118 protein-coding genes and 1 tRNA gene are annotated in these 111,121 nt (G+C 62.3%); 67 read left to right on the top strand and 52 right to left on the bottom strand.

The genetic code is table 11. The annotated features are described in order from the left end of the window. Position 1: 1 nt before the first annotated feature. Both CRO46_RS09025 and CRO46_RS09020 read right to left on the bottom strand, forming a co-directional pair. Complete coding sequence (locus CRO46_RS09025; RefSeq protein ID WP_244577832.1) at positions 2–364, bottom strand: thermonuclease family protein; 363 nt, start codon at positions 362–364, stop codon at positions 2–4. Between the two features lie 172 nt (positions 365–536). After that, the gene (locus CRO46_RS09020) at positions 537–746 is read right to left on the bottom strand and encodes a DUF1674 domain-containing protein (RefSeq protein ID WP_244577851.1); all 210 of its coding nucleotides are present in this window, start codon (positions 744–746) and stop codon (positions 537–539) included. Positions 747–955: 209 nt separating this feature from the next. On the opposite strand from CRO46_RS09020, the gene htpX reads away from it, so the two are divergent. The 4 genes from htpX to purH all read left to right on the top strand — a co-directional run bounded on the left by htpX (position 956) and on the right by purH (position 6,921). Further along, complete coding sequence (htpX, locus tag CRO46_RS09015; protein WP_097107674.1) at positions 956–1,903, top strand: zinc metalloprotease HtpX; 948 nt, start codon at positions 956–958, stop codon at positions 1,901–1,903. After that, positions 1,858–3,285, top strand: a complete 1,428-nt coding sequence (locus CRO46_RS09010; protein ID WP_097107098.1) for an RsmB/NOP family class I SAM-dependent RNA methyltransferase — start codon at positions 1,858–1,860, stop codon at positions 3,283–3,285. Before htpX ends, CRO46_RS09010 begins: the two co-directional genes overlap by 46 nt. A gap of 164 nt (positions 3,286–3,449) precedes the next feature. Further along, on the top strand, positions 3,450–5,153 hold the full coding sequence (locus CRO46_RS09005) for a heparinase II/III family protein (RefSeq protein WP_097107096.1): 1,704 nt from the start codon (positions 3,450–3,452) through the stop codon (positions 5,151–5,153). 154 nt (positions 5,154–5,307) lie between these two features. Beyond that, entirely contained in the window at positions 5,308–6,921 is a 1,614-nt protein-coding gene (gene purH / locus CRO46_RS09000) for a bifunctional phosphoribosylaminoimidazolecarboxamide formyltransferase/IMP cyclohydrolase (protein ID WP_097107094.1), read from the top strand. Between the two features lie 223 nt (positions 6,922–7,144). On the opposite strand, the gene CRO46_RS08995 is transcribed toward purH, so the two are convergent. Further along, a complete protein-coding gene (locus CRO46_RS08995) occupies positions 7,145–8,548 on the bottom strand; it encodes an MFS transporter (RefSeq protein WP_097107093.1) in 1,404 nt (467 codons plus the stop codon). Between the two features lie 29 nt (positions 8,549–8,577). After that, positions 8,578–13,368 (bottom strand): NAD-glutamate dehydrogenase, encoded by a 4,791-nt coding sequence (locus CRO46_RS08990; protein WP_097107091.1) that lies wholly within the window; start codon positions 13,366–13,368, stop codon positions 8,578–8,580. 99 nt (positions 13,369–13,467) lie between these two features. On the opposite strand from CRO46_RS08990, the gene CRO46_RS08985 reads away from it, so the two are divergent. From CRO46_RS08985 to CRO46_RS08960, 6 genes are all read left to right on the top strand, one after another. Next, positions 13,468–14,043 (top strand): peroxidase-related enzyme, encoded by a 576-nt coding sequence (locus CRO46_RS08985; RefSeq protein ID WP_097107672.1) that lies wholly within the window; start codon positions 13,468–13,470, stop codon positions 14,041–14,043. Positions 14,044–14,108: 65 nt separating this feature from the next. Continuing rightward, positions 14,109–14,351, top strand: a complete 243-nt coding sequence (locus tag CRO46_RS08980) for a hypothetical protein (RefSeq protein WP_097107088.1) — start codon at positions 14,109–14,111, stop codon at positions 14,349–14,351. Next, on the top strand, positions 14,348–15,241 hold the full coding sequence (gene pdxY, locus CRO46_RS08975) for a pyridoxal kinase PdxY (protein WP_097107086.1): 894 nt from the start codon (positions 14,348–14,350) through the stop codon (positions 15,239–15,241). The genes CRO46_RS08980 and pdxY overlap by 4 nt, the downstream gene beginning before the upstream one ends. Beyond that, complete coding sequence (locus tag CRO46_RS08970; RefSeq protein ID WP_097107085.1) at positions 15,238–15,984, top strand: DUF429 domain-containing protein; 747 nt, start codon at positions 15,238–15,240, stop codon at positions 15,982–15,984. Before pdxY ends, CRO46_RS08970 begins: the two co-directional genes overlap by 4 nt. A 139-nt stretch (positions 15,985–16,123) precedes the next feature. Further along, the gene (locus tag CRO46_RS08965; RefSeq protein ID WP_179759001.1) at positions 16,124–16,774 is read left to right on the top strand and encodes a carbonic anhydrase; all 651 of its coding nucleotides are present in this window, start codon (positions 16,124–16,126) and stop codon (positions 16,772–16,774) included. Between the two features lie 67 nt (positions 16,775–16,841). Continuing rightward, entirely contained in the window at positions 16,842–17,264 is a 423-nt protein-coding gene (locus CRO46_RS08960) for a hypothetical protein (RefSeq protein ID WP_097107082.1), read from the top strand. 121 nt (positions 17,265–17,385) lie between these two features. On the opposite strand, the gene CRO46_RS08955 is transcribed toward CRO46_RS08960, so the two are convergent. The 3 genes from CRO46_RS08955 to CRO46_RS08945 all read right to left on the bottom strand — a co-directional run bounded on the left by CRO46_RS08955 (position 17,386) and on the right by CRO46_RS08945 (position 20,500). After that, entirely contained in the window at positions 17,386–18,204 is an 819-nt protein-coding gene (locus CRO46_RS08955; RefSeq protein WP_097107080.1) for a lytic murein transglycosylase, read from the bottom strand. 140 nt (positions 18,205–18,344) lie between these two features. After that, positions 18,345–19,376 carry an aspartate-semialdehyde dehydrogenase gene (locus CRO46_RS08950; protein WP_097107078.1) on the bottom strand — a complete coding sequence of 344 codons (1,032 nt, stop codon included), beginning with the start codon at positions 19,374–19,376 and terminating at the stop codon, positions 18,345–18,347. Between the two features lie 281 nt (positions 19,377–19,657). Then, positions 19,658–20,500: a PhzF family phenazine biosynthesis protein gene (locus tag CRO46_RS08945; protein ID WP_097107076.1), complete on the bottom strand. Its 843-nt coding sequence runs from the start codon at positions 20,498–20,500 to the stop codon at positions 19,658–19,660. A gap of 128 nt (positions 20,501–20,628) precedes the next feature. On the opposite strand from CRO46_RS08945, the gene CRO46_RS08940 reads away from it, so the two are divergent. Further along, on the top strand, positions 20,629–21,063 hold the full coding sequence (locus tag CRO46_RS08940; protein WP_097107075.1) for an Lrp/AsnC family transcriptional regulator: 435 nt from the start codon (positions 20,629–20,631) through the stop codon (positions 21,061–21,063). 122 nt (positions 21,064–21,185) lie between these two features. Beyond that, positions 21,186–21,734 carry a hypothetical protein gene (locus tag CRO46_RS08935; protein ID WP_179759000.1) on the top strand — a complete coding sequence of 183 codons (549 nt, stop codon included), beginning with the start codon at positions 21,186–21,188 and terminating at the stop codon, positions 21,732–21,734. Between the two features lie 78 nt (positions 21,735–21,812). On the opposite strand, the gene leuB is transcribed toward CRO46_RS08935, so the two are convergent. The 5 genes from leuB to CRO46_RS08910 form a co-directional block, all read right to left on the bottom strand. After that, positions 21,813–22,916: a 3-isopropylmalate dehydrogenase gene (leuB, locus tag CRO46_RS08930; protein ID WP_097107073.1), complete on the bottom strand. Its 1,104-nt coding sequence runs from the start codon at positions 22,914–22,916 to the stop codon at positions 21,813–21,815. Between the two features lie 321 nt (positions 22,917–23,237). Beyond that, positions 23,238–24,449 (bottom strand): beta-ketoacyl-[acyl-carrier-protein] synthase family protein, encoded by a 1,212-nt coding sequence (locus CRO46_RS08925; protein ID WP_097107072.1) that lies wholly within the window; start codon positions 24,447–24,449, stop codon positions 23,238–23,240. Positions 24,450–24,451: 2 nt separating this feature from the next. Beyond that, positions 24,452–24,706, bottom strand: a complete 255-nt coding sequence (locus CRO46_RS08920; RefSeq protein WP_097107070.1) for an acyl carrier protein — start codon at positions 24,704–24,706, stop codon at positions 24,452–24,454. A 73-nt stretch (positions 24,707–24,779) separates the two neighbouring features. After that, positions 24,780–25,385 carry a 3-isopropylmalate dehydratase small subunit gene (gene leuD, locus CRO46_RS08915; RefSeq protein WP_097107069.1) on the bottom strand — a complete coding sequence of 202 codons (606 nt, stop codon included), beginning with the start codon at positions 25,383–25,385 and terminating at the stop codon, positions 24,780–24,782. Between the two features lie 115 nt (positions 25,386–25,500). Then, positions 25,501–25,734 (bottom strand): hypothetical protein, encoded by a 234-nt coding sequence (locus tag CRO46_RS08910; RefSeq protein ID WP_097107067.1) that lies wholly within the window; start codon positions 25,732–25,734, stop codon positions 25,501–25,503. Positions 25,735–25,881: 147 nt separating this feature from the next. Here CRO46_RS08910 and CRO46_RS08905 point away from each other — a divergent pair, with 147 nt between their 5' ends. Genes CRO46_RS08905 through CRO46_RS08895 form a run of 3 tightly spaced genes read left to right on the top strand, consistent with a single transcriptional unit; the run spans position 25,882 to position 28,192 of the window. Beyond that, positions 25,882–26,808, top strand: a complete 927-nt coding sequence (locus CRO46_RS08905) for an HpcH/HpaI aldolase/citrate lyase family protein (protein WP_097107065.1) — start codon at positions 25,882–25,884, stop codon at positions 26,806–26,808. After that, positions 26,805–27,014, top strand: coding sequence for a DUF1737 domain-containing protein (locus CRO46_RS08900; protein ID WP_097107063.1), 210 nt, complete (start codon positions 26,805–26,807; stop codon positions 27,012–27,014). Before CRO46_RS08905 ends, CRO46_RS08900 begins: the two co-directional genes overlap by 4 nt. A gap of 2 nt (positions 27,015–27,016) precedes the next feature. Then, complete coding sequence (locus CRO46_RS08895) at positions 27,017–28,192, top strand: amidohydrolase (protein ID WP_425479253.1); 1,176 nt, start codon at positions 27,017–27,019, stop codon at positions 28,190–28,192. Between the two features lie 12 nt (positions 28,193–28,204). Here CRO46_RS08895 and CRO46_RS08890 read toward each other — a convergent pair whose 3' ends face one another. Further along, positions 28,205–28,627 carry a metallopeptidase family protein gene (locus tag CRO46_RS08890; RefSeq protein WP_097107059.1) on the bottom strand — a complete coding sequence of 141 codons (423 nt, stop codon included), beginning with the start codon at positions 28,625–28,627 and terminating at the stop codon, positions 28,205–28,207. 436 nt (positions 28,628–29,063) lie between these two features. On the opposite strand from CRO46_RS08890, the gene CRO46_RS19950 reads away from it, so the two are divergent. Next, on the top strand, positions 29,064–29,219 hold the full coding sequence (locus CRO46_RS19950) for a hypothetical protein (RefSeq protein ID WP_179758999.1): 156 nt from the start codon (positions 29,064–29,066) through the stop codon (positions 29,217–29,219). A gap of 155 nt (positions 29,220–29,374) precedes the next feature. On the opposite strand, the gene CRO46_RS08885 is transcribed toward CRO46_RS19950, so the two are convergent. Then, positions 29,375–29,449 (bottom strand) — tRNA-Gly (locus CRO46_RS08885). Positions 29,450–29,772: 323 nt separating this feature from the next. On the opposite strand from CRO46_RS08885, the gene CRO46_RS08880 reads away from it, so the two are divergent. The 5 genes from CRO46_RS08880 to CRO46_RS08860 all read left to right on the top strand — a co-directional run bounded on the left by CRO46_RS08880 (position 29,773) and on the right by CRO46_RS08860 (position 32,995). Beyond that, complete coding sequence (locus CRO46_RS08880) at positions 29,773–30,270, top strand: prolyl-tRNA synthetase associated domain-containing protein (RefSeq protein ID WP_097107058.1); 498 nt, start codon at positions 29,773–29,775, stop codon at positions 30,268–30,270. 49 nt (positions 30,271–30,319) lie between these two features. Then, positions 30,320–31,330, top strand: a complete 1,011-nt coding sequence (gene trxA, locus CRO46_RS08875) for a thioredoxin (protein ID WP_097107056.1) — start codon at positions 30,320–30,322, stop codon at positions 31,328–31,330. A gap of 82 nt (positions 31,331–31,412) precedes the next feature. Beyond that, positions 31,413–32,087 carry an LON peptidase substrate-binding domain-containing protein gene (locus CRO46_RS08870; protein ID WP_097107055.1) on the top strand — a complete coding sequence of 225 codons (675 nt, stop codon included), beginning with the start codon at positions 31,413–31,415 and terminating at the stop codon, positions 32,085–32,087. Between the two features lie 15 nt (positions 32,088–32,102). Beyond that, positions 32,103–32,324 (top strand): Trm112 family protein, encoded by a 222-nt coding sequence (locus CRO46_RS08865; RefSeq protein ID WP_097107053.1) that lies wholly within the window; start codon positions 32,103–32,105, stop codon positions 32,322–32,324. 98 nt (positions 32,325–32,422) lie between these two features. Then, positions 32,423–32,995 (top strand): TetR/AcrR family transcriptional regulator, encoded by a 573-nt coding sequence (locus CRO46_RS08860; protein ID WP_097107051.1) that lies wholly within the window; start codon positions 32,423–32,425, stop codon positions 32,993–32,995. A gap of 36 nt (positions 32,996–33,031) precedes the next feature. Here the strand turns inward: CRO46_RS08860 and CRO46_RS08855 are convergent, their stop codons facing one another. Further along, positions 33,032–34,258 carry a ubiquinone biosynthesis hydroxylase gene (locus CRO46_RS08855; RefSeq protein ID WP_097107049.1) on the bottom strand — a complete coding sequence of 409 codons (1,227 nt, stop codon included), beginning with the start codon at positions 34,256–34,258 and terminating at the stop codon, positions 33,032–33,034. Positions 34,259–34,443: 185 nt separating this feature from the next. On the opposite strand from CRO46_RS08855, the gene tesB reads away from it, so the two are divergent. The 3 genes from tesB to CRO46_RS08840 all read left to right on the top strand — a co-directional run bounded on the left by tesB (position 34,444) and on the right by CRO46_RS08840 (position 37,257). Then, positions 34,444–35,322, top strand: a complete 879-nt coding sequence (gene tesB / locus CRO46_RS08850; RefSeq protein ID WP_097107048.1) for an acyl-CoA thioesterase II — start codon at positions 34,444–34,446, stop codon at positions 35,320–35,322. A gap of 218 nt (positions 35,323–35,540) precedes the next feature. Further along, positions 35,541–35,891, top strand: a complete 351-nt coding sequence (locus CRO46_RS08845) for a P-II family nitrogen regulator (RefSeq protein WP_179758998.1) — start codon at positions 35,541–35,543, stop codon at positions 35,889–35,891. A gap of 19 nt (positions 35,892–35,910) precedes the next feature. After that, positions 35,911–37,257, top strand: a complete 1,347-nt coding sequence (locus CRO46_RS08840; protein ID WP_244577831.1) for an ammonium transporter — start codon at positions 35,911–35,913, stop codon at positions 37,255–37,257. 96 nt (positions 37,258–37,353) lie between these two features. On the opposite strand, the gene CRO46_RS08835 is transcribed toward CRO46_RS08840, so the two are convergent. Then, on the bottom strand, positions 37,354–37,578 hold the full coding sequence (locus CRO46_RS08835; RefSeq protein WP_097107046.1) for a hypothetical protein: 225 nt from the start codon (positions 37,576–37,578) through the stop codon (positions 37,354–37,356). A 92-nt stretch (positions 37,579–37,670) separates the two neighbouring features. Between CRO46_RS08835 and CRO46_RS08830 the strand changes: the two genes are divergently transcribed. From CRO46_RS08830 to CRO46_RS08820, 3 genes are all read left to right on the top strand, one after another. Continuing rightward, entirely contained in the window at positions 37,671–40,289 is a 2,619-nt protein-coding gene (locus CRO46_RS08830) for a DNA translocase FtsK (RefSeq protein WP_244577830.1), read from the top strand. A gap of 82 nt (positions 40,290–40,371) precedes the next feature. Beyond that, positions 40,372–41,055: an outer membrane lipoprotein carrier protein LolA gene (locus tag CRO46_RS08825; protein ID WP_097107043.1), complete on the top strand. Its 684-nt coding sequence runs from the start codon at positions 40,372–40,374 to the stop codon at positions 41,053–41,055. Between the two features lie 141 nt (positions 41,056–41,196). Continuing rightward, the gene (locus CRO46_RS08820; RefSeq protein WP_097107042.1) at positions 41,197–42,009 is read left to right on the top strand and encodes an exodeoxyribonuclease III; all 813 of its coding nucleotides are present in this window, start codon (positions 41,197–41,199) and stop codon (positions 42,007–42,009) included. 117 nt (positions 42,010–42,126) lie between these two features. Here CRO46_RS08820 and CRO46_RS08815 read toward each other — a convergent pair whose 3' ends face one another. Continuing rightward, positions 42,127–42,585, bottom strand: a complete 459-nt coding sequence (locus CRO46_RS08815) for a cyclic nucleotide-binding domain-containing protein (RefSeq protein WP_097107041.1) — start codon at positions 42,583–42,585, stop codon at positions 42,127–42,129. A 60-nt stretch (positions 42,586–42,645) separates the two neighbouring features. Beyond that, positions 42,646–43,329, bottom strand: coding sequence for a response regulator transcription factor (locus CRO46_RS08810; RefSeq protein WP_097107663.1), 684 nt, complete (start codon positions 43,327–43,329; stop codon positions 42,646–42,648). A gap of 151 nt (positions 43,330–43,480) precedes the next feature. On the opposite strand from CRO46_RS08810, the gene CRO46_RS08805 reads away from it, so the two are divergent. Further along, a complete protein-coding gene (locus CRO46_RS08805) occupies positions 43,481–44,038 on the top strand; it encodes a L,D-transpeptidase family protein (RefSeq protein ID WP_244577829.1) in 558 nt (185 codons plus the stop codon). An 18-nt stretch (positions 44,039–44,056) separates the two neighbouring features. Here the strand turns inward: CRO46_RS08805 and CRO46_RS08800 are convergent, their stop codons facing one another. The 5 genes from CRO46_RS08800 to tsaD all read right to left on the bottom strand — a co-directional run bounded on the left by CRO46_RS08800 (position 44,057) and on the right by tsaD (position 47,142). Further along, positions 44,057–44,467: a DUF1761 domain-containing protein gene (locus CRO46_RS08800; RefSeq protein WP_097107039.1), complete on the bottom strand. Its 411-nt coding sequence runs from the start codon at positions 44,465–44,467 to the stop codon at positions 44,057–44,059. Positions 44,468–44,542: 75 nt separating this feature from the next. Beyond that, positions 44,543–45,190 (bottom strand): class I SAM-dependent methyltransferase, encoded by a 648-nt coding sequence (locus CRO46_RS08795; protein WP_097107037.1) that lies wholly within the window; start codon positions 45,188–45,190, stop codon positions 44,543–44,545. Positions 45,191–45,231: 41 nt separating this feature from the next. Next, positions 45,232–45,669, bottom strand: coding sequence for an EVE domain-containing protein (locus CRO46_RS08790; protein WP_097107036.1), 438 nt, complete (start codon positions 45,667–45,669; stop codon positions 45,232–45,234). 2 nt (positions 45,670–45,671) lie between these two features. Next, entirely contained in the window at positions 45,672–45,965 is a 294-nt protein-coding gene (locus tag CRO46_RS08785; RefSeq protein ID WP_097107034.1) for a YciI family protein, read from the bottom strand. Between the two features lie 94 nt (positions 45,966–46,059). Next, positions 46,060–47,142 (bottom strand): tRNA (adenosine(37)-N6)-threonylcarbamoyltransferase complex transferase subunit TsaD, encoded by a 1,083-nt coding sequence (gene tsaD, locus CRO46_RS08780; protein ID WP_097107033.1) that lies wholly within the window; start codon positions 47,140–47,142, stop codon positions 46,060–46,062. 105 nt (positions 47,143–47,247) lie between these two features. Here tsaD and hemC point away from each other — a divergent pair, with 105 nt between their 5' ends. The 5 genes from hemC to CRO46_RS08755 all read left to right on the top strand — a co-directional run bounded on the left by hemC (position 47,248) and on the right by CRO46_RS08755 (position 53,096). After that, complete coding sequence (gene hemC / locus CRO46_RS08775; RefSeq protein WP_097107031.1) at positions 47,248–48,177, top strand: hydroxymethylbilane synthase; 930 nt, start codon at positions 47,248–47,250, stop codon at positions 48,175–48,177. Then, complete coding sequence (locus CRO46_RS08770) at positions 48,068–48,952, top strand: uroporphyrinogen-III synthase (protein WP_097107030.1); 885 nt, start codon at positions 48,068–48,070, stop codon at positions 48,950–48,952. Before hemC ends, CRO46_RS08770 begins: the two co-directional genes overlap by 110 nt. 89 nt (positions 48,953–49,041) lie before the next feature. Continuing rightward, positions 49,042–50,652 carry a mitofilin family membrane protein gene (locus CRO46_RS08765; protein ID WP_097107028.1) on the top strand — a complete coding sequence of 537 codons (1,611 nt, stop codon included), beginning with the start codon at positions 49,042–49,044 and terminating at the stop codon, positions 50,650–50,652. A gap of 10 nt (positions 50,653–50,662) precedes the next feature. After that, on the top strand, positions 50,663–52,588 hold the full coding sequence (locus CRO46_RS08760; RefSeq protein WP_097107026.1) for a heme biosynthesis HemY N-terminal domain-containing protein: 1,926 nt from the start codon (positions 50,663–50,665) through the stop codon (positions 52,586–52,588). 22 nt (positions 52,589–52,610) lie between these two features. Continuing rightward, positions 52,611–53,096: a tellurite resistance TerB family protein gene (locus CRO46_RS08755; RefSeq protein ID WP_097107025.1), complete on the top strand. Its 486-nt coding sequence runs from the start codon at positions 52,611–52,613 to the stop codon at positions 53,094–53,096. Between the two features lie 71 nt (positions 53,097–53,167). Here the strand turns inward: CRO46_RS08755 and CRO46_RS08750 are convergent, their stop codons facing one another. Then, on the bottom strand, positions 53,168–54,469 hold the full coding sequence (locus CRO46_RS08750) for an MFS transporter (RefSeq protein ID WP_097107660.1): 1,302 nt from the start codon (positions 54,467–54,469) through the stop codon (positions 53,168–53,170). A 186-nt stretch (positions 54,470–54,655) separates the two neighbouring features. Here CRO46_RS08750 and CRO46_RS08745 point away from each other — a divergent pair, with 186 nt between their 5' ends. Further along, on the top strand, positions 54,656–54,946 hold the full coding sequence (locus CRO46_RS08745) for a YggT family protein (RefSeq protein ID WP_097107024.1): 291 nt from the start codon (positions 54,656–54,658) through the stop codon (positions 54,944–54,946). A gap of 240 nt (positions 54,947–55,186) precedes the next feature. On the opposite strand, the gene ppa is transcribed toward CRO46_RS08745, so the two are convergent. The 5 genes from ppa to CRO46_RS08720 form a co-directional block, all read right to left on the bottom strand. Beyond that, complete coding sequence (ppa, locus tag CRO46_RS08740) at positions 55,187–55,720, bottom strand: inorganic diphosphatase (protein WP_097107022.1); 534 nt, start codon at positions 55,718–55,720, stop codon at positions 55,187–55,189. A 198-nt stretch (positions 55,721–55,918) separates the two neighbouring features. Then, positions 55,919–56,425: a GNAT family N-acetyltransferase gene (locus CRO46_RS08735; protein ID WP_097107021.1), complete on the bottom strand. Its 507-nt coding sequence runs from the start codon at positions 56,423–56,425 to the stop codon at positions 55,919–55,921. A gap of 151 nt (positions 56,426–56,576) precedes the next feature. Further along, positions 56,577–57,224, bottom strand: a complete 648-nt coding sequence (locus CRO46_RS08730) for a chloramphenicol acetyltransferase (protein WP_097107019.1) — start codon at positions 57,222–57,224, stop codon at positions 56,577–56,579. Positions 57,225–57,226: 2 nt separating this feature from the next. Then, positions 57,227–59,053 (bottom strand): translational GTPase TypA, encoded by a 1,827-nt coding sequence (typA, locus tag CRO46_RS08725; RefSeq protein ID WP_097107017.1) that lies wholly within the window; start codon positions 59,051–59,053, stop codon positions 57,227–57,229. Positions 59,054–59,250: 197 nt separating this feature from the next. Continuing rightward, positions 59,251–60,807, bottom strand: coding sequence for an alkaline phosphatase D family protein (locus CRO46_RS08720; RefSeq protein ID WP_097107016.1), 1,557 nt, complete (start codon positions 60,805–60,807; stop codon positions 59,251–59,253). Between the two features lie 196 nt (positions 60,808–61,003). On the opposite strand from CRO46_RS08720, the gene CRO46_RS08715 reads away from it, so the two are divergent. Beyond that, positions 61,004–61,585 (top strand): VOC family protein, encoded by a 582-nt coding sequence (locus CRO46_RS08715; RefSeq protein ID WP_097107014.1) that lies wholly within the window; start codon positions 61,004–61,006, stop codon positions 61,583–61,585. Between the two features lie 39 nt (positions 61,586–61,624). Here the strand turns inward: CRO46_RS08715 and CRO46_RS08710 are convergent, their stop codons facing one another. Continuing rightward, the gene (locus CRO46_RS08710; protein WP_097107013.1) at positions 61,625–63,676 is read right to left on the bottom strand and encodes a M3 family metallopeptidase; all 2,052 of its coding nucleotides are present in this window, start codon (positions 63,674–63,676) and stop codon (positions 61,625–61,627) included. A 143-nt stretch (positions 63,677–63,819) separates the two neighbouring features. After that, positions 63,820–65,037, bottom strand: a complete 1,218-nt coding sequence (locus CRO46_RS08705; RefSeq protein WP_097107011.1) for an argininosuccinate synthase — start codon at positions 65,035–65,037, stop codon at positions 63,820–63,822. 195 nt (positions 65,038–65,232) lie between these two features. Between CRO46_RS08705 and CRO46_RS08700 the strand changes: the two genes are divergently transcribed. Then, positions 65,233–65,874 carry a LysE family translocator gene (locus CRO46_RS08700; protein WP_097107010.1) on the top strand — a complete coding sequence of 214 codons (642 nt, stop codon included), beginning with the start codon at positions 65,233–65,235 and terminating at the stop codon, positions 65,872–65,874. On the opposite strand, the gene CRO46_RS08695 is transcribed toward CRO46_RS08700, so the two are convergent. The 3 genes from CRO46_RS08695 to CRO46_RS08685 all read right to left on the bottom strand — a co-directional run bounded on the left by CRO46_RS08695 (position 65,875) and on the right by CRO46_RS08685 (position 67,956). Then, a complete protein-coding gene (locus CRO46_RS08695; protein WP_097107008.1) occupies positions 65,875–66,360 on the bottom strand; it encodes a hypothetical protein in 486 nt (161 codons plus the stop codon). Between the two features lie 8 nt (positions 66,361–66,368). Beyond that, complete coding sequence (gene rlmN / locus CRO46_RS08690) at positions 66,369–67,553, bottom strand: dual-specificity RNA methyltransferase RlmN (RefSeq protein WP_244577848.1); 1,185 nt, start codon at positions 67,551–67,553, stop codon at positions 66,369–66,371. A gap of 163 nt (positions 67,554–67,716) precedes the next feature. Continuing rightward, the gene (locus tag CRO46_RS08685; RefSeq protein WP_097107006.1) at positions 67,717–67,956 is read right to left on the bottom strand and encodes a hypothetical protein; all 240 of its coding nucleotides are present in this window, start codon (positions 67,954–67,956) and stop codon (positions 67,717–67,719) included. Positions 67,957–68,066: 110 nt separating this feature from the next. Here CRO46_RS08685 and CRO46_RS08680 point away from each other — a divergent pair, with 110 nt between their 5' ends. Next, entirely contained in the window at positions 68,067–68,771 is a 705-nt protein-coding gene (locus CRO46_RS08680; RefSeq protein WP_097107004.1) for a helix-turn-helix transcriptional regulator, read from the top strand. Between the two features lies 1 nt (position 68,772). Here the strand turns inward: CRO46_RS08680 and CRO46_RS08675 are convergent, their stop codons facing one another. Beyond that, positions 68,773–69,432 (bottom strand): TetR/AcrR family transcriptional regulator, encoded by a 660-nt coding sequence (locus tag CRO46_RS08675; RefSeq protein WP_097107003.1) that lies wholly within the window; start codon positions 69,430–69,432, stop codon positions 68,773–68,775. A gap of 200 nt (positions 69,433–69,632) precedes the next feature. Further along, positions 69,633–70,136, bottom strand: coding sequence for an invasion associated locus B family protein (locus CRO46_RS08670; protein WP_097107002.1), 504 nt, complete (start codon positions 70,134–70,136; stop codon positions 69,633–69,635). 292 nt (positions 70,137–70,428) lie between these two features. On the opposite strand from CRO46_RS08670, the gene CRO46_RS08665 reads away from it, so the two are divergent. Beyond that, positions 70,429–71,004, top strand: a complete 576-nt coding sequence (locus tag CRO46_RS08665; RefSeq protein WP_097107001.1) for a sigma-70 family RNA polymerase sigma factor — start codon at positions 70,429–70,431, stop codon at positions 71,002–71,004. Positions 71,005–71,030: 26 nt separating this feature from the next. On the opposite strand, the gene CRO46_RS08660 is transcribed toward CRO46_RS08665, so the two are convergent. Both CRO46_RS08660 and CRO46_RS08655 read right to left on the bottom strand, forming a co-directional pair. Beyond that, positions 71,031–71,426, bottom strand: a complete 396-nt coding sequence (locus tag CRO46_RS08660) for a YkvA family protein (RefSeq protein ID WP_097106999.1) — start codon at positions 71,424–71,426, stop codon at positions 71,031–71,033. A 75-nt stretch (positions 71,427–71,501) separates the two neighbouring features. Beyond that, positions 71,502–71,819 (bottom strand): 4a-hydroxytetrahydrobiopterin dehydratase, encoded by a 318-nt coding sequence (locus CRO46_RS08655; RefSeq protein WP_097106998.1) that lies wholly within the window; start codon positions 71,817–71,819, stop codon positions 71,502–71,504. A 43-nt stretch (positions 71,820–71,862) separates the two neighbouring features. On the opposite strand from CRO46_RS08655, the gene CRO46_RS08650 reads away from it, so the two are divergent. After that, on the top strand, positions 71,863–72,381 hold the full coding sequence (locus tag CRO46_RS08650; RefSeq protein ID WP_244577827.1) for a low molecular weight protein-tyrosine-phosphatase: 519 nt from the start codon (positions 71,863–71,865) through the stop codon (positions 72,379–72,381). Here the strand turns inward: CRO46_RS08650 and thpR are convergent. Both thpR and CRO46_RS08640 read right to left on the bottom strand, forming a co-directional pair. Then, entirely contained in the window at positions 72,309–72,899 is a 591-nt protein-coding gene (gene thpR / locus CRO46_RS08645; protein ID WP_097106997.1) for an RNA 2',3'-cyclic phosphodiesterase, read from the bottom strand. The two genes, CRO46_RS08650 and thpR, sit on opposite strands and share 73 nt — an antisense overlap. A 94-nt stretch (positions 72,900–72,993) precedes the next feature. Beyond that, complete coding sequence (locus CRO46_RS08640; protein ID WP_097106996.1) at positions 72,994–73,635, bottom strand: arylesterase; 642 nt, start codon at positions 73,633–73,635, stop codon at positions 72,994–72,996. A gap of 96 nt (positions 73,636–73,731) precedes the next feature. Here CRO46_RS08640 and CRO46_RS08635 point away from each other — a divergent pair, with 96 nt between their 5' ends. The 4 genes from CRO46_RS08635 to CRO46_RS08620 all read left to right on the top strand — a co-directional run bounded on the left by CRO46_RS08635 (position 73,732) and on the right by CRO46_RS08620 (position 78,667). Then, the gene (locus CRO46_RS08635; RefSeq protein WP_097106994.1) at positions 73,732–74,451 is read left to right on the top strand and encodes an ABC transporter ATP-binding protein; all 720 of its coding nucleotides are present in this window, start codon (positions 73,732–73,734) and stop codon (positions 74,449–74,451) included. After that, positions 74,451–77,036, top strand: coding sequence for an ABC transporter permease (locus CRO46_RS08630; RefSeq protein ID WP_097106992.1), 2,586 nt, complete (start codon positions 74,451–74,453; stop codon positions 77,034–77,036). Before CRO46_RS08635 ends, CRO46_RS08630 begins: the two co-directional genes overlap by 1 nt. Before the next feature lie 194 nt (positions 77,037–77,230). Beyond that, a complete protein-coding gene (locus tag CRO46_RS08625) occupies positions 77,231–78,007 on the top strand; it encodes a Bax inhibitor-1/YccA family protein (protein ID WP_097107656.1) in 777 nt (258 codons plus the stop codon). A gap of 108 nt (positions 78,008–78,115) precedes the next feature. Next, positions 78,116–78,667 carry a GNAT family N-acetyltransferase gene (locus tag CRO46_RS08620; protein WP_425479251.1) on the top strand — a complete coding sequence of 184 codons (552 nt, stop codon included), beginning with the start codon at positions 78,116–78,118 and terminating at the stop codon, positions 78,665–78,667. 6 nt (positions 78,668–78,673) lie between these two features. Here the strand turns inward: CRO46_RS08620 and CRO46_RS08615 are convergent, their stop codons facing one another. The 3 genes from CRO46_RS08615 to acnA form a co-directional block, all read right to left on the bottom strand. Further along, on the bottom strand, positions 78,674–79,072 hold the full coding sequence (locus CRO46_RS08615) for a DUF2794 domain-containing protein (RefSeq protein WP_097106989.1): 399 nt from the start codon (positions 79,070–79,072) through the stop codon (positions 78,674–78,676). A 486-nt stretch (positions 79,073–79,558) separates the two neighbouring features. Then, positions 79,559–80,299 carry a DUF1223 domain-containing protein gene (locus tag CRO46_RS08610; RefSeq protein WP_244577826.1) on the bottom strand — a complete coding sequence of 247 codons (741 nt, stop codon included), beginning with the start codon at positions 80,297–80,299 and terminating at the stop codon, positions 79,559–79,561. 199 nt (positions 80,300–80,498) lie between these two features. After that, positions 80,499–83,189 (bottom strand): aconitate hydratase AcnA, encoded by a 2,691-nt coding sequence (gene acnA / locus CRO46_RS08605; RefSeq protein WP_097107654.1) that lies wholly within the window; start codon positions 83,187–83,189, stop codon positions 80,499–80,501. Between the two features lie 221 nt (positions 83,190–83,410). Here acnA and ccmA point away from each other — a divergent pair, with 221 nt between their 5' ends. From ccmA to CRO46_RS08565, 8 genes are all read left to right on the top strand, one after another. Then, positions 83,411–84,130, top strand: a complete 720-nt coding sequence (gene ccmA / locus CRO46_RS08600) for a heme ABC exporter ATP-binding protein CcmA (protein ID WP_425479250.1) — start codon at positions 83,411–83,413, stop codon at positions 84,128–84,130. Then, positions 84,127–84,789: a heme exporter protein CcmB gene (ccmB, locus tag CRO46_RS08595; protein WP_097106987.1), complete on the top strand. Its 663-nt coding sequence runs from the start codon at positions 84,127–84,129 to the stop codon at positions 84,787–84,789. Before ccmA ends, ccmB begins: the two co-directional genes overlap by 4 nt. A gap of 44 nt (positions 84,790–84,833) precedes the next feature. Further along, positions 84,834–85,595 carry a heme ABC transporter permease gene (locus CRO46_RS08590; protein WP_097106985.1) on the top strand — a complete coding sequence of 254 codons (762 nt, stop codon included), beginning with the start codon at positions 84,834–84,836 and terminating at the stop codon, positions 85,593–85,595. A gap of 1 nt (position 85,596) precedes the next feature. Next, on the top strand, positions 85,597–85,767 hold the full coding sequence (gene ccmD / locus CRO46_RS08585; protein ID WP_097106984.1) for a heme exporter protein CcmD: 171 nt from the start codon (positions 85,597–85,599) through the stop codon (positions 85,765–85,767). Then, positions 85,767–86,378, top strand: coding sequence for a DsbE family thiol:disulfide interchange protein (locus CRO46_RS08580; protein WP_097106983.1), 612 nt, complete (start codon positions 85,767–85,769; stop codon positions 86,376–86,378). Before ccmD ends, CRO46_RS08580 begins: the two co-directional genes overlap by 1 nt. 67 nt (positions 86,379–86,445) lie before the next feature. Beyond that, positions 86,446–86,973, top strand: coding sequence for an NUDIX hydrolase (locus CRO46_RS08575; RefSeq protein WP_097107650.1), 528 nt, complete (start codon positions 86,446–86,448; stop codon positions 86,971–86,973). 82 nt (positions 86,974–87,055) lie between these two features. Further along, positions 87,056–87,397 (top strand): ArsR/SmtB family transcription factor, encoded by a 342-nt coding sequence (locus CRO46_RS08570; RefSeq protein ID WP_097106981.1) that lies wholly within the window; start codon positions 87,056–87,058, stop codon positions 87,395–87,397. Further along, positions 87,394–87,870 carry an SRPBCC family protein gene (locus CRO46_RS08565; protein WP_097106979.1) on the top strand — a complete coding sequence of 159 codons (477 nt, stop codon included), beginning with the start codon at positions 87,394–87,396 and terminating at the stop codon, positions 87,868–87,870. Before CRO46_RS08570 ends, CRO46_RS08565 begins: the two co-directional genes overlap by 4 nt. 233 nt (positions 87,871–88,103) lie before the next feature. Here CRO46_RS08565 and CRO46_RS08560 read toward each other — a convergent pair whose 3' ends face one another. The 6 genes from CRO46_RS08560 to CRO46_RS08535 form a co-directional block, all read right to left on the bottom strand. After that, positions 88,104–89,375 carry a GAF domain-containing sensor histidine kinase gene (locus CRO46_RS08560; protein WP_097106978.1) on the bottom strand — a complete coding sequence of 424 codons (1,272 nt, stop codon included), beginning with the start codon at positions 89,373–89,375 and terminating at the stop codon, positions 88,104–88,106. A gap of 94 nt (positions 89,376–89,469) precedes the next feature. Then, positions 89,470–90,168: a septation protein A gene (locus CRO46_RS08555; protein WP_097106976.1), complete on the bottom strand. Its 699-nt coding sequence runs from the start codon at positions 90,166–90,168 to the stop codon at positions 89,470–89,472. Beyond that, complete coding sequence (ftsY, locus tag CRO46_RS08550) at positions 90,165–91,877, bottom strand: signal recognition particle-docking protein FtsY (protein WP_097106975.1); 1,713 nt, start codon at positions 91,875–91,877, stop codon at positions 90,165–90,167. Before ftsY ends, CRO46_RS08555 begins: the two co-directional genes overlap by 4 nt. Positions 91,878–91,900: 23 nt before the next feature. Continuing rightward, positions 91,901–93,211: a tRNA (N(6)-L-threonylcarbamoyladenosine(37)-C(2))-methylthiotransferase MtaB gene (gene mtaB / locus CRO46_RS08545; protein ID WP_097106974.1), complete on the bottom strand. Its 1,311-nt coding sequence runs from the start codon at positions 93,209–93,211 to the stop codon at positions 91,901–91,903. Beyond that, entirely contained in the window at positions 93,208–94,086 is an 879-nt protein-coding gene (dapF, locus tag CRO46_RS08540) for a diaminopimelate epimerase (protein WP_097106972.1), read from the bottom strand. The genes mtaB and dapF overlap by 4 nt, the downstream gene beginning before the upstream one ends. Positions 94,087–94,165: 79 nt before the next feature. After that, positions 94,166–95,245, bottom strand: a complete 1,080-nt coding sequence (locus tag CRO46_RS08535) for an MBL fold metallo-hydrolase (protein ID WP_097106971.1) — start codon at positions 95,243–95,245, stop codon at positions 94,166–94,168. A 35-nt stretch (positions 95,246–95,280) separates the two neighbouring features. On the opposite strand from CRO46_RS08535, the gene CRO46_RS08530 reads away from it, so the two are divergent. The 4 genes from CRO46_RS08530 to CRO46_RS08515 all read left to right on the top strand — a co-directional run bounded on the left by CRO46_RS08530 (position 95,281) and on the right by CRO46_RS08515 (position 98,230). Beyond that, positions 95,281–95,703: a hypothetical protein gene (locus CRO46_RS08530; protein WP_143438980.1), complete on the top strand. Its 423-nt coding sequence runs from the start codon at positions 95,281–95,283 to the stop codon at positions 95,701–95,703. 101 nt (positions 95,704–95,804) lie between these two features. Continuing rightward, complete coding sequence (locus CRO46_RS08525) at positions 95,805–97,571, top strand: SLC13 family permease (protein WP_097107649.1); 1,767 nt, start codon at positions 95,805–95,807, stop codon at positions 97,569–97,571. Positions 97,572–97,673: 102 nt separating this feature from the next. Further along, positions 97,674–97,904: a type II toxin-antitoxin system HicA family toxin gene (locus tag CRO46_RS08520; protein WP_244577825.1), complete on the top strand. Its 231-nt coding sequence runs from the start codon at positions 97,674–97,676 to the stop codon at positions 97,902–97,904. Further along, positions 97,901–98,230 (top strand): type II toxin-antitoxin system HicB family antitoxin, encoded by a 330-nt coding sequence (locus CRO46_RS08515; protein ID WP_097106967.1) that lies wholly within the window; start codon positions 97,901–97,903, stop codon positions 98,228–98,230. The genes CRO46_RS08520 and CRO46_RS08515 overlap by 4 nt, the downstream gene beginning before the upstream one ends. 24 nt (positions 98,231–98,254) lie before the next feature. On the opposite strand, the gene trhA is transcribed toward CRO46_RS08515, so the two are convergent. Further along, on the bottom strand, positions 98,255–98,890 hold the full coding sequence (gene trhA / locus CRO46_RS08510; RefSeq protein ID WP_097106966.1) for a PAQR family membrane homeostasis protein TrhA: 636 nt from the start codon (positions 98,888–98,890) through the stop codon (positions 98,255–98,257). A 181-nt stretch (positions 98,891–99,071) separates the two neighbouring features. Further along, complete coding sequence (locus tag CRO46_RS08505; RefSeq protein WP_097106965.1) at positions 99,072–99,488, bottom strand: MAPEG family protein; 417 nt, start codon at positions 99,486–99,488, stop codon at positions 99,072–99,074. Between the two features lie 346 nt (positions 99,489–99,834). Here CRO46_RS08505 and ffh point away from each other — a divergent pair, with 346 nt between their 5' ends. The 5 genes from ffh to trmD all read left to right on the top strand — a co-directional run bounded on the left by ffh (position 99,835) and on the right by trmD (position 103,680). Further along, positions 99,835–101,400 carry a signal recognition particle protein gene (ffh, locus tag CRO46_RS08500; protein ID WP_097106963.1) on the top strand — a complete coding sequence of 522 codons (1,566 nt, stop codon included), beginning with the start codon at positions 99,835–99,837 and terminating at the stop codon, positions 101,398–101,400. Between the two features lie 10 nt (positions 101,401–101,410). Next, positions 101,411–101,707 carry a chorismate mutase gene (locus CRO46_RS08495; protein ID WP_097106961.1) on the top strand — a complete coding sequence of 99 codons (297 nt, stop codon included), beginning with the start codon at positions 101,411–101,413 and terminating at the stop codon, positions 101,705–101,707. Positions 101,708–101,782: 75 nt separating this feature from the next. Then, positions 101,783–102,181 (top strand): 30S ribosomal protein S16, encoded by a 399-nt coding sequence (gene rpsP, locus CRO46_RS08490; protein ID WP_097106959.1) that lies wholly within the window; start codon positions 101,783–101,785, stop codon positions 102,179–102,181. Between the two features lie 207 nt (positions 102,182–102,388). Next, entirely contained in the window at positions 102,389–102,985 is a 597-nt protein-coding gene (rimM, locus tag CRO46_RS08485; RefSeq protein WP_097107647.1) for a ribosome maturation factor RimM, read from the top strand. Next, positions 102,982–103,680 carry a tRNA (guanosine(37)-N1)-methyltransferase TrmD gene (trmD, locus tag CRO46_RS08480; protein WP_097106958.1) on the top strand — a complete coding sequence of 233 codons (699 nt, stop codon included), beginning with the start codon at positions 102,982–102,984 and terminating at the stop codon, positions 103,678–103,680. Before rimM ends, trmD begins: the two co-directional genes overlap by 4 nt. Positions 103,681–103,690: 10 nt before the next feature. On the opposite strand, the gene CRO46_RS08475 is transcribed toward trmD, so the two are convergent. Further along, positions 103,691–104,434: a sulfite exporter TauE/SafE family protein gene (locus CRO46_RS08475; protein ID WP_097106956.1), complete on the bottom strand. Its 744-nt coding sequence runs from the start codon at positions 104,432–104,434 to the stop codon at positions 103,691–103,693. 319 nt (positions 104,435–104,753) lie between these two features. On the opposite strand from CRO46_RS08475, the gene rplS reads away from it, so the two are divergent. From rplS to CRO46_RS08440, 7 genes are all read left to right on the top strand, one after another. Then, complete coding sequence (gene rplS / locus CRO46_RS08470) at positions 104,754–105,293, top strand: 50S ribosomal protein L19 (protein ID WP_097106955.1); 540 nt, start codon at positions 104,754–104,756, stop codon at positions 105,291–105,293. A gap of 429 nt (positions 105,294–105,722) precedes the next feature. Beyond that, entirely contained in the window at positions 105,723–105,980 is a 258-nt protein-coding gene (locus tag CRO46_RS08465; protein WP_097106953.1) for a flagellar basal body rod protein, read from the top strand. Positions 105,981–106,939: 959 nt separating this feature from the next. Beyond that, positions 106,940–107,719 carry a transporter substrate-binding domain-containing protein gene (locus CRO46_RS08460; RefSeq protein WP_425479260.1) on the top strand — a complete coding sequence of 260 codons (780 nt, stop codon included), beginning with the start codon at positions 106,940–106,942 and terminating at the stop codon, positions 107,717–107,719. Positions 107,720–107,801: 82 nt separating this feature from the next. Further along, positions 107,802–108,632: an amino acid ABC transporter permease gene (locus CRO46_RS08455; protein ID WP_097107645.1), complete on the top strand. Its 831-nt coding sequence runs from the start codon at positions 107,802–107,804 to the stop codon at positions 108,630–108,632. Between the two features lie 172 nt (positions 108,633–108,804). Continuing rightward, positions 108,805–109,656, top strand: coding sequence for a hypothetical protein (locus CRO46_RS08450; RefSeq protein ID WP_097106949.1), 852 nt, complete (start codon positions 108,805–108,807; stop codon positions 109,654–109,656). 62 nt (positions 109,657–109,718) lie between these two features. Next, positions 109,719–110,354, top strand: coding sequence for a class I SAM-dependent DNA methyltransferase (locus CRO46_RS08445; RefSeq protein ID WP_097106947.1), 636 nt, complete (start codon positions 109,719–109,721; stop codon positions 110,352–110,354). Positions 110,355–110,472: 118 nt separating this feature from the next. Continuing rightward, on the top strand, positions 110,473–110,985 hold the full coding sequence (locus CRO46_RS08440) for an MgtC/SapB family protein (RefSeq protein WP_097106945.1): 513 nt from the start codon (positions 110,473–110,475) through the stop codon (positions 110,983–110,985). Positions 110,986–111,121: the final 136 nt, after the last annotated feature.

Raw genomic sequence — 111,121 nt, 5'->3', positions numbered from 1 at the left:
CTTAGAGCTTCACCGCGCATTTCGGTTTGTGGCGCTTGCCGCCCCGGTAAGGCGAGGCGTGGCCGCTTTCGAGCATGGCCGAAGCAATGTCACGAGACCCGGCCTTCATGTCAGCAAGCACGCGGCCGAAATATTTTCCGCCTGCGACATTGACCAGTTCCACGGACTGAAATCCCGACACCAGCCGTTCAAGCTGATTGCGTGCCATTTGTGCGGCAACGCGCTGGGCCGCGCAGCGGGAGCGGCGTTCCGGGGTGTCGATGCCGCGAAGACGGACTGAAACGCGCACCGCGTGCCCGGGCCAGGGATGGGCGTCAACCTCGAGCGTGTCTCCGTCGATGATCCGGATGATCTTTGCTTTCACCGGTCCGGCCACGTTGCGCCATTCTGTGTCCGCGGCCGCCGCAGGAGCCGCCGCAAAAGTCAACAGACCAAGCAACACTAGCATATAAGGCGGCAAGAGCGCCGGAACGGGAGAATCAGTGTGCATGACATAGGAATATATTCTCTATTCGTATGCGCATCAAGTGTGCGGTTCAGAAATCGATGGCGCGGCCGTTGATTTCCCAGTCTCCGAAACGTGCCGGATCTGCGCCGCCGCGACCGCCGAGTTCGCGTTCGGCAGACTGGGTCTCGGCATAGCGCGCCTTGCGTCGGGCCTCGGCTTCAGCCAGCGCCCGTTGGGCAGCGGGACTGAGCGGCGTTTTGGCAGACTGCAGCTTCTCGTCTGGAGCTTTCCCAGTCAGCTCGCGATCCTTACCGGAAGGTGCATCCGCTAGGTCGGTGGGTTTGCTTTCGGAGGGTGCGTCTTTGCTCATGGATCGTGTCTGCCAGCCCGGTCTTCACATTGAAGATCATCTTGAAACAACCCATATCTAGCGTCACAAGCGAGAAAGTCCAAACCTCCACGCAAATCGCGGCAAACGGAGCCTGGTCGCCGGAAAGGATGATGCACATGAATCTTGTTCGCACAGCCATGCTGATTGCCCTGATGACAGCCCTGTTCATGGGTGTCGGCTACATGATCGGCGGGACCGGAGGCATGATGATCGCGCTGGTGATTGCAGCAGCGATGAACCTGTTCTCTTACTGGAATTCCGACAAGATGGTGTTGCGCATGCACAATGCTGTCGAAGTCGATGCGCAATCTGCTCCCGAATATTACCGCATCGTTGCCGATCTGGCACAAAACGCCGGCCTGCCGATGCCGAAGGTCTATGTGATCCACAATCAGCAGCCCAATGCATTCGCCACCGGACGCAACCCCGAAAATGCCGCGGTGGCGGCGTCTGTCGGCCTTCTCGAGGCTCTGACCGACGAGGAAGTGGCGGCCGTGATGGCGCACGAGCTGGCGCATGTGCAGAACCGCGACACGCTGATCATGACCATAACCGCGACACTTGCGGGCGCAATTTCCATGCTGGGCAATTTCGCGCTGTTCTTTGGCGGCAACCGCGACAACAACAACCCGTTCGGCTTCATCGGGGTGCTGGTGGCGATGATTGTCGCACCGTTCGCGGCCATGCTGGTGCAGATGATGATCAGCAGGACCCGTGAATATTCCGCTGACCGGCGCGGCGCTGAAATCTGCGGCAATCCGCTTTGGCTGGCTTCGGCGCTGAGAAAGATTGCCATGGGGGCCGGTCGTGTGATCAATGAGGACGCCGAACGCAATCCGGCGACGGCGCATATGTTCATTATCAATCCTCTGAACGGTCAACGCATGGACAGCCTGTTCTCGACCCACCCGGCCACGGAAAACCGCATTGCGGCACTGGAAGCGATGGCGGCCGAGATGGCGGAGCCCTCGCCGCGCCCGGCACGTCCGGCCAGGACATCCGTGCCGCAATCGGGACCATGGGGCCGGGACGCAACGCCCCCGCGCAAGGGGCCCTGGTCTTGACCGGAACGCGGCCGAACAGGCAGCGCAGGAAATCTCAGAAATCATATTCAAGGCGGGATCCGGCCGATCTGAAGCCGGGTCTCGCTGCGCGTCAGGCAGCAGCGAGGCTGCTTTCTGCGGTAACCGAAAGCCGTGCTTCACTGGATGGCCTGCTTGATCCGGCAGGCGGCAACCCGGCTTTCACCGGGCTCGGTGAGCAGGACCGGCTGCTGGTGCGGGCGATCCTGTTGTCGGCGCTGAGGCATCTGCAGGTGATCGATGCCTTCATCGACCGGCTGGTCGACAACCCGTTGCCCGAGGGTGCAAAGGCCCTGCGGCAGGTGCTGCGGGTGGGTGCCGCTCAGATCCTCTATCTCGATGTTCCCGACCGCGCGGCGGTGGATCTCGCGGTGACCCAGGCCGATTCCGATCCGCGCAACCGCCGATTTGCCGGGCTGGTCAATGCGCTTCTGCGCCGGATGACGCGGGAAAAGGAGATGCTTCTGCCGGAGATCGCCGCAATCACGCCGGATTTCCCCGACTGGTTTGAAAGCCGGCTGCGCGCGGCCTACAAGTCAGAGGCTGAAGCCATTCTTTCAATGCTGTCGCAACCGCCGGCCATTGATGTCACGGTCAAGGACGATCCAGGCGGCTGGGCTGAAAAGCTTGGAGGGGTGGTGTTGCCGACGGGTTCGGTGCGCATTGCCCGGCCGGACGGGCCGGTTTCAGGCCTTCCGGGTTTCGATGCGGGTGCCTGGTGGGTTCAGGACGCGGCAGCCAGCCTTCCGGCGCAGATGTTTTCCCGGCTCGAAGGGCTGGAGATTGCCGATCTGTGCGCAGCCCCGGGCGGCAAGACCGCACAGCTGGCGCTTGCCGGTGCGCGGGTGACAGCCTGCGACCAGTCCGCCACACGGCTGGAGCGGCTGCGTGGCAATCTCGCGCGTCTCGGGCTTGATGTTTCCACGCAGCTGACGCGGGCCCAGGACCTGATTGCGCCGGAAGGCTTTGACGGAGTGCTGCTCGATGCACCCTGTTCCTCGACGGGGACGGTGCGCCGGCATCCAGACATTCCTTACACCAAGGGGCCGGACGACATCATGCGGCTGGCCCGGGTGCAGCGCGATCTTCTCGACCATGCGGCAGGGCTGGTGCGTCCGGGCGGAGAGCTGGTGTTTTCCAACTGTTCGCTCGATCCTGAAGAGGGAGAGGAGATGGTGGCCGGATTTTTGTCCGACCATCCGGCCTGGACGATCAGACCGATGGATGGCTCACGCTGGCCAGGGCTCGAAAACGCGATAACCGCGAAGGGGGAAATCCGGACCCACCCGGCCATGCTGGCAGATGAGGACCCGCGGCTCGCCGGGCTCGACGGATTTTACGCCGTTCTGCTGGCGAGACAGTAGAACACTTCGTCATTGCCCGAATCGGGGATGAAAGCGTTGACAACTGCCCCGCCACGACACAATCGCTGCGCTTGAATAAACATTAGTGTCTGTTGAACAATCAAGCCACTGTGCTACGATTTTCGTCCGGTGGAGGGCCGGGACCCGTTTTCAGGATATCCCGATTGGCTTTTTCAATTCTTGATTCGCAACGTTCGGCGCAACTGTACGGGACAGAGATCTGGCGGCGGTTTGCGCGGCGCATGGCTTTGGGCCGCATCAGCGCGCTGCGCTTTGCCGGGGGGACACCCGACCGGCTCGTGGTCGCACCGATCGACCTGCGCATTGCCGACCCCCACATTGCCGAAGAAATCTATTCCGGCCGCTTCGCCATGGGGGGAAGCATGGTCGACACGGGCGGCGGAAGCCCCTTCCAGATCGAGGTCTCGAACCAGTCCTTCAATCGCAGCCTGCACGGCTTCGGCTGGCTCAGGCACATGCGCGCTGCCGATCACGACCTCGCTTTTGCCAATGCCCGCGCACTTGTCGACGACTGGATTTCGGTCGAGGGCCGTGAGCTGGGCGGACCTTCCTACGAACCTGATGTGCTGGCCAACCGTTTGATCGCCTGGTTCTCGCATTCGCCGATCGTGTTGCGCGGCGCCGATCACGGATTCTACCGCCGCTTTCTCAAAAGTATCGCCTTGCAAACCCGCTATCTCAAGCATGTGGCCAGGGCCATGCCGGGTGACGAGACCCGGTTCAAGGCCCGGATTGCGCTGGCGATGGCCAGCCTGTGCTTGCCCTCAAGCGCTGGCGCGATACGGGCGGCGTCGCGGAACCTCGACAACGAGATCGATACGCAGATCCTGCCCGACGGTGGCCATGTCTCGCGCAATCCAGCTGTGTTGATCAACCTTCTGACCAACCTTCTGCCGTTGAAGCAGACCTATATCAATCTCGGACAGAAACCGCCGCGCAACATTGCAGCGGGAATGGACCGGATGTTCTCGGCTCTGCGCTTCTTTCGCCACTCCAGTGGCGAACTGGTGCTGTTTAACGGCGCGTCGGCTGTGTCCGCGGACCGGCTTCTGGGTGTGTTGCGATATGATGAAACCTCCGGGGTCGCGTTTCGCGAGATGCCGCATTCGCATTACCAGAGATTGTCGGCCGGCAATTGCGTCGTGGTTGCAGATACGGGGGCGCCGCCGCGCGGAGTGCTCTCGTGCCAGGCCCATGCGGGGTGTCTGTCTTTCGAGCTGTCGTCAGGCGGCAACTGTTTCGTGGTCAATGCGGGCGCGCCCGTGGTTTCTCCTTCGCCCTATGCCGATTTCGCCCGGATGACGGCCGCCCACAGCACGGTGACACTTAGCGACCGCTCTTCCTTGAGCTTCTCGCACTCACCGTTTCTTGGACCCATCGTCACGGGCGGGGTGCGCCGGGTGGTCGTGGAATCGCTGGACGAGGAGGGCAAGCACCAGGGCTTTGCCGCGACTCATGACGGCTATTCCGGCAGTCTCAAGCTGCTGCACCGGCGCAAGATCAGGTTGCTGTCAACGGGACACGAGCTGCAGGGACGGGACGAGATCCTCAGGCCGGATGAAAGCACACCGCAAGCTGACAACCGGACGACCGCGGTGGCCCGGTTTCACATCCACCCGACCATCTCGATTTCGCAGGACGAGACCGGGGTGGTGCATCTGACCGCGGGCGACGGGGAGTCCTGGGCTTTTATCGCGCGTGACCTGATGCCAAAGATAGAGGAAGACGTTCACTTTGCCGACCTGGCCGGGGCACGGGCGAGCAAGCAGATCACGCTGGAGTTTGTGGTCGGTGAACAGTCCCAGGTCGACTGGAAGCTGGTCCGGACCAATCTTCCACGCGCCTGAGCAGCCGGAGGCGGACGGGATGGTCCGGCCGTAAATGACGCCGGATATGTCAATGCTCCACAGATATGGCCTTTTGCGTGTTTTATCAGCTTTCCGCCTGTGTTAACGCATCCTCGCCGCCGGGGCTGGGCGGCTGTTTACGAGGGGTTTAGATATGGCTGTAGTATCCAAGAACCATCCCGTGCCGGACATGGTGCAGGTTCGCCGCGCCCTGCTGTCGGTCTCCGACAAATCCGGGCTGGTGGAATTTGCACGCGGCCTGTCAGAGCTCGGTGTCGAACTGGTCTCGACCGGCGGAACTCGGGCGGCACTCGAGGCGGCCGGGCTCAAGGTTCAGGATGTATCGGACCTGACAGGTTTTCCCGAAATCATGGATGGCCGCGTCAAGACGCTGCACCCGGGCGTGCATGGTGGACTGCTCTCGATCCGGGCCGATGAAGAGCATGTCGCGGCGATGAAGGAGCATTCGATTGCCGGGATCGACCTGGCGGTGGTCAATCTCTATCCGTTCGAAGAGACCGTGGCCGTCGGTGCAGATGCGGCGACAATCGTGGAAAACATCGATATCGGCGGGCCTGCCATGATCCGGGCGTCGGCCAAGAATCATGCCTATGTCACCGCGATCACCGACCCTGAAGATTACGACCGTGTGCTCGAGGCATTGCGCAGCCACGGGGGAGCCGTGCCCCTGGGGTTGCGGCGTGAGCTTGCGGCGCTGGCCTTTGCGCGCACCGCGGCCTATGACGCCGCGGTCTCGGGATGGTTTGCCAGGGAGCTTTCGCTCGAAGCACCGCGGCACCGCGCCTTTGGCGGGCAATTGCTCGATGTCATGCGCTATGGCGAGAACCCGCACCAGGCGGCCGCCTTCTATTCAACCGGAGAAAAGCGCCCCGGTGTGGCCACCGCGACCCTGCTTCAGGGCAAGCAGCTGTCCTACAACAACATCAACGACACCGATGCGGCGTTCGAACTGGTCAGCGAGTTCGACCGGGACCGTGCTGCCTGCGCCATCATCAAGCATGCCAATCCCTGCGGCGTTGCCGTCAGCGACAGCCTGACGGCGGCCTATCGCCGGGCTCTGGAGTGCGACCAGACGTCTGCATTCGGCGGAATCATCGCGTTCAACCGGACGCTCGACGCGGAGACCGCGACGGAGATCGTCAAGCTGTTCACCGAGGTGATCGTCGCGCCCGATGCCAGTGACGAAGCCAGGGCGATCCTTGCGGCCAAGAAGAACCTGCGCCTGATGGTCACCGGCGGCCTGGCCGATCCGAGCCAGCCGGGCCTGACGGTCAAGACCGTGGCTGGCGGGTTGCTGGTACAGGGGCGTGACAACGGCATCGTGCTGCCGGAAGACTTCAAGGTGGTCACCAAACGGGCGCCGGATGCGCGTGAGCTCGCCGATCTGGGCTTTGCCTTCCGGGTGGCCAAGCATGTCAAATCCAACGCCATCGTCTACGCGAAGAACGGCGCCACTGTCGGTATTGGCGCGGGCCAGATGAGCCGTGTCGATTCCGCCAGAATCGCTGCGCGAAAGGCCATCGATGCAGCGGAAGCCCTGGGGCTAGATGCGCCGCTGACCCGCGGCAGCGTCGTTGCATCCGACGCGTTTTTCCCCTTTGCCGACGGTCTTCTTTCGGCGATCGAAGCGGGCGCCACCGCGGTTGTCCAGCCCGGCGGATCGATGCGGGATCAGGACGTCATCGACGCTGCCGACGAAGCGGGCGTGGCGATGGTGTTTACCGGCATGCGGCACTTCCGGCACTGATGGAGGATCCGGCAAGAGGCGCCGCCGCAGGCGCGGGAGATTTCTTGCCGGGTTGATCTGTCCGCTTGTATTGGCGTTCGGGCTGTCGGCGCACCGTCTGTCCGGTGGCGTCTTCTTCCTGCGCCATACAAGTGGCACCATCTGATTTGCTACTGAAAGCAATTCCGTACTTCAAGTATGGCAGCCAAACCCGAGGTATGGCTGGGTTTCTTGCTTCGTCACATCAAGATTTGGGTTCTGCGCGGCCGGGCTGATCCGCCGGATAGGGCGTGGTCCAGAGAATGAGCAGCCCGAGGGCGAAGAAGATGGTAATGGTCGCCATCCCGAGCCGCGGTGATCCCGAGAGTGCCGTCACCGTGGCGACGAGGAAGGGAGCGGTAAAGCTGGTCACGCGGCCGGCCAGAGCGTAGATACCGAAATAACGGCCGGCCTCGTCTTCGCTAACGCTACGGGCCATGTAGGCGCGGGACGAGGCCTGCACCGGACCAAAGGCGATGCCGATCAGGAGGCCGAACAGGATATAGGCCTTTTCGGCGGGGGTGCCGAACAAGCCGCCGCTGTCCGGAGCTGCAAAGGCGAGTACACCGAAGAGGCTGAACCCGGGTCCTGTGGACACGATGCCGAGCGTTGCGATCAACAGCATCACGATACAAATCATGACCACGACCTTGGAGCCGAGCCTGGTGTCGAGACGGCTGGCATAAAGACAGGAAAAGATGGCCACGACATTGAGCATGATTCCATAGACGCCGATTTCGGTGATCGACCAGCTGAACATCGCCGCCGCAAAGCCGCCGCCCAGCGCCAACAGCGCGTTGACGCCGTCCTGATAGATCATGCGGGCGATCAAAAACCGTAAAATGCCCGAACGCCGGCGCACTTCGCCGAGCGTCGATTTGAGCTCCGTGATCCCCTCGATGACGGCGCCCCTGAGCGCCCGGCGCCCGCCGGCATCGGGGGTAAACAGGAACATCGGCAGGATGAAGACTGCATACCAGAGGGCGGAGATCGGACCGGATGCGCGGGCGTCTTCCCCTTCAAGCGGATCGAGGCCGAACAGCGGGTCGAGACCGAGAAGCGTCTTGCCGGTTTCGGGCGATGCGGCGAGAAAGCCGATGATGAAGATCAGCACGATCATGCCGCCGAGATAGCCAAGCCCCCAGGCCAGATTCGACACCCGGCCAATCTGGGATTTCGGCACCAGCCGCAAAAGCATCGAATCATTGAAGACAATGGAGAACTCGGCGGCGACGGAGGCGATGGTAAAGGCAACGACCACGGCGACAATGTTCGACCCCGGTGCCGCGAACCATAATGTGCACAGCGCCAGGATCTTGATGATGGCGAAGAAGGCAATCCAGGGCTTGCGCGGCCCTGTCTGGTCGGCAATCGAGCCAAGCACCGGCGAAAACAGCGCGATCAGCAGCCCGCCGGCAGCAATGCCGTAACCCCAGGCCGCCTGACCGGTAGCCGGGTCACTGGCCATGCGCGAAATGAAGTAGGGGCCGAAGATGAAGGTGGTAACCACCGTGAAGAAAGGCTGTGCTGCCCAGTCAAACAGCATCCATCCGGCGACGCCGCGGCGCTTGATCACAGGGGCCGACGGCAATCCGGTTACATCGGTCATGGCTTTGATCCTTCAGGCTTCGGCAGCTGTCACGCGCGCAGGGAGCGGGCCAGGTCGCTCAGCATGCCGGCAGCCACCGTGAGCTTCGCCACGGACAACTCGCCGCTGTCGGTCAGCGTCAGGATCTGGCCGCGCACATGCGATATGCGATCCTTGTTGGCCTTGAGCCATTCTTCGGCCGGGTCCGAACCCTTGCGATCGCTGTCGAGCACGGTGCCGGCGATAATCCGCCGGGCCTCCGAGATCTCGTCAAGACTGCGGGCCAGGGCAAGCCCCTCGAAATGGTCCGTAACCGGGATCCGGTCGACGGCCGCGACGATGCGGCCCAGGCGGAAGGCATCGGTGACGGCAAAGAATGTCGTGGTCGCCCGGCCCAGATCTGTCTTCGCATGGGCTGCGACATGGCAGATGTCGGGTGCCAGCGTGAGGCCGGTAAGGCCCGCGACCTGATTGGCAAGTTCGGCTGGAACCTGTTGTGCCAGCAATGCGTCGCGGGCTTCCTCGGCTTCCTGACGCATGAAATCGGGCATGGCGGCGCCGAGCTTGCCGCCGAGCTTGCCCAGGCTTTGCTGCATCGACTTGACGGCTGCAGTCAGGTCGCCCTGCGCTGCGCCAGTCTTGAGCGCCCAGCCGGTAACGTCCTTCAAGGTGTTGCCAATGCGGGCATAGATCTGGTTCTGGACCGTGCCCGACACTTTCGTGTCGAGATCATCCACCTGGGCATAAAGCTGGTTGAGGGAGAGGCCGTCACGGGCAAGAACGAAAGCCTTGACGATATCGGCAGCCGTGGCGCCCGACTTGTCGCTCAGACCTATGACAAAGGCAGGTCCCCCGCGGTTGATGGCGTCGTTGCCAAGCAGTGTCGAGATGATCTCGCGTCTCAGCCTGTGGCTGGCGATATCCCCCGAATGCTGCTTCTGCATCTGCTTGGGAAAATAGGACCGCAACGTGGCGTCGAAATAGGGATCGTCCGGCAGGGAGCTGGCAACGATCTCGTCAAACAGCACCAGCTTCGCATAGGACAACAGCACACCAATCTCCGGCCGCGCCAATGCGTGGCCACCGGCCACACGCTCGGCGACAGCGAGATCATCGGGCAGGTTCTCGACCTTGCGGTTGAGCAGGCCGCGGGCTTCAAGGTTGCTCATCACCCGGTTGAGCTCGCCGACGCCGGAAATGCCCTCGGCTTCGGCAATCGAGATGGCGAGCGTCTGCAGGTAGTTGTTGCGAAGCACCAGTTCCGCGACCTCGTCGGTCATGGCCGCAAGCAGGGTGTTGCGCTTGGAACGGGTGAGCCTGTTCTCACGCATGGCGTTGGCCAGCGCGATCTTGATGTTGACCTCGACGTCGGAGGAATTGACCCCTGCAGAGTTGTCGATCGCGTCGGAATTGCAGCGGCCACCATTCAAGGCATAGGCAATCCGGCCTTTCTGGGTGACGCCGAGATTGGCGCCTTCGCCGATCACCTTGGCGCGCACCTGGCGCGCAGTGATGCGGATCGCATCATTGGCGCGATCGCCGACATCGGCATCGCTTTCGCCGGCATCCTTGATGTAGGTGCCGATGCCGCCGAACCACAGCAGATCGGTCTCCATCGACAGGATCGCTGTCATGATGTCCTGCGGCGTGGCCTTGCCGGGCTGAAGCCCGATCACGGCCGCGGCTTCCGGTGTGAGTTCGACGGATTTCCGCGAGCGCGGGATGATCATGCCGCCTTTCGACAGCTTGGAAGTGTCATAGTCCTGCCAGCTCGAGCGCCCCATTTCGAACAGCCGGCTTCTTTCAGCAAAGCCGGTGGCGCAGTCGGGATCGGGATCAATGAAGATGTCGCGGTGGTCGAAGGCTGCAAGCAGCCTGATCTGGGTCGACAGCAGCATGCCGTTGCCGAACACGTCACCGGACATGTCGCCGACCCCGGCGGCCGTGAACGGGGTGGTCTGGATGTCGATGTCCATCTCGCGGAAATGGCGTTTAACCGCTTCCCAGGCGCCACGGGCAGTAATGCCCATCTTCTTGTGGTCGTAGCCGGCCGAACCGCCCGAGGCAAAAGCATCGTCGAGCCAGAAATCCTGTTCCTGGCTGAGCGCATTTGCGGTGTCGGAGAAGGTGGCGGTGCCCTTGTCGGCGGCGACGACGAAATAGGGGTCGTCGGCGTCGTGGCGCACCGTGTTATCGGGCGGGACGATGGCGTCGCCGACAATGTTGTCGGTCACCGAGAGCAGGGTGCGGATGAACAGCTTGTAGGCGTCACGGCCGGCTTCGAATACGGCATCGCGGCCGCCGTCGAGCGGCAGTTTCTTGGGATAGAAGCCGCCCTTGGCGCCGACCGGCACGATCACGGCATTCTTGACCTGCTGCGCCTTGACCAGTCCGAGCACTTCGGTGCGGTAATCCTGCGCCCGGTCGGACCAGCGAAGGCCGCCGCGGGCGACAGGGCCGAAGCGCAGATGAACGCCTTCGACTTCCGAGCCATAGACGAAAATCTCGCGGTACGGGCGCGGTTCCGGCAGGCCTTCGAGCTTCTTCGGGTCGAGCTTGAAGGCAAGGGCAGGCCGTGGCGCGCCGTCAGCCCCGGTCTGGAAATAGTTTGTCCTGAGCGAGGATTCGATCGCATTGACGTAGCGCCGGAGGATGCGGTCATCATCGAGGCTCGGAACTTCAGCCAGCGCGGCTTCGATAGCTTGGACCAGGCCTTCGCTTCGCTCCGCACGCTCGGCCGGCTTGGTACCGATATCAAACCGGATCCGGAACAATTCAAACAGTTTGGCGGCAATGCCCGAATAGCGGTTAAGGCTGTGGGCAATGTATTCCTGGGAGTAGGGAATGCCTGCCTGGCGCAAATAGCGCGCATAGGCGCGCAGAACCGTGGCTTCCCTGATCTTCAGGCCGGCATTTGTCACCAGCCGGTTATAGCCGTCATTGTCGGTTTCGCCGCACCAGACCGACAGGAACGCCTCTTCAAGCCGAGCCCCGTCGGTGTCGAGATCTACGCTGCGCTTGTCCTCGTGGACGATCTCCATGTCATGCAGCACGACGGTATTGGTGGCCCCTTCCTGACCGTCGAGGAATATCTCGTGAGTCTGCTCGCTGATCACCTTGAAACCGAGATTTTCCAGCAGCGGCACACGGCGCGACAGCGCCACGGGCTCACCGGCATGGAAAATCTTCAACGCCAGGTGTTCATCGGAACTGTTGTCGCTGCGATAGAACGCGATCTGGATTGCACCGGTTTCCTTGCAGGCGATGATGGAGTTGAGATCGGCCAGGGCCTCTTCCGGGCGGAAGCGTTCCTTGTAGGACTGGCTGACGCTGACGCGCTGGGTCTCGCCGCCGCCAAGCACGCGGAACTGGTCCTCCCAGCGGGTGACGATGGAGCGGACATCGCGTTCGAGCTGCTCCTGCGGGATTTGCGGTGTCTTGCCTTCTGATCGGCCGATGATGAAATGCACCCGGGCGACGCCACCCTCGGGAAAGGCCGGGTAGTAAGCCGACACACGACCATTGTAGACGGTCTTGAAATAGTCGCCGATGCGCTCGCGGGCGATCGAATCATACTGGTCACGCGGAACATAGACGATCAGCGAGACGAAGCGGTCGAAGCGGTCGATGCGGGGCAGAACCCGAACACGCGGGCGGTCCGACAACTCGTTGATCTGCATGCAGAACCGGGCAAGAAGATCGGCATCGATCTGAAACAGGTCATCTCGTGGATAGGATTCGAGCGTGTTGAGCAGCAGCTTTCCGGAATGGCTTTCCGGATCGAAGCCGAATTCGGAGACCACCGATTGCACCTTCGAGCGCAACAACGGGATCTTGGTGACCGAGCGGGTGTAGGCGGTGGAGGTGAACAGTCCGACGATGCGCAGTTCGCCGACCACCTTGCCCTTGGAGTTGAAGCGCTTGATTCCGATATAGTCCATATAGGTGCGGCGGTGGATCACCGAGCGGACATTGGCCTTGGTGACGATCAGGAAATCCGGTCCCCGCAGAAAATCGAGGATCTCCGGTGTTGTAGTGACCTGGTCCTTGCCGAGCCGCAACACCAGTACATCGGGGTCTGAGAGAATTCCGAGGCCTTCGCCCGTCGAGCGGCTCAACTCGGCAGAGTTGCCGTCATCGGTGTAGACATATTCGCGCATTCCGAGGAAAGTGAAATTGTTGTCGCGCAACCAGGAGATGAAGGCCAGCGCTTCCTGACGCGCCGGTTCGGTCGCCTTGTCGACGTCCAGCGCGACCAGATCGGCGGCGCTGTGATCGATCATCGCCAGCATCGATTTCCAGTCGCTGACAGCGGCCTGGACCTGATCGAGCACATGGCGGACCCTTGCGGTCAGATCCTTGGCGGCGATCTCGCTGAGCCGCGGCATGTGGATCTGGATATGGCTAACACGCTGCGAGGGTTCACTGCCGTCGCCCTGGGAAAAAAGGGTTGCCGGCTTCTTGCCGTCGAGCACCAGAATCGGATGCAGCGCCATTAGAATGTCGCGGACGTCGGATGTGACCTCGCCCATGATCGAATCATAGAGGAACGGCTTGTTGAGCGTGGTGATCGCCAGGATCGAAATGTCGCGGCGGTCGGTGGTTGCCTGGTCGACATCGACAAGGCTCATACGGGAAGATTTTCCGTTCCATGCGCGGACCTCGGATTCGGCCAATACGGCGGCAGAAGCGAGGTTTTTGGCCGGAAAGAGCTCAAGATCGTCCATGCTGACACTGGAGAAAAGCACGTCGGGATTGATGTGCGGTTTCTTGCCCTTGGCGGCAATGGCCGCTGTCTCAGCAAGAAGCGCTTCCGTCTTGCGCGTGTTTTTGACCCCCATGCCATATCCTCCGAGGCTTGATCTTTGGCCGAATCCTAGCAGAAGTGTGTATCAAAGCGACCCGATTTCGCCATCAAAGCCAAGATTGGAGGATTAATGATGAAAAACGCGGAAGAAGCTGTCACTGCGCTGAAACTGGAGCAGGAAACGCCGTTGAGTGATTCCATGACTGCTTATTTCGCCAAGTGTGAGGACAAGCTCGGCATGGTGCCGAATGTGTTGAAGGCCTATGCCTTCAACAACGAGAAACTCGAGGCCTTTGTCGCGTTTTACAATGACCTGATGCTGGCCGGTTCCAACCTGAGCAAACTTGACCGGGAACTCATCGCGGTGGCGGTCTCGTCGGTCAACAAATGCTTCTACTGCCTGACGGCGCACGGTGCCGCGGTACGCCAGATGTCCGGTGATCCGGTGCTTGGCGAGCAGATGGTGATGAATTACCGGGTCGCCGATCTCGCGCCGAAACAGCGCGCCATGCTTGATTTTGCCGTTCTGGTAACGGAGGATCCGGCACGGATTGTAGAGGCTGACAGGCAGAAGCTGCGAGATGCCGGTTTTTCGGACCGCGACATCTGGGATATCTCGGCAGTTGCGGCCTTCTTCAACATGACCAACCGAATGGCGTCGGCCACAGACATGCAACCAAATCCCGAGTATCACGGGCTGGCCCGCTGATCGGGGCGTATTTGCCATCACGCCGGTTCATAAACCGGCAATCTACCTGACCGGGAGCAATTGTGATGAAAGACGATGACAGAGTCCGCGAGGCCAAACGAACGCTTGACCGGATCAGCGAAGAAGGCGGCTTGTCGGCATCCCCGGTGATGAAATCGGCGGCCAACAGCATCCGCGACCACTTTACCGCCAAGGATGCAGACAGGAACGACAGGGTCGAGGTCTGGGGAACTCGGATTGCCCGAGGGCTGGCGGTCGTGGCCTTTGCCGGACTGGTACTGTGGATGGTCAGGCAGGTGTCGGGATGACAGCAGAGCATCAGCGCAATTCCGATATCCGCATGTCGGTGATTGTGATTTCGAGCCATGTGGTGCGCGGATCGGTCGGCAACAGGGCGGCCGTGTTTGCGCTGGAGACACTGGGCTTTCCGGTCTGGGCGGTGCCGACGGTCATGCTGCCCTGGCATCCGGGCCACTCCCGGGCGACCCGGATCGTGCCGCCGCGGGAGGATTTTGCGGCGCTGATTGACGATCTGTGCGGTGCGCCCTGGCTTGGCGAAGTGGGTGCCGTGCTCAGCGGCTATTTGGGTGATGCCGGGCAGGCGGGTGATGTGGCGCGGCTGGTGGCCGCGGTGCGCAAGTCCAATCCGGATGCGCTTTACATGTGCGATCCGGTGATCGGCGACACCGGTGGGCTTTACGTGCCCGAGACCGTGGCATCGGCGATTGCGCGTGACCTGATCCCGATCGCCGACATCGCCACGCCGAATGTACACGAGCTGGCCTGGCTTTCGGGGGCACCGATCACCGAGTCTGCGGCGATGACAGCGGCGGCGGAGACGCTGGGCCCGGCGCGGGTTCTGGTGACCTCGGCGTTGGCGATGATGGCCGGCAGCACCGGAAATCTGCTGGTGAGCGGCAACCTGTCGCTGATGGCGGAGCACCGGTTGATCCCGAATGCGCCGAACGGTCTTGGCGATCTGATGTCGGCTACCTTTCTCGCCCGGCTGCTGGAAGGCCTGACGGAGGAAAAGGCGCTGCAGATGGCGACCGGCACCGTGTTTGAGATTCTCGCCCGGACAGCACGGCGCGGGGCCGACGAGCTGACGCTAGAAACCGACGCGCAAAGCCTCAGGACACCGATGGCAATGGTCAACATGCGCCGGGTGATGTCGACGACAAATCGCAAGAAACCGTGAGGAAACCCGCCGCACCCGGCCCGGTTCTGGTCGGCGTCGACGGGTGCCGCGCCGGCTGGATCGCGGTGGCCGTGCGGCAAGGGGAAATGCGGCCCGAAACCGGGATTTTCAAACATTTTGCCGATCTCGTGGCCGAGTTCGGTGCGGACGCCATGATCGCGGTGGACATGCCGATCGGTTTGCCGGACAGGATTACCGGTTCCGGGCGCGGGCCGGAACAGGCAATCCGGCCATATCTCGGCGCGCGCCGGTCCAGCGTGTTTTCGATCCCGGCGCGTGCGGCCGTGGAGGCTGAAACCTATCTCGAGGCCTGCGAACTGGCGCAGCTCCACTCCGATCCGCCCAGGAAGGTGTCGAAGCAGGCATTTTTTCTGTTTCCAAAGATCCTCGAAATCGACCGGCTGCTGCAGACCGACATGACTCTGCGCGGGCGGATCATCGAATGTCATCCCGAATTTTCGTTTTGCCGGCTCAGCAACATGGTCCCTATGGCTTCACCCAAGAAAAAGCGCGGGGTACTCAATCGCGACGGTATGGCCGAGCGGATCGGTTTGCTGGCGTTGCACGGGATAGACCCCGTCCTGTTCGACAAAGGTCCGCCGCGAGGGGCGGCGATGGACGATCTGGTGGATGCAAGTGTCAACCTGGTCATGGCCGGGCGCCATGCAAAAGGCCTGACCAAGACATTTCCTGCCGATCCGGAGCGCGACCGTTACGGGATACGGATCGCCATTCATGGCTGACCCGGCCCATTTGTTGATCTGAAGGTTCACATGCGTGTCCGGCAGCTGCTCTGCGCCACATCCAAGCCGGGCCGGTTCATAGACGGATCGGGCAAAAGGCTGATTGATCTTCTTTTCCCGCCCGGTTATGTGCAAGGCCATGTCGAATTTTCCAAGCCGCCTCCTCGAAGGCTACCAGACATTCATGAGCGGCCGCTATGCAGATGAGCGTGACCGCTATCGTCAACTCGCCGAGACCGGGCAGGAACCACACACGCTGGTGATCTCCTGTTGCGATTCGCGTGCCGCGCCCGAGACAATTTTCGATTGCGGCCCCGGGGAGTTGTTCGTTGTGCGCAATGTCGCCAATCTGGTGCCGCCTTACGAGCCCGATGACAACCTGCATGCGACGTCCGCGGCGCTGGAATTTGCGGTGCAGGCCCTGAAGATCCGGGAAATCCTGGTCATGGGACACGGCCGCTGCGGCGGCATCAAGGCCGCGCTTGATCCGGATGCGACGCCACTTTCTCCCGGTGATTTCATCGGCAACTGGGTCAAGCTGCTCAAGCCCGCCGCCCAGCAAATCCAGGACAGCCAGCTCATGACAGGCGGCGAGCGGCAGATTGCCCTGGAGCGGATATCGATCCGCAACTCGATGGCCAACCTGCGCACATTTCCTTGCGTCAAGATTCTCGAGGAACAGGGCAAGCTGCGGATCCATGGAGCATGGTTTGACATCTCAAGCGGCGAGTTGTGGGTGATGGACAGCAAGACAGGCGATTTTTTCAGGCCCGAAACCGCGGAAGCTTGACATCCGGCATGTCTGTCCGGTTCCATGACCCAAGCTTTTCTGCGCGGGACTAGTTTGGGAGCCGGAGATGAATGCCGTCCGCCGTCTGAGAATGCTGCTGGTTGTTGCAGCTCTTCTGCCTGCCTCTCCGGTTCTGGCTCAGACCACACTGCTTGACCGCTGGTATACAGCGCTCTTCGACGTCAACCGGCTGGCGATCGCCGATCTGCTTGCCGAGGATGTAGTCATCAATCTCGAAGATCTGGGCGTGACCCAGACCAAGGCCGAGTTCATCGAGTCACTGGATGAATGGGAAGATGTGGTCAAGAACGCCAATCTCGCCTGGCAACTCGACGACGGCGCGGAAGCGGGCCCCAACGAAGCTTCGGTGCTGGTGTGTTACCAGTTTCCGGACAACGAGCTGATGATCCGGGAGGTTTTCCGCTTCCGGGACTCCAAGATCGTCAGCAGCGTGCAAACGACCGTCGGCGACAGCTGCGAGAGTTTTTGACGTCGCTCACTCATTTCACTGATTTGCTGCGGGCTTTGCGCATCCGGCTGGGAAAAAAGCTCTGATACACAGCGCGTTCGGAAGCTGTTTTCGGAACGCGCTGTGCTGATGTCCACAGGACCTAGCCGTCGATCTCGGCGCCGATCTTTGCGATTGCCTTCTGGTAGACGCCAGCCGCATTCCATCCCTGAATGGCGCGGAAGTTGACTTCGCCCGGCTGGTAGCCGCCGCCGCGGCGCCAGCCATGGCCGCGCAGGAAGTTTGCGGTCGAGGCCAGTGCGTCAGCCTTGCTGGCGAGATTGACGCCACCGCTTCCGTCGCCATTGACCCCGAAGCGGGCAACGTTGGCCGGCAAAAACTGGGTCTGGCCGATTTCACCATGGGCCGCACCCTTGAAATCGGGCGACAGCCAGCCTTTCTGGATCAGTTGCATCAGCGCATAGAGCTGTTCGGTGAAAAAGGCAGAGCGCCGGCAATCATAGGCCAGCGTTGCTACCGCGGAGACCGTGTGCTGGTTTCCCATGAACGAGCCGAAGCCGGTTTCCATGCCCCAGATCGCAATCAACGGCCCGGGCGGGACGCCGTATTTCTTTTCGAGTGCAGCAAAAAGGCCGGCATTTTGCGCCTTCAGACGCTTCCCCTTGGAAATGATCGTCGAAGCGCCGCGCTTGCGCATGAACTGGTCAAAGGACAGCTTGAAACTTTTCTGATTCCGGTCCGCCGAGATGGTCTTGGTGGCATAGCGGACATTCTTGAATGCCCGGTCGAGGGTTTTTTGTGAGATCCCTGCTCTTGCCGCTTCCTGCTTGAACTGGCCGACCCAGGTGTTGAACCCACTCGCGTTGTTGCCACATGTGGCTGCCACCGCGTGTCCGCCAAGAGCTGCGGAAAGAAGCGCTGCGGCGCCGAGAATCTTGAATTTCTTGAATCTGCTATCCATGCCTGCCACCCTAACCTTCGTGAAAACGATCTGCGCGAACTGTGCCAGCGATTCGGTTAAAAGTCACGAAATGCCGTAACAGGAAAACCCCGCCACCGGGCTGCGATGACGGGGTTTGCTGTTTTCAGGCTTTCAAGCACTTACGCTTCGGCGCGCGGCTTGATCAGGCGGCGGTTGACCAGCAGTTCGGCAATCTGGATGGTGTTGAGCGCCGCGCCTTTGCGCAGATTGTCGGAGACCACCCACATGTTCAGGCCGTTCTCGACAGTTGCATCCTCGCGGATGCGCGAAATGTAGGTCGCGTCTTCGCCGGCGCTTTCGTAGGGCGTGATGTAACCGCCGTCCTCGTGCTTGTCGATGACCTGGCAGCCCGGAGCATCACGCAGGATCTCGCGGGCCTCCTCGGCGCTGATCTCGTTTTCGAACTCGATGTTGACCGATTCCGAGTGACCGATGAAGACCGGTACGCGCACGGCAGTGCAGGTGACCTTGATCTTCGGATCGAGCATTTTCTTGGTTTCTGCGAGCACCTTCCATTCTTCCTTGGTGTAGCCGTCTTCCATGAACTCATCGATGTGCGGGATGACGTTGAAGGCGATCCGCTTGGTGAACTTCTGGCTGGTGATGGGGTCGGCGACAAAGACCGCACGGGTCTGGTTGAACAGCTCGTCCATGCCGTCCTTGCCGGCGCCCGAGACCGACTGGTAGGTCGAAACCACAAGGCGCCTGATCCTGGCGTGGTCATGCAAGGGCTTCAGCGCCACCACCAGCTGCGCGGTCGAGCAGTTCGGATTGGCGATGATGTTGCGGGCGGTGTAGCCGGAGATCGCATCCGGGTTCACTTCCGGGACGATCAGCGGCACATCGGCGTCGTAGCGCCAGGCCGAGGAATTGTCGATGACGACACAGCCCTGGGCGCCGATCTTCGGCGACCATTTCTTGCTGATGCTGCCGCCGGCCGACATCAGGCAGAGATCGGTATCGGAAAAATCATAGGTCTCGAGGTTCTTGACCTTCAGCGTAGTGTCGCCGAAGGAGACCTCGGTGCCGACGGAACGGCTCGAGGCAAGGGCAACGACTTCGCTGACAGGAAAGGCGCGCTCGGCAAGGATGTTGAGCATTTCGCGGCCGACATTGCCTGTCGCCCCGGCGATTGCGATTTTGAAACCCATGGTTCCCGTGCTCCTCTCTCCCCTTGTTAGCAGTCAAGCGCCACTCTTCCCGCCCCGGGGAGAGTGAGGGGGCGGAACGGGTCAGATCGTGGTTTTGGTTTTGATCGTGGTGCGCATGGTGGCCGTGTTTTGATGCAAGTGCGGTGAAATGTCAATTCCATGGCGCGCGCGAGTTTTTCGCGGAAGTGAAGCTGCGCGCCATGAACCTGCAGCGGACCATTGCCGAGATGTTCCGCGGCTGCTGATGTGACGGAAACCCGGTTGCCTCGCCCTGAACGGAATCAGGGGTGGGCGATCTGGCGGGTGGCGCCGGAAACACGAATCGAGCCGCCCGGCTGATCATCGAATTCCGCGGTAATGGAGGATCTGGCGCCCATATCTTCGCCCTGGGTGATTAGGATCCGGTTCCGGTGGGGCCAGCGATGATCACGCAGATAGCCGGCAAAGGCTGCTGCGGCAGCGCCGGTTGCGGGGTCCTCGAGAACGCCGCCGGAAGCAAAGGCGTTACGCACGTCGAACTCGGTCTCGCTGCGCACATGAACCAGCATGATGGTGACCAGGCCGAATTCGCGCATCAGCGCGCGGCCGGCAGCGAGGTCGTAGGTCATGGCGGCGAGATCGGCGCGGTCCTTGAGGGCGAGCACCAGGTGGTCGGCACCGCCATGGATCTCGGCCGGAGGCAGCGCCGGGTCAAGCTGGTCCTTGCTGTAGCCGAAGAGGCGCAGTGCGGCTTCGATCAATTGGGGGTCTGCGGGTTTGCTGCGGGTGGGAGGCGATTGCAGGGCGGCCCGGTATCCGGCCCCCTCGGTTACCGCCTCGACGGTGATTTCGGCATCGTTGAGCCTGAGCCTGTAGCGGCCATCCCCTGAACCGGCAGCCAGTGCCGCACCGAGCGCGATGGTGGCATGGCCGCAGAACGGGACTTCCGATTCCGGCGAGAAGTAGCGCACCCGCCACTGGCCGGGCGCGCCATCGGGCGTGGCAAAGGCGGTTTCGGAATAGCCCACTTCGGCCGCGATCCGGCGCATCTCGGCGTCTGCCGGAAACGCGTCTGAAATGACGATGCCTGCCGGGTTTCCGCCCTGTCCGGAATCCGAGAAGGCTGAAATGCGTTGAACGGTCATGATGGTGTCCTTTCTGATCCAGTGGAGCGGAAATTACAGGATTTTGCCGGAAGTTGCCTTGCCATAATCAAGGTGTATGCTTTCATCTGCCAATATTTCAGAAGTGATGGTTCCGGAAGGGCTTGTAAATGAAGATCGATGAGAAAGATCGCCTGCTGATCAAGCTCTTGAGCCGTGACGCACGGATGCCGGTGAGCGAGCTGTCGAAAAGGGTAGGTCTGTCCGGGCCCGCGACCAGCGAGCGGATCCGGCGGCTGGAGAGCAACGGCATCATTTCCCGGTTTACGCTGGAGATCGATCTTGCAACGCTCGGGTATCCGCTGCAGGCGATTGTGAGGATCAAGCCGCGGCCGGGCAACATGCACATCGTCGAGGAGATGATCATGAACGAGCCGGGATTTCTCGATTGCGACAAGGTCACCGGCGACGATTGCTTCGTCGCCCGGCTGGCCTTGCGCTCGATCGCCGATCTCGATCCGGTGTTGCTTCCGTTTCACGAGAAGGCCGAAACCAACACCGCGATCATCAAGTCGTCGCCCTTGAGGGCGCGCATCCCGGTTTGACGCGCCAGTTCAGGTTCAGCCCGGCGATCACAATGCCTCAAGCAGCTGTGAGATAGGGTGACGGGCGGTTACCCGAGGGCATGTTAGCCTGATCCCGGGTTTGACAACCGGGAGAAGCACCAATGTACAAGCAAACAGCATTCATACTGATTTGTGGCGCTGTACTGATCGGCACCATGACGCTGGGCAATGCCCAGAACGCGCCCTTCGGCAATGCCGAAGATGTCGATTACGCCAGCAAGCTCTGGCAGGTCATGATGGACCAGAAACTGGTCGGTGACGACTCCATCAAGGTCCGGCCGTTCGAAGGCAATGAGCCGCACGGCACAATCCAGGAAGTGTTGGCAACAACTGCCACGATGGACGGCCACAGCGGCCGGTTGCTGGTCAAGCGCAACCATGGTGCCGAGGGCGAACTGAGCGTGGAGGACGTTTATGACGATCCGCTGAGCAACCTTGCTGCCATCACCATCATGTTCAAGCGCGAAAGCGGATATGACGCGGAAAATCAGGACTGGTTCTGGGCCAAGTACCTGCCCGACGGCACGCTCGACAAGAACCCGAATGGCTTGCAGCTGGCCGGGCGCGTCGCAAAGGGTTCCGATGCCGGGTGCATTGCCTGCCACACTGCTGCCGGTGGTGAAGACCTTGAAACGCTGACGTCGAAATAGACCGCTTCCTTGCGAAAACGGCCCGGAATCAATACCGGGCCGTTTTATTGATCCATGGCCTGAAAAGCCCAGTTCGGGTTACTCGGCATAGGAAGCCAGAATTGCATCACCCATCTCAGCAGTCGTGATCTTCCGGCAGCCATCGGACATGATGTCGCCGGTGCGCAGGCCCTTGTCGAGCACGGCCGCGATGGCGGCTTCGAGACGATCCGCTTCGGCGACCATGTTGAAGGAATAGCGCAGGCACATGGCAAAGGACGCGATCATGGCGATCGGGTTGGCGATGCCCTGGCCGGCGATGTCGGGCGCCGAGCCGTGCACCGGCTCGTAAAGCGCCTTGCGCTTGCCGGTGTTGGCGTCCGGTGCGCCGAGCGAGGCGGAGGGCAGCATGCCGAGCGACCCGGTGAGCATGGCGGCGATGTCGGAGAGCATGTCGCCGAACAAATTGTCGGTGACGATGACATCGAACTGCTTGGGCCAGCGCACCAGCTGCATGCCGCCGGCATCGGCCAGCATGTGGCTCAACTTGACGTCGGAGAAGCGATCCTTGTGGGTGGCGGTCACCACTTCGTTCCACAGCACGCCGGACTTCATCACGTTGCGCTTTTCCATCGAGCAGACTTCATTGCGGCGGGTGCGCGCAAGTTCGAAGGCGACAGCTGCAATGCGGTCGATCTCGTAGGTGTCATAAACCTGGGTATCGATGCCGCGCTTCTGGCCGTTGCCGAGATCGATGATTTCCTTGGGCTCGCCGAAATAGACGCCGCCGGTCAATTCGCGCACGATCAGGATGTCGAGACCTTCGATCACATCCTGCTTCAGCGAAGAGGAGTTGGCGAGCGCCGGATAGCAGATCGCAGGGCGCAGGTTTGCGAACAGCTCCATGTCCTTGCGCAGGCGGAGGAGACCGGCTTCCGGGCGAACCTCATAAGGCACCGAATCCCACTTCGGGCCGCCAACTGCGCCGAACAAAACGGCGTCTGCTGCCATCGCCTTTTCCATGTCGGCATCGGAAATCGCCTGGCCATGGGCGTCATAGGCCGAGCCGCCGACAAGACCCTCGTCGGTGGAAAAACCCGCGGCTTCCTTGTCGTTCATGTGCGCGATGATCTTGCGGACCTCGGCCATGGCCTCCGGGCCGATACCGTCGCCTGGGAGAAGAAAGAGAGAGCGTGTTGCCATTTGAAGTCCCCGCACCAAAATCGAAAAAGATGATGCGTCCTTAAACACCCTTCGGAGGGTTTTCAACTGTTTGGCTTGCCAGGCTGGTTGTTGCTGCTGATGAGCAAGCCGGTCCGGTTCGCAACTTTTAGGTGATCCGGCGCAGGGCGTCGACATCGTCGCCGTGACAGATGGCTTAATCAGAAGCCGTCTGTGCCGCTTATGCGGGCATGAAAGTAAGCCCGGAGGCGGGCCGTTGCCGGCTGGAAACCGCGATCACCGGGCAGGGCGAGGAGATCGTTGCCAGTTGTTTCGAGCTAGACTTTCGATAAAGGACCGGCGCTAAACCTTGCGCACCGCAATGACCGCATTGGTGCCGCCGAAGGCAAAGGCGTTGGACATGGCGATGTCGACGGTCCTTTCGCGGGCCTCGTTCGGCGTCACGTCGAGATCGCATTGCGGATCGGGGGTGGTGTAGTTGATGGTCGGCGGGATCACGTTTTCGCGCACCGCATTGACGCAGGCAATCAGCTCGATGGCGCTCGAGGCGCCAAGGCAATGGCCGTGCATGGATTTGGTCGACGACACCGAGACCGTATCGGCGGCTGATCCGAAAACTTCGCGGATGACTTTCGTCTCGGTCTGGTCATTGGCTTGGGTGGCAGTGCCGTGGGCATTGACATAATCGACCTGATCGGCGGAAATACCGGCATCAGCAAGGCAGTTGCGCATCGCGGCAGCCGGTCCCTCAACCGTCGGGTTGACGATGTCGGAGGCGTCGCCGGACATGCCCGAGCCGATGATCTCGGCCAGGATGTTGGCGCCGCGGGCCTTGGCATGTTCGTAGGATTCAAGAACCGCGATGGCTGCGCCATCGCCAAGAACGAGCCCGTCCCGATCGGCGGAGAACGGCCGGCAGACCGACCGGGCAAGCACGCGCAGCGATTCCCAGGCCTTGAGCGGCCCATAGACCAGGGCAAGCTCCGCGCCTCCGGCAAGCATCACATCGGCGCGTCCAAGCCGGATCTGGTCGATCGCGGAGATGAAGGCGTGGTTGCCCGACGCGCAGGCGGAGGTCACACCGAAGACCGGGCCCTGCAACCCCATGGCGATGGAGACATGGCCGGAAGGGCCGCTCGGCATCACCCGGGGAACGGTGAAGATGTGGGCGCGTTTCTTATTCTCGAGAAAAATGTCGACATAGCTCTGGTCGACTGCATCGGTGCCGAAGATACCGACGCCGACGACGGCGCCGCAGCGTTGCGGGTTGAACTCACCGGGTGCGAGCCCCGCCTGTGCCATGGCCTGGCGTGCTGCAATCACCGAGATCCGGCTGATGCCGCTCATGGTCAGGCTCTGGCGCTTGTCGATGCCGTCATCCTCGGGATAGCCCATGAGGCCGCATCCAACGCCGATCTTGAGATCGCGGGTATCCATCGCCAGCGGCCGGCATCCGTCGCGGCCTTCCTTCATGCTGGTCCAGATATCGTCCGGATTTCCGCCGAGGGCGCAGATGCCGCCCATGCCCGTGATGACGACCCGATGCTGGCTCATGGTCAGGTCTTGGCCGCGATGAGCTGTTTGACCATATCCACAATGTCGCCCACGGTCTTGAGCGACTCCCAGGCTTCAGCGGTGTTCAGGTCGATCTCGATATCGTGCTCGTCTTCGATATCCATGACGATCTCCGTCAGGACCAGCGAGTCGATCTCGAGTTCGGCCAGTTCCGTGTTGCGGGTGATCTCGCCGGGTTCGATTTCCCCAGCGGACGCAATCACTGCGATGATCGAGGCTTCGACATCCTTGGACATGGATACTCCCTTCAACACGCGCCGGAACGCAATACTCTTGTTCTTGCAGGCCGCTGCGTGTCAGCCGCCGGGGCTAGAGCCAGGAATGCGTGGCGCCGACCTTTGTCTCATAGCTATCGATGGCGCTGGCCTTCTCCAGAGTCAATCCTATGTCATCCAAGCCGTTGAGCAAGCAGTGTTTCTTGAAGGCGTCGATTTCGAACTTGATAACGCCGCCATCGGGCCCGCGAATCTCCTGTTCTTCCAGATCGACAGACACGGTGGCATTGGCGCCGCGGCGGGCGTCGTCCATCAGCTTGTCGAGGTCTTCCTGGCTGACAACGATCGGCAGGATGCCGTTCTTGAAGCAGTTGTTGTAGAAAATGTCGGCAAAGCTTGTCGAGATCACGCAGCGAATGCCGAAATCGAGAAGCGCCCAGGGCGCGTGCTCGCGCGACGAACCGCAGCCGAAATTGTCGCCGGCGACCAGGATCGATGCATTGCGCCAGGCCGGCTGGTTGAGCACGAAATCGGGGTTCTCCGAACCGTCTTCGTTGTAACGGGCTTCGGCAAACAGTCCCTTGCCAAGACCGGTACGCTTGATGGTCTTGAGGTAATCCTTGGGGATGATCATGTCGGTGTCGATGTTGACGACCGGAAGGGGGGCGGCAACGCCGGTGAGGCGGGTGAATTTTTCCATGGCTAGCGGATCCTGTCTGTCTGTGCCGGAGCATTTAACAAACAAAGAGCCGAAAAAGAAGAGGCGGGCAGCCACTTCCGGGCAAGAAGGCGATCTGCAGGCCTAAAGTCGCCGATTACATGTCAATAATGGTGCCGCGGCCGTCATTCCACACGCGGAATTCGGAACCCGACCTGTCCCGGGCCGGGTCTGCCGATGCCCGGGCCATGGCAGGCTGGGAACGGCCGGTCAGGCGCGCGAATGCGATGGCGCCAGCGGCGACGGTGCCAAGAACGAGCGCCAGTGCCAGTCCGGCGAAAGCTGCAAACACCAGACCCAGACCGGTGGCGACTGCGAAAAGAGTTCTCATGACGGCGTTCCCTTGTTTCATGCACTCTATGTGGTGATCGGATGACCCCGGTTCAATAGGGCGATGGCAGCACCTGGAATGGCTGTTGGAGGCCCTTCTGTCAGCGACCCCTTGCAAGGGTGGGCCGGCAAGGGCAATAAAAGCGCCATGACCACAACCTCATCCAGGCCAGTCCGGCCGCGCCGCTCCGTTCTCTATCTGCCGGCCAACAATGGCCGTGCGCTCGACAAGCTTCCGGGCCTGTCGTGCGATAGCGTCGTCTTCGATCTCGAGGACTCGATTGCACCGGGCGCCAAGGACGCGGCACGTGAGACTCTTAGAGGCTTTTTCAGCGATGGCCGGGCGGCTGCCCTGCCCGCAGGGATGGAGAAGGTGATCCGCATCAATCCACTGGCTTCACCCTGGGGCGGGGAGGATCTTCTGGCGGCGCGCGCCTGCAGGCCGGATGCGATCCTGGTTCCGAAGGTCGATGCACCGGAAGACATCCTCGCCGTGGAAGACGCGCTTGCTCAGACCGATGCGCCGGCGGCTCTCAGGCTCTGGGCCATGATCGAGACACCGCGCGGGGTGATGAATGCAGGCCTGATCGCGCGCATGGCGCAAACCGACGGCGCACGGCTCGATTGTTTCGTTACTGGCACCAACGACCTGCTCAAGGAAACGGGTGTGGCGCCACTGCCGGGACGGCCGTGGCTGTCATCATGGCTGATGCAGATCGTGTTGGTGGCACGGGCCTATGGTCTCGATGTGCTTGACGGGGTCTACAATGATTTCAGGGATGAGACCGGCCTGATGCGCGAATGCGCTGACGGCCAGGCGATGGGGTTCGACGGCAAGACGCTGATCCACCCGGCCCAGATCGCGCCGGCGAACCAGACTTTCGGCATTGCGGAGGACCAGCTTGCGCAAGCCAGGGTAATTGCAGAGGCGTTTGCCTTGCCGGAGAATCAGGGCCGCGGCGTCATCAGTCTCGACGGAAAAATGGTCGAAAGGCTACATCTGGAAATGGCCGAACGGCTGATTGAAAAGGCTGCCCGGATAGCCGCGCGCCAAGGCGAAGGACAAACGACATGAAACTGTACCGCTTTCTGACCGGACCCGACCAGGGTGCCGATTTTTGCCACAAGGTCAGTCTTGCGCTGTCCAAGGGGTGGCAGCTGCATGGCTCGCCCAGCCTGGCGTTCAATGCGACAACGGGCATGATGGAGTGCGGTCAGGCCGTGACCAAGGATGTCGAGGGCAAGGAGTACGAGCCCGGCATGAAGCTTGGAGAGCAGTGATCTTGACCGGGTTTCTCAGCCAACCCGCTTCGGCGGAGCTGGTCGCCTTGCGGCAGGAGCTTCATCGCAGGCCGGAGCTTTCCAGTCAGGAGCGGGAAACTGCTGCCCGGATCGTTGCCGAACTCAAACGCTGCCAACCTGAAGAGATCCTCAGCGAGCTTGGCACGCACGGGGTGGCAGCTGTTTTTGACAGTGGTATCGAGGGTCCCACGGTGCTGTTCCGTTGCGAGCTCGATGCATTGCCGATCACTGAAATCTCCACAATCGGCTGGCGCTCCGAGATCGATGGCAAGGGGCATCTGTGCGGGCATGACGGGCACATGGCGATCCTGGTGGGGCTTGCCCGGCACCTGTCAAAAAACAAACCCGTTCGCGGCCGGGTGGTGTGCCTGTTCCAGCCGGCAGAGGAGACAGGTGCTGGAGCTGCGGACGTGATCAACGACGTGCGGTTCGACCGGATCCGGCCGGATTATGCCTTTGCGCTGCACAATCTGCCGGGACTGCCGCTCGGGGCGGTGGGGGTTCGGACCGGGCCATTCACATTCGCGTCCGAGGGGCTGGCGATCAGGCTGACCGGCCGCACATCGCACGCGGCGCAACCGGAAGCCGGGCTGAGCCCCGCGGCCATCATGGGCAGGCTGATGGAGGCACTTCCCGAACTACCTGAAACACTGGGCCATGCTCGTGGCCACTCGCTGGTCACCCTGTCGCATGCGCGGCTGGGCGAGGCAGCCTTCGGGATTTCGCCGGGCGAGGCCGACATCTGGGTGACGGTGCGGGCGATCGATGACCGGTTGCAGGGCGAATTGATGGGCGAGGCTGAAGCGCTTGCCCGGCGGCTTGCCGAGGCCGGCGGGCTGGGCGTGCGGTTCGATCGCTACGAGAATTTTGCCGCCGGGCACAATGACGCAGAAGCGGTGGAGAAAATCGAGGCCGCGGCAACAAGACTGGGGGCAAGCCGCGCCGAGGTCGGGGACCCATTCCGCTGGTCCGAGGACTTTGGCCGTTTCGGCAGCGTCGCCAAGACCGGCCTCTTCGTATTAGGATCGGGAGAAGACCATCCGCGGCTGCACAATCCGGATTTCGATTTTCCCGACGAGTTGATCGGACCGGGTGTGGCGATGTTCGCGGCGATTTCCCGCGACATCTGCGGAGAGCAGGATTCGACTGACGGCTAAGCGGGCGAAACCCTATTCCACGCCCGCCTCTATGCGCTCCATGTCCTCATCGGAAAGACCGAAATGGTGACCTATCTCGTGGATCAGGACATGACTTATGATGTCGCCCAGGGTCTCGTCGTTTTCGGCCCAGTAGTCGAGGATCGGCCGCCGGTAAAGGATGACCTTGTTGGCCAGTTCACCGGTCTCGATTGCGAAACGCTGGGTCAGGCCGCGGCCTTCAAACAGGCCGAGCAGATCGAAGGGGGTCTCCAGGCCCATGTCCTCGAAAATCTCGTCGTCAGGAAAATCTGCGACGATGATCGCCACATTGCCGGTATGGCTGCGGAAACTGTCAGGCAGCTGGGCATAGGCGTCAATGGCGAGTGATTCGAACTCGGCGAGAGACGGCGCATGCCGGTCTCTCCAATCCCCTGTCTGATCGATACGTGCCATCAAAAAGTCCTTTGCCCTCCGGTTCGTCTGTACCGGACCGGTCAGTCCGTCCTGTGCATATAAGGGAAGCGATCCGGCTTTTCGAGGGCAGGAATTGAGGGGGCAGTGGTCATCGTCGCGGAATGTAGCGTTCGGACAACCCCTGATTATCTGGATCGGCAGGGCGGTGATAACGCCCAGGGCAAGAAGCACGTTGACGGCAACAAAGCCCGAGAAAAGGCGACCTTTGGTGCAAACTGCGGACCGCCCGGCGCCCTAACAGCAGCCATGGTCAAGAAACTCCAGACTTAAACTTGAGTCTGTTGTCAGATCTAAAATTGGGGCTTCAACGGAAGCCAGACGCCATTCAGGCAAGCCACATCATCTGAATGATGTCCGGAGCCACCATATCGAAATCCGCCCGTTTTCTGGTCCGTGCCGTCAGCCCGTTCGCGCTTTGAGCACATGCGCAGGCGCAGGATGGGTACCCAACCGCATCGTCATCGGCACGAGCAGTGCCAGCGGCAACGCGGTGGAGGTCAACGACGAGAATCTCGTCCGGATCGATGTCGAGACGATCGCCGGAAAACCGATCAGCCTGCATTTCATCTGATGGCAACCTGCTGACAGGCGGGACCACCCGATTCGCCCGGCATACAGACACGGGCTGCCCGGACGGTCTTCGTTTCCGGCTGTTGCTGACGAATTGCAGATTCCAGACAACAAAAAACCCCGGAAAAACCGAGGTCTTGCGCGTCTTTGGAAAAATGGAGCGGGCGAGGCGATTCGAACGCCCGACCCCAACCTTGGCAAGGTTGTGCTCTACCCCTGAGCTACGCCCGCTCATGACCTGATCCGTGGGGAAACCGGACCGGCTGTCCAGGCTGTTCGGCCCGGACCGGCGCTATATGGCGCAACCTGCTTTCAATTGCAACAGGGAATTTTCAGTGATTTGCACTATATCGCATTTGCAGGTGTTTTGAGGGGCTTGCAGCCTGTGGGCCGCTACCGGAAACGAGGCGGTTCCGGCGTGAAACCCCAAACCATTGCGCTGGTCTGCCGGGTTGCCTATCAAGAGGCCACATGATGGCTACCAATGGCGAGGCGCGTTTCGCCCGGTGGCGGCCAAATCTGAACAGATCCACAATCCAGCAAGAGTTGATCCCATGCCCAAAACCCGTCAGGACCTGTTTGACTGCCTGGATGCGCTCGGCATCGCGCACCCGACCGTTGACCACGCTCCGGTGTTCACCGTTGCCGAATCGCAAGGCCTCAGGGACGAGATCCCCGGCGGGCATACCAAGAACCTGTTTCTGAAGGACAAGAAAGGTGCCTATTTTCTGGTGACGCTGGAAGAGAACGCGGAAGTGAATCTGAAGACGATCCACGGCCTGATCGGCGCCAGCGGCCGGGTGTCCTTCGGCAAGCCGGAAGCCCTGATGGAGAAGCTGGGCGTGACGCCAGGCTCGGTGACGATCTTCTGTGCGATCAACGATCCGGACCAGGAGGTGACAATCGTCATTGACGCCCCGCTTCTGGAGCATGACACTATCAACGCCCATCCGCTGAGCAATGACGCGACCACTTCCATCGGGCGGGATGATCTGAAACGCTTCCTCGCCCATACCGGGCACGAGCCGAAGATCTTGAAAGTTTCGGTCTAAAACACGACTTTGACAGGCGTATCTATTCAGCAGGCACGGAATCAGACCCATGAGCGACCACGACAACCCCTATGCGCCGGCTTCCGGTGGCCAGATGAGCGGCACGGTTACCTTTGGCGACCAGGCCAAGCCTGCCGCACAACCTGCTCAGACCGGGCCCCAGGGTGGCGGCGTTGCCGGAGAGCTGATTTCGGACACCACCACCGCCGGGTTCACCGCCGATGTGATCCAGGCCTCGCGGGATGTTACCGTGCTGGTGGATTTCTGGGCGCCCTGGTGTGGACCCTGCAAGCAGCTTACCCCAATCATCGAGAAGGTGGTCAGGGAAGCCAATGGCCGGGTCAAGCTGGTCAAGCTCAACATCGACGACCACCCGGCGATCCCGGGACAGATGGGCATCCAGTCGATCCCGGCTGTCGTCGCCTTTGCCGGTGGCAAGCCGGTTGATGGTTTCATGGGTGCGCTGCCCGAAAGCCAGATCCGCGAGTTTATCGACAAGGTGGCCGGCCCCGCACCGGCCTCATCCGCCGATGAGCAGATCACACAGATTATAACCCAATCGCGCGAGGCGCTGGCTGCCGGTGACATTGAAACGGCAGCGCGCGGTTTCGGCGCGGTTCTGCAGAGCGATCAGGGCCATGTCGGCGCGATAACCGGGATGGCCGCCTGCATGCTGGCTGCCGGTGAACTCGACCGCGCGGAGAAGCTGCTTAACGCGGTGCCTGTAGAGGACCGCAAGGATCCCGAGATTGCCGCCGTGTTCAAACGTCACGAGATGGCCAGGGAGGTGTCCGAACTGGGTGACCCGGTTGAGCTCGAGGCGCGCCTGGCTTCCAATCCGGCAGATCACGAGGCCCGGATCCAGTTTGCCAAGATCCTGAATGCGAAGGGAAAAAGGGAAGCGGCTGCCGACGAGCTGTTCACGATCATGCGCGCGGACCCGAAATGGGAAGACGAGGCGGCGCGCAAGATGCTGCTCGAATTTTTCGAAGCCTGGGGACCGGTTGATCCGGCGACCCTGTCAGCCCGTCGCAAGCTGTCGTCACTGCTGTTTTCGTGAATTCTGGATCGCACTCAGGCACTTGAGATTTCGGCGCCTTGCCCCACATCACCGGGTATGGCGAACATGAAGGCTTAAAGGCATGCAGGTCGGAAACAAATCCTACAGGGTTGAAGCAGATATTCCGGAGCAGATTCCGGTGTTCCCGCTCTCGGGCGCACTGTTGCTGCCGGGCGCACAATTGCCGCTCAACATTTTCGAGCCGCGCTATTTGTCGATGCTTGACGATGCGATGAGTTCGGACCGGTTGATCGGCGTGATCCAGCCAGCGCTGGTTGATGGGACGCAACGCAGAGGACCGGTGGAAGACCTGTGCTCTGTCGGCTGCCTCGGACGCATCACTTCCTTTGCCGAAACCGGCGATGGCCGCTACATCATCACCCTTGGCGGTGTGTGCAGGTTTCGGATTGGGGAGGAGCTGAACCGGCGCAAGCCCTACCGGATATGCCGGATCTCCCCCTTTCTCGGCGACCTCGAAGCGGGTGATCAGGGCAAGGAAGTCGACCGCAAGGCACTGCTGGACAGCTTCAGAGCCTATCTTGAGGCCAATGATCTGGAAGCCGACTGGAGCTCTGTGGAGCGGGCAAGCACCGAATCGCTGGTCAATTCGTTGTCGATGATGTCGCCTTACGGTCCGGCGGAAAAGCAGGCGCTGTTGGAGGCGGACAATCTGAAGATACGGGCCGAAACGCTGATAGCCATCACCGAGATTGCTCTGGCCCGTGATTCGGACGATCATGGCCCTGTTCTGCAATAGGCGTGTCCGATCACCATGGCAAAACAGACTGAACCAACCACGGGTATCCGGGCCAGAGGCGTCGTCGACGTCAAGATGCTCGAACTCTTGGTGTGCCCGCTGACAAGCGGACCGCTGAAGTTTGATCCGGACCGCGATGAACTCGTGTCGGAACGGGGTAAGCTGGCCTATCCGGTTCGTGATGGCATTCCGATCATGCTTGTTTCCGAAGCACGCGAGCTTCCAGACAACGACTGAATATCCATTCCGTTAGCTGTGGGTCTTGCCTGTGCTTGACGGGAGGCAGCGAACTGCCCGAATATAAGTCAGCCATCCAAATCATAAGTGCGGGCTTTATGTCGAAAAAAGGCGATCAGAGACGGGAGGCGATTGTTGCCGCCGCGGCGCGGCTGTTCTGGGTCAATGGGTTTTCGGCCACCAGCATCGCCGACATCGCCCGCGCGGCCGGTGTCCCGCAGGGCAACATGTTCTACTATTTCAAGACCAAGGCCGAGCTGGCGCTGGCGGTTGCAATCGTGTTTGTCGAGGAGACACAATCGCTGATCCAGGAGGCCGAGGCCGCGTCGCCGGACCCGCGCGAGCGCATCCGCTTCCTGTTGCAACGGCTCGGCCAATCCAACCGGAGCCGGGTGGAGAATGGCTGCCCGATCAGTGCTGCGGTGAGAGATTTCCGCGGTCTAGCGCCCGAAGCCTCGGCGCGCGCCGGCCGGAGCTTCGAGCTGCTGGTCAGTTTCATTGCCCGCGAGCTGCAGAAAACCGGCCCCCGGCCATCCATCGCGCTGGGGCGGGCGCGCGCGGTGGTGATCGAATGGCAGGGCGGCATCGCGCTGGCGCACGCGTTCAACGACATGACCGTGCTGACCGAAAGCCTGCGCCGCGCCGAACACAGCCTGCAGATCACGTCCTGACTGCTGCCTTCGAACCGGCGAAAAGCCGCGTTCGGTTCAGATGGCCTCGCCGCGCAGCAGCCTTGGGCCGGAGGCATCGGGGATGCCAGCTGCCTGATTGATGAAGTAGCGCTTCATCGCCGGCATCCGGTCCACCAGTCCGAGACCGAAGTCACGGATCAGCCGCAGCGGCGTGATGTCGTTGGAGAACATCCGGGTCAGCACGTCGCTGGTCATTCCCATGCGCACCGTGTCGAAACGCCGCCAGGTCTGGTAGCGCTCGAGCACCGTCAGGGACCCGATATCGAGGCCCAGCCTGTTGGCCTCGACGACCGTTTCGGCCAGGGCTGCGACATCACGGAAGCCGAGATTGAGACCCTGGCCCGCGACGGGGTGGATACCGTGCGCGGCGTCGCCGGCCAGTGCCAGGCGTGGCTTGACGAAATCACGGGCCAGGGTCAGGCCCAGTGGAAAGGCGCGGCGGCCGCCTTCAACGCTCAGCGCGCCCAGATGGTGGCCGAACCGGCGTTCCAGCTCGGCCTCGAAGACAAAATCATCTTCCGCGACAAGCCTGTTGGCGGTTTCGGTGCGTTCGGTCCAGACCAGGGACGAGCGGTTACCGGTCAGCGGCAGGATGGCGAAGGGACCGGAGGGCAGGAAATGTTCCTCGGCACGGCCATTGTGCGGCCGTTCATGCGCGACGGTGGTGACAATACCTGACTGGCCATATTCCCAGTGCTGGGTCTTGATGCCGGCCATTTCGCGCAAGCTGGACTTGACGCCGTCGGCGGCGATCACAAGCCGGGCAGCAAACACACGGCCATCCTTCGTTTCGACGCGGGCGTCGCGCTCGGTGATGTCGAGCGCGGTTGCAGCGGCGGACTGGTGGATTTCGACGCCGATTTCGGCGGCCTTGTCGCGCAAGGCGGCCACCATGGCGACATTCGGCGCCATGTGGGCGAAGGGTTCGCCGTCCTCGATCTTGCCGTCAAATGTCAGGAACACCGGACGTACCGGATCGGAGGTGCGTGAATCGGTGATCACCATGTCATTGATGGCCTGGGCCTCGGGCTCGATCGCATCCCAGACTCCGAGGGTCCTGAGAAGGTTCTTGGCGCCTGCGGCAATGGCCGAGGCGCGCTGGTCCTTGCGCCAGACTTCAGGGGGGGCAGCGTCGATGACAGCGATTTTCAGCGAGGGGCTGGCGAGCTTCAGCACCACAGCGGTGGAAAGGCCGACATAGCCGCCGCCACACACCAGAATATCGAGGCTCTCGGTCGTCATCGCATGTTTCCTTCCCACTCTCTGGCCCACTCTCCGACCGAGCATCCGGCCCGGCACCTGGCGACAATTCCTTTAAGCTTGGGCAGCTTTGTGGCGTGCCAATGGCGGCTCCGGACTTTGCAGCGGCGTTGTGACACCGTATACCGCATTGTCACCGTCCAGCCCACCACTGCGAGAGTACCAAAATGTCGCGTCCTGCTGCCACTGCCATGGAACAACTGCTGTCCAGCCTCGACATCGAACGGCTCGAACAGGATCTGTTTCGCGGAACCAGCCCGCAGGTCGGCTGGCAGCGGGTGTTTGGCGGCCAGGTGATCGGACAGGCGCTGGTCGCGGCCCAGCGGACGATTGCGGCGGACCGGCTGGTGCATTCGCTGCATGCCTATTTCATGCGGCCGGGAGACCCCGCAGCACCGATCATCTACGAAGTCGACCGGATCCGGGACGGGATGAGCTTCGCGACCCGTTCGGTGGTTGCAATCCAGCATGGAAAGGCGATCTTTTCGCTGTCGGCTTCCTTCCAGAAGGCCGAAGAGGGGCTTGAATACCAGGACCCGATTCCCCGGGTCGCGCAGCCGGAGGATCTGCCGGGCAAGGAGGAAATGCGCGCGGCATTCCTGAAAGGCGCGCCCGACCATATCCGCAACTACTGGGAGCGCGAACGGCCGATCGAGGTCCGGCCGCTGTCGTTGCAGCACTATATTTCCGACCAGAAGCTCGATGCGCAGCAGAAGGTCTGGGTGCGGACCACGGGGCCTGTGCCTGACGACCAGATCATTCAAGCGGCCATCCTCGCCTATCTCTCCGACATGACGCTGCTCGACACGGCCCTGTTTGCGCATGGCCGGTCGGTGTTCGACCGTGACCTGCAGGTCGCGAGTCTCGATCATGCGATGTGGTTTCACCGGCCGTGCCGGCTCGATGACTGGTTGCTCTACTCGATGGATTCTCCCAACACGAATGGTGGCCGCGGCTTTACCCGGGGCAGCCTGTATCAGCGCGACGGCAAGCTGATTGCATCGGTGGCGCAAGAGGGATTGATTCGAGATCGGGCAATAGCCTAAAATTTGTGCACACATTGATTATTGCCTAATTATTCATCTCAGATGGTGTGCCACGCCATCGGTTCGAATCCCGTAACCTGAAATGAATCCATCATTCCAATGTGTTGTCCGGTTTATTCGAAACTGGCACGGCATTTGTTTGTCTTGTCTTCAGGCGGGGTACCCAGCGCAGGCCGGGAAACCTGTCAGAAGAGGCGGCATGGCCGCGGACAACAAGGATGGGAAACCAGATGAAAATTGTGATGGCCATCATCAAGCCGTTCAAGCTGGACGAGGTGCGCGAAGCCCTCACCGGCATCGGCATTCAGGGCCTGACCGTCAGCGAAGTCAAAGGCTACGGAAGGCAGAAGGGGCATACGGAAATCTACCGCGGCACGGAATACGCGGTGAGCTTTCTGCCGAAACTGAAGATCGAGATCGCGGTCGCATCGGATGCGGTGGACAAGGCGGTCGACGCCATCGCGACGTCGGCCAAGACCGGCCAGATCGGCGACGGCAAGATCTTCGTCTACTCGATTGACCAGGCCATGCGTATCCGCACCGGCGAAACCGACGCCGACGCGTTGTAAGGCAACAGGAGATATTTCCATGACACTTCAGATGTCACCCACATCCCCGCTTCGGCTTGGACTTTTGGCAGCAGGCGCACTTGCCGCCTTTGCTGCTCCCGCTCTCGCCCAGGAAGCGGCTGAGACCGCTGCGGCGCCGGAATTCGCATCGGCTGCGGAAACGGCCTTCATCTTCAACACGCTCCTGTTTCTCATCGGCGGCTTTCTGGTCATGTGGATGGCCGCGGGCTTTGCCATGCTTGAAGCCGGCCTGGTGCGTTCCAAGAACGTATCCATGCAATGCCTGAAGAACATTGCGCTCTATTCGATTGCCGGCCTTATGTTCTGGATCATCGGCTACTCGCTGATGTACACCGACGTCAATGGCGGTTTCTTCGGCACGCCGATGCCCTACAGCTGGCCCGATGCGGGCACGGCCAACGAGGGCGACTACTCGGTGGCCTCCGACTGGTTCTTCCAGATGGTGTTCTGCGCCACCACGGCATCGATCGTCTCGGGCACCCTGGCCGAGCGCATCAAGCTGTGGCCGTTCCTGATCTTCACTGCCATCCTGACCGGCGTGCTCTATCCGATCACCGGCTCCTGGCAATGGGGTGCCGGCTGGCTCAGCGAAGCCGGTTTCTCCGACTTTGCCGGCTCGACGCTGGTTCATTCGGTCGGTGGCTGGGCCGCACTCGCCGGTGCCATTATCCTCGGTGCGCGCAAGGGCAAGTACGGTTCTGACGGCAAGGTCATCCCGATGCCCGGTTCGAACATGGCGCTTGCCACGCTCGGCACCTTCATTCTCTGGCTCGGCTGGTTCGGTTTCAACGGCGCGTCGCAGCTTGCCATGGGTTCGAACGGCGACGTTTCCGACATCAGCCGGATCTTCGCCAACACCAACCTTGCGGCTTGCGGCGGCGTGGTCGCGGCCATCATCCTCACCCAGGTCATGTATAAGAAGATCGATGTCACCATGGCGCTCAACGGCGCACTGGCTGGCCTGGTCTCGATCACTGCCGAACCGCTCATGCCTTCGCCGCTGACAGCCGTCATTATCGGCGCCATCGGCGGTGTGATCGTGGTGTTCGCCGTGCCGATGCTCGACAAGTTCAAGATCGACGACGTGGTCGGCGCGATCCCGGTTCACCTTCTGGCGGGTATCTGGGGCACCTTCATCGTGCCGTTCTCCAACCCGGACATCTCCTACGGCACCCAGATCCTCGGCATCGTTTCGATCGGCGCCTTTACCTTCATCGTGTCCGGGGTGATCTGGTACATCCTCCAGTCGACCATCGGCATCCGCGCCACGGAAGAGCAGGAGATGATGGGCATGGACATGGCGGAAATCGGCGTCGAAGCCTATCCGGAGTTCACCAAGGCCTGAGCGCCTTAACAAGACTCCCGTCGGGATGGAGTTCCATCCCTTCTTCTGGGGCCCGGTCTGCCGGGCCCCTTTTTTTGTAGCCGTTGCCCGCTTTTGTCACCGGTTGTGCGCCCGAGCGGGCTTCATGCTGTCCGCGCCGATCCGGTACACCGCCAAGACCGCGCTGGTGGTGATCTGGGCGGCCCTCGATATTCCCTTGCCTTTGCCTTTGCCTTTGGCGGTTCGGGCGGGGATGGTTGTGCCGTCGGCTCGCAATTTGTGACCAACGCCATCCTGTCCTTGCTGTTCAGGATCGTCGACATGGTCCTTGATCCCGCGCATGCATGGTTAATGCCGTATTAACCCGGCAATGGTTAGATCGGCAGCAGATGGGCTCGCAAGGGCCCAAAACCCGATTCGGACATTGTGTACCCATGCAGTCAGGCTCATCCTCCCTCCCGTCAGGTGTTTCTTCTCACAGCAGCTTGCTGGGCGATCTGGTGCGGCGGCAGATCCGGTTTGTCATCGGTCTGACTGTCCTCGCCGGGCTGGTGCTCGCCATAGCCGCGCTTGCAACCTGGAACGTGACGGATCCGAGCTTTTCCAACGCCAATGGCGCTGTGCCGAACAATGCCCTGGGTTTCACCGGTGCTGCCTTTGCCGACATGATCATGCAGTTTTTCGGATTGGCGGGGGTTGTCGGCCTGTTGCCTGCACTGTTCTGGGCGATCGGTCTGCTGCGCAATCGCCCGGTCGACCGGATGTCACGCCGCGGTGCCGCATGGTTCGGCGGCGCTTGGTTGACCGCAGCGCTGTTCGGGTTGTTGCCCCGTACGGAGAGCTGGCCGCTGCCCAATGGCCTGGGTGGCGTGCTGGGCGATATGGCACTGAAGATCCCCTCTGCCTTTACCGGTGGCTTCCCGTCCGGTCTTGTTGCCGTGATCCTGGGCCTGCTGATTGCACCGGTGGCCTGCTGGCTGCTGCTGTTCGGGGCTGGCCTCACCGGCGGAGCGGCTGTGTCCGAACCGGGCAACGCACCGGTCGCAGAGGAAGAGGATGATGGGGACGAGGTCTCCAGCGGTTCGCTGATGCTGGGGGCCCTCACCCATGCAGTGTTTACGGCACGGGGGCACGTGCGCCGCATGACAGGCCTGGCACGGCTTAAAAAGCTGCGCGCCATGCCCGAGTCGCCTTTTGACCTGAACGACGGCCACGCAGAAACCGGCGACGACTTGTACCAGGTGGCGCCGGTCCGGCCGAATGCGGAACGGATCGAGCCCGGTTTCGGGCCTGCTGTGCGCAGGCAAGCGGTTGCGGTTGACGATGCGCCACCGTTTGACATGGAAGACGAGGCGCTTCCCGAGGGCATCCTGTCGGACGATCTGGACTATGACGATGATCCGGCATCCGATTGGCAGCCGCAGGCGGCACCGGCGCCGTCCAGGGCCACGCGCATTTCCGCACCGGCCGAGCGTCCCAAACCGGGCGGCCGCGTGCATCGCGACGCCCAGGGCTCGATGCTGGACGACCAGGGCTTCTCGCTGCCGTCGGTGCACCTGCTGTCAGAGGCGCCGAGTATCGCCAAGGATTCGACCCTGTCGCCGCAGGCGCTGGAACAGAATGCGCGCATGCTTGAGGGTGTTCTGCAGGACTTCGGCGTCAAGGGCGAGATCATTCACGTCCGGCCCGGCCCGGTGGTCACCCTGTACGAACTGGAACCCGCTCCCGGCATCAAGTCCTCGCGGGTGATCGGACTCGCCGACGACATCGCGCGTTCGATGAGTGCGATTGCGGTTCGTGTCGCCGTGGTTCCGGGCCGCAACGCCATCGGCATCGAGTTGCCGAACCAGAAGCGCGAAACCGTATACCTGCGCGAAATGATCGCCAGCCGGGATTTCGAAACCTCGAAGGCCAAGCTAGGCCTGGCGCTGGGCAAGACCATCGGCGGCGAGCCGGTGATCGCCGATCTCGCCAAGATGCCGCATGTGCTGGTTGCCGGCACCACCGGCTCGGGCAAGTCGGTAGCGATCAACACCATGATCCTGTCGATCCTGTACCGGATGGACCCGTCCAAGTGCCGCCTGATCATGATCGATCCGAAAATGCTCGAGCTTTCGGTCTATGACGGCATTCCGCATCTGCTGACACCGGTGGTGACTGATCCGAAAAAGGCGGTTGTTGCGCTGAAATGGACCGTCCGAGAGATGGAACAGCGCTACAAGAACATGTCGAAGATCGGAGTCCGCAACATCGACGGCTTCAATTCGCGGGTGGAACAGGCCAGAGCCTCTGGTGAACCGATCACCCGGACGGTGCAGACCGGTTTCGACCGTGACACCGGCGAGGCAGTCTACGAGACCGAAGAGTTCGACCTGACCCCGCTGCCCTACATCGTCGTGCTGATCGACGAGATGGCCGACCTGATGATGGTGGCCGGCAAGGACATCGAGGGCGCGGTGCAGCGGCTGGCGCAGATGGCCCGTGCTGCCGGTATCCACGTGATCATGGCGACGCAGCGTCCCTCGGTGGATGTCATCACCGGCACCATCAAGGCCAACTTCCCGACCCGTATCTCCTTCCAGGTCACCTCGAAGATCGATTCGCGCACGATTCTCGGCGAGCAGGGCGCCGAACAGCTGCTTGGCATGGGCGACATGCTCTACATGGCCGGCGGTGGCCGGATCCAGCGTGTCCACGGCCCCTTTGTCTCGGACAAGGAAGTCGAGGACATCGTCTCCTTCCTCAAGACCCAGGGCGTTCCGGAATATCTCGATGCGATCACCGAGGAAGACGAGGAAGGCGACAGCGGCAATGGTCCCGCCGGGACCGGCAACCTTGCTGATTCGGACGATCCCTACGACCAGGCAGTGGCCATCGTGTTGCGGGACGGCAAGGCCTCGACATCTTACATCCAGCGTCGGCTCGGCATCGGCTACAACCGTGCCGCCTCGCTGATCGAGCGGATGGAGAATGAAGGCGTGATCAGTGCCGCCAACCATGCCGGCAAGCGCGAAATCTTGGTGCCCACCGAAGACGAGATTGATCCGCGCTAGACTTCTCCGGTTGTGGTGCGGTGCGTCACACTGGCGCCGCAGTCTTGAGCGAGACAGAGGCCGAAATCAAACGGAGACCGAGATGCCGAAGCAGACCACTTCCACTACGATCACACGGCATGACGTATCCCGCCGGGCAATGCTTGGCGGAGGGCTCGGATTTGGATTGTCGCTGATGGCAGTGGCCACCGGGCTTGTCGGCTTTCCCGGCGCAGCACGTTCGGCCGAAACCGCCCAGCGGGTCGCCAACCATTTTGCCTCGGTCAAGACCATGACCGGCGAGTTCATCCAATTCGGCCCCAATGGCGAGCAGACCGGGGGCAAATTCTTCATCGAGCGGCCCGGCAAGTTGCGTTTCAACTACGAAGAACCGTCCGCTGTCAGGGTGATTGCCGACGGAAAGAACGTCGTCATCGGCAACCGCAAGCTCAGAACCTGGGATCTTTACCCGCTGGGCAAGACACCGTTGAAACTCTTGCTGTCGGAACGCATCGATCTTTCGGGCGAGACCGTGCGCTCGGTCAAGGAAGATCCGGATCTGACCACCATCGTTCTGGGCAACAAGTCGATCTTCGGCGATTCGACCATCTCCATGATGTTCGATCCGGAAAGCTTTGACTTGCGGCAATGGACGATTCGCGATGCCCAGGGCAAGGACACCACGGTGATGATCTTCAACGTCCAGTCCGGTGTCCGGTTTGCCGAGGATGTGTTCGAAATTCCCTATGCACAGGTCCAGCCGACTAAGAAGCCGAGCGAACGGTAGACGGCGGCTGCCTGTCTCGTCTGACAGCATCAATAGTTTGTGGATGATCGCGGATTCGGCCCTCACTGGACGGATCGGCTTGCCCTTGAATGTCTAATCGGCCACATACGGGCAGGTTCTTATCCATGAAGGCAATCTGATTTGGCATTTTCCCTTACCACCTGGAACATCAATTCCGTGCGGCTGCGGATGCCGCTGGTTCAGCATTTTCTCGAAACCCACCAGCCCGACGTGCTGTGCCTGCAGGAAACCAAGTGTCCCAATGACGCTTTTCCGAGCGCTGCGTTCCGCAAGCTGGGGTACGAGCACATGGCGATCCATGGCCAGAAGGGCTATCACGGCGTCGCCATCATTTCGCGGCTGCCGCTGTCGGACGACCGCCGGCAGACCTATTGCGAGATCGATCACACGCGAAACGTCTCTGCCATCGTGGAAGTCCCGGGTGCGCGGCGGATCCGGATCCACAATTTCTATGTGCCGGCCGGCGGCGATGAACCGGACCGTGAAATCAATGAAAAGTTCGCGCACAAGCTCGATTTTGTCGAGGAGATGAAGCTGCTTCAGGCCGATGCCGAGCGGGCTGATGGCGTTTCCTCGATCCTGGTCGGCGATCTCAACATCGCGCCACTGGAAACCGACGTCTGGTCGCACAAGCAGCTTCTCAAGGTCGTCAGCCACACGCCGGTCGAGACCGAGGCGTTGCTGGCGATGCAAAGGGCCGGCCGCTGGGTCGACCTGATCCGCCAACATATTCCGCCGGAAGAGAAGATCTTCACCTGGTGGAGCTACCGGGCCAAGGACTGGGATGCCGCCGATCGCGGCCGCAGGCTCGATCATGTCTGGTCGTCATCCGACCTGGCGCCGGCGCTCAGGCGCGTCGACGTGCTGCGCGAGGCCCGCGGCTGGGAGCGGCCCTCCGACCACGTTCCGGTGACAGCCCATTTCGATTTCTGATTTCGCTCTCAGAGCAATTCCAGCGAAAGTGGGAACCGGTTTCGCGTCCGGAGTTGCGGGAAGACAACAAGATGGAGCAAGAGCATTTGAGATGGCTCCATTTTCGCCGGAAATACTCTAGCTGGCGAAGCGCCCGGCGATCTTTGCCAGATCCGCGTTGAGCGCTGCGAGGTTTTCATCGATGCGCTGGCGGACGATGCCGGCGATGTCGGGATATTCTTCCAGCATGCGGCGGAACAGGGGCCGGTTGATGCGGATCACTTCGGCATTGTCGGGCGCAATGGCGGTCATCGACCGGTCGACCGCAGTCACCATCGCCAGCTCGCCCAGCAGGGTTCCGCGCTCGGCAAGACCCAGCTGGACGGGATGGCCATCCTTGCCGGCCCGGGTGAGTTCAAACCGGCCGCCGGCGACTACAAAAGCGCAGTCCGCCGGCGAACCTTCGCGAAACAGCATCTGTCCCGGCTGCATCCGCCTGCGTTCGGCGCCGAAGGCGATAAGACGCAGCTTGTCCTCGCTGATGTCACGGAACAGCGGAACAATCGAAAGCAGGGCAATGTCATCATTCAGAGCCACGGATGTCCTCCTTGAGCCCGAGAATACCGGAAACATCACACATGGGCGCGCCCGGCCAAATCACGGGATGATCTTGTAGCCGCCGCTTTCGGTGACCAGAATTTCAGCATTCGACGGATCGGCCTCGATCTTCTGGCGCAGACGATAGACATGGGTTTCAAGCGTGTGGGTGGTGACGCCCGAATTGTAACCCCAGACCTCTTCCAGCAGCACGTCGCGGGTGACCACCTTCTGGTCGGCACGGTAGAGATAGCGGATGATGGCGGCTTCCTTCTCGGTCAGCCTGATCTTCGCACCCTTCTCGTCCAGCAGCAGCTTCTGGCTCGGCTTGAAGGTGTAGGGACCGACGGTGAAGGTGGCGTCTTCGCTCTGTTCGTGCTGGCGCAGCTGGGCGCGAATTCGTGCCAGCAGCACGGCAAAGCGGAACGGCTTGGTAACATAGTCATTGGCGCCGGCTTCAAGGCCGAGGATGGTGTCGGAATCGGTGTCATGACCGGTGAGCATGATGATCGGCGCCCGGAAGCCGCCCTTGCGCAGCAATTTGACCGCTTCCCGACCATCCATGTCCGGCAGGCCGACATCCATGATCAACAGGTCGACATGCTCGTTCCTGGCCGCCTGCACCCCCTTGGTCGCGGAGGATTCCTGGGAAATCGCAAACTCCTCGTAAAGCGAAAGCTGCTCGACCAGGGTTTCCCTCAGGTCGTTGTCATCATCTACCAGCAGGATCGAACGGGCGGTCATCGTGTCTTCCCTCTTTATTCTGGCGCCGGTCGCGGCCATGTCACGGCCGCGATCGATGGTGTCATATGTCATTGTGTCCCTGTTTAGGCACTTTCGGCCCGAGGGCAAAGTGCTAAATATCCCGCTCAGGTCACAGCAGGAGCACTTGATCGTGAGATCGACGTTACACAGGCCGTCACGCAAATGCCGCACGGCGGGCACCTTGACGGTGCGCGTATCGCCGCGCGACCGATTGAAGGCACTGGTGCGGTTCGGTCCATTGACCTTCCAGGCTGCGCTGGGGCGGGGCGGCGTGAGGACGTTCAAGCGCGAAGGCGACGGTGGCACGCCGCGCGCCCACATGGTGGTGCTGTCGGGATTCCGCAAGGGTGGCATGCTGACACCAGACCGGGCCGGGCTGAAATTGCGCCGGGTGGGCAATCGCGATGGCTGGTGCGATGCGCCCGCACATGCGCGTTACAACCAACCTGTGCGGCTGCCGTTTCCCGCAAGCCACGAAACCCTGCTTCGCAAAGACCTGCTTTATGATTTCGGCTTTGTGCTCGACTGGAATATCCGCTCACGGCGGCGCGGCATGGGCAGCGCGATCTTTCTGCATGTGGCCAAGCCGGGATTCCCGCCGACACAGGGCTGTGTCGCGCTCAAGCGCGGCGACATGCTCAGGCTGATGCCGCTGATCAGGCGCGGCACGGTTGTGCGTGTCGAATAACGGGCGGTTCCGGCTGGCTCAGACGCCGAACCAGCCGATGGTGGCACCGATCCCGATCATCACCAGAAGCCAGTGCAGACCGTCGATCAGGGTCAAGTCCCAGCCAAAGCCCTGGTAGCGGTTGTTGATCGCCATGGTGGTGAAGATGATGCCGGCCCAGAGAAACAGGCCCGAAATCACGCCGTTGAGCGGAGTGACCTGGCCTGGTCCAAGGTGTCCAATGATCCCGGCGGTGACGAAAGCCAGACCGAGCTCGAGAATGAAGGTCGTGATCATCAACGGCGCGATCGCCGGTTTCGGACCGTCAGGATCGATCCTTGCCGCTTTCATCCAGGGCTTGCTCAATGTGCCGTAATAGATTGATCCAATGACAAAGGCGACGATGGCGGCAACCAGGATCGCCAGATAATTCATGCCCGCAAACTGCATAACGCTCTCCATTAAAAGGCCGATGCTATCACAAACCGTCTCCTGAACAGGAGATGGACGAAACGAAATCCCATATCACCCCGTAAACCGGTACACCGAGGTGCGCTTGATCTCGCTGTCCTCCAGCGCGCGGGTGACAGGGACCTGGTAAGTGGCGAGAAGCTGCAGTCCTTCGCGTGGGCAATAGGAACGGCCCGGATCGCCGATCAGCACGTCGGCGCCCCGGCGGCTGAGATCGCGGAACCAGGGCAGGATCATCGCGGTCATCGCCTGATCGTAGAACACGTCTCCGGCCAGCACCACGTCCCAGCCTCTGTCGGATCCAACAAGGTCGGACTGGCTGATCTCAAAGGCGACATCATTGGCAGCCGCATTGAGGCGGGCCGCAGTGGCCGACCAGGGATCAATATCGGCGGCTGTCACGCGGGCCGCAGCGGCGCGGCTGGCGGCAATGGCGACAAGCCCGGATCCGGAGGCGAAATCCAGCACTGTCCTGCCTTCAACCAGGTGAGGATTGTCGAGGATATGGCGCGCCAGCCCCTGCCCCCCGGCCCAGGCGAAGGCCCAGAACGGCGGCGGCAGGCCGAGCGCGTCGAGTTCTTCCTCGGTCTTGAGCCACAGCTCATGGGCTTCGTCGGCCAGATGCAGCCGGATTTCGGGCACATGCGGCGGCGCGGACAGCGCGGTGTTGGCGCGGATGAAGCTCTCCGGGTCGGTCTTCATCCGGCCGCTCCAGTGTGCGGTGTCACGCTTTCACCCTTCCGTCACGCGGGCGAGCGCGGCGGATTGTCGAGATTGCCCATGCGGCAGACCTCGAGATATTCGGCCTCCGTGACCGGCTGCACCGACAGCCGCATCGAGGTGACAAGGCTCATCTCGGCAAGCTTTGGATTGGCCTTGACGTCCTTGAGTGTAACCGGCCTGGGCATGTCGCAGACCGCGCGGATATCGACACATTCCCAGCGCGGATCATCGGTAGTGGTGTCAGGGTGAATGAGATTGCAGACCTCGACAATGCCGACGATCTCGAGTCCCTCATTGGAGTGGTAGAATAAGGCCTTCTCGCCGAGCTTCATGGCGCGCATGTTGTTGCGGGCCTGGTAGTTGCGGATACCATCCCACTGCTCGCCAACATCACCCCTGGCCTTCTGCATCTCCCAGGACCACTTGAAGGGCTCGGACTTGAACAACCAGTATGCCATCGTCACGCCTCGGGATTCTTGAAGACCCAGTTGAAGGCGCGAATCTCGGTCGAGGCAAACAGATCCGCCATCGCATAGGGGTCGCCCGCGGCGATGGCTTCGGCTTCCTTGATGTGGCCGGCGGAGATCACCAGCAGGCTGCCCATCGGCTTCTCCTGATCATCCAGCAATGGGCCTGCCATCTTCAACACGCCGCTGGCTTCCAGGCTCTTGAGATACTCAACATGGGCGGGACGGTTTGACATCCGCAGGTCGAGCGAGCCGGGCTTGTCTTTGCACATCAGGGCGTAAAGCATGAGGTCTCCATCAGGTTGGGCATTCCGGGTGCGGATCGCCGGTCAGGGTGTGGCGCATTCTATGCCTTGCCTATCCGGCGGTTTCAATAGTGGCTCAGGCCTTGGCGCCGCGTTTGCCGGAGCCGATTGCGGCGGCGGCCGCCTGATCGAGCGGCCATCGCGACCGTGGCGCGAGATTGAACTCGTCGGTTTCCAACCCGGCCGCCAGCCGCTCGGCCGCCGCCCAGGCGATCATGGCGGCATTGTCGGTGCACAGGTGAAGCGGCGGCGCGACGAAACGGAACCCGGCCTTGGCCGTCCGCGCTTCCAGTGTCGCGCGGATCGCCTTGTTGGCGGCGACACCGCCGGCGACCACCAAAGCAGGCTTCGATTCGTTTCCGAAACGTTCCGAGAAGCGCTGAAGTGCCATCGAGATCCGGTCGTCGAGGCTTGCCGTCACCGAGGTCTGGAAAGCGAGGCAGAGATCGGCGATGGTCTGTTGCGACAACGGCGCCTGCTCTTCCGCCATCTGCCGCACGGCGGTTTTCAGGCCGGAGAAGGAAAAGTCCAGTCTCGGGTCTTTCCGCATCGGCACCGGCAGGCGGAAGCGCTTGGCTTCGCCCCCCAGCGCTGCCTTCTCGACCGCCGGCCCTCCGGGATAGCCAAGGCCGAGAAGCTTCGCGGTCTTGTCAAAAGCTTCGCCGAGCGCATCGTCGATGGTGGTGCCCCAGCGTTCGTAATCATCGACGCCCTTGACCAGCACGATCTGGGTGTGCCCGCCCGAGACCAGCAACAGCAGGTAGGGAAAGGCGACCCTGTCGGTCAGACGCGCCGTCAGGGCGTGGCCTTCGAGATGGTTGATGCCGACAAAGGGTTTGTCCGCTGCCATGGCGATGGCCTTGGCCGTCATCAGGCCCACCATCAGCCCGCCGATCAGGCCGGGGCCGGAGGTGACCGCCACGGCATCGATCCCGGCGAGGTTGACCGCGCTTTCATCAAGCGCCTGTTTGACCAGGCGGTCGAGCGTGGTGACGTGCGAGCGGGCCGCAAGTTCAGGCACGACGCCGCCGAAGGCCGCGTGCAGGTCAAGCTGGCTCAGCACCACGTCGGACAGGATCTCACCGGAGCCATCCGGGTGGCGGCGCACCACTGCGGCTGCGGTCTCGTCGCAGCTTGTTTCAATTCCGAGAATGTCCATGCCGCCGATGCCTGTGGTCTCTCAAATACGGGGAGTTCGAGCCCGAATGTTGCGCTTGCGGGATGATCCCGGTACCTGTCTGTCGGTAACAACGGATCGGATATCTTGCAAATGAAACCTTACCGCATCGGCACCCGCGGCAGCCCGCTCGCATTGGCGCAGGCGTCCGAAACCCGCGCCCGGCTGATGGCGGCGCATGATCTTCCGGAAGAGGCGTTCGAGATCGTGGTGCTGTCGACCAAGGGCGACCGGGTCACGGACCGGCCCTTGTCGGAAATCGGCGGCAAAGGGTTGTTCACCGAGGAGATCGAGGAGCAGCTCAGCGACGGGCGGCTTGATCTGGCTGTGCATTCCTCCAAGGACATGCCGACGGTGCTGCCTGACGGTCTTGGCCTGGTGGCTTTTCTGGAACGGGAAGATGTGCGTGATGCCTTCATCGGCCGCAGTGCGCCGCGGCTCGAGGACTTGCCGCAGAATGCCGTGGTGGGATCTGCTTCGCTCAGACGCCAGGCGCTGATCCGCCGGTTGCGGCCCGATATCTCGGTCATCACCTTCCGCGGCCAGGTGGAAACCCGGTTGCGCAAGCTTGGCGAGGGGCAGGTGGATGCGACGCTGCTGGCGCATGCGGGTCTGAAGCGGCTCGGCAATACCGGGGTGATCACTGAGTTGCTGGATCCGGAAAGCTTTCCACCGGCGCCGGGACAGGGGGCCATCTGCATCGAAGCCCGTATCAATGACGAGCGGACCGCCGAATTGCTGGCGCCGATCAACCACCCGGCGACGCAGGCAGCGCTTTTGTGCGAACGGGGCTTCCTCGGGGCGCTTGATGGTTCGTGCCGGACGCCGATTGCGGGGCTGGCGACAATTGCCGGCGATCAGCTCTCGTTCTACGGAATGATCCTGACGCCGGACGGCAGCGTCTGGCATGACATCCGAACAGAAGGGCCGGTCGGTGACGCATCGGTGCTGGGGGCCGAGGCCGGTGCAGAGGTGCGCGTCCGGGCCGGCAGCAGCTTCTTCGACAGTTGGGTCTGAGGCCGGGCCGGTGCGTGTTCTGGTAACACGGCCGCAACCCGGCGCCGACCGGACCGCCGCCCGGCTGTCCCGGCTGGGGCACGAGGCGGTGATAATGCCGTTGTTCGAGGGTTCGGTCACAGCGACCATCGACGATCTGCCGCCGGTCGCAGAGATCGGTGGCCTGATTGCCACCAGCGCCCGGGCCTTTGTCATGTTTGCAAAGCAGCCGGTGCCTGAATCAGGGCTTTTCAGCACGCCCGTGTATGCCGTCGGAACCGCCACGGCGCAGGCGGCTCGCGACGCCGGGTTTGCGCATGTTGTTGAGGGCGGCGGAACCGCAGAAGCGCTTTTACAAACCCTCATAGCCCATCATGCACCGGTCTCGAATGGTGGCAAAACGGGACGTTCGTTCGTCACCGGGAAACCACTGGTCTATCTTGCCGGCGTACCGCGGACCACCGCGATCGAAGTCGGGTTAAGCACCCACCGGATTCGTCACAGTGTCGTAGAATGCTACAGAATGACCAAAATAAGTTATTCGACTGACATAGTGAAAGCGGACTTTTTCTCACCGGTCCCTGATGGTGTCCTGTTCTACTCCGCCAATGCCGCCAAGGCATTCCGCGAGTTGGCAGACACTCTAGCGCTTGATGAAGCCATTGAATCTGTTCGATTTCTCTGCCTCTCGGCGGCAATTGCGGACGAACTCCCGTCGGCCTGGCGGACGCGTTTGACGGTCGCCGCACGGCCCGATGAGGACAGCCTGCTCACATCGCTCTCCGCTTTGGGGTGATTTGCCGGAACCATGGTCATGGTTAGAGCGTATTGCGTCATATTGTTGGCGTGATCCGCTACGCCACACTTCATCCAGCAGGAGATGCCATGAGCAAGGGCCCCACCCCGCGACACTCCAAACAGCCCAAACCGGTTACCATCGATCTCGACGCCACCGACGTGACGCCGAAAAACGAGGACCTCAAGGCCACGCCGTCAGCGACCAAACCTTCCGCGGCCGGAAAGCCGGATACTGCCAAGTCCGGGGAACCGGCGAAACCGGACGTGGCCAAAGCCGATGCAGCCAAGGCAGACACGGCCAAGGCAAAGGACGCAAGCAACACAGCGGCGCAGGCAAGCGGTGGCGCGACCAGCGCGGATACCGAGACCGCTAACAAGGAGGGGGCCTCGAAGCAGGAGACACAGCATGACACGGCTGCGGCCGCGAGCAAGTCTCCACAAAACAAGACGTCTGACGCCAGGCCAGCTGACCCCAAGCCAGCTGACCCCAGGGACAACAAGGCCGGGGGAACAACGCCCAAGCCCGAAGCTGCCAAAACGACGACACCGGGATCGGCGGGTCCAGCGAGCGCCAAGCCACAAGCCACGGCAGACAGGAAAAGCGGCGGCGGGCTTGGGATGGTGATGTCCGGCGTCATCGGCGCGGTGATTGCCCTTGGCGGCGGCTATGCCTTGCAGGCCGGTGGCGTGCTTCCGGCCCCCGGCACGGGCGGAGATTCCAACGCACCGCTGGTTTCGAGAGTGGAGGCCCTGTCGTCACAGGTCGAAACACTGTCGCAGCAGCTCGAAAACTCCACCGCGCAAGCCGGTGCAGACGTTCCCGCCGATCTCGGAGCGCGTCTGGACAACCTCGAATCCGATCTGGCGGAAGTCGCGGCACGGCCGGCCGGTTCCGGCGGCGACCCGGTTCAACTGGGCCCGATCGAAGAGCGGCTCGCAGCGCTTGAGAACAGAATCGCCGAGCTTGGCGATGGCGCCAGCACCGTCGATCCGGCGCTGGCAGCGGAAATCAACGAGCTGCGGGCGGCGCAAAGCGGAATGCAGTCAGCTCTCAGCGAACTGCAATCGGGCTCGAACGCGGTCTCTGAAAAACTCTCCGCGCTCGAATCGGAGCAGGCGACGCTTTCCGAACAGGTTGATGCCCCCGCCCGGCAGATCGACCTGGCGCGGGCGATTGCCGCCGCCGGTCTCAAATCCGCGATTGATCGCGGTGGATCGTTCATGAGCGAACTGGAAGCGTTTGCCTCGGTGGCGCCGGATGATCCCGCGGTAGCCGAGCTGCGGGAGCTTGCGGCGCGCGGGGTTCCGAGCCGGGCCGACTTGGCCGCAGGTTTCTCCGATGCGGCGAGCGAGGCAATTGCTGCGGCCAATCCAGGTGATCCGGAAGCAGGTCTGGTCGACCGACTGATGTCGAGCGCCATGTCGGTGGTCAAGGTACGCAAGGTGGGGGATATCGAGGGCGACAACGCCGAGGCAATCACGGCCCGCGCCGAGACGCGGTTGCTCAATGGCGATCTCGAGGCAGCAGTGCGCGAATGGAACACGCTTCCGGAGGCCGCACTGGCCGCCACGGCGGACTATGGCGATGCGCTGGCCGCGCGGGCGCGCGCGGAAAGGCTGGTTGCCTCCGCGGTAGCTCCGTCCGGTTCCGCACCGACGGCGCCTGCCGCTTCCTCTTCCGACACCCCGGCCAACTAGGAGATCCGCCATGATCCGGATATTGTTTTTCGTCGTGCTGGTGCTGGCTCTGGCCTTCGGGTTCGCATGGCTCGCCGACCGGCCGGGTGATCTGTCGATCAACTGGCAGGGACGCGAAATTGAAATGTCGCTGATGGCGGCAGTGACGATGATCGTCTCGCTGATTGCGGCAATCATGATCACCTGGTGGCTGATCCGGACGATCCTCTATTCGCCCCGGACGCTGGCCCGCTATTTCCGCGCCAACAAGCGCGACCGCGGTTACCAGGCGCTGTCGACCGGCCTTCTGGCGGCGGGCTCCGGTGACGCGGCAACGGCGCGCAAGATGAACAAGCGCACAAAAGGCCTGCTGAATGCAGATCAGGAGCCTCTGATCCATCTGCTCGACGTGCAGGCGGCGCTGATCGAAGGCCGCCACGAGGAAGCGCGCAAGCTGTTCGAAGCGATGTCGGAAGATCCGGAAACCAAGCTTCTCGGCTTGCGCGGCCTTTATCTCGAAGCCCAGCGCCAGGGGGCCGGCGAAGCAGCGCAGCATTACGCCGAGAAGGCTGCCGACGAGGCGCCGCACCTGCCATGGGCAGGGGCCGCCGCGCTGTCCTACAGAACGCGCGAAGGCAAATGGGACGAGGCCCTGAAACTGCTCGACCGCCAGCGCCAGGCCGGCACGGTGCAAGTGGCAGAGGTCGCCCGCACCAAGGCTGTGCTTCTGACCGCCCGGGCGCGCGATCATGTTGACAGCGACCCGTCCTCCGCCCGTGACGATGCGCTGGCGGCGTTGAAACTGGCGCCGGGGTTCCCGCCTGCCGCGGTCGTTGCGGCCAAGGCACTGCTGCGCCAGGACAATCTGCGCAAGGCAGCCAGGACCCTCGAAGCGGCCTGGAAACACAATCCGCATCCCGAAATTGCCGAAACCTACGTGCGGGCACGGGTTGGAGACACCGCTGCAGACCGGCTCAAGCGGGCGGAACGGCTGGAAAAGCACAAACCGCTTCATCCGCTGTCGCTTGAGGTGGTCGCGCGTGCCGCGCTCGAAGCCCACCGGTTCGACCTGGCGCGGGAAAAGGCGGAAGCCTCGGCACGGCTGCAGCCCTGCGAGGGAATCTTCCTGCTGCTCGCCGATATCGAGGAAGCCGAAACCGACGACCAGGGCCGTGTGCGCCACTGGCTCAGTCAGGCGGTACGCGCGCCGCGTGACCCGGCCTGGACCGCCGATGGCTATGTGTCGGAAAGCTGGGAGCCGGTCTCACCCGTAAGCGGCAAGCTGGATGCCTTCGAGTGGAAGGTTCCGGTCGAGCAGCTGGCAGGTCCGAGCATCGACAATGAGCCACCAGCGCAGGTTTTCGACCGGGCGATGGCCAGCCTGCCGCCGATCACCAGGGCACCCAAGCCGCGACCGGCGCCAGTCTCAAATGGTGCGACGGCAAGTGTGGCTCCAGTGGCAGATAAACAGGCCGGGGCTAGCCCTTCAGCAGACAAGCCCGCCGAGGCAGGGGGCAAGCTCCGGACTGCCAACACAAACTCCGGTCCGGTGATCGAATCCGATACCGTGGCTGACAGCAAGCAGCAGGCAGCTCCCGTCTCCGGCTCTGCCGGTAAACCGGCGGACAATGCGAGGACGAAACCAAAGCAGGACTCCGCCGTCGCGGCAGTGTCTCCGGCCAAAGACACGCCGGATGATACGGCAGCCGCGGAAGCGAAGGTGAAAGTAGCTGACCCCGATCCCGCGGATAATTCCGGCAAGGCCGGCGCGGCGGGGCTTAAACCTGCGGAACCGGGCACTTCAAAGAAGCCGGTACAGGTGGCTGCGAAGGCGGATGAAGATCCGGAAGCAGATGCCAAAGCCAAAGAAGCGGCGTTTCTGACCCATAGGCCGGATGATCCGGGGATCGACGGCAATGACGAACCGGAAAAGCCGGGCCGTTTCCGGCTGTTTTGACCGGCTACTGAAAGGACAATGAATGCTTGACCAGATACGCAGCTTCTTGCGTGAGCTCAAAAGCGAGACCCCTCAGGCGTCCGGCGTAAACGACACGGATGTGGCAGCCGTGGCGCTGTTCTTCCACGTGATCGGCGCCGACGGAGTGATCGATGAGGAGGAGTCGGAGAAGCTCAGGGTTTTGATTGCCGAGGAATACAATGTCGACGGCACCGAGATGCAGGAGCTGATCGAGGCAGGCAAGAAGGCCGACCGCGAAGCGGTTGATCTCTACCAATTCACCAGCGTGCTCAACCGCGCTCTAGAGCCCGACGCGAAAGTACATTTCATCGAGTTGCTGTGGAACCTGGCCTATGCTGATGGCCATCGCCATGAGCTGGAGGATCATGTGGTCTGGCGCATCGCCGATCTGATGGGGGTTTCAAGCCGTGACCGGGTGCTGGCGCGGCAGCGCGCGCTGGCAAGTGCGGGGATCGAAGACGAAGCTGACGCGGACAACGGCAATTGAGCTGACGCCTTCGAGGATACAGGCGAATTCCGAAAGAATGTGAAGCAAGAAGGCCCGACGCACCGCCTGCCTCAGGCTGTCCCTGACGCGGATTTTTGTTCCCGTTCCAGCTCTGCCTTAAGGGCCACCCGGCTTTCTTCCAGTTCGCGGTCGAGCGACTGGATCTGACGCAACTGCGGGAAGCCGATGCTCCAGGCCAGCGCCACCGCGAGCGTTCCCGCACCGCCGATGACCACGGCTGCGATCGGTCCGATCAGCGAGGCCATGACGCCGGCGCGGAATTCCCCCAGCTCGTTGGACGCGCCGATGAAGACCATGTTGACGGCGCTGACCCGGCCGCGCAGCTCGTCCGGCGTCCACAATTGCACCAGGCTCTGGCGGACATAGACGGAGATCATGTCCGACGCGCCCATGACGATCAGTGCGACCATGGTCAGCGGCAGCGATTCTGACAGCCCGAAGACAACTGTCGCAGCTCCGAACACGCCCACCGCGATGAACATCGCCCGTCCCGCATGGCGCCGGATCGGCCGTGAGGCGAGAAAGATCGCCATGCCGATGGCGCCGATGCCGGGGCTGGCGCGCAGCAATCCGAGACCCCAGGGCCCGAGGTCGAGCACATCGCGGGCGAAGACCGGCATCAGCGCGATTGCGCCGCCGAGCAACACCGCGAACATGTCCAGCGAAATGGCACCGAGAACGATCTTCTGGTTGCGCACATAGCTGAAGCCCGCGACCAGTGTCTTCCAGCTCTGGCCTTGACCGCGCGTGCGTTGCAATGGCGGTGGTACCAGCGCGATTGCCGTGATGGCGGCAGCAAGGAAAATGCAGGCAGTCATATAAGGGACGATCGCGCCAGCGCCGTAGAGCAGGCCGCCGGCGACTGGCCCGACGATGGTGGCGGTCTGCCAGGAGGTGGAGTTCCAGGCAATGGCGTTGGGCAGGTCCCTGGCCGGCACCAGGTTTGGCGCCAGGGATTGGGAGGCAGGCGCAAAGAAGGCCCGGGCAATCCCGATCAACAGCAGAACCGCGAAGATCGGCAGCGGGCTGGTCAGGCCGCGCCAGGCGAAATAGGCAAGGGCTGCAGCCGACAGCGCGATGATGATCTCGCAAATCAGCATGATGGTGCGGCGGCCGAAACGGTCGGCGGCGGCTCCGGTAAACAGGATTAGGACCAAAGCCGGCAGAAACTGGATCAGGCCGACCAGCCCGAGGTCGAAGGGATCCCGGGTCAGGTCGTAGATCTGCCAACCGACCGAGACGCTGATGATCTGAAGCGCAAATGTCGACAGGAAGCGGGCTGCGAAATAGAAGCTGAAGGCGCGGTGGCGAAAGGCTGCGAAGCGGTCTTCCGCCGTGGCTGGGACTTGCATGATGTCTGTCCGGTTGCTGCTGGCCGAGCTATACACGAGCGCTGGCGCGATGCCAGTGTCTGCAGGCAGCAATTCGCGGTGCTCCTGCCCTCTTAACCCTTCCGGGTCATTGGATGTTTCCCGCCCTTGCCGCCCGGGCTGGGAGTGTCTACATGTCGGTCACGCGAAGAACAGCCGGAGAATCCCATGATTGCGATCTTTTCAACTATCGACTTGGTGCTGGGCCTTTACACCTGGATCATCATCGGCAGTGCCATCTTCTCCTGGCTCTACGCTTTCAACGTGATCAACGCCAACAATCGCTTTGTCGGCATGATCGGCGAATTTCTCTACAAGGCGACCGAACCAGCGCTCAGGCCGATCCGGCGGATCATGCCGGATCTGGGCGGCCTGGATATCTCCCCGATCATTTTGCTGATCGCGATCTTCTTCCTGCGCACCTTTATCATGACTTCGGTCGCACCGATGTTCATCTGACCAGCTGGTACAATATGGTCGGAGATGGCGTCGAACCGCCGGTTCGGCTGACGCCAACCGCCGCCGCCGACGGCATTGAAGGTCTGGTCGAAGATCATCCGGATTGACGCCGATCCCGGCGCGGTCTTCGGAACGCTCACCCGGCTTGCCGGCAGATAGCAAACACGCCGCCGGATCATTCGACCGGGCGGCGTGAGGGGATGTCTGTGACTGGTTCCGCGAACCGGAAGACCGTGAAGATCAGGCCTTGGACTTGGCCCGGTCGATTGCTTCGGTGATCAGCTTGCGGGCGGTTTCGGCATTGCGCCAACCGCCGATCTTGACCCACTTGCCTGGCTCGAGATCCTTGTAGTGCTCGAAGAAGTGCTCGATCTGCTGCAGGGTGATCTCCGGCATGTCGGTGTAGTCGTTGACACCTTCATACCGCTTGGTGAGATGGGTCGAGGGCACGGCGATGATCTTTTCGTCCTGTCCCGCATTGTCTTCCATGACCAGAACGCCGATCGGCCGAACATTGATGACGCAGCCCGGAATCAGCGGCCGCGTGTTGCAAACCAGGACATCGATCGGATCGCCATCGTCAGACAGGGTATGCGGCACGAAGCCGTAATTGCCCGGATAGGTCATCGGTGTGTAGAGAAAGCGGTCGACCACCAGGGTTCCCGCATCCTTGTCCATCTCGTACTTGATCGGCTGTCCGCCGACCGGCACCTCGACGATGACATTGACGTCGTTGGGTGGGGTTTCGCCGATGCTGATGGCGTCTATGCGCATGGTCGCTCCAATCCGGATCTGTGGTGCATGCCGCGCTCAAATGGGAGGATTGAGGAGAACGCGCATGCGAGAATTCAGGGCCATGATACGGCGATGCGCGCCCGGTCGGGCGCACGCTGTATCAGTCGGCTCCGGAATTAAAGCCAAAGACGGTTCGGTGCAACAGGACTTTTGGAGCGGATCGCCCCTGCGGAACAGTCAGGACCAGACGAAGGCCAGTTTCTTCAGCGTCTTGCCGTCAAATGTCTCGTGGCCTTCGGCGACATCGCGGCCACCCTGGAAGCGATAGAATTCGACCGCTGTATGGTTTTCCTCCAGGCACCATACCACCACGCCCTTGCAGCCGAGGGAGTCGAGCAACTGCCTGGCTTCGTTGAACAGGCGCTTGCCCAGGCCGACGCCCTGGAACTCCGGCTTCAGGTAGAGCTCGTAGATCTCGCCTTCCTGTGGCAGCGAGCGGGCCCTGTTGAGGCCGAGCGTGGCATAGCCCGCGACCGTACCGCCGACATCGAGCACCAGGATCGAGGTTGCGCCGTGTACGGCGCGCTGCCACCAGGCAATATTGCGGCGCTCAAGCATGTGACGCAACGCCTTGTAGGGCAAGAGCCCCGCATAGGCATGGCTCCAGGCCGCACGATGGGTGCTGGCGATGGCTTCTGCATCCTGCGGCTCGGCGTGCCGGATATCGATGGTTAACGTGCTCATGCGCTTACACTACCGGTCATGGTATGCCCGAAGAAGCCACGCTGGGTCTGCTTCGGCCTCTGCCCACAGCATTGTTTTGTGGACGGCGTAAGATGAGTTAACCGTTTGTTAAGCAAATATGCAAGGGCAGCGCACCGCCTGAATGGAAGCTTCAGGCCTTGGCAAACCGGTCGAGGCTTGCCTGGGCGGCCTCGAAGAACTGGCCAACCTGAAGGCCGTCAGCCAGTGCATGATGCACCTGGACCGCAACCGGGCAGCTCCAGCGGCCGTCTGAGGCCTCGACAAATTTGCCCCAGGAAAAGCGCGGGATACAGTCATCGGGGCCTGGCAGCGCATTGTCGAGCGCGGTGAAATCGATCCATGGCAGACAGGACAGGTAGGCTACATCAAACCGCTGGCCGGTGTTGGCGCCCAGGTCGGTGCCCTTGGCGGTTTCCTCGATGATCGCCTTGCAACTGGCGTCGAACCTGTCCCAGTCTTCAAAATAGGGAATATAGGCGTAGCCGAAACTCTCGCCGGGGCGAGGCACGGTCGCCGAAAGCGAGATGCTGTCATATTCGAGCACGCGGTCTTTTTCGAACCGCATCTTCAGCGCCGGCACGGCGTGAACTCCGGCACCGATGGCATGAATGAAGGCGCGGTAGGGCGAGACGCCCGCGGGCTTTCCCTTCGTCATCAGGGCGGTGACGTCGACGCGCGCGGTGGTGGCGAAATGCGGCCGGTCATAGGTCCGGAACAGGTTGAACTGCCCGGCCCGTGACCAGGTCGCAAGATCGATTTCGCGCGCGCCGGAGGTCATGATCAGGCGGCGCTCGCGCCGGCTTTGCTGAAGCGCTTGCGGTCGTTGGCGTCGAGGTAACGCTTGCGCAGGCGGATCGACTTCGGCGTCACTTCCATCAACTCGTCGTCCTGGATCCACGACAGCGCCCGGTCGAGCGTCATGCGGATCGGTGGCGTCAGCTTGACGGCCTCGTCCTTGCCGGCGGAGCGGATGTTGGTCAGCTGCTTGCCCTTGAGGACGTTGACTTCAAGGTCGTTGTCGCGCGAGTGGATGCCGATGATCATGCCCATATAGACCTTGTCGCCCGGCTCGATGATCATCGGGCCGCGGTCTTCAAGGTTGAACATCGCATAGGCTACAGCCTCGCCGGCCATGTTGGCGAGCAGTACACCGTTGGTGCGGCCGCCGATATCGCCCTTGTAGGCCTGGTAATCATGGAACAGGCGGTTCATCACGGCGGTGCCGCGGGTGTCGGTCAGAAGTTCCGACTGGTAGCCGATCAGGCCGCGGGTCGGGGCATGGAACACCAGACGGACGCGGTTGCCACCGGAGGGCCGCAGTTCGGTCATCTCGGCCTTGCGCTCGGACATCTTCTGAACCACGACGCCGGAATGCTCCTCGTCGACGTCGATGACGACTTCCTCGATCGGCTCCATCAGGGTGCCGTTCTCGTCCTTGTGCATGACGACGCGGGGACGCGAGACGGCAAGCTCGAAGCCTTCGCGGCGCATGGTCTCGATCAGAACGGCGAGCTGCAATTCGCCACGGCCGGAGACGTAGAAGGAATCCTTGCCCTCGGACTCCTCGATCTTCAGTGCGACGTTGCCCTCGGCTTCCTTGAGCAGGCGGTCGCGGATGACGCGGCTGGTCACCTTGTCGCCCTCGGTGCCGGCCAGCGGCGAATCATTGACCAGGAAGGTCATGGTCACGGTTGGCGGGTCGATCGGCTGTGCCGTCAGCGCTTCGGTGACGGCCGGATCGCAGAATGTGTCGGCAACGGTGCCCTTGGACAACCCGGCAATGGCGACGATGTCGCCCGCATGAGCCACTTCGACCGGCTGGCGCTCAAGGCCGCGGAAGGCGAGGATCTTGGAAATCCGGCCGTTCTCGACCAGCTTGCCTTCGCCGTTGAGAACCTTGACGGTCTGGTTCGGCTTGATCGAACCGGAATGGATGCGGCCGGTGATGATGCGGCCGAGGAAGGGGTTGGCTTCCAGGATCGTGCCGATCATGCGGAACGGGCCTTCGGCAACTTTAGGCTCCGGGCAGTGCTCGAGAACCAGGTCGAACAGCGGCGCGAGCGATCCGCCGTCTTCCGGGCGGTCAGGGCCAGCCGACATCCAGCCATTGCGGCCGGAGCCGTACATGATCGGGAAATCGAGCTGCTCGTCGGTGGCGTCGAGGGCCGCGAAAAGGTCGAAGACCTCATTGATGACCTCGTCGACGCGGGCGTCGGGGCGGTCGATCTTGTTGATGGCGACGATCGGGCGAAGGCCGACCTTGAGTGCCTTGCCGACCACGAATTTGGTCTGCGGCATCGGGCCTTCGGCTGCGTCGACCAGAACGATGGCGCCGTCCACCATCGAGAGAATGCGCTCGACTTCGCCGCCGAAGTCGGCGTGGCCCGGGGTGTCGACGATGTTGATCCGGGTGCCCTTCCATTCCACCGAGGTGGCCTTGGCGAGAATGGTGATGCCGCGTTCCTTTTCGATGTCGCCCGAATCCATGGCGCGTTCCTGAACGCGTTCGTTTTCGCGGTAGACACCGGATTGCTTCAAGAGCTCGTCGACAAGGGTGGTTTTACCATGGTCAACGTGGGCGATAATCGCAATATTGCGCAGGGACATAGGTCAGATCTCATTCTGGAGAATACAAAAACGCCGGATGCTGATCCGGCGCGGGCCGGCAATGACCGGACTTTGCGCGGCTTATACAGGTTTTTTTGCGGTTGCGAAAGAGGCCACGACAACACAGGCTGATCAGCCAAAAGGAAGGGCGCAGGACGCCCTTCCCTGTCATATCGTACCGGGGTCGAAACAGGTATTCAGGCGTTTCGGACCGGATCCAGCGTCTTGCTCCAGAGTTCCTCGTCGTCGCGATTCATCAGACGGACAGTGAGTTGCCCGGTATCGCCGTGAATGTCGACAAGGCCGAAAAACTGCAAGCCCATGGAGGGCGGCAGGTTGACGCCCTGCTCCTCGGTCGGAGCCGCAACAAACTTGACGTCCGGGCCGAAGGTCATGTCAAGCGCGTTGGGGCCGAAGGTGCCGGCGTGGAGCGGACCCGAGACGAATTCCCAGAAAGGTTCGAAATCCTGGAACTGTGCCTTGTTCGGGTCGTAGTAGTGGGCTGCGGTGTAGTGGACATCAGCAGTCAGCCAGACCGTGTTGGTAATCCCGGCATTCTTGATGTAGCGCAGCAGGTCGGCGATCTCGAATTCGCGGCCTTTCGCACCGCCGTCATCGGCGTTGCCGATGGCTTCGAACTTGTTGTCGCCGTCGCGCACCACCAGGCCGATCGGCATGTCGGCGGCGATGATCTTCCAGGTCGCCTTGGAGTTGGCCAGTTCGCGCTTGAGCCAGGCGATCTGTTGCTGGCCGAGAAACGTGGTCGCATCGCCCTGGGTCTGCTGAACATTGTCGCTGTTGGCGGCACGGTAGGAGCGCATGTCGAGAAAGAACACGTCGACGAGCGGGCCATAGGCGATCTTGCGGTAGACACGGCCCGGCTCTGAAGGCGTGTAGCTGATCGGGGTCATCTCGTGGAAGGCGCGGGCGGCGCGGGCCGTCAGCAGCGGCACGGACTTCTCGGCATAGCGGTCATCGCCGCTGAGGTCCTTTGACGCCGACCAGTTGTTGACCACCTCGTGATCGTCCCACTGGAAGAAGGTCGGGCAGACGGCGTTCAGGGCGCGGACATGCTCGTCCATCATGTTGTATTTCCACTGGCCGCGGAATTCGTCGAGCGTTTCGGCGACCTTGCGCTTTTCCTCGGGAAGCACCCGGTTGATCCACTTGCTGCCATCCTTGAGTTCGACCTCGTCCTGCATCGGGCCATCGGCATAGATGGTGTCGCCGGAATGGAGGAAGAAATCAGGCTGGTGCCTGGCCATGGTGGCGTAGGTCTTCATGCCGGTGTCGTCGATGCCCCAGCCCTGGCCGGCGGTGTCGCCGGACCAGGCAAAGCGGATGTTGCGGCGCGAGGCGGGCGCTGTGCGGAAACGGCCGACGACCGGTTCCGAGACGGTATTGATGTCGGAAAGATCGGCGGCGCTGAAACGGTAGAAAATCTCTTGGTCGGAGGGCAGGTTTTCGAGCAGCCGCTTGGTGGCGTAGTCGCTGTCGGGGAGCGCATTCATCGGCGGCAGCTTGATCGCGTTCTCGAAACTCTCAACGGTGGAAATTTCCATGTTGATGCGCGACGGTCGATCGACACGGGTCCAGATCATGCCGGAACTGGTGCTGACATCGCCGGACTGGACGCCATGGGTGAAAACCGGGCGCTGGGCGGCGCGGACAAAAGAGGGTGCTGCGAGGCCGGAGGCAGTTACCAGCGAGGTGGCGCTGGCAGACACAAGGAAGCTGCGGCGGGAAAGGGACATTGTTCTCTCCTGGGTGGCATAGCCTGGGTGACTGTCCGTTTTTCGCGAACCAGGATCCCTCGCAAGGAAATGTGACACTGCCTTTTCGGTTTGATGAAACCTTGATCAAGCTTTCATGACAGGCGTGATTTTGCCGTGTCCGGGGCATGGGGTAACAATGGCAGGCAACAGCGACGACAACACACGGGAGAGCACGATGCGCAAGTTGCAGGCACAGGGCATCCACCACATCACCCTGATGGGGGCGGACCGGCAGACCTCGATCGATTTCTGGGAAGGGCTTCTCGGCATGCCGTTCATCTTCGAACAGCCCAATCTGGACCGGGCGTCGGAAAGTCACCTCTATTTCGATCCGGGTGATGGCCGGCTGATCACCATCTTCACCAGCGAGGACCGCAAAGCCGATCCGGCGCGAACCTCGACCGAGCCGGGGGCGGTTCATCATCTGGCCATCAACGTGTCAAAGGCAACATTCTCGCAGGCGGTCGAGCGTCTCGACGAGCGCGGCATCAAGCACAGCGGGGTCAAGGACCGCGGCTTCATGGATTCGATCTATTTCAAGGATCCGCTGGGCTTCCTGATCGAGCTGGCCGCCTACCGGTTCGAACCGCCGGCGGGTGTGAGCTATGCCGAAGTCTTTGTCGAGGCTCACAAGATCCGGGTCGAACGCGGCGACTACAATATCGCCGAGATCCATCTCGCCGATGCGATCGAGGCAATTGTCGAACGCACCCAGCGCTCGCTGTCGGACGACCGGACGCCGAAAAAGGCCTATTAAAGCCTCTGCCGGCGCCCGTCTGCTGGTTGCCGATGTGGGTCAGGCGAGGCCGCGCTTCTTGAGCATCGCCGTGGCATCGGGCATGCGGCCGCGGAAGGCCTGGTAGAGTTCGCCCGGATCGCGCGAGCCGCCGGCCGAATAGACATGGGTCCGCAGCCTCCCGGCCATGTCCGGATCAAACGGGTTGCCGGTTTCCTCAAATGCCGCAAAGGCGTCGGCATCCAGCACTTCCGACCACATGTAGGAGTAATAGCCGGCCGAATAGCCTTCGCCGGAGAAGACATGCAGGAAATGCGGGCTGGCATGGCGCATGACGATGGCTTCGGGCATGCCGAGCTTCTTCAGCGTCTCGGCCTCGAAGGTCGCCGGGTCGGCCTTTTCACCGCCGGTGTGCCATGCCATGTCGACCAGCGCGGAGGCGGTAAATTCGACGGCAGCGAAACCGGCATTGAAGGTCTGGGCCGCCAGCACCTTGTCGACCAGTTCGCGCGGGATCGGTTCGCCGGTCTTGTAGTGGCGGGCGTGCTTTTCGAGGATTTCGGGAACGGTCAGCCAGTGCTCATAGAGCTGTGACGGCAGTTCAACGAAGTCACGGCTGACCGAGGTACCCGAGAGCGACGGATAGGTGACATCCGACAGCATGCCATGCAGGGCGTGGCCGAACTCATGGAACAGAGTGCGCGCGTCATCGAGTGACAGCAGCGCTTCCTGTCCGGGTGCGGGCTTGGCGAAGTTCATCACATTGGTGATGATCGGCTGTTGGCCGGTGCTGCCGTCCGGCAGGGTGAGCTTGTGCTGGCTGCGCAGGCCGCTCATCCAGGCGCCGGAGCGTTTTGACGGCCGGGCGAAATAGTCGGCGATGAAGGTGGCGATCATTTCGCCATTCCCGGCCCTGACCTCGAACACGCGGGCATCCTTGTGCGGGCCGCGGATGTCGGGGCACTCGGTCATGGAGATGCCGAAAAGGCGGTTGGCGACGTCGAAACAGGCCTCGATCATGCCGCTCAAGGGGAAATAGGGCTTGAGTTCGGCCTGGGAGAAGGCGAAGCGGCGGGCTTTGAGCTTTTCGGCATAGTGGCGCCAGTCCCACGCTGCCACGTCATGGTTGCCGCCCTCTTCGGCGATCAGCCCGGCGAGTTCCGCGCGATCGGTGTCAGCCTGGGCAACGGCACGGGTCCAGACATTGCCGAGCAGGTCCTCGACGGCTTCCGGCGACTTGGCCATGGTGTCATCAAGCTTGTAGGCGGCGTAGCTGTCATAGCCCAGAAGCTCGGCTTTCTCGCTGCGCAAGGCAATAATCTGCGAAATCAGCGGCGCATTGTCGGTGCTGCCGCCATTGGCGCCGCGGGCGATCCAGGCCTTGAAGGCTCTCTCGCGCAGGTCACGGCGTTCGCTGGAGCTCAAAAATGGCTCGATGATCGAGCGCGACAGGGTCACGGCAAACTTGTTCTTGTGGCCGAGATCCTCGGCGACGGCGGCCATGGCGGCGCGCAGATCATCGGAAAGACCGTCGAGGTCATCGCCTTCATCCAGCAGCATCACCCAGTTCTTCTCGTCGGCCAGCACGTTCTGGCCGAATTGCGCCCCAAGGCCGGCCAGGGTCTCGCCAACTTCGGCAAGCCGTTTCTGGCCTGCTTCATCCAGTGCCGCGCCGGACTTGATGAAGGATTTCCAGACCCGCTCGAGCAGGCGGTCCTGTTCGGGCGTCAGGCCGAGACTGGAGCGCTTCCGGTACAGGCCGTCGACGCGCTCGAACAGGGCTCGGTTCATGGAGATCTTCGAGTAATGCCGCGACATGCGTGGCGCGATCTCGCGCTCAAGCGCCTGAATGGTGTCGTTGGTGTCGGTGCCGGCACGGTTCCAGAACAGCGACGAGACCTTCGAGAGCTTGTCTCCGGCAAGTTCGAGCGCCACCAGCGTGTTGTCGAAATCGGGTGCTTCGGCGTTTTCGGCGATGGCCTGGATCTCGGCATCATGCTCGGCAAGCGCGGTTTCGAAGGCCGGGGCGAAATCCGTGTCGGCGATCTTGTCGAACTCCGGCAGGCCGAGCGGTGCGCTCCAGTCAAAAACGGGGGAGGCGGATGAGGTCATGAAAGGCTCCTTGTTGGGCCTGATGTAGGCGCGCGGATGCGGATGGGCAAGGCGCCGGGTGCTACCCGGGCACAGATCGCGGCAAAGAGAAGGGGCGGCCCCATCGCTGGGCCCGCCCCTGAAGTCCGAATGTCTTTCCGGCGTTAGCGGTCGCGGGCCGCGAGCGTGCGCAGACGCAGGGCATTGAGGCGGATAAAGCCTTCCGCGTCCTTCTGGTCATAGGCGCCGCGGTCGTCCTCGAAGGTGACCAGCGCGTCGGAATAGAGCGACTTGTCGCTTTCGCGGCCGGTGACCATGACATTGCCCTTGTAGAGCTTGAGGGTGACTTCACCCTCGACGTTTTTCTGGCTGTGGTCGATGGCCGCCTGCAGCATTTCGCGTTCGGGCGAGAACCAGAAGCCGAAATAGATGAGCTCGGCATAGCGCGGCATCAGTTCATCCTTGAGGTGGGCTGCGCCACGGTCGAGCGTGATCGATTCCATCGCCCGGTGCGCGGCGAGCAGGATGGTGCCGCCAGGGGTCTCGTAGACGCCGCGCGATTTCATGCCGACGAAGCGGTTCTCGACCAGGTCGAGACGGCCGATGCCGTTGTCGCGGCCGTAATTGTTGAGTTCGGCCAGAATTGTCGCCGGGCTCATGCGCACGCCGTTGATCGAGACTGCATCGCCCTGCTCGAAACCGATCTTGATGATGGTGGGTTTGTCGGGCGCCGCTTCCGGCGAAATCGTGCGCATGTGCACATATTCGGGCGCTTCGACCGCCGGATCTTCCAGCACCTTGCCCTCGGAAGAGGAATGCAGCAGGTTGGCGTCGACCGAGAACGGGGCTTCGCCCTTCTTGTCCTTGGCGACAGGGATCTGGTGCGCTTCGGCGAAATTGATCAGGTCGGTGCGGCTCTTGAACGACCAGTCGCGCCAGGGCGCGATGATCTTGATGTCGGGGTTCAGCGCATAGGCCGACAGCTCGAAGCGGACCTGGTCGTTGCCCTTGCCGGTGGCGCCGTGGGCAATGGCGTCGGCACCGGTCTCGCGGGCGATCTCGACCAGCCGCTTGGAGATCAGCGGGCGGGCGATCGAGGTGCCGAGCAGGTAGACGCCTTCATAGACCGCATTGGCGCGGAACATCGGGAAGACGAAATCACGGACGAATTCCTCGCGCACATCCTCGATGAAGATTTCCTTGATGCCGAGCATTTCCGCCTTTTTGCGGGCCGGTTCCAGTTCCTCTCCCTGGCCGAGGTCGGCGGTGAAGGTGACGACTTCCGCGCCCAGCTCCGTCTGCAGCCATTTGAGAATGATCGAGGTGTCGAGACCGCCGGAATAGGCGAGAACGACTTTCTTGACGTCCTTGTGCGATGCCATGGTTGTGCGTCTTTCTGTTTTGAGCCTCGCCCCTAAGAAACCTGAATCTCGGAGCCCTGAAATTTGCGGCACTTTTAGCCGGTTTGCCGTGCCATGCAAGGGTCTAGCCACAGCGCCTGAATGAACGCGCCGATTGGCAGACGGCCCGATTCGGCATAAGAAGTTTGCTTTGCTGATCTCAATAGCGAGCCCCCAATGCACTTCATTCCGGATTATCCGACGCTGCTTGCCTTTCTTGCGGCTTCTGTCGTTCTGGCGATTACGCCGGGACCCGACATGACGTTGTTTGTCTCGCGGGCATTGTCGGACGGACGGGCCGCGGGCTTTGCCTGTGTCGCCGGTGCGATGAGCGGCATAACAGTGCATACGCTGATGGTGGCACTGGGACTGTCGGCACTGGTGGTGGCGTCGCCGACCGCGTTTTTTGCACTCAAGGCTGTTGGCGCGGCCTATCTGATGTGGCTTGCCATTCAGGCCATCCGCAAGGGCTCAAGCCTGACACTGCCGGTATCGGGCCGATCGGGCCGCGGGGTCATGGCAAATTGGGCTCAGGGGCTTGGAATCAATCTGCTCAACCCGAAGATCATCCTGTTTTTCATGACGTTCCTGCCGCAATTTGTCGCGGCTTCCGATCCGCATATCACCGGCAAGCTGATTTTTCTCGGGATGTTCTTCGTGGTGGTTTCGACGCCCATCGTCATCGCTATCGTGCTGGGTGCGCACAGTCTGGCGAGCTGGCTCAAGCGCAAGCCGCAAGTGATGCGGATCGTCGATTACGTGTTCGCCTCGGTGTTCTCGATCTTCGCTCTCAAGATCTTCTTGACCCAGGGCCGCTGATCAGGGTCGGGGATCGCCGATGTCCGGGCTGGCCCGGCGCTCACTCGGCAGCCAGCGGCCGGCACTGCGGCCGACGAACAGCCAGTAAACGCTGGCGCCGATAATGCCGCACGCCACGTGAACTGCGATCAGCCGGGTGGACCCCGCCGATGCCGCTGACTGCGTGGCAAACACCATGCTGGCCGCCGCAAGGGCGATCGCGCCGCCGCCCAAGGCGTGGCTGAGCCAGTCGCGGCGGCGCCAGAATTCGAAAACGGCAATCAGGATGAAGGCCGGCAGCAGCGCCGCCCGGGCAAACAGGCTGGCGACGCCGACAACGCCGATCACCAGCGTCACAGTGAGTTCAATGTCGCTGAAACGTCCGAAATCCTCGGGCCGGATCAGCCGGGCGAGAAAGGCATAGGCCAGGCCTGCCGCCAGACAGCCGAGGAAAAAGCCAAGGGTTATGGCAAACATCCGTATGATCAGGCGGAAGAGGTCGCTCATCGCCGGTTTCAGTCGGCGCCGTGGCCAGAGATCATCATTGCCTGCAGCGCCATGTCTTGCAGCTGGTCACGATCCTTCTTGCGCATGCGCTCGGATTCGCTCTTGAGCTGACCGCAGGCGGCGAGAATATCGCGGCCGCGCGGGGTGCGGATCGGCGAGGCATAGCCGTTGGCATTGACGAAATCGGCGAAGGTCTCGATCTGCTCCCAGTCCGAACATTCATAGGCCGAGCCCGGCCAGGGGTTGAACGGGATCAGGTTGATCTTGGCCGGGATGCCCTTGAGCAGGCGAACCAGTTCCTTGGCGTCGGCAAGCGAGTCATTGACGCCCTTGAGCATCACATATTCAAACGTGATGCGGCGTGCATTGGAAAGACCCGGATAGTTGCGGCAGGCGTCGAGCAGTTCCTTCAGCGGATACTTCTTGTTGATCGGCACCAGCTCGTCGCGCAATTCATCACGCACGGCATGAAGCGAGATCGCCAGCATGACACCGATTTCCTCACCGGTGCGGACGATGCCGGGCACCACGCCGGAGGTTGACAGCGTGATGCGGCGGCGCGACAGGGCCAGGCCATCGCCATCCGACGCAATCAGCAGCGCCTGCTTGACATGATCGAAATTGTAAAGCGGCTCGCCCATGCCCATCATGACGATATTGGTGACCTTGCGGCCCTCAGCCGGCACGATGGCGCCCTGCGGCGTGTCCTTGTGCGGGAAATCGCCGAGGCGGTCGCGGGCGACCAGCAATTGCGACAGGATTTCCTCGGAGGTCAGGTTGCGCACCAGCTTCTGGGTGCCGGTGTGGCAGAAGGTGCAGGTCAGCGTGCAGCCCACCTGGCTCGAGATACAAAGCGTGCCGCGGCCTTCCTCGGGGATGTAGACGGTCTCGACCTCGACCGGGCGGCCGGCGCCGCGCGGGGGAAAGCGCATCAGCCATTTGCGGGTGCCGTCATTGGAAATCTGCTCCTCGACGATCTCCGGGCGGGCCACGGTGTAGCGCGCGGCGAGTTTCTCGCGCAGCTCCTTCGAGATCGTGTGCATGTCGGCAAAATCGGACGAGCCGCGCACGTAAAGCCAGTGCCAGAGCTGGTTGACGCGCATCTTGCGCTGCTTTTCGGGCACGCCGGCGTCGGCCATGGCGGCCACCATTTCCTCTCGGCTCATGCCGATCAGCGTCGGCTTGCCGTCCATGCCCGGGCTCGCTGCTTTGGCAGCCTGAGACGGGGCGGGACGCGCGGAAGGGTCTGACAGGTCAATGGTCGCTGGCATCACGGGCTCGGTTCTGATGTTGCAAGATTGGCCGCGTCCTACCAGCTTTTGAGCCTTACGTCACCACCGCCGTTGTGTCGCACCCTCAACGGTGCCAGCGATCCTGCCGGCCTTGCGGCATCGCCCGGGGGCGGAACCGGTCCCTCAGCCCGGTAAACCAGGCCCGGATCGGTTTGCGCCGGAGCCAAGTTGTGGTGCTGCAAGGTGCGGTGACGGCAGCAGGTTTTGACCTGTTGCTGCTGGGGACATCAAGCGACGAGCCGGGCGTCGGGGCGAAGGGTCCGAGGCGATAGGCGATCATGGTGGCGTGGTCGTAGTAGCTCATAGCCGGTCTCCTGTCCTAAACAGGAAAGCAGAGCGCTGCTGACAGTACGGTGTCAGTGGGGGCTGTGATAGTGTCAGCAGCAAAGGCCCGCTGAACACGAGATCCCGACCATGCGCCGTTCCGACCGACTGTTTGAAATCATCCAGATCCTCAGATCCGCACGCAAGCCGGTGACCGCCGAAACCCTGGCCGGGCAACTCGAGGTTTCGATCCGGACGATCTACCGCGACATCGCCGCGCTTCAGGTGATGAACACGCCGATCGAAGGGGAGGCCGGGATCGGCTATATCATGCGCAGGGGCTATGACCTGCCGCCGCTGAATTTCGATCTGGAGGAAATCGAGGCGCTCAGGGTCGGCCTGGCATTGTTGTCACGCACAGGTGACAGTGCGCTGCAGCGCGCGGCCCGGCGGATCCACGAGAAGATCGACGCGCTGCACGGTCCGGCGAACTGGCTGCAAGTGGCGCCCTGGGGCGCGGCACTGGATGATCCGGCAATGGGCTGCGTGTCGAAATCCACGCTCCGCGATGCCATCCGGGGGGAACGCAAGCTGGAGCTGGTCTACCAGAATGAGCAGGGATGCCGGACGACCAGAACGGTGAGGCCGCTGGCGCTGGTCTATCATCTGGAATGCGTGATGCTGGCATGCTGGTGCGAGCTCAGGGCCGGGTTCCGGCATTTCCGTACCGACCGGATCTACGAGTGCCGGGTGCTCGAAGAGGGCTTTGCCGGCCAGGGCGATGGCTTGCGCGCCATCTGGCCGGATCAGGACCGTTGGGGCCGTGTCGAGCCGGGTGTGGCTGAATCCGCCTGAATCACTGGACTTCGAGCTCTGGCTCTGGCTCTGGCTCGGGTGCGCGTGCCGTGGCGGCCGTTGTGACGAGGGCCGCCTGAATGGCGGCGGCACTTGCCGGAGACGGCCTGAGCATGGCGTCGACGAAACCGGGAATGTCCATCCGCGGCAGTGCCGGTTCGCCGGTCAATTGCTTGAGACCGACCAGGGTCGCATAGATCAGGGTCGCCCGGGAACGGGCTTCCGGGCCGGTCAGGCCGGCGCCGCGCATCTGCAGGGTGAGAAAGGCCAGTCGCTCTGTATCGGCGTCGCGAACCACCGTTTGCACGGCTTCGTCGCCGGCGGCCCAGTGCCTGATGGCCACTTCGGTCATCGGTCCGCCGTACTCGCGGGTGGGAACTTGCAGAATGTCCTCGATGAAGCGGATGAACAGGTCGCGCGGCGACAGTTCCGGCGAGACCATGGACGCGATCACATCGCTCGTGGCAATGCGTCGCCAGTGCTCGACCATGGCCGCGCGGAGCGCTGCCAGATCCTCGAAGTGCCAATAGAACGAACCCTTGGTGACTCCCAGTTCCTTGCACAGATAATCGACGCGGATCGCCTTCGGGCCTGCACTGGTCAGAAGCTTGAAGGCGGCCTTGATCCAATCTTCGGGTGTGAGTGTCTGTTTCGTGGCCATGCCGCCCCATATCCAATGCAATGCATTAACCGATCAACGGTCTCATTCCTTACACATGCCATGGATAACAAATGGTTAATTTGGCCGGTTTCGCCGGGTTGGGGGTGGTTCCGGAAAGGCTTCGCAACGGTTGAGCGCACATATAAAAGGGAAGGCCGGATCCGCGGCCTTCCCTTCCATCCCGGTGCCGGGACATGCAATCAGCTGCAGTTGGAGATCTGGTTGAGGGCCGCCGTCACGCCCTTGAGCGAGTAGCTGTAGGAGGTGGCGGTGCCGCGGCGGGAGGTGGCCTTGACGGTCATCGAGGACCCGGCCTTCATCGCGGCTACCAGTTGGGGTTCCTGGGCAGCGTTTTCCACCCAGGCAGAATTGCCACGGGTAAACAGGGTGAAATCGCGGCCATCGACATTGACGGTGATCTTCGAGGATTCCTGCAGAGGATACCCCATCATTGCCTGCGGCTCGTAGCTGACGTTCTGGCCCGGGCGCTGCGAGATGAGGAAAAAGATGTCGCCATGGTCGACATCGGTCGGTGCGGAACTGGTCGGCACCGAAAGAACATAGCAGACCTTGCCCCCCGCTGAATTGTACGAATAAGCCCCCCAGGCATCAAACTGCTGGATCCTGGTGGGCGATTGCGCCGCCGCGGCGGCGGTCAATGCAAAAAGCGCCGTTACTGCGGTTGCGATTGTCTTCCCAAACATGGCTTTCCTACCGGTTCGTGGTCCTGTGTCACGCGTCAGGCGCGGTGACAGTTCCCGCTGGTTGCGAGGTGAATGGTTCATTTTGACTTAATCCTGGTTACCAAACCGTCAATAAATCCCACAGAAAGCCAGTTATCGTGTCTCGCCGCGGGTCGGCGCGTCCCTTGCTCACCTTTTGTAACAACTCGAATCCGGCAACAGTTTGACCTTGGTGGAATCCGGTGTACGTGTTCATATGTCGGTCGCGGGGCGGCGGCTGATCGCATGGAGTTCACGGGGTTGCGCGCAGTTAATGTCGAATGAATTGAAAGAGCGGTTTGTCCGGCTTGCCTCGGCGGTCGCCGAAAGGCAGGATCAGACGGCATTTGCCGAGTTGTTTGACTATTTCGCGCCGCGAATCAAATCCTACCTGCTGCGGCTCGGCATGGAGAATGGCCAGGCGGAAGAGTTGACCCAGGAAGTGATGATCGTGCTCTGGCACAAGGCGGGATTGTTCGATCCGGTCAAGTCGTCGCTGTCGACCTGGCTGTTCCGGATCGCGCGCAATCGCCGGATCGATGCGTTTCGTCGCGACAAATCGGCCTTGCTGGATGCGGATGACCCGGCGTTGCAGCCGTCACAACCAGAATCGGCCGAGGACATCGTCGAGGCTGAAGAGCGTGACGAGCGGGTGCGCAAGGCGATGCTGGACCTTCCCGATGAACAGGTGGAGCTGGTCAAGCAGGCATTCTTCCTGGGGCGCTCGCACAGCCAGATCGCCGAGGACACCGGTTTGCCACTGGGCACGGTCAAATCCCGGATCCGGCTGGCGTTCTCACGGCTGCGCCGGAGCCTGGAAGGCGATGGCGGCGAGATGACGATGCATTGATGCACGCCGTTGCCGGCACCGCCGCGTCAGGCGGCGGTCTTGTCGGCAGCCAGTTTTTCGATTGATTTGCGCGCTGCGATGCGGTGCGCCTCGGTGAGATTGCTGCGGACGGTGGCAATCGCCAGCGTCAGCACCGCGATGTCGTCGGAAAATCCGACCAGCGCAAGAAAATCGGGTACCGCGTCGGTCGGCAGGATGAAATAGGCCAGCGCGCCCAAAAGCACGGCCTTCGCCTTGCCGGGCGTTTGCGGGTCGAGCGCGCAATAATAGGCAGCGACCACATCTTCGGTGAAAGGGATCTGCTTTGCCGCCTTGCCGAAAGTACGCCAGAAGCCCGCGCGAACCGAGGCTTCATCCGCGCCTGCGGTCTTGTCGCTGCTCAAGTTTTCCGGTTCGAGAATTTCGCCATCAAGGCCGGTCATCTGCAAGCCTCCTTTGCCCGAATCGTCGACGGGGTCGTTTTCATCATATGGTAGCTCGCGAGGACGGCTTCAATGTCAGCCGGCGGTTTTGCCGCCTGTTGACGCAGCGATGCGGTCCATCGCAACGGCAAGATCGAAGTCGAGACCGGTCAATCCGCCTGCGTCGTGGGTGGTCAGGCGCACATCAACCTTGTTGTAGACATTTTTCCATTCCGGGTGGTGATCGAGCTTCTCGGCGACAAGCGCTGCACGGGCCATGAAGCCGAAAGCTTCGCTGAAATCCTTGAATTTGAAAGTCTTGTCGAGCGCGGTTTCGCCGGCGTCGATGTCCCAGGACGCAACAGCGGCAAGCTTTTCGGCAATGGCTGTGCTATCGAGTTTCTGGCGCGGCATGACGTCCTCCAGTCTTGGTTCTTGGTAATATGGCAGTCGAGCAATGACACCTAGCGTAGCAAATGATGCCGAAAAGGCCCAAATCTCTGTGCTCTTTGTCTGCATGGGCAATATCTGCCGCTCGCCCCTGGCTGAAGGAATCTTCCGTCACGGCCTGGCCGAGGCGGGCTTGTCGGAGCTGGTGGATGTTGATTCGGCAGGAACCGGAAACTGGCATCAGGGCGATGGTCCGGATCCGCGCTCGGTGGACACCGCCTTTCGGCATGGTATCGACATCTCCGGCCAGCGGGCACGGCAAGTAACCGCGGATGATTTTGATCGCTTCGACATGATCTTCGCCATGGACCGCTCCAACGAAGCGACGATGCGGGCACGGGCGCCGTCCCAGCGGCACGACAAGATCAAGCTGTTTCTCGAGCACATGCAGTGCAGCCGGGCCGATGTGCCCGACCCCTATTACGGCGGCGCAGACGGATTCGAAAACGTCTTTCAGTTGTTGCGTGAGGGCTGCAGCGAGCTGGTCTCGAGGCTGGAGAAGGAATTGCGCCAGCCCAGCGGATAGGCCTCTTCCACCAGGTAGGGCCCGCCGCCGACCGAATCGCGCGACGACATCACCACGAAGCGGCAGACATCGAAGGGCAGGGTGCAGAAATCACCGCGGCCGCCGAGATATTTGACCACATCGGCAACACGCGCATTGCGCAGCCGGGCCAGCGTGACATGAGGCGAAAAGCGGCGTGGATCAGGAGGCAGGCCGTGGCGCTGGCAGATCCGTTCGATTTCAGCCTGCAACGCCATCAGTTGCGGCGAGGGTGCGACGCCGGCCCAGATCGAGTGCGGCTTCTTCGAACCGAAGGAGCCCATGCCGGAGAGTGTGAGAGAGAAGGAGGGCCGGTCTATCCGGTCGAAGGCCGCGATCAGCTCGTCGGCGGTGTGGCATTCGATGTCGCCGATGAAGCGCAGCGTGATGTGGTAATTCTCGCCCCGCATCCAGCGCGCGCCGGGCAATCCGCCGCGCAGGAGGGAGAGGGACAGGGCCGCCTCCCGGGGAACTTCGAGTGCGGTAAAAAGTCTGGGCATTGCATGTCCCCCGAATCACCGTTTGATTCGAGCGAACCACTTCGGGAAGATCAGGGCAAGCACCGAAATTTAGGGTTTCGGCCGGTTCGCGATGTCATTCGCCCTTGATTTCCGACAAGAATCGTTCGGCAACAGGCAGGATTTTTTCCACCATCGTGTTGATTCCATTAGGGTTGGGATGCATGCCGTCGCTGAGCAGCTGGTCGGGATTCCCCGTCACCCCGTCGAGGAAAAACGGATAGAGCGTCAACTCGTATCTGGCTGCGAGGTCGGGATAGATGGCGTTGAACTTGGTCTCATAGTCGCCACCCATGTTTGGCGGCGCCAGCATGCCGGCAAGCAGCACTGCAATCCCGCGTTCCTGAAGCCGTTTGATCATCGCCTCAAGGTTTTCCCGGGTCTTTTCCGGCGGCAGGCCCCTTAAGGCATCATTGGCACCAAGCTCGAGAATGACGCCATCGGTACCGTCGGGAACCGACCAGTCGAGCCGCGCCAGGCCGCCGGATGTGGTGTCGCCGGAGACCCCCGCATTGGTGATCGAGACATTGTGCCCGCGTTCGCGCAGAGCCGCCTCGAGCCGGGCCGGAAATCCCTCGCTGGCCTGCAGATTGTAGGCAGCCATCAGGCTGTCGCCGAAACCGACGAGCTTGATTTCATCGGCGGCCGCTGCCTGCATCGGCGTGGCTGCCAGTCCGAGACCGATACACAATAGGGTGATGAGGCTCTTAAAACGCATGGGCTAAACCTTTAAAACGCACCGGGTTGCCCCTAAGTGCTCGACATCAGCCGGTTCACGCCCGACAGCTCCCTTTCCATATAGGATGTTCAGCCCGTGTCTCAATCTCCAGCAAAATCCATTGTCACATTGCGGCAAGCCAATCTGACACTCGGCAATGGGGCTTCCTCGGTTCACGTACTCAAGGGCATCGATATCGACATCCACCAGGGCGAGTCGGTCGGCATTGTCGGTCCGTCGGGATCGGGCAAATCGACGCTTCTGATGGTCATTGCCGGACTGGAAAGGCTGGATACGGGTGAAGTCCACGTCGCCGGGCAGGCATTGCACGCGCTGAGCGAAGACGCCGTTGCCGCCGTGCGCGGCCGTTCCGTCGGCATCGTGTTCCAGTCCTTTCACCTGATTCCCAACATGACGGCGCTTGAAAATGTCGCCGTACCGCTGGAACTCGCCGGCAAGGCAAATGCCTTCGAGCGCGCGCGCGCCGAACTCGTCGCGGTCGGGCTCGGCGAGCGGCTGACCCATTATCCCGGCCAGTTGTCGGGGGGAGAACAGCAGCGCGTGGCCATTGCCCGGGCGCTGGCGCCGGACCCGGTGCTGATCGTGGCGGATGAACCGACGGGCAATCTCGATGGCGAAACCGGGCGGCAGATTGCCGATCTCCTGTTTGCCAAGCAGGCCGAGCGCGGCACCACGCTGCTGCTGGTCACCCATGACCCGGCGCTGGCGGAACGCTGCCAGCGGCAGATTTCCGTGCGCTCGGGCCGGATCGTGACCGGCGACGACCAGCACGCTGCCGCCAAGGCGATAGCCTGATGGCGCCGGCAGAGTTGAAAACCGTGGCCAATGCCGGGGGCAACGGCCTGCGGCTTGGTCTCGCTGCGAGGCTGGCGTTGCGCGAATTGCGCGGTGGCCTGTCCGGTTTCTACATTTTTCTCGCCTGCGTGGCGCTGGGCACCGGCGCAATTGCCGGGGTGAACTCGGTCTCGCAGATGATGACCGGCTCAATCGCGTCTGAAGGCCAGACCATTCTCGGCGGCGACATCCGCTTCGAGAGCGACAACCAGGACATCGGCGCGGCGGAACGGGCCTATATCGAAGAGCTCGGCACGGTCTCCTCCGGTCTCAACATGCGCACCATGGCGCGCAAACCCGACGGTTCGGACCAGTCGCTGGTCGAGTTGCGGGCGGTCGATGACCTTTACCCGCTTTATGGCAGCTTCGAGACGGTTCCGTCGATGCCGCTCACCGAGCTGTTTGCCGAAAGAAATGGCGTTCATGGCGCTGCGGTGGCGCAGATCTTTCTCGACCGGCTGGATCTGAGTGTTGGCGATACCGTGCTCGTCGGTGAGGCCAGTCTGGAGATCCGCGGCGTCATTGCGGCCGAACCCGATTCGCTGTCGGAGGGTTTCGGTTTCGCTCCACGGCTGATGACGTCGCGCGCAGCGCTTGATGCGGCGGGGCTGATCCGGCCGGGCAGCCTGGTGGAATACAGCTACCGGGTGCGGCTCGATGACGGCGCCAGCGCCAGCGCGCTTGCAGGCCTTCGCGAAGAAGCCACCAGCCGCTTCCCCAACGCCGGCTGGTCGATCCGCACCAGCCAGAACGCAGCACCCTCGCTGACCCGCAACATCGAACGGTTTTCGCAGTTCCTAACGCTGGTCGGGCTCACGGCGCTGATCGTCGGCGGTGTCGGCATCGCCAACTCGGTGCGTGCCTGGCTCGACGGCAAGCGCGGTGTCATCGCGACGCTGAAATGCGTCGGTGCACCGTCGAAGCTGGTGGTGGCGATCTACCTGATCCAAGTGATGCTGATTGCGGCATTCGGTATCGTTCTGGGGCTGGCGCTCGGGGCTGCGACGCCGTTTCTTGCGGCGGGCGCGCTGACCGGGATCATTCCGATTTCCGTCAACGCCTCGTTCTATCCCGCGTCGCTGGGCATTGCCGCCGGGTTCGGACTGATGACCGCATTCGCCTTTGCGGTGCTGCCGCTCGGGCGGGCGGGCGAGGTTCCTGCCACGGCGCTGTTCAGGCAGCAGGGATTCGAGGCCAGCTCCTTGCCGCGCTGGCCCTATCTGCTGACCGCCGGGCTGACGCTGGCGGCCCTATGCCTGGCCGCGATCTGGTTTGCCGATGACCGTCGCATTGCCATGGTTTTCGTGGCTGCGGTGATCGTGGCCTTTGCAGTGCTCAGGCTCGTCGGCCATGCGGTGCAACTGATCGCAAGGCGCTGGCCCGCAGTGCGCTCGACGCCGCTCAGGCTGGCGATCGGCAATATTCACCGGCCCGGTGCGCTGACGCCATCGGTGGTGCTGTCGCTCGGTCTCGGGCTGGCACTCTTGGTGACACTGGCCTTGATCGACACCAATCTGCGGCGGGAACTTTCGGGTAATTTACCGGAGCGGGCGCCGAACTTCTTCTTTGTCGACATCCAGTCAAACGAGATCGAGGAATTCGAAAACCAGCTCATGGAGCTGGCGCCGGAAGGTAAGGTGATCAAGGTGCCGATGCTGCGCGGCCGGATCACCCAGCTCAAGGGCGAAGAGGTCAATGCCGACAATGTGCCGTCTGAGGCGCAATGGGTGCTCAGGGGCGACCGTGGCGTCACCTATGCGAAAAACCAGCCCGAAAACTCGCGCCTGGCCGCAGGCGAATGGTGGCCGGCCGACTACCAAGGTGAGCCACTGGTGTCTTTCTCGGCCGAGGAGGCAGGCGAAATCGGGCTTGCCGTCGGCGACACGATCACGGTTTCGGTGCTGGGCCGGGCGATCACCGCCCGCATCGCCAATCTGCGTGAAGTCGAGTGGGAATCGCTGTCGATCAACTTCGTCATGGTGTTTTCGCCCAACACTTTCGCCGGTGCGCCGCATTCCTGGATGGCGACCCTGTCCGACCCGAACGCCGATGCCGCAGCCGAGGGCGAGGTGCTGCGGGCTGTGACGCAGACCTATCCGACGATTACCAGCGTGCGGGTCAAGGATGCGCTGGAACTGGCCAACCGGCTGGTCGGGCAGATCGGCATTGCGATCCGGGCCGCGGCGCTGGTGGCGCTGGTGGCCTCGGTTCTGGTGCTGGCCGGAGCGCTGGCGGCGGGCAACCGCTCGCGGATCCACGATGCGGTGGTGCTCAAGACGCTGGGCGCGACACGGGCGACCCTGATCAGGGCCTATGTCTATGAATATGGTCTTCTGGGAATTGCGACAGCGGTGTTCGCGCTGGCATTCGGCGGCGTGGCATCCTGGTTCGTGGTCAGCAGGATCATGACATTGCCGTCCGACTTCATGCCTGACATCGCACTGATGACGCTTGCGGGCGCACTGGTTTTGACCGTCGGCATCGGCCTGGCCGGGACCTGGCGTGTGCTGGGACAGAAAGCCGCACCGGTGCTGCGCGAGCTGTAGGGGCCGGAGACGGTCGGCACCCGCGCATTTATTAAGCAAACGCAGAGGTTTCGGCCCATCTTCCGCGATGCAGGGTCTTGCCGTGGACACAGTTCATCCTCATATTGTAGGCAGGCATGCTGGAGCCCCGCAGCGGCGCCTGGGTCTCTGAACCCGACACCGTAAACCTTACCGGGGCTTATAAAGAGGAAACCATGGCTGACCTTCGCAATTCGAATGTCCGCGCAGCAAATGGCGCCTATGCAGGCGCCGCGATCGATGAAGGCCTTCGCGCCTACATGCTGCGCGTTTACAACCTGATGGCAATGGGACTGGGCATCACTGGTGTCGCAGCCTATGCGATCGCAATGCTCGCAACCACCAACGACCCGGCCTCCGCCGTGGCAACGATGGGCAACGGCAAGATGCTGACCGGCCTGGGCGCCGCGCTTTACGGCTCGCCGCTCAAGTGGGTGGTGATGCTGGCGCCGCTCGGGATGGTGTTCTTCCTGAGCGCCCGCATCGAGAAGATGAGTGTCTCCGCCGCGCAGACCACCTTCTGGGTGTTCGCCGCGCTGATGGGTATTTCGCTGTCGTCGATCTTCCTGGTCTATACCAGCGCATCGATCACGCAGACCTTCTTCATCACCGCAGCTTCGTTCGGCGCATTGTCGCTGTTCGGCTACACCACGAAGAAGGACCTGTCGGCGATGGGTTCGTTCCTGATGATGGGCCTGTTCGGCCTTATCATCGCGATGGTGGTCAACATCTTCCTGCAGTCGAGCGCGCTTCAGTTCGCCATCTCGGGCATCGGCGTGCTGATCTTCGCAGGCCTGACCGCCTACGACACGCAGCAGATCAAGTCGATGTATTATGAAGGCGACACCGACGCCACCGCCGGCCGCAAGGCCATCATGGGTGCGCTGCGTCTCTATCTCGACTTCATCAACCTGTTCATGTTCCTGCTGCAGTTCCTCGGCAATCGCGAGTAGTCTCAGCTGCACTGATCAAGGAAAAGGCGGTCTTCGGGCCGCCTTTTTTGTTGGCCGCCGGCGCAAGCGGAGATACACCGGAGGCCCGACCCACAGGACCGGATCTTCATGATCTTACGCGATGCAACACCCGCCGATCTCGCTGATATCGCCCGCATCTATTCCGACAGCGTTCTCAACGGCGTCGCCAGTTACGAGCTCGTGGCGCCCGACGAGGCGGAAATGGGGCGCAGAATGACGGCGATTATCGAAAACGGGTACCCTTATCTGATTGCAACAGACCCGGACGGCACGGCGCTTGGCTATGCCTATGCGTCCGCGTTCCGGACGCGGCCGGCCTATCGCTGGCTGGTCGAGGATTCGATCTATCTGGCGCCTCAGGCCCGCGGACAGGGCGTCGGCCGGGCGCTGCTCGAAGCCCTGATTGCGCGCTGCGAATCGCTCGGCTTCCGGCAGATGGTGGCGGTTATCGGCGGCGCGCATCTGGCATCGATCAAGCTGCATCAGAAAGCGGGCTTCGTCAGTTCCGGAATGATCAACGGCGCCGGCCACAAACACGGACGCTGGCTCGACACGGTGTTCATGCAGCGGTCCCTGGGTGAGGGCAAGCAGACGGAACCTGACCCGAAGACCTATCCGGGAACCCTCTTCAAGCAATGAAGACCGTCAGCGCACCAGGCGCGGCGGCTTGTCGAAGTATTTCAGCACGATCTCGAGTTCGTGACCGCGCTTGAGCACCTGCCCGGCGGCGGAAATGATGGCGAAAGCGCCCTGTTTGCGGGCACGCGCGGGATCTTTTTCGATGCGGAACAGCGGCACTTCACTGGCCCGGCGAAAGGCAGAGAAGACCGCCTTGTCGCGCAGGTGATCAATGGCATAGTCGCGCCAGTGCCCTTCGGCCACCATGCGGCTGTAGACCTGCAGGATGCGATCGAGTTCTCGGCGTTTGAATGTCACGGGTTCGGGCGTGTTGCGGCGGCGGTGCTCGCTTAGATCCACTGTTGCCGTTGCGCCGGGTTGTCCGCCCTGGCCGCGGCGCGCCGCGTAATCGCTTCCATCAGCCATCAGCTGGACTGCAAATCGGTTTTCATCGGATCAGTTTGCCTGACACTTGCGTAAATTCAAGCGCGGCGCGCGAAATTTGGTCCCGATATGCCCGGCTACCGTGCCGGTGGTGGCGCGATGCAGCATCACGAAAGGCTTCCGGCGGTCGTCTTTGTTTACCGCCGGCAGTGCGAAAACCCCAGCCGGACCCAATTGGGCCGCATTTTAGTCAAAACCTCGCCGGAATTGGGCGTGAGTGTGTGATCGTTGCCTCAGACGGTTCGAACCGGGGACTTCGGATTTACAGCCCCCCAGCCCCCTCGGAGTTCCCGGGACGGATCATCTCAACAAGCGTGCGGGCCATGTGACCGGGAACGGTCCCGGCGGTCCGGGCGTCGAGAGCGTCTCAGAACGTCCCCGCGCGCTGGGCGCGAGGCAACCCCCAAAACTGGACCGGCATGATGCCGGTCTTTTTTTGCCTGGATGAGCGCAAATATGCCGGGAAGCTCAGATCTCCACTGCGCCGAGAATACGGCCGGGAGAGCCGTCCTTGCCGACTTCCTGAAGCAGGATCGCACACCTGCGGCCGGGATGGGCGGAAATTACTGATCCGGGAAGCTTAAGATTGACCTCCTGGCCGTTCCACATGCCAACGGTTTCCATGTCGCGAACACTGTGGCGATAGGTGATGGTACGGCCGGTGTTTTCGCCGCGGTCGATAGCAACCGTGGTGGCGTCATCAAAGTAAACCGCGACGATATCGGCCTTGCCATTGCCCGCACCAACGAAAATCCGCAGCTCGTCCTCATTCGCGATTGCAGAGACCTCGACGGTCAGGCCCGCGCCTTCTGCGGACAACCTATCCAGCATGCTGCTGATGGCTGATGCGTCTGCGCCGTTGACATGGGCCTGTCCATTGATCACAGCCTGCGGGGTGTAGACGCCGTTGCGGTCGAAGGTTCTGGCGTAGCCATATTGCCGCTCGGTGTTGGCCTTGCTCGAGAGGGTGTCGGCCCAGCCCAGATAGTTCCAGTAATCGACATGGTAGCTCAGCGCCAGCACATCGTCCTGTTCGGCAAGCCGTGCAAGCTCTTCATCTGCCGGCGGGCAGGATGAGCAGCCCTGGCTGGTAAACAGCTCGACGACGCCCTTGAGCTCTCCCGCCCCCGCACTGCCAGAAATTGCCAGCACGGAACCGGCGGCCAGCACCGGAAGGGCAAAAGCGAGAAGAGCGGCAGGCGCAGTCATGAACGGAAATCGGACTCGGTCTTTTTCATTACGATAAACCATGCAGATTTGTACCGTGGAGTGGCGCACACGTCCAAATCACGTTGCGGTGAGAGATTTGGCATCGCCGCTTGATCAGGTCAAACGGCTTCAAACCAAAACGCCGGAGCAATGCCCCGGCGTATTGTTTTCGCTCAATGGCGCGTCAGCTGACGACCCGTCAGGCCGCCAGATCGCGCAGAACGGTCTGCAGAATGCCGCCATTGTTGAGATACTCGAGTTCGTCGAGCGTCTCGATGCGGGAGAGGATCGGCACATCCTTGACCGTGCCGTCGGCGAAAGTCACCTTCGCGATCTTCTTCTCGCGCGGCTGGATGGTAGCCAGGCCCTCGATGGTGACGGTTTCGTCGCCCTTCAGTCCGAGGCTTTCCCAGCTGGTGCCTTCCTCGAAGACAAACGGGATCACGCCCATGCCGACCAGGTTGGAGCGGTGGATACGCTCGTAGGACTGGGCGATGACGGCGCGGACGCCGAGCAGGTTGGTGCCCTTGGCGGCCCAGTCACGCGACGAGCCGTTGCCGTACTCGACGCCGGCGAAGATCACCAGCGGGACGCCTTCGGACTTGTACTGCATGGCTGCATCGAAGATCGAGACCTCTTCGCGCGACGGATAGTGGAAGGTATAGCCGCCTTCACGTCCGTTCGGGCCAAGCATGTGGTTGCGCAGGCGGATATTGGCGAAAGTGCCGCGCATCATGACTTCGTGGTTGCCGCGGCGGGTGCCGTACTGGTTGAAGTCGGCAACACCGACACCGTGATCCATCAGGTAGGAACCGGCCGGTGACTGGGCCTTGATCGAACCGGCGGGCGAAATATGGTCGGTGGTGATCTTGTCACCGAACAGACCGAGGATGCGCGCGCCCTTGATGTCGGAGATGCCTGCGCCGGTCTTGCCCATTCCGGCGAAGTAGGGCGGGTTCTGGACATAGGTCGAGTTGTCGTCCCAGGCGTAGGTCTGGCTTTCCGGCGCCTCGACGGCCTGCCAGTTCTCATCACCCTTGAACACGTCGGCATATTTGGTCGAATAGAGTTCGCGGGTCACATATTTCATGATGAACTCCTGGATCTCCTGCGAAGAAGGCCAGATGTCCTTGAGATAGACCGGGTTGCCGTCGCTGTCTTCGCCGATCGGCTCCTTGGTCAGATCCTTTTGCACCGATCCGGCCAGCGCATAGGCCACAACCAGCGGCGGCGAGGCCAGGTAGTTGGCCTGCACGTCGGGCGAGATGCGGCCTTCGAAGTTGCGGTTGCCCGAAAGCACGCCGGCGGCGATCAGACCTTTGTCGTTGATGGTCTTGGAAACCGGGCCCGGCAGCGGGCCGGAGTTGCCGATGCAGGTGGTGCAGCCGAAGCCGACCAGGTTGAAGCCGAGCTTGTCGAGATCTTCCTGCAGGCCGGACTTGGCGAGATATTCGGCGACCACCTGGGATCCGGGAGCCAGCGATGTCTTGACCCAGGGCTTCGTCTTCAGGCCCTTGGCGACAGCGTTGCGGGCCAAAAGTCCGGCACCGATCAGAACGCTCGGGTTGGAGGTGTTGGTGCACGAGGTGATGGCGGCAATCGCGACATCGCCATGGCCGAGATCGTAGTCTTCGCCTTCGACCTGATAGCGGTTTTCCAGCTGATCGGGCTTCTTGTACTCGTCGACCAGCGACTTGGCGAAGCCGGAGGCGATGTTTTCGAGCGGAATGCGGCCTTCCGGACGCTTCGGGCCGGCCATCGAGGGAACGACGGAACCAAGATCGAGGTCGAGCGTGTCGGTGAACACCGGATCGGCGGAACCGCTTTCGCGCCACATGCCCTGCGCCTTGGAATAGGCTTCGACCAGCTTGATGCGGCTTTCGTCGCGGCCCGACATGGTCAGGTAGTTGATGGTTTCGCTATCGACGGGGAAGAAGCCACAGGTGGCGCCGTATTCAGGGCCCATGTTGCCGATGGTGGCGCGGTCAGCCAGCGACATCGAATCCAGGCCCGGGCCGTAGAATTCGACGAACTTGGCGACAACGCCCTTCTTGCGCAGCATCTGCACCACGGTCAGCACCAGGTCGGTGGCGGTGACGCCTTCCTTGAGCGCGCCGGTGAGGCGGAAGCCGATGACTTCCGGCAGCAGCATGGAGATCGGCTGGCCGAGCATCGCGGCTTCGGCTTCAATACCGCCCACACCCCAACCCAGAACACCAAGACCGTTGATCATGGTGGTGTGGCTGTCGGTTCCGACGCAGGTGTCGGGATAGGCGATGATCTCTTCGTTTTCTTCCTTGGTCCAGACGGTCTGGCCGAGATATTCGAGGTTGACCTGGTGGCAGATACCGGTGCCGGGGGGAACCACACGGAAGTTCTTGAAGGCCTGCTGACCCCATTTGAGGAAGCGGTAGCGTTCGCCATTGCGCTCGTATTCGCGCTCGACATTCTGCGCCAGCGCCTGCGGGGTGCCGAATTCGTCCACGATGACCGAGTGGTCGATGACCAGGTCGACGGGCACCAGCGGGTTGATCTTCTGCGCGTCTCCACCCAGTGCAACCATGGCATCGCGCATGGCGGCGAGGTCGACCACGGCGGGAACGCCGGTGAAGTCCTGCATCAGCACGCGGGCCGGACGATAGGCGATCTCGGCTTCGGCCTTGCCCTTGTTGGTGAGCCAGGCAACGACGGAAAGGATGTCTTCCTTCTTGACCGAGCGGCCGTCTTCGTTGCGCAGCAGGTTCTCGAGGATGACCTTCATCGAGAATGGAAGCGTCGACACACCGGTCAGACCGTTCTTTTCAGCCTCAGTAAGGCTGTAATAAACGTATTCGATGTCGTCGACCTTGAGGGTGGAACGGCAATTGAAGCTGTCGAGTGATTTGGCCACAGGCAACCCGCTTTCATGAGTTCGGCCGAACATTGAGGGCGAACACCTTACACGCGGGTGGCGTGAACAAGGATGCGGGTACGGTCATTTCCGCTGTCCGCCCGTGACGCTTGGGACGTCATGTTCGGCGCTAGATTGAATTCACGCCGACCGCTGGCGTGGTTGCGGGCGTTATAGATAATTTCGTAAGAACGTGCCAGATCAACCAACGGCCCATTTCAATGTTTTTTTGGGTGTTTGGTTTTTTGCGAATGGGAGCGCCGGACGTCCTCTGGCGGCCGGGGATGCGGGGGCCGATGCAGGCAGTAGCCACAGAACTCAAGGGACGGCGCGGCGACAATGTGCTGTTTGCCGATATCAGCTTCTCGCTCGGTCATGGCGAAGCGCTGGTGATCACCGGCCCCAACGGATCGGGCAAGTCGACCCTGCTGCGGATCCTGGCAGGGCTTCTGAGCCCTGATTCGGGCGCCTTTGCCCTGATCGGGGAGGGGGGCGAGCCGGTCCCGGTTTCGGACCATTGCCACTATCTCGGTCACCGCAACGCGATGAAGCGGGAGCTCAAGGTGTCGGAAAATCTCGCCTTCTGGCAGAGCTTCCAGCGCAGCGACAGCGGCGAAGGATTGCCGGTCGAGGAGGCCATCGACCGGGTCGGGCTGACCGGTGTCGGACATCTTCCGTTCGGTTACCTGTCGGCAGGCCAGCAGCGGCGGATCGCACTGGCGCGTCTGCTGGTCAGTCACCGGCCCTTGTGGCTGCTGGATGAGCCAACAGCGGCGCTCGATGCGCGCTCGGACAGGCTGTTTGCCGAGCTGGTGCGCACGCATCTGGCATCGGGCGGACTGGCGATCGCGGCAACGCACCAGCCGCTCGGCCTCGACGGCGTCCGGACACTGGAATTGCCGGGTATTCATGCCACCGTTGCCGGGGGAGCCTGGGCATGATGGCGCTTCTTGTGCGTGACCTGGCGATCGCCACCCGCTCGGGCGGTGCCGCCATGCTCGGCGTGTTGTTCTTCCTCGCCGTGGTCGCCGTCATCCCCTTCGGCATCGGGCCGGATCTCAACCTGCTGGGACGGATCGGGCCGGCCATTTTATGGATCGGCGCGCTGCTGGCCTCGCTTCTGGGCCTCGACCGTCTGTTCCAGGCCGACCGCGAGGACGGCTCGCTCGACATGCTGGTGATGCAGGACTGGTTCTCGCTCATCTTCACCGTGTTCGTCAAAAGCCTGGCGCACTGGCTTGCAACCGGGCTGCCGCTGGTGCTGGCGGCCCCGCTGCTGGGATTGCTGATGAACATGGGTGCAGCAGCCACGGGAGCGGTGATGCTGACGCTGCTGGTGGGGACGCCGGCGATCTCGTTCATCGGCGCCGTGGGGGCTGCGGTGGCCGTGGTGCTGCCGCGCGGCGGGCTCCTGGTGTCGATCCTGATCCTTCCCTTAGCGATCCCGATCCTGATCTTCGGCGTCAGTGCCGCCTATGCCGCGGTAACCGATCCGGACCCGTTCTGGCCTCCCTTCATGATCCTTTCGGCGATTGCGCTGTTCTTCGCCGCCCTCGGCCCGGTGGCGGCGGCAGCGGCGCTGAAGGGAGCGTCCGATTGATTTGTCGCATTGAAACCGCACGCCTGACGCATTAGAAAAAAGCCATGAGTGACACCACCATCTCCCAGGGCTGGTTTACCAGCCTCGCAAACCCGACCCGGTTTCTCGCGCTTTCCGGGCGGCTGTTGCCCTATCTGGCCACGGCTGCGGTGCTGTCGCTGCTGATCGGACTTTTCATGTCATTTGCCGCGCCCGAGGATTACCAGCAGGGCATCACGGTGCGGATCATGTTCATCCATGTGCCGGCGGCCTGGCTTGCGATGATGTGTTATTCGGTGATGGCGATCGCCTCGATCGGCACGCTGGTCTGGCGACATCCGCTGGCGGATGTGGCGGCGAAGACGGCACTGCCGATTGGCGCCGCCTTCACCTTCCTGTCGCTGCTCACCGGTTCGCTCTGGGGCCGGCCGATGTGGGGCACCTGGTGGGTCTGGGACGCGCGGCTGACCTCGGTCTTCGTGCTGTTCTTGATGTATCTGGGGCTGATGGCGCTGCACAAGGCGATGGACGACCCGGCCCGCGCCGCCCGTCCGGCCGCGGTGCTCACGCTTGTGGGCTTCATCAACATTCCGATCATCAAGTTTTCGGTCGACTGGTGGAACACGCTGCACCAGCCGGCCAGCGTGATCCGGCTCGACGGGCCGACCATTCACCCGAGCATGCTCTATCCGCTTCTGGTGATGGCACTCGCCTACACGCTGATCTTTTTCACCCTGCACCTGATGGCGATGCGCAACGAGATCCTCAGGCGCCGGGTTCAGACGATGCGGCGCCAGGCAGCCCAGGCAATTGGCGGCGGTGCTTGAGATGATGAGCCACGAAGCCTTTGTGTTTCTGTCCTACGGCGCCAGCGCTGTGACGCTCGCCGGGCTGCTGGCCGCTATCCTGCTTGATGGCCGGGCCCGGCGGCGTGAACTCGCCGAGCTCGAAGCGCAAGGTGTGCGGCGGCGTTCGAAACCTGCCGGTGGGGCCAGTTGATGAGCGATGATTCCAGGCAGGATGTTGCGCCTGCTCAGCCAGGCCGCCGGCGGCTGCTGATCGCGTTCCTGCCGCTGGTTCTGTTCATCGCGCTGTCGGGCGTGTTCCTCTACCAGCTTGGCTCCGGCAAGGATGCCAGCGAAATTCCCTCGGTGCTGATCGGCACCAGGGCACCGTCGCTTGACCTGCCGCCGCTCGAAGGCCTGAGTGCGGGTGGCGTCCCGGTGCCGGCGCTCACCGATGCGGCGATCGAGGGCAGGCTGTCTCTGGTCAATGTCTGGGCCTCCTGGTGCGTGCCCTGCCGGCAGGAGCATCCGATCCTGCTGGAACTGTCGCGCGATCCGCGGGTCGAGCTTGTCGGTATCAACTACAAGGACAAGAACGAGAACGCGCTGAGGTTCCTGCGTGAACTGGGCAATCCGTTTTCCGCCGTCGGCGTCGACCCGGCCGGCAAGGCGGCGATCGACTGGGGCGTCTACGGCATTCCCGAAACCTATCTGGTCGGCCCGGACGGCACGATCCTGTTCAAGCAGATCGGCCCGTTCACACTCGAAAGCCTGCGCGACAAGCTGTTGCCGGCGATCGAGAAGGCGACAGCTTCGGCAGGCTGAGGGGTTTTTTGCCGCAAAGCGCAGGGCAACCCTCGCCTTGATGATGGCCGGGCTCTATCTTTGCCGCATGAACACGCCCAAATCCTTCCGCCGCCTGGTTCCCGATGGCGACACCCATGAACGCGAGGTCTGCGCCACTTGTGGCTTCGTCGATTACCAGAACCCGCGCATCGTTGTCGGTTCGGTTGTCCGGCACGGGGGCAAGGTACTGCTGTGCCGCCGTGCCATCGAGCCGCGACGCGGCTTCTGGACGGTGCCTGCGGGTTATCTCGAACTCAATGAAACGCCCGAAGACGGAGCCCGCCGCGAAGCGCGCGAAGAGGCACTGGCGCAGCTCAAGCTTGGCGAATTGCTGGCCATCTACTCGGTGCCGCATCTCAGCCAGGTGCAGTTGATCTACCGCGCGGAACTCCTCGATCCCGGCGCCGGCGCCGCCTTGTTCGGCGTCGGCGAGGAAAGCCTCGAAGTGCAGCTGTTTGACTGGGACGAGCTGCCAACGGACGATATCGCCTTTCCGACGGTGCACTGGATGCTCGGCCACGAGCGCGAGGTGATGGCGCGGGGCTATACCGGGCCTTTCGCGAACCCGGCTTAGTGATTTCACATCCCAAACAAAATACTTAGCCAAATTGCGAACTAATCCTTGACGGCGTGTCGCCGCCGGTATACTTAGTCACATGGCTAAGCATGATGTCGATCTTTCACTTCTGTTTCACGCCCTGGCTGACCCGACCCGGCGCTCGATCCTGACCCGTCTGGCACGGGGCCCTGCCCCGGTGAGCGAACTGGCCGAGCCGACCGGGCTGCGGCTGCCGACAGTGATGCGGCACCTTTCGGTGCTCGAGGACGCGGGGATGATCGCAACGGAAAAGGATGGCCGCGTGCGCACCTGCGCGATGGTGCCCGAAGCGCTGACGCCGATGCGAACATGGCTCGATGAACAGCGGGCAATCTGGGAATCCCGGCTCGACCGGCTGGATGCATATGTAAAAACGGTGATGGAGAACCGAGAGAAATGACACTGGACCTGAACCCTGAAACGGATTTGAGTTTCACCCGCACCCTGGCTGTTCCGCGGCATCTGGTATGGGAATGCTGGACGCGGACGGAGCACATTCCCCACTTCTTCGTGCCCGCACCGCACAAGGTGACCGCGGTGGAGATCGATCTGCGGGTCGGAGGGCGTTTCAACACAAGCTTCGAAGTCGAGGGCAATGTGATGGAAAATCCCGGTGTCTATCTCGAGGTGGTCCCGGAAGAAAAACTGGTCTTCACCGACAGCTACAGCGAAGGCTGGAAACCTGCGCCCGACCCGTTCATGACCGCGATCCTGTTGCTGGCGGATGCGCCCGGCGGCGGCACCAGTTACACGGCGATTGCACGGCACCGCAATCCTGACGCCCGGAAGACCCATGAAGACATGGGCTTTATCGACGGTTGGGGAACAGTCGCGACCCAGCTGGAGGCCTACGCGAAAGGACTTGCGAAGTGAGCGAACGCTTTGCCAGGCTGTTTTTGAACGGTAGGACGCGGCTCCCGCAGAAACCCAGTGGGCAGCCTGGACAGCGCCGGAAGCGCGCGCGGTTCATCGGCATATCCCCAGTCCCGGCATGACCGGGTCAGACCTCCAGCACCGCGTGTCCAATTGGATGCGCGGTGCTGAAACATCCTGACGCGATGCATGTGCGCTATCGTTCACATGAATTCATATGAACGCGACAGGCCTCATTGGCCATGCTCGGCTTCGCCTTCGGGCTGCTGGTCGCCACCCGTGCGCGGCAGCCTCAGCACGAATGCGGTGGTGCCATCTTGGCACTCGACATCGATGTTGCCGTTGTGCGCTTCGGCGATGGATGAGGCAATGAACAGTCCCAGCCCCAGCCCTTCGCTGCTGGCTTTCCGGCCGCGCCGGTAGGGGCGGAACAGGTCGCCTTTGAGATCGTCGGGGATCGGTTCGCCACGGTTGGAGACCGTGATGGCAATTTCACCGCCGGTATCCGCGCCCTCGACGGCGATCACCGATCCGGGGGCTGCGTGATGGATGGCGTTGGACAACAGGTTCGAGACCGCCTGGGCAATGCGTGAGGCATCGCAGTGCACGGGCCGGTCAATGCGCAAATCGAGGTCGATCCGGTGCCCGGGCGCTGCCAGACGGATTTCCTCGACCACATCGGTGATCGCTTGCTCGAGCGGTGCGTTCTGGGTTGCCGCGATGCGAATACCGCCGCCGAGCCTGGACTTGGCGTGCATCATGATGTTGTCAATCAGTTCGTTCATGCGGCGCGTCGAAGATCGCATCAGCGGCAGAACCGCGGCGATCCTGCCGGGCTCGGGGTTCCTCTCAAGCTGGCGAAGCCCCGCACCGAAGGCCGCGACCGGATTGCGCAGGTCGTGGCCCAGAACCGCGACGAACTCTTCCTGGATCTGTGCCAGTTCGCGCTCTTTCTCGAGCAGCATTTCCTGGGCTGCGAGTTGTTCCTCGGTTTCCAGCGTCTGGCTGATGACGCTGGCAAACATCCTGAGCATGGCAACGACGCGCGGATGCTTGACATCGCGGATTTCGGTGTCGATGGCGCACAGGGTGCCGAAGAAACTGCCATCGCTGCGGTATATCGGGATCGAGGCATAGCTAACGATGCCGAAATTCAGTGCGATCGGGTGGTTCTGATAGACATCGTCGGTGGCGACGTCGTTGAACAGCACCTGTTCCCCGCTGTCGCGGACCGACTGGCAGAAGGTAGACTGGATCTCGATCTCGTCACCCTCGGCAAGACCGAAATTGACCTCGTCAATGGTGCGGCATGCGACCCAGCGGTCAGCGGTGACCCGGGCCACGGCGGCAAACCGCATGTTTGTCGCCAGCATGATGGTTTCGAGCACCGTGCCGATCAGCTCGCTGCCGGCCATGATTTCGATATCAGCCTGGAAATCATGCTCACCCGCCAGATAGGTGGCGTGGCTTTGCAGAGCTGTCCGCCCGGGCAAGTGTTCGTTCATCTGACGGAGTCCTGCATTTGCTTCGCTGGGTCGTTTATAGCACCGTGCCGGACCGGATCCACATTCAGGCCAGCGGCCCGCCGGTGCTGGTAATTCAGCCCTTGGCCCCTGCCGCACTCTCCTCCGGCAGCGCATGACGCTTCATCAGCGGCAGTTGCAGCAGCGTGAAGATGATGGACAGAGGCAAGTTGCCCCAGACCTTGAAGGCAATCCAGAAGTCGGTTGAGAAATTGCGCCAGATGACCTCGTTGACCAGGGCCATGAACAGAAAGTACAGGCCCCAGCGCAGGGTCAGAATCCGCCAGCCTTCGGCATCGAGCCTGAAGGCTGAATCAAAGACATAGCCAAGAAAGGACTTGTTGAAGAGCAGACCAATGAGAAGGATACCGCCGAACATCGTGTTGATGATGGTCGGCTTGACCTTGATGAAGGTCTCGTCCTGAAGCCACAGTGTCAGCGCGCCGAAGACCAGCACGATGACGCCCGAAAGCAACGGCATGATCGGCAGCGTCCGGGTCAGGGCCCACGAGACCGACAGAGCTATCGCGGTCGCGATCATGAAACAGGCCGTGCCTACAAAGATCGGACCGCCGATATCAGCCAGGAACGGTACCCGCTCGGCAAGCCACTCGCCGCGCGCATTGGCGAAGAAAAACACCAGAAGCGGCCCCAGTTCGAGCACGATTTTCAACAGCGGATTGATGTGTTTGCGCTTCGGATCGGACGGATCGAGTTCAAACACATGAAATTCCTGATCCGTCGCCTCGGACTGCGGTTGCTTGCGGTCGTTCATGTAAGATCTCCGGCCGGCTGCCCGGCAATGGCAGATGCAAAATCTGCCGCTTCAAAGGGTTCAAGGTCGTCCACACCTTCGCCGACACCGACGAAATAGACAGGCAATTTGTGCTTCGCTGCAATGGCAACAAGGATACCACCGCGAGCGGTGCCGTCCAGCTTTGTCATCACGAGGCCGTTGACGCCGGCGACATTGCGGAAAATCTCCACCTGGTTGAGCGCGTTCTGGCCGGTGGTGGCGTCGAGCGTCTGCAACACCGTGTGCGGCGCGTCAGGATCGAGCTTGCCGATGACGCGAACCACCTTGGCTAGCTCATCCATCAGCTCGGTGCGGTTCTGCAGCCGTCCGGCGGTGTCGATGATCAGCACATCGGCGCCATCGGTGCGGGCGGTCTCGAAGGCCTCATAGGCCAGACCCGCCGCGTCGGCACCGAGCTTTGTCGAGACCACTTTCGAACCGGTGCGCTCGCCCCAGATCTTGAGCTGTTCGATGGCGGCGGCACGGAAGGTGTCGCCGGCAGCCAGTGTCACCTTCAGCCCGCCGGCCGAAAGCTTGGCGGCGAGCTTGCCGATGGTGGTGGTCTTGCCGGTGCCGTTGACGCCGACGACCAGAATGACATGCGGCTTGTGGCTGAGATCAAGCTCCAGCGGCTTGGCCACCGGGCCGAGGACGCGTGTAATCTCGCCGGCCATCACCTTTTGCACTTCCGCCGGTGAAATGTCCTTGCCGTAGCGGCTCGAAGACAGCGCATCGGTGATCCGCATCGCGGTTTCGACGCCGAGATCGGCCTGCAGCAGAATATCTTCCAGCTCCTCGAGCGTGTCCTCGTCGAGCCTGCGCTTGGTAAAGATGCCGGTGATCTGGCCGGTCAGCTGGCCCGAGGTGCGCGACAGGCCCTTGCGCAGGCGCTGCCACCAGTTGCCCTTGCCTTCCTCAACCGGTGCGGGAGCCTGTACGGGCGCGGCGTCGGACACGCTGTCGCGGATGACCAGTCTGCGGGGCGCGGAAGCCGGTTCGCTCGCTGCCGGGTCAACCGGGGCCGGCGTGATGTCCGGATCGGAAACCAGCTCTTCAGGGGGGATGCCTTCGTCATCCGCGGCACCCGTATTGCCCGCGTCATCGGACTTGCTGTCCGCGGCTGCAACCGGTGGTTCGCCGGTATGGTCTTCGTTCACCGGTGCAGGCGTGGCGAGCGGTTCACCGGCGGCAGTCTCCGGCGTGAACTGCAGGCCGCCATCACCCGGAACGGCTTTCCCGGGTGCTGCAGCTGGTGTTTCCGCCGTGGCTGTTTCGGGCATCTCCGGCTGCTCGGGAACCGGTGACGCAGCGGGGTCGGTGGTAAGATCTTCCGGCGCCACCCACTCTTGTGCCTCTGCATCGGCGGCCTGCCCGTCAACGACGTGATTTTCTGTCTCGTCTTTTGCCTCGTCAGCGGTCTTGCGTTCCCCTGGAACCGGTGGTTCGCCGGCGTGGTCCTCGTCGGCGGGCTCCGGCGTGGCAGGCGTTTCGCCGGGTACGGTCTCGGGCGTGAACTGCATCGCTGAGTCTTGCGGGAATGCCTGACCGGGAGCGGCGTCTCCGGTGGCGGATGCCCCGTCCGCTGTCTCGGCGGACGGCGCGGCCGGTTTTTCCGCCTCGGCCGGTGCGGGCGCGTCTTCCTTGTCTTTCCCGAAAGAAAAAACCTTTTTGATGAAGTTGAACGCCATGCGTGTTCGATACCTTTTCGATGTCAGCCCAGGGCACGATCTGTCGTCTGATAGCCGTCCATGGTGTCTGCGACCATGTTTCCGGTCAGGTGGTCTCCATTGCGGCCATCAAGCCTTACCAGCGCCATCTGGCCCCGGGGTACACCAGGTGCAAGCACCGGAGTGAAATTTTCCGTCCGCGCCATGCCGCTGAACTCGACGAGAACGGAGTGGATTCCGCCAGCGCGAACCATGGCTTCGAGGTGGTCATCATAGGCCTGTTCGCCACGTTGTCTCAAGCGGGCGGCGCGTTGCCTGATCTGGCCGCGGTCCAGCTGCGGCATGCGCGCCGCAGGCGTGCCCTCGCGCGGCGAATAGGGAAACACGTGCAGGAATGCCAGCCCGCATTCATCGATGATGTCAAGCGAACGGGCAAACATCTCCTCGGTTTCGGTCGGAAACCCAGCAATCAGGTCGGCGCCGAAGGCAAAACCGGGCCGCAAGTCGCGCACCTGGCGGCAGAACCGGATTGCATCGCCGCGCCCATGCCGGCGCTTCATCCGCTTGAGGATCAGATCGTCGCCGTGCTGCAGCGACAGGTGCAGATGCGGCATGAACCGCGGCTCGTTGGCGATCAGGTCCAGAAGGGCATTGTCCACCTCGATCGAATCGATCGACGACAGCCGCAGCCGCCTGAGACCGGGCACCTGCTTCAGGATGGTGGCGGCGAGGGTGCCGAGCGTTGGGCTGCCGGGCAGGTCGGCGCCATAGCTGGTGGCGTCGACACCGGTGATGACGGCCTCCTGGTAGCCATTGTCGACCAGCTTCTCGATCTGGCTGACCACCGCGCCCATCGGCACCGAGCGGGAATTGCCGCGGCCATAGGGAATGATGCAGAAGGTGCAGCGGTGATCGCAGCCGTTCTGCACCTGGACGAAGGCGCGGGCGTGACCTTCGACCGCCTCGATCATCTGCGGCGCGGTCTCGCGCACCGACATGATGTCGTTGACGCGGATCTTCTCGCTTTCGGAGACGCCGAAATCCGGCAGCTTGCGGTAGGTCGCGGCCTGGCCCTTGGCCTCGTTGCCGATCACCGCGTCGACCTCGTCCATCCGGGCGAAGGTTTCCGGTTCGGTCTGGGCGGCGCAGCCCGAAACGACGATGCGGGCATGCGGGTTGTCGCGCCGGGCGCGGCGGATGGTCTGGCGGGCCTGGCGCACCGCGTCGGCGGTCACGGCACAGGTGTTGACCAGGATCGCATTGTTGAGGCCTGCGGTTTCCGCCGCCTTGCGCATGGTCTCCGATTCATAGGTGTTGAGCCGGCATCCGAGGGTGAGAACGCGAACGCCGCTCACGCATCCACCTCATCGGCCTGCCAGGCTCCGGTCAGCGGATCGACAGTGCCCGAAAACTCCCATTCGGCGGGGCCGGTCATCATCACGTGGTTGTTGGCGCGCCAGTCGATGTGCAGCGGGCCGCCGGGTACATTGACGGTGACCCGCCGGCCGGTGCGGTCGGTGCGCGCGGCACAGACGGCGGCGGCACAGGCGGCCGAGCCGCAGGCCCGGGTCAGGCCGACACCGCGTTCCCAGGTGCGAAGATCAAGCGTCTGGCCATCCTTGACCCGGGCAATCGAGATGTTGGCGCGCTCGGGAAAGATCGGATGGTTTTCCAGAAGCGGCCCGAAGCGCTCTAGATCATAGGACCAGACATCCTCCTTGACCCAGAAGATGGCGTGCGGATTGCCGATCGCCATCACCGAAGGCGAATGCAGGACCGGCGCATCGATCGGGCCGACCTGCAGCTCGATGCGGGTGGTGTCAAAAAACTCCTCGGCCAGCGGGATCCGGTCCCAGCGGAACTCGGGCACGCCCATGTCGACCGAGATCAGCCCGTCTTCGTGTTCCTCGGCGGTCACAATGCCGGCCAGCGTCCTGAAGGTGAAGCTCTTGCGCCCGGTCTCCGACGCCAGCGCCTGGACCACGCATCTGGTGCCGTTGCCGCAGGCCTGGGCGTGGCTGCCGTCGCGGTTGAGGATGTCGATGCGGTAGTCGACGCCGTCCAGATCGATGTCATGGATCGCCATGATCTGGTCGAAGCCGGTGCGCTCGCCGCTGGCCAGTGCAATCGCGGCCTCGGGCGTCACCACATCGCTGCGGCCCCGCATGTCGATGACGACAATATCGTTGCCCAGCCCGTTCATCTTGGCAAAAGGAACCATGGATCCCATCACGCGCACCTGTTTCTGTTTGCGGCCTATATGGCCGAAAAGCGACGGGATTACCAGTCTCGGGAGTGCGGGCGCCGGTTCAGGCGAGGTCAGGGAAGTCCCAGGCTTCGCCGACATGCAGCGGCCGGAAGCGGTCCTTGGCGACGCCCTTCTCGGCAAGTTTCTCATAGAGCAGTTCTTCGGGCGCCTCACGGCCTTCGTCGGTGAGCTGGAACGTGCCCCAATGATGGCCCAGCGCGTAATCGGCGCCCGACATCAGGAACCCGTCGATGGCTTCTTCCGGGCTCTGGTGCTGATCCTTCATGAACCAGCGCGGCTCATAGGCGCCGACCGGCAGGATCGCGGCGCGGAATTTGCCGTGCCGCTCGCGGGCATTCTTGTAGGGGCGGCCCTTGTCGAAGCCGGTGTCACCGATATGCAGGATCTTGCCGCCCGGCGTTTCCAGCACAAAGGCTGCCCAGAGTGCCATCGAGCGGTCATTGATGCCGCGGGCCGACCAGTGATGGCAGGGTTCGAAATGCACCGTGACCGGTCCGGACTTGATGGCGTCGCCCCAGTCTCCGGTCATCACCCGCATGGTCGGCACATGCGCCCTGATGATTGTGTCATTGCCCAAAGGGGTGACCACCAGGGGATCATGCGCCATCCGCAGCCGGGCCAGCGTCACCAGGTCGAGATGGTCGTAGTGATTGTGCGACAGCAGCACAATGTCGATGTCGGGCAGATCCTCAAAGGCGATGCCGGGCGCGGTGACGCGCTTGGGTCCGGCAAACGCCACCGGACTTGCACGTTCGGACCAGACCGGGTCGGTGAGGATGTTGAGCCCTGCGGTCTGGATCAGCATGGTGGCGTGGCCGACCATGGTGACGCGCAGACGGTCGCCTTCCACCCGTGGCTCGGGCCGGGCAGGCGCAAACGGGCTTTTCACCGAGGCGGGCCACTTGGCCGGTGTGCCGCCAAACTTCCATCGCAACAGATCCGAAAAACCCCTGGGGTCGGCGCCATCGGGATTGAAGAACCGCGTCCCGTCGAAATGATCGCTGACCGGGCCGGAATGATAGCGATTGGAGTTGCGGGCAACAGCCATGGCGGTCCCTGACGCGCCAATCCCCAGAAGGGCGGCGAAAGCGGTAAATTTGAGAAAGGAGCGGCGTTTCATGGGGTAAAATATGGGAGCGAGGGGGGCGCGATCAAGTGCGCCGGCAGAGCGGGTCGAGGCAGGGGGCCCGAAATCGCTTATCTGGCCCGTTGCAACAGCTGCAGCCACTCCCTCACAAAAGCCTTCCTGTCCCTGTTCTCGGAGGAGCCTTCCTGGCGCTTCTCATCCTGTTCGAGTTCCGGCTCTCCAACGATGACCCGACGCCCTTCGCCTTCAGCGCCACGGTGCTGGCCGTGCTGTTCGCGCAACTGCGCGGCAAGCTGTTCATCGCGCCGCCGATTGCGCGGGTCATCATCTTCTCGATTCTGCCGGATCCGATCGTGGTGCTGGAGCCGGGTGGTCTGGTGCTCGAGATCAATCCGGCGGCAGAAACGCTGACCGGTCTCTTCAACCACCGCCACGCCAGCGGCGTTATCCTGGCGCTGCTGGCGAATGCAAGCCAAGCCGGCGCCGGTTGATCTGCATTTCCGGGTGTGGAAACCGGTTGACCGGCACTTGCGGCCATGCAACCCAAAGAGCAGCCGTGCATGTCGCAGGCTCGCGCAACAGGACGGGTTTCATGACCACCGACCAGATCATGCTGTTTGGAATTCTGATCGTGCTTTTCGGCATGCTGGTCTGGGGCCGGGTGCGCTATGACATGGTTGCCTTCGTGGCCTTGCTGGTCACCGTGCTTGCCGGGCTGATTGCGCCAGAGGATGCTTTTCACGGCTTCGGCCATCCCGCCGTCGTCATCATCGCGCTGGTGCTGATTGTCTCGCGCGGGCTGATGAATTCGGGCGCGGTCGAGCTGATCGCCCGTTTCGTCACACGGCCGGACCGCGCCCTGACCACGCATATCGGCATCATGGCCATCGCAGGCGCGGTGTTGTCGGCAATCATCAACAATGTCGCAGCACTGGCACTGCTGATGTCGCTGGACATGGACGCGGCGCGCAAGGCCAAGCGGGCGGTGTCGCTGACACTGATGCCGCTGTCATTCGGCACCATCCTGGGCGGCATGATCACGCTGATCGGAACGCCGCCGAACATCGTCATTGCGCAATACCGGCAGGACGTGCTCGGTGCGCCGTTCTCGATGTTCGATTTCGCCCCGGTCGGCCTGGCGGTCGCAGCCGTCGGCATAGTCTACGTGGCGTTCCTTGGCTGGCGGCTGATTCCCTCGCGGCCCGACGTGATGTCGCTTGAAGGCGATGCCGGGCTCTATGTCGCCGAGGCGCGGGTCAAGGAAGGTTCGAAATCCACCGGCCATGCGGTGAGTGAGCTCTATCCGCTTGCCGAGGAAAACGACGTTTCGATCCTCGGGCTGACCCGCAACGGCAAGCGGCTGCCGGGGTTTTCGCAGGCGCGCGAAATCCGCGAAGGCGATTTCCTGGTGCTCGAAGGCGACCCGAAACAAATCGAGGCCTTCATGGGCGCTGCGGAACTTGATGCCATCGGCACCGAGGAGCATGGCGGGCTGATGGGCAAGTCGCTCAGCCTGGTCGAGGCCATCGTGCCGGAGGAATCCAGTGCGGTGGGCCGCACCATGCTCGGGCTGCGGCTGATCCAGCGCCACGGTGTGACGCTGCTTGGCATTTCACGGCAAGGCCAGCGGTTTCGCGAGCGGGTCAGCCATCTGCCGATCAAGGCGGGCGACCTGCTGCTGCTGATCGGGCCGGACAAGAACATCGCCGCGGCCAGCCAGTGGCTCGGCGTTCTACCTCTGGAAAACCGGCGCCTGGAGGTGCTGCAGCGGACCAAGGCATTCCTGGCCATTGCCATCTTCGCCGCGGCCATTGCGCTTTCGGTGCTGGGCATCACCTCGCTGGCAATCGGTCTGGGACTTTGCGTGGTCGCCTATCTGCTGCTCGGGATCATCAACGGGCGGGATTTTTACGCCCTGATCGAGTGGAAGGTGATCGTGCTTCTGGCCTGTCTCATTCCGGTGGCAGCGGCGCTGGAAGACACCGGCGGCAGCCAGCTGATTGCCAACCTGATCGTCACCCAGACCGAGAACCTGCCGGCCTGGGGTGTTCTCGCGGTCCTGATGATCATCACCATGACGCTGTCGGATTTCCTCAACAATGTCGCCACCGCGCTGATTGCAGCCCCGATCGGGGTCAGCGTGGCAAATTCGCTCGGCGCAAGTCCCGATCCGTTCCTGATGGGGGTCGCAGTCGCCGCCTCCTGCGCCTTCCTCACGCCGATCGGGCACAAGAACAACACCATCATCATGGGCCCGGGCAATTACCGCTTCGGCGACTACTGGCGCATGGGCCTGGTGCTCGAAGTGCTGGTCATCGTCGTCGGCGTGCCGATGATTGCCTGGGTGTGGCCGTTTTAGTTCAGAGCCTGAAGGGACTGTGGCTGTCTGGTGTCAGAATGATTGTAGATGATACTGGAAAGTGATACTAAATGAACCTAAGTAGGAAACACCGGCTAATCCTTGAGGCCGTTTTTTGCTGATCCGGTTCGGGCCAGTATCCCGTGGCGGGACATTGAGGCACTGTTTATCGCTGCAGGTGGTGAAGTCAGCGAAGGGCAAGGATCGCGGGTTCGGGTATCGCTGAACGGCGTGCGTGCGGTATTTCACCGTCCGCATCCACAAAAAGAGACGGACAAGGGTGCGGTTAAATCCGTACGGCGTTTTCTGACAGAAGCGGAGATTCGACCATGACCATGATGCACTACAATGGCTATGAGGCGCTCGTCGAGTTTGACGAGGACGCGGAGTTGTTTCATGGCGAGGTCATCAATACCCGCGACGTGATCACCTTTCAGGGGAATTCAGCTTCAGAGCTGAAGAAAGCGTTCGCCGAATCGGTGGATGACTATCTGGCCTTTTGCGCCGAGCGGGGCGTGGAGCCTGACAAGCCTTATTCGGGGCAATTTGTAGTGCGTGCCGAGCCCGCCCTGCACAGGGCGCTGGTCACCGCCGCCAAGCGCGCGGGGGTGAGTCTCAACAAGCTGGTGACCACCACGCTGGCGCGGGAGCACAGTTAGATCCCGCCCGCTTGGCTCGTCTGTCTACACCAGGCTGTCCTGCGTCACCGACAAGGAAATGGCGGCGAAGAAGCAGGCCGATGCGGCGATGACGAAGCCATGCCATATGGCGTTGGAGAACTTCATCTTCTTGGCCGCGTAAAACACCACGCCGACAGTGTAGAGCAGACCACCGGCGACGATGTAGCCAAAGGGCAGCTGCTGCCAGGATGACCAGAACAGCACCACGCTCAGCCAACCCATGGCGAGGTATAGTGCGGGGCCGAAGCGGCCGGGCGTCGACCAGAACACCAGCTTGAGCACCATGCCGATCAGCGCCAGCGCCCAGACGATGCCGAGCACGACATAGGCCAGGCCGGAGCCGATCATCACCACCAGCGGCGTGTAGGTGCCGGCAATCTTCAGGTAGATCGCCGCATGGTCGATCCTCCGCAAGGTCGGCCGCAGGCTTTCCCACGGGGTCATGTGGTAGAAGGCCGAGGCGGCAAAGGTAGCGATCAGGGTGATGGCATAAATAGTTATGGCGGCTATCTGCCAGGGCGAGGCAACCGGTGCCGCCCAGGCCAGCAACAAAATGGCACCAAGCACCGCGCCGGTAACACCGACGACATGCATGCTGCCGTCGGCAACGCGTTCTGATTTGGTGTAGCTGGGATACATTCTGTGCTTTCAGGCTTGGCATTGAAACCGGATAATTGTTGCACAGCCGGTCAAGTATCAAGTCGGCAAGCGATAAAATTCCCGGTTCGTATCGAAATCGTCGATCCCTGACCGGGTTACACCTCTCGTGATGGTCGCCGGGACTCCGACTTTCATGAAGAACCAGCGAAACGGGCAGGTCTCAAATCAGCCTGAAGATCGCCATAATGCACAGCACCACCAGCATCGCCCATCCGGCGACATAGACAAAGGTGCGCACGCCCTGGATCGGTTTGCCGACATTCTGGGCATAGATCACCACGTAGACGATGCGGGCGAGCAGGAACAAGCCCATCAGCAAATTGACCCACCAGCTCGACACCCCGGACAAAATACTGGCAAACAGGGCGATGCCCGCTGCTGGCATTATCTCCACACCATTGAGATGAGACCGGTTCAGCCGGTATAGCCCGTCGGCGTAATCCTTTGCCGGATCACTGCCCGGGACCAGGTTGGCCCTGGCCTTGCCGGCACCGACCAGGGCCGATTGCAGCAACACGATAAGAACGAATATCAGCAATGAGATCAGACCGATCGAATAGGCAGCGATTTGGTCCATGGTTTCCTCCCGCTTTGGATGAGACAGATTACCGCATCGGTAGAGGGTTGCAATCACATCCTAACCGCCGAGGCGTCAGGCTCGGGCGCTAACCTTGACTCCGGCGCAGTTTTCCTGTTTATCCCGCGCAAATCTGCGACGAGCATGACTCCGAGCCGCCGACCGGGATGGTTCCTGTGGTCGCTTGAAACCTTTTTTCAGACCGGACCGGTCTGAAGTGTCAAGCGAAACATTTGAGCACCGGAGGTCAACATCCGACAGCGCGATGCGCCCTCGGGTGTCGTTTGGCTTTGCGTGATGCTCTTCCCATATTGGCTGGAGACCCCAGCAACCACAGGACGACGCAATGTTTGAAAATCTCCAGGACCGGCTTGGCTCCATCCTCAACAATCTGACCGGGCGCGGCGCCCTGTCGGAAAAGGATGTCGCAGAAGCCATGCGCGAGGTTCGCCGCGCGCTTCTGGAGGCCGACGTGGCGCTGGAAGTGGTCCGGGGCTTTACCGACCGGGTGCGGGAAAAGGCCGTCGGTGCCGAGATCGTCAAGTCGATCAAGCCGGGCCAGATGGTGGTCAAGCTGGTTCATGACGAGCTGGTCGCCCTTCTCGGCGAAGAAGGCGTCGCCATCGATCTCAATGCGGCCGCCCCCGTCGTCATCATGATGGTCGGCCTGCAGGGCTCGGGCAAGACCACCACCTCGGCCAAGATTGCCGCCCGGCTCGAGAAACGTGACCGCAAGAAGGTCATGATGGCCTCGCTCGACACCCGCCGTCCGGCGGCACAGGAGCAGCTCAAGCAGTTGGGCGAGCAGACCGGCGTCGCCACGCTGCCGATCGTCGCCGGACAGTCGCCCACCGACATCGCCGCGCGCGCGGTTCAGGCGGCAAAGCTCGGCGGCCATGATGTGGTCATCCTCGACACCGCCGGCCGCACCCATATCGACGAGCCGCTGATGGCCGAGATGGCCGAGATCAAGAAGCGCGCCAATCCGCACGAGATCCTGCTCGTCGCCGATGCGCTGACCGGTCAGGACGCGGTCAATCTGGCGCGCAATTTCGATGAGCGCGTCGGCATTTCCGGCCTGGTGCTGACCCGAATGGACGGCGATGGCCGTGGCGGTGCGGCGCTGTCGATGCGGGCTGTCACCGGCAAGCCGATCAAGCTGATTGGTACCGGCGAGAAGATGGACGCGCTGGAGGAATTCCACCCCCGCCGCGTCGCCGACCGGATCCTGGGCATGGGCGACATCGTCAGCCTGGTCGAAAAGGCGGCGGAGAGTTTCGACGCCGAGAAGGCCCAGGCGATGGCCGCCCGGATGAAGACCGGCAAGTTCGACCTTAATGATCTCGCCGAGCAGCTGGGGCAGATGCAGAAGCTCGGCGGCATGGGCGGCATCATGGGCATGATGCCGGGCATGGGCAAGATGAAGGACCAGATGTCGGCGGCCGGCATGGACGACAAGACATTCGCCCGCCAGCTCGCCATCATCGGTTCGATGACCAAGGCCGAGCGCGCCAATCCCGACATTCTCAAGCATTCCCGCAAGAAGCGCATTGCCGCCGGTTCGGGCACCGATGCGGCGCAGATCAACAAGCTGTTGAAGATGCACCGGCAGATGGCCGACATGATGAAGGCCATGGGCGGCAAGGGCAAGGGCGGCGGCATGATGCGCGCGGCCATGGGCGGCCTGGCCCAGAAGATGGGCCTGCCTGGCGGCATGGGTGGAATTGGCGGCATGCCGGATCTGTCGAAGATGGATCCGAAGCAGCTCGAAGCCTTGCAGAAGCAGGCCGAGGCCGCCGGTCTCGGCAAGGGCGGCATGCACGGCGGTCTTCCGGGTGGATTGCCCGGTTTGGGCGGGCCAAAGCTACCCGGCCTTGGTGGCGGCCTTCCCGGCCTGCCGAAGAAGAAGTGAGGGGCGGGGCATGAGCACGAACACCGAGGCGCTGGCCAAATTGCAGGAATTCCGCAAGTCGATCGACAATTTCGACGCTGCGCTGATCCACATTCTGGCCGAGCGCTTCCGGGTGACCAAGGCAGTGGGCGCGCTCAAGGCTTCGGCCGATCTGCCGCCGTCGGACCCGAAGCGCGAGGCCGAGCAGGTTGCCCGGCTGCGGGATCTGGCCAGATCCGCTGATCTCGATCCGGATTTCGCCGAAAAGTTTCTCGAATTCGTCATCCGCGAAGTGATCCAGCATCACAAGCAGGCGGCGGCGAAGTAACCCATCTGGCGCCCTGCGGCGCCCGACCATGACCAACCAGACAGTCAACACAACTGCAAATCGAAGGAAAAGAAAATGGCACTGAAAATTCGTCTGTCGCGTGGCGGCTCCAAGAAGCGTCCTTACTACCACGTCGTCGTAGCCGATGTGCGGTCCCCGCGCGATGGCCGCTTCATCGAGCGTCTGGGCTACTGGAACCCGATGCTGGCCAAGGACGACGCGGGCCGCGTCAACCTCAACCAGGAGCGCATCCAGCACTGGCTCGACAACGGCGCGCTGCCGACCGACCGTGTCGCCCGTTTCATGGCTGAAGCCGGCATGATCACCCGCGACGCCCGCAACAACCCGAACAAGGCAAAGCCCGGCAAGAAGGCGCAGGAACGCGCTGCCGAGAAGAAGCAGAAGGAAGAGGATGCAGCCGCTGCTGCCGCCGAAGCCGCTGCTGCACCGGCCGAAGAAGCCGCTGCGGAGTAAGTTGGCCGCACAGGCGCATCTTCACGGATGCGCAGCGTGCGCACTCATGCGGGCGGCTTCGTGCCGCCCGTTTCGCGTTGACGCTGGCCCGTTCACCCTGCATTCCAGCCTCACCGGCATGGCCTGAGTGACAGGATGCAGGCAATATCCTATGTGTTGCAGCAGGCCTTTTGCCTTCAGGCGCACCCGGCTGCAGCGGAGTTTTTCATGACCAAGCTTACCCACCCCATTCTGATTGGCGTTGTCGGGGCCGCGCAGGGCATCCGCGGCGAGGTGCGGGTCAAGCCGTTTACCGAGGACCCGATGGCGATCGCCGAATATGGCGCGCTCTACACGAAGGATGGCCGCCGTTTCGAGATCCTCGATCACCGCTTCGCCAAGACCGTGGTCGTGGTGCGGTTCCGCGGCATCAACGACCGCAATGCGGCCGAGGCGCTCAAGGGGCTCGAGCTGTTCATCGACCGCTCCAGCCTCGATGACGAGGATCTGGAGGAGGGCGAATATTTCCATGCCGATCTTGTCGGGCTTGAAGCCTGGGACGAAGACGGCCGGTTCTGGGGCGAGGTCTCGGGCGTGCTCGATTTCGGGGGCGGCGACCTCCTGGAGCTGCGCGAAGACGGCAGCAAGCCGGTGGTGATCCCGTTCACGCTGGCTGCGGTGCCGCATGTCGATCTCGAGGCCGGGCGGATCCTGGTCGACCCGCTGGCCGCCGGCCTTGTCGAGAGCGGCGAGGATGACGAGGGCTCCGAAGGCGGTGACGATCGAGATAGCGGCGATGAGGATGGCGGCGAGGACGGAAGGTGAGTTTTCGCGCCTCCATCCTGACGCTTTATCCGGACATGTTTCCCGGCCATCTCGGGCAGTCGCTGGCGGGCCGGGCGCTGGAACGCGGCGATGCCGCGATCGAACCGGTCAATATCCGTGATTTCGCCACCGACCGGCACCGCTCGGTCGATGACACACCGGCCGGTGGCGGCGCCGGAATGGTGCTCAGGCCTGACGTGCTGGCCAGCGCCATCGATGCCGTCAGCCCGGAAGGCGACACGCGGCCGCGGCTCTTGATGAGCCCGCGCGGGCGTCCGCTGACCCAGGCCCGCGTGCGGGCGCTGGCTGAGGGGCCCGGCGCGGTGATCGTCTGCGGCCGCTTTGAAGGTGTCGACCAGCGGGTGATCGAGGCGCGCAATCTCGAGGAGATTTCGATCGGCGACTATGTGCTGTCGGGCGGCGAACCGGCGGCGCTGATCCTGCTCGATGCGGTGATCCGGGTCTTGCCTGGTGTCATGGGCAATGCCGCGTCCGGCACCCATGAAAGCTTCGAGACCGGAATGCTCGAACACCCGCATTACACACGGCCGCAGCTTTTTGAAGGCCGCGAGATCCCGGCCGTGCTGACATCGGGTAATCACAGGGCGATCGACGAATGGCGCGCGGCGGAATCGCTTCAACTAACGCGCGCGCGGCGTCCCGATCTGCTTGGCCCGGAGGACCGCGACGGGTGACGCTGACCGGTCAGCTTGCAAAATAATACCAGCTCAGCAGCAGGCCGACGGCGACCACGATGGCGCGGATCACGGCCTGCGGCACCCGGCGCGCCAGCCAGACCCCGGCATAGCCGCCGAGCGCACCCGCAGGGATCATGATCAGGGCCGGCAGCCAGGCCACGACACCGCCGGTGGCAAACACCACGATGGCGATGAAGGCGATGATGACGGCAATGAAGTTCTTAAGCGCGTTGAGCTTGTGGTAGTCGCCGCCCTTGGTAATGCCGAGCACGGCGAGCATCATGATGCCCATCCCGGCGCCGAAGAAACCGCCATAAATCGAGGTGATGAACTGGCCCACCATCCCAAATCGCGTAATCGGCCGCTCGGCATGCAGGTGTTTGGGCCGCAGATAGGGCCCGGCAGCAAAGATCACGGTGGCGCCAAGCAGCAGCCAGGGCACCAGCGAGCGGAACGAGGGATTGGACATCGACACCAGGATCAGCGCTCCCGCGAGACTGCCTGCCAGCGACAGCCCCGCCAGAACCCAGGCTTCGCGGCCTGCCTCGCGAATCTCCTTGCGGTAGGCCAGAGCCGAGGTGACATAGCCGGGGAACTGGGTCACCGAGGAGGTGGCGTTGGCCATGATCGGCGGTACGCCCGTCAGCGTCATGGCGCCAAAGGTGAGGAAGGTGCCGCCACCGGCGATGGCATTGACGGCGCTCGAGAGAAAGCCGGCGGAAAACAGCAGAACGATATCGAAAAGGGACATGGGGTGCCGTGCAGAGAAACAATGGGACCGGTTTTAGAGCATCGCTCGCCCTTTGCCACAAGACCCGTGGCAAAACCTGCTGCAAGGTGGCAACAAAATCGTCCGCGCAGGCGTGACAAAACCGCGGCGATGGTGTATCTGCCCCGCGATCGGCAAAGTCCGACGGTCGTGTGAACAACGGCGCCTGCCAAACAAAGAATGGTGAACCCGCTCCTGCCCTCACCGGCATAGCCCTGAGAATGATCCCGGAACCGGGACATGTCAAAGGGATGAAACGAGGGCGCTCTGGCCGTTTGAGAAGAACGAAAGGTCAAGGACCATGAACATTATTGCCCAGCTGGAGGCCGAACAGGCCGCCAAGATCGAAGCTTCCCGCAAGTTTCCCGAATTTTCCGCCGGCGACACGCTGCGGGTTCAGGTGCGCGTGACGGAAGGCAAGCGGACCCGTCTGCAGGCCTTCGAAGGCGTTTGCATCGCGCGCTCCGGCGCCGGCCTGAACGAGAACTTCACCGTTCGCAAGATCTCCTACGGTGAAGGCGTCGAGCGCGTGTTCCCGATCTACTCGCCGATCGTGGAAGCCGTCGAAGTCGTCCGCCGCGGCAAGGTGCGCCGCGCCAAGCTCTATTACATGCGCGACCGTCGCGGCAAGTCGGCTCGTATCGTCGAGAACACCGGCACCCGCGCCCGCAAGCTCAACGACGCCGAGCGTCAGGCTGTGGCCGCCGAGAAGGCACGCCTCGAGGCCGAGAAGGTTGCAGCCGCACAGGCTCTCGCCGCCGAAAAGGCAGCAGCAGAAGCCGCGGAAGCCGCAGCCGCAAAGGAAGCAGCAGCATCGGCTGAAGCAGCCAAGAGCGAATAAGCCGCTCCGCCATGATTTGACGATCCTGCGGGATCAGACGGAAAAGCGCCGGGCAACCGGCGCTTTTTTGTTGTCCGGACTTCCGCCCGGCAAGGTGCTGGCGCCGTTCCTCCAAGGCCGGCCGGGCAGCCCGGGAAATCGTGAGCCTACAGCGCCGAGCATCCAACTGGGTGCGCAAACCTCGCTGCAACGCTTTGACATGATGCATGCAGGTCATCGTTCAAGCGAATTCATGCGAACGCGACAGGCCTTGGTCACCCGGTTCCAGCCAAACCGGAGACGGCTTTCCCACTGCAGCCAGGTCGGAGTGAGCAGTTGCAGGTCTTACAAACGCGGATTCAGCCAACCGCTCAAAACCGAAGGACTGGATTAATCCTCTGCTAAGCCGGATCGGCGACAGTGCCCTCTCACGCGTGAAGGGCGGGACCGATGACGATTTCCTCGATGATGAACAGTGCTGTCTCGGGCATGCAGTCTGAGCAGAGCCGCCTGATGGACGCAGCCACCAACATCGCCGCTCCCGGGCCCGGTACTGCCACCGAGACCGATGCCGAAATCAGCCTCGCCAACGAGCTGCTCACCCTCAAGCAGGCGGAAACCGGCTTCAAGGCCAACGCCCTGGTGTTCGAAACCGGCGCCGAGCTCTGGGACGTGCTGATGAGCATCACGCGGGATGAGCCGGACTAGTTGCTCTGGCACCCTGCCTCTCCCCTTGTGGGAGAGGAAGAAAAATCATGATCTTGGTTTCAGCCAAGTCATGGATTTTTCAGGTGAGGGGTCAGTGCGGCCCTCGAAGCAGCCCCTGTCTCGGAATTTCTAGCACTTGGTTTATGCCAAGGCGCTGAATTTCGCATTCTCCCCCACAAGGGGGAGAGGGTGCGTGCCCTCCATCACAAAAACAATCCCCCCGATTTCATCCACACCCTCCTCCCCCATGCCATACTTCCCGCACTCCCGCTGCCGGATGGTTCGCGAACGCTTTCGACCAGGCGGGAGGAAGGCCTCCCGGGGCTCGCCGTAACGTGCGGTGAGGACGGGGAGGAGGCGGAGGCCATCGGGGTTCCGCTGGCGGGCGGGTCTCACAAAGACACGTGCAAAGCCAGCCACCGGGCCAGGTTGCGTGTCGTGCCAGCTGACAAGGCGGGGACGAGGCCATCAAACCGGTCCGGGCCTGTGGCGGACATGACGGGTTTCCCCCTCAGCGTCCGTGCCGGTATCCCGAGACCCACTCGAACGGCCCGTCCAGGCCGTGACCGGAGCAATCCGGGCGGGAATGACATTTCCGGGAGTGCAAGGCGCCGCCTGTCGGATGCGGACATCATCCGGCGACAGTCGGGCCGCGCGCGTGCCGCGCCACCGTTTACTCATTCTCCAGAGGCAAAGCCCGCGTGCGGCCCTCCGGATCTGCATTTTACAAACTCCGGCGTTGAGGCGCGCGGAGGGTTTCGGGGTGCGTGAACTCTGGCCGCAAGGGAGATATGCTGAATACGCCGGCGAGAGCAGCCACCTGTTCCAATCTCCCCCCTTGCAGCCCGCCCGGCGGCATTGCAAAGTGCGCGGCAAGTGCCGCAGCCGACAAGCGGCACGCCCAAAACCAATCCCCAGACCTCATCAGGGAGAGTGTCATGTCATTTGCGAAATTCACCATGGCTGCAGTCGCAGCCATTGCCGGCCTCGGCATTGCCGCCACGCAGGCGCAGGATCTGCCTGATCTGGGTGGCGAAACGGTTGTCGTCGTTACCGAAAACGCCTATCCGCCGCTGCAGTTCATCGATCCCAAGACCGGCGAGCAGATCGGCTGGGAATATGACGCGATGAACGAGATCGCCAAGCGGCTGAATTTCAACGTCGAGTACCAGAACACCTCGTGGGATGCGATGATCCAGGCGGTTTCCGACGGCCAGTACGAGATCGGCATGACCGGGATCTCGATCAAGGAAGACCGCAAGGAGAAGGTCGATTTCTCCGATCCCTACATGCGCTCGGAAATGTTCATGCTGGTGCGCGGCGACGAGGACCGGTTCGACGATGCCAAGTCCTTCGCCGCGTTCGAGGACGGGCTGGTCGGCGCGCAGCCGGGCACGACGCCGTTCTATGTCGCCGTCTACGACGTGCTGGACGGCGACGAAGCCAATCCGCGGATCAAGCTGATGGAAACCTTCGGCGCCACCGTGCAGGCGCTGAAGAGCGGCGATGTCGACATGGTGCTGACCGACGGCGTTGCCGGCAAGGGCTATGTCGAGGCGTCCGACGGCGGACTCAAGCTGGTGGGCGGTCCCCTCGGATCGGACGATTTCGGTTTCATCTTCCCCAAGGGCTCGGAGCTGGTGGCGCCGGTCAATGCGGCGATCGCCGCGATGAAGGCAGACGGCACCATCGATGCGCTGAACAAGAAGTGGTTCCTCGACTACAAGCTTGGCGGCTAGGATCGATCGTGCCGATTGAGAATGACGGTTGCAAGCCGACAGTGGCTGGCAGCCTGCCCGGTCCGGGCGTGGGCTTTTGCCCGTGACTTCTGCCCCAAGGCCGTCCGACAAACCCGATTATCCCTGGTGGCTGCTCGCCGCCGGGGCCATTGCCCTGTTCCTGGCGGTGCAGATCGCGGTCAACGATCTCTACAGCCAGATCTTCTCGATCGTCTCGCGCGGCGTCTGGATCACCATCTTCGTCACCCTTGTCGGGTTCAGCTTCGCAACCGGCCTGGGGTTGCTGCTGGCGGTGATGGGGCTGTCGCGCTTCCTGGTGCTCAGGCAGGTGGCGCGGTTCTATGTCGAGATCATCCGCGGCATCCCGATCCTGGTGCTGCTGTTCTACATCGCCTTTGTCGGGGCGCCGGGCTTCGTGGCCGCCTGGAATGCGCTGGCGAGCCCGCTGATCGAGGCGGGGCTGCTCAGCGAGATGAAAGTGCGCGATGTCTCGCTGTTGTGGCGGGCGATTATCGCGCTGACCATCGGCTATTCTGCCTTCATCTCGGAGGTGTTCCGGGCCGGCATCCTGTCGGTGGATGAAGGGCAGATCGAGGCCGCCAAGGCGCTGGGGCTGTCACCCTTTCAGCGGTTCCGTTTTATCGTACTGCCACAGGCGATCCGCACCATCCTGCCCCCGCTGGGCAATGATTTCATCGCCATGATCAAGGATTCCTCGCTGGTCTCGGTGCTCGGCGTCGCCGATCTCACGCAGATGGGCAAGGTCTATGCCTCGGGCTCGTTCCGGTTCTTCGAAACCTACTCGATCGTGGCTTACGTCTACCTGCTTTTGACCGTCGGGCTCTCGCTGGCGCTCAGGGCGCTGGAAAAGCGGCTCCGGCGGGCGGAGGCGGAACGCTCGGCAAATGGTTGAGCCGGCCTTTGGCTCGTGAAACTTGCGGACGGAAAACCCCTGACATTCTCGTGCCGCAGAGTGGAAGTTGTTGAAAACCCTTGTGATTCCTAAAACTTTAGGCATTCGGGTAAGGTTTTGTTAAGGCGCGAAATTGCATCTGGGGGAGCAATTCACCCACAGGGATATTCGTGTGTTCTCCAAGCTCTCGGCCAGGCCATTCATCACCTGGCTCGTGGCGACTGTCACGCTGTTTGCGCTGGCAACCGTCTTTCTCGGCCAGACCCTGTGGCTGCTGGTGCCGGTGATTGCCGGGCAGGGCTGCGTCAGCGGCGGGCTCTGCGGCGCCATGGCGCCGGTGCTCGAGATGTGGATGCAGCCGGCGCTGCTGCTTGCGGCCACCTGCGTCGGGACACTCGCCTTCTACCGGCGCGGGCTGGCGGTAGGATCGCGGTTCTGGGCGCTGATGCCGCTGGCGCTGATGCTGCCCAACCTGCCGGCGCTGTTCGCGCTTGCACATCTGTGGGGCCTCGATCTCGGCAGCGCCCTGCTGTTCTTTCCGCGCTGGAGCCTCCTCGAACTGTTGCCGGTGCTGGTGCTCGGCGTGCTTTTCTGCTTCGAGGTCGAATACATGCCGGGCTATGGGGGATCGATCGCCGGGACCCGGCTTTACGGCAGCATTCCGGCCGGGCCCCTCTATGTCGCCAGCTGCCTTTGGGTCTGTTCGGATCTGCTGCTGTCGCCGGCCCCGAATTTCGGCGTTTCCATCGCCACCATCGAAACGGTGCGCGATGTGCTGCAGTTCCCGCTCTCGCTTGTTGACGGCAAGGTGTTCGCCGGATTGCCGCCCTATGGCGAGCGGCCGGACATGGTCGTGCCACTGGCCACGCTCACCAATCTCGTCCTGTTTGCGGTGCTGCTGTTCGCACTGGCCTTTGACGGGTCGGGCCGCCTCCGCCGTGCCGGGGCCTTGATCTTTGTCGACAAGATTGCTGAAAACGATGACAAGCCGCTGTTTCAGGCGGGCGGCCTGAACAACCGCTGATCCGGGCTCGACCGGGGCCGGCGAACTCGCAAGATCCGTGGCAGCAAGGGAGAATCGGATTGATGGTTGAACGCAGCAACCAGGAACTTGAACAGGTCTATGCCGCGCGCAATGCGGAGGAGCTGGGCGCGGCCTATGCGGCCTGGGCTGCGGCCTATGACCGGGACACGCTGGCAGCCGGATACTGCCTGCCATTCCAGGTGCTGGCGTGGGTTGCGCGTCATGTCAGGCCGGATGCCGGCCCGCTGCTCGACGCAGGCTGCGGCAGCGGCCTGTCCGGCCCCTATCTCAAGGCGTTGGGCTACAACGATATTGAAGGGCTCGATTTCTCAGCCGAGATGCTCAAGCTTGCCGGTTCGCGCGAAGCCTATGGTGCGCTGAAGCGGGCGACGCTGGGTGAGGGGCTGCCCTGGGACGACAACCACTTCGCGGCCTTCTTCTCCACCGGCGTGTTTACCGAAGGCCATGCGCCTGCCTCCAGCCTGAACGAACTGTGCCGGATCACCAGGCCGGGCGGGACCGCGATCTTCACAGTGCGGGACAAGATTTTCCACAGTGGCGGTTTTGCGTCCACAATCGATGATCTGAGCGGGCGCGGGATCTGGCGGCGGCTCGAACAGAGCCCGCCGTTCCGGGCCTTCGCTCTCGACGAGCCGGACGTGCTGGTAACGGCCCATGTCTTTAAGGTTCTCGCCTGAGCCGTCCTGCTGATGCCGGTGGTGGAACCGCCCCGGCCTACCGGGACCGCCGTCCCGGCTCCCGCAATCCGGCAGCGGTCGTACGGGAACCTGCCTGTAACTGGGGCATTTTAAGGATATGGACACATTGCTTGATGAAATGCTCCACTCGACGCAGCTGCCCTGGCAGGTCATCCTTGCGCGGTTGCTGCTGGCCGTCGCTCTCGGCGGGATCCTCGGTTTCGAGCGCGAACTGGCCGACCGCCCTGCCGGTTTCCGCACACATATGTTGATTAGCCTCGCGTCGGCGGCGTTCACCATCATCACGCTCGAAATGCTTTCGATGCCGGCATTTGAACCCGACGACGTGCGCTTCGATCCGTTGCGGCTGGTTGACGCCATCACCGCCGGTGTGGCGTTTCTCGCCGCCGGCATCATCCTGATGCGCCACGGGGAGGTCAAGGGTCTGACCACCGGTGCCGGCATGTGGCTCGCCGCGGCTGCCGGGCTGGCAGCGGGGCTCGGCCTCTGGCTGATTGCGGTGTTGGCGTCCGGACTTGGAGCGTTGATTCTGGCGGCAGTGCGCCGCCTGGAAACCGAGCTGTCATTGAAATCACCCAGAGAGGGGTGCGAATCCGACAGTGGGAGCTGACCATCCCAGATTGCCAAAATCGCCAAACGCTGGTATGAGCGCGGCCATGGGATCGAAATTCGGATGTCTCGCGCCTCAAGTCTTCGTGCTGCAGGATCACAAGCGCCTGCCGGCACGGTTTTTCGCGCGCGTATCC

It is taken from the genome of Parahoeflea halophila, assembly GCF_900220985.1.
Lineage (GTDB): Bacteria > Pseudomonadota > Alphaproteobacteria > Rhizobiales > Rhizobiaceae > Hoeflea > Hoeflea halophila.
This window is presented reverse-complemented; position numbering and strand designations above follow the sequence as displayed.

Coding starts and splice junctions, on each gene's coding strand:
- htpX (WP_097107674.1), top strand. CDS start 956: ATGAATCTTGTTCGCACAGCCATGCTGATTGCCCTGATGACAGCCCTG.
- CRO46_RS09010 (WP_097107098.1), top strand. CDS start 1,858: ATGGGGCCGGGACGCAACGCCCCCGCGCAAGGGGCCCTGGTCTTGACC.
- purH (WP_097107094.1), top strand. CDS start 5,308: ATGGCTGTAGTATCCAAGAACCATCCCGTGCCGGACATGGTGCAGGTT.
- CRO46_RS08995 (WP_097107093.1), bottom strand. CDS start 8,548: ATGACCGATGTAACCGGATTGCCGTCGGCCCCTGTGATCAAGCGCCGC.
- CRO46_RS08990 (WP_097107091.1), bottom strand. CDS start 13,368: ATGGGGGTCAAAAACACGCGCAAGACGGAAGCGCTTCTTGCTGAGACA.
- CRO46_RS08985 (WP_097107672.1), top strand. CDS start 13,468: ATGAAAAACGCGGAAGAAGCTGTCACTGCGCTGAAACTGGAGCAGGAA.
- CRO46_RS08980 (WP_097107088.1), top strand. CDS start 14,109: ATGAAAGACGATGACAGAGTCCGCGAGGCCAAACGAACGCTTGACCGG.
- pdxY (WP_097107086.1), top strand. CDS start 14,348: ATGACAGCAGAGCATCAGCGCAATTCCGATATCCGCATGTCGGTGATT.
- CRO46_RS08965 (WP_179759001.1), top strand. CDS start 16,124: ATGTCGAATTTTCCAAGCCGCCTCCTCGAAGGCTACCAGACATTCATG.
- CRO46_RS08960 (WP_097107082.1), top strand. CDS start 16,842: ATGAATGCCGTCCGCCGTCTGAGAATGCTGCTGGTTGTTGCAGCTCTT.
- CRO46_RS08955 (WP_097107080.1), bottom strand. CDS start 18,204: ATGGATAGCAGATTCAAGAAATTCAAGATTCTCGGCGCCGCAGCGCTT.
- CRO46_RS08950 (WP_097107078.1), bottom strand. CDS start 19,376: ATGGGTTTCAAAATCGCAATCGCCGGGGCGACAGGCAATGTCGGCCGC.
- CRO46_RS08945 (WP_097107076.1), bottom strand. CDS start 20,500: ATGACCGTTCAACGCATTTCAGCCTTCTCGGATTCCGGACAGGGCGGA.
- CRO46_RS08940 (WP_097107075.1), top strand. CDS start 20,629: ATGAAGATCGATGAGAAAGATCGCCTGCTGATCAAGCTCTTGAGCCGT.
- CRO46_RS08935 (WP_179759000.1), top strand. CDS start 21,186: ATGTACAAGCAAACAGCATTCATACTGATTTGTGGCGCTGTACTGATC.
- leuB (WP_097107073.1), bottom strand. CDS start 22,916: ATGGCAACACGCTCTCTCTTTCTTCTCCCAGGCGACGGTATCGGCCCG.
- CRO46_RS08925 (WP_097107072.1), bottom strand. CDS start 24,449: ATGAGCCAGCATCGGGTCGTCATCACGGGCATGGGCGGCATCTGCGCC.
- CRO46_RS08920 (WP_097107070.1), bottom strand. CDS start 24,706: ATGTCCAAGGATGTCGAAGCCTCGATCATCGCAGTGATTGCGTCCGCT.
- leuD (WP_097107069.1), bottom strand. CDS start 25,385: ATGGAAAAATTCACCCGCCTCACCGGCGTTGCCGCCCCCCTTCCGGTC.
- CRO46_RS08910 (WP_097107067.1), bottom strand. CDS start 25,734: ATGAGAACTCTTTTCGCAGTCGCCACCGGTCTGGGTCTGGTGTTTGCA.
- CRO46_RS08905 (WP_097107065.1), top strand. CDS start 25,882: ATGACCACAACCTCATCCAGGCCAGTCCGGCCGCGCCGCTCCGTTCTC.
- CRO46_RS08900 (WP_097107063.1), top strand. CDS start 26,805: ATGAAACTGTACCGCTTTCTGACCGGACCCGACCAGGGTGCCGATTTT.
- CRO46_RS08890 (WP_097107059.1), bottom strand. CDS start 28,627: ATGGCACGTATCGATCAGACAGGGGATTGGAGAGACCGGCATGCGCCG.
- CRO46_RS08880 (WP_097107058.1), top strand. CDS start 29,773: ATGCCCAAAACCCGTCAGGACCTGTTTGACTGCCTGGATGCGCTCGGC.
- trxA (WP_097107056.1), top strand. CDS start 30,320: ATGAGCGACCACGACAACCCCTATGCGCCGGCTTCCGGTGGCCAGATG.
- CRO46_RS08870 (WP_097107055.1), top strand. CDS start 31,413: ATGCAGGTCGGAAACAAATCCTACAGGGTTGAAGCAGATATTCCGGAG.
- CRO46_RS08865 (WP_097107053.1), top strand. CDS start 32,103: ATGGCAAAACAGACTGAACCAACCACGGGTATCCGGGCCAGAGGCGTC.
- CRO46_RS08860 (WP_097107051.1), top strand. CDS start 32,423: ATGTCGAAAAAAGGCGATCAGAGACGGGAGGCGATTGTTGCCGCCGCG.
- CRO46_RS08855 (WP_097107049.1), bottom strand. CDS start 34,258: ATGACGACCGAGAGCCTCGATATTCTGGTGTGTGGCGGCGGCTATGTC.
- tesB (WP_097107048.1), top strand. CDS start 34,444: ATGTCGCGTCCTGCTGCCACTGCCATGGAACAACTGCTGTCCAGCCTC.
- CRO46_RS08845 (WP_179758998.1), top strand. CDS start 35,541: ATGGGAAACCAGATGAAAATTGTGATGGCCATCATCAAGCCGTTCAAG.
- CRO46_RS08840 (WP_244577831.1), top strand. CDS start 35,911: ATGACACTTCAGATGTCACCCACATCCCCGCTTCGGCTTGGACTTTTG.
- CRO46_RS08835 (WP_097107046.1), bottom strand. CDS start 37,578: ATGCGCGGGATCAAGGACCATGTCGACGATCCTGAACAGCAAGGACAG.
- CRO46_RS08830 (WP_244577830.1), top strand. CDS start 37,671: ATGCAGTCAGGCTCATCCTCCCTCCCGTCAGGTGTTTCTTCTCACAGC.
- CRO46_RS08825 (WP_097107043.1), top strand. CDS start 40,372: ATGCCGAAGCAGACCACTTCCACTACGATCACACGGCATGACGTATCC.
- CRO46_RS08810 (WP_097107663.1), bottom strand. CDS start 43,329: ATGACCGCCCGTTCGATCCTGCTGGTAGATGATGACAACGACCTGAGG.
- CRO46_RS08800 (WP_097107039.1), bottom strand. CDS start 44,467: ATGCAGTTTGCGGGCATGAATTATCTGGCGATCCTGGTTGCCGCCATC.
- CRO46_RS08795 (WP_097107037.1), bottom strand. CDS start 45,190: ATGAAGACCGACCCGGAGAGCTTCATCCGCGCCAACACCGCGCTGTCC.
- CRO46_RS08790 (WP_097107036.1), bottom strand. CDS start 45,669: ATGGCATACTGGTTGTTCAAGTCCGAGCCCTTCAAGTGGTCCTGGGAG.
- CRO46_RS08785 (WP_097107034.1), bottom strand. CDS start 45,965: ATGCTTTACGCCCTGATGTGCAAAGACAAGCCCGGCTCGCTCGACCTG.
- tsaD (WP_097107033.1), bottom strand. CDS start 47,142: ATGGACATTCTCGGAATTGAAACAAGCTGCGACGAGACCGCAGCCGCA.
- CRO46_RS08770 (WP_097107030.1), top strand. CDS start 48,068: ATGACATCCGAACAGAAGGGCCGGTCGGTGACGCATCGGTGCTGGGGG.
- CRO46_RS08765 (WP_097107028.1), top strand. CDS start 49,042: ATGAGCAAGGGCCCCACCCCGCGACACTCCAAACAGCCCAAACCGGTT.
- CRO46_RS08760 (WP_097107026.1), top strand. CDS start 50,663: ATGATCCGGATATTGTTTTTCGTCGTGCTGGTGCTGGCTCTGGCCTTC.
- CRO46_RS08755 (WP_097107025.1), top strand. CDS start 52,611: ATGCTTGACCAGATACGCAGCTTCTTGCGTGAGCTCAAAAGCGAGACC.
- CRO46_RS08750 (WP_097107660.1), bottom strand. CDS start 54,469: ATGCAAGTCCCAGCCACGGCGGAAGACCGCTTCGCAGCCTTTCGCCAC.
- CRO46_RS08745 (WP_097107024.1), top strand. CDS start 54,656: ATGATTGCGATCTTTTCAACTATCGACTTGGTGCTGGGCCTTTACACC.
- ppa (WP_097107022.1), bottom strand. CDS start 55,720: ATGCGCATAGACGCCATCAGCATCGGCGAAACCCCACCCAACGACGTC.
- CRO46_RS08735 (WP_097107021.1), bottom strand. CDS start 56,425: ATGAGCACGTTAACCATCGATATCCGGCACGCCGAGCCGCAGGATGCA.
- CRO46_RS08730 (WP_097107019.1), bottom strand. CDS start 57,224: ATGACCTCCGGCGCGCGCGAAATCGATCTTGCGACCTGGTCACGGGCC.
- typA (WP_097107017.1), bottom strand. CDS start 59,053: ATGTCCCTGCGCAATATTGCGATTATCGCCCACGTTGACCATGGTAAA.
- CRO46_RS08720 (WP_097107016.1), bottom strand. CDS start 60,807: ATGTCCCTTTCCCGCCGCAGCTTCCTTGTGTCTGCCAGCGCCACCTCG.
- CRO46_RS08715 (WP_097107014.1), top strand. CDS start 61,004: ATGCGCAAGTTGCAGGCACAGGGCATCCACCACATCACCCTGATGGGG.
- CRO46_RS08710 (WP_097107013.1), bottom strand. CDS start 63,676: ATGACCTCATCCGCCTCCCCCGTTTTTGACTGGAGCGCACCGCTCGGC.
- CRO46_RS08705 (WP_097107011.1), bottom strand. CDS start 65,037: ATGGCATCGCACAAGGACGTCAAGAAAGTCGTTCTCGCCTATTCCGGC.
- CRO46_RS08700 (WP_097107010.1), top strand. CDS start 65,233: ATGCACTTCATTCCGGATTATCCGACGCTGCTTGCCTTTCTTGCGGCT.
- CRO46_RS08695 (WP_097107008.1), bottom strand. CDS start 66,360: ATGAGCGACCTCTTCCGCCTGATCATACGGATGTTTGCCATAACCCTT.
- rlmN (WP_244577848.1), bottom strand. CDS start 67,553: ATGGACGGCAAGCCGACGCTGATCGGCATGAGCCGAGAGGAAATGGTG.
- CRO46_RS08685 (WP_097107006.1), bottom strand. CDS start 67,956: ATGAGCTACTACGACCACGCCACCATGATCGCCTATCGCCTCGGACCC.
- CRO46_RS08680 (WP_097107004.1), top strand. CDS start 68,067: ATGCGCCGTTCCGACCGACTGTTTGAAATCATCCAGATCCTCAGATCC.
- CRO46_RS08675 (WP_097107003.1), bottom strand. CDS start 69,432: ATGGCCACGAAACAGACACTCACACCCGAAGATTGGATCAAGGCCGCC.
- CRO46_RS08670 (WP_097107002.1), bottom strand. CDS start 70,136: ATGTTTGGGAAGACAATCGCAACCGCAGTAACGGCGCTTTTTGCATTG.
- CRO46_RS08665 (WP_097107001.1), top strand. CDS start 70,429: ATGTCGAATGAATTGAAAGAGCGGTTTGTCCGGCTTGCCTCGGCGGTC.
- CRO46_RS08660 (WP_097106999.1), bottom strand. CDS start 71,426: ATGACCGGCCTTGATGGCGAAATTCTCGAACCGGAAAACTTGAGCAGC.
- CRO46_RS08655 (WP_097106998.1), bottom strand. CDS start 71,819: ATGCCGCGCCAGAAACTCGATAGCACAGCCATTGCCGAAAAGCTTGCC.
- CRO46_RS08650 (WP_244577827.1), top strand. CDS start 71,863: ATGACACCTAGCGTAGCAAATGATGCCGAAAAGGCCCAAATCTCTGTG.
- thpR (WP_097106997.1), bottom strand. CDS start 72,899: ATGCCCAGACTTTTTACCGCACTCGAAGTTCCCCGGGAGGCGGCCCTG.
- CRO46_RS08640 (WP_097106996.1), bottom strand. CDS start 73,635: ATGCGTTTTAAGAGCCTCATCACCCTATTGTGTATCGGTCTCGGACTG.
- CRO46_RS08630 (WP_097106992.1), top strand. CDS start 74,451: ATGGCGCCGGCAGAGTTGAAAACCGTGGCCAATGCCGGGGGCAACGGC.
- CRO46_RS08625 (WP_097107656.1), top strand. CDS start 77,231: ATGGCTGACCTTCGCAATTCGAATGTCCGCGCAGCAAATGGCGCCTAT.
- CRO46_RS08620 (WP_425479251.1), top strand. CDS start 78,116: ATGATCTTACGCGATGCAACACCCGCCGATCTCGCTGATATCGCCCGC.
- CRO46_RS08615 (WP_097106989.1), bottom strand. CDS start 79,072: ATGGCTGATGGAAGCGATTACGCGGCGCGCCGCGGCCAGGGCGGACAA.
- CRO46_RS08610 (WP_244577826.1), bottom strand. CDS start 80,299: ATGACTGCGCCTGCCGCTCTTCTCGCTTTTGCCCTTCCGGTGCTGGCC.
- ccmA (WP_425479250.1), top strand. CDS start 83,411: ATGTTTTTTTGGGTGTTTGGTTTTTTGCGAATGGGAGCGCCGGACGTC.
- ccmB (WP_097106987.1), top strand. CDS start 84,127: ATGATGGCGCTTCTTGTGCGTGACCTGGCGATCGCCACCCGCTCGGGC.
- CRO46_RS08590 (WP_097106985.1), top strand. CDS start 84,834: ATGAGTGACACCACCATCTCCCAGGGCTGGTTTACCAGCCTCGCAAAC.
- ccmD (WP_097106984.1), top strand. CDS start 85,597: ATGATGAGCCACGAAGCCTTTGTGTTTCTGTCCTACGGCGCCAGCGCT.
- CRO46_RS08580 (WP_097106983.1), top strand. CDS start 85,767: ATGAGCGATGATTCCAGGCAGGATGTTGCGCCTGCTCAGCCAGGCCGC.
- CRO46_RS08575 (WP_097107650.1), top strand. CDS start 86,446: ATGAACACGCCCAAATCCTTCCGCCGCCTGGTTCCCGATGGCGACACC.
- CRO46_RS08570 (WP_097106981.1), top strand. CDS start 87,056: ATGGCTAAGCATGATGTCGATCTTTCACTTCTGTTTCACGCCCTGGCT.
- CRO46_RS08565 (WP_097106979.1), top strand. CDS start 87,394: ATGACACTGGACCTGAACCCTGAAACGGATTTGAGTTTCACCCGCACC.
- CRO46_RS08560 (WP_097106978.1), bottom strand. CDS start 89,375: ATGAACGAACACTTGCCCGGGCGGACAGCTCTGCAAAGCCACGCCACC.
- CRO46_RS08555 (WP_097106976.1), bottom strand. CDS start 90,168: ATGAACGACCGCAAGCAACCGCAGTCCGAGGCGACGGATCAGGAATTT.
- ftsY (WP_097106975.1), bottom strand. CDS start 91,877: ATGGCGTTCAACTTCATCAAAAAGGTTTTTTCTTTCGGGAAAGACAAG.
- dapF (WP_097106972.1), bottom strand. CDS start 94,086: ATGGGATCCATGGTTCCTTTTGCCAAGATGAACGGGCTGGGCAACGAT.
- CRO46_RS08535 (WP_097106971.1), bottom strand. CDS start 95,245: ATGAAACGCCGCTCCTTTCTCAAATTTACCGCTTTCGCCGCCCTTCTG.
- CRO46_RS08525 (WP_097107649.1), top strand. CDS start 95,805: ATGACCACCGACCAGATCATGCTGTTTGGAATTCTGATCGTGCTTTTC.
- CRO46_RS08515 (WP_097106967.1), top strand. CDS start 97,901: ATGACCATGATGCACTACAATGGCTATGAGGCGCTCGTCGAGTTTGAC.
- trhA (WP_097106966.1), bottom strand. CDS start 98,890: ATGTATCCCAGCTACACCAAATCAGAACGCGTTGCCGACGGCAGCATG.
- CRO46_RS08505 (WP_097106965.1), bottom strand. CDS start 99,488: ATGGACCAAATCGCTGCCTATTCGATCGGTCTGATCTCATTGCTGATA.
- ffh (WP_097106963.1), top strand. CDS start 99,835: ATGTTTGAAAATCTCCAGGACCGGCTTGGCTCCATCCTCAACAATCTG.
- CRO46_RS08495 (WP_097106961.1), top strand. CDS start 101,411: ATGAGCACGAACACCGAGGCGCTGGCCAAATTGCAGGAATTCCGCAAG.
- rpsP (WP_097106959.1), top strand. CDS start 101,783: ATGGCACTGAAAATTCGTCTGTCGCGTGGCGGCTCCAAGAAGCGTCCT.
- rimM (WP_097107647.1), top strand. CDS start 102,389: ATGACCAAGCTTACCCACCCCATTCTGATTGGCGTTGTCGGGGCCGCG.
- CRO46_RS08475 (WP_097106956.1), bottom strand. CDS start 104,434: ATGTCCCTTTTCGATATCGTTCTGCTGTTTTCCGCCGGCTTTCTCTCG.
- rplS (WP_097106955.1), top strand. CDS start 104,754: ATGAACATTATTGCCCAGCTGGAGGCCGAACAGGCCGCCAAGATCGAA.
- CRO46_RS08465 (WP_097106953.1), top strand. CDS start 105,723: ATGACGATTTCCTCGATGATGAACAGTGCTGTCTCGGGCATGCAGTCT.
- CRO46_RS08460 (WP_425479260.1), top strand. CDS start 106,940: ATGGCTGCAGTCGCAGCCATTGCCGGCCTCGGCATTGCCGCCACGCAG.
- CRO46_RS08445 (WP_097106947.1), top strand. CDS start 109,719: ATGGTTGAACGCAGCAACCAGGAACTTGAACAGGTCTATGCCGCGCGC.
- CRO46_RS08440 (WP_097106945.1), top strand. CDS start 110,473: ATGGACACATTGCTTGATGAAATGCTCCACTCGACGCAGCTGCCCTGG.